Annotated in this window: 102 protein-coding genes, 1 tRNA gene and 3 pseudogenes; 62 read left to right on the forward strand and 44 right to left on the reverse strand. The window is 70.2% G+C overall.

What is annotated here, in order from left to right; genetic code table 11:
- Positions 1-265 precede the first annotated feature (265 nt).
- The 3 genes from ybaK to AB0I98_RS26255 all read right to left on the reverse strand — a co-directional run bounded on the left by ybaK (position 266) and on the right by AB0I98_RS26255 (position 3,208).
- On the reverse strand, positions 266-766 hold the full coding sequence (gene ybaK / locus AB0I98_RS26245) for a Cys-tRNA(Pro) deacylase (RefSeq protein ID WP_362945776.1): 501 nt from the start codon (positions 764-766) through the stop codon (positions 266-268).
- A 17-nt stretch (positions 767-783) separates the two neighbouring features.
- Positions 784-1,524 carry an LON peptidase substrate-binding domain-containing protein gene (locus AB0I98_RS26250; RefSeq protein ID WP_362945778.1) on the reverse strand — a complete coding sequence of 247 codons (741 nt, stop codon included), beginning with the start codon at positions 1,522-1,524 and terminating at the stop codon, positions 784-786.
- Between the two features lie 106 nt (positions 1,525-1,630).
- Entirely contained in the window at positions 1,631-3,208 is a 1,578-nt protein-coding gene (locus AB0I98_RS26255) for an oxidoreductase (protein WP_362945780.1), read from the reverse strand.
- 158 nt (positions 3,209-3,366) lie between these two features.
- Here AB0I98_RS26255 and hisD point away from each other — a divergent pair, with 158 nt between their 5' ends.
- The 10 genes from hisD (at position 3,367) to AB0I98_RS26305 (ending at position 11,034) form a co-directional block, all read left to right on the forward strand.
- Positions 3,367-4,692 carry a histidinol dehydrogenase gene (gene hisD / locus AB0I98_RS26260; protein WP_362945783.1) on the forward strand — a complete coding sequence of 442 codons (1,326 nt, stop codon included), beginning with the start codon at positions 3,367-3,369 and terminating at the stop codon, positions 4,690-4,692.
- Positions 4,689-5,792 (forward strand): histidinol-phosphate transaminase, encoded by a 1,104-nt coding sequence (locus AB0I98_RS26265; protein ID WP_362945785.1) that lies wholly within the window; start codon positions 4,689-4,691, stop codon positions 5,790-5,792. Before hisD ends, AB0I98_RS26265 begins: the two co-directional genes overlap by 4 nt.
- The gene (gene hisB / locus AB0I98_RS26270; protein ID WP_020137489.1) at positions 5,792-6,385 is read left to right on the forward strand and encodes an imidazoleglycerol-phosphate dehydratase HisB; all 594 of its coding nucleotides are present in this window, start codon (positions 5,792-5,794) and stop codon (positions 6,383-6,385) included. The genes AB0I98_RS26265 and hisB overlap by 1 nt, the downstream gene beginning before the upstream one ends.
- Positions 6,382-6,546, forward strand: a complete 165-nt coding sequence (locus AB0I98_RS26275) for a hypothetical protein (RefSeq protein ID WP_362945788.1) — start codon at positions 6,382-6,384, stop codon at positions 6,544-6,546. Before hisB ends, AB0I98_RS26275 begins: the two co-directional genes overlap by 4 nt.
- Positions 6,543-7,184, forward strand: coding sequence for an imidazole glycerol phosphate synthase subunit HisH (gene hisH, locus AB0I98_RS26280; RefSeq protein ID WP_301979193.1), 642 nt, complete (start codon positions 6,543-6,545; stop codon positions 7,182-7,184). The genes AB0I98_RS26275 and hisH overlap by 4 nt, the downstream gene beginning before the upstream one ends.
- Positions 7,181-7,906, forward strand: coding sequence for a bifunctional 1-(5-phosphoribosyl)-5-((5-phosphoribosylamino)methylideneamino)imidazole-4-carboxamide isomerase/phosphoribosylanthranilate isomerase PriA (gene priA / locus AB0I98_RS26285; RefSeq protein WP_328366355.1), 726 nt, complete (start codon positions 7,181-7,183; stop codon positions 7,904-7,906). Before hisH ends, priA begins: the two co-directional genes overlap by 4 nt.
- Positions 7,903-8,298 (forward strand): RidA family protein, encoded by a 396-nt coding sequence (locus tag AB0I98_RS26290; protein WP_210576095.1) that lies wholly within the window; start codon positions 7,903-7,905, stop codon positions 8,296-8,298. Before priA ends, AB0I98_RS26290 begins: the two co-directional genes overlap by 4 nt.
- The gene (gene hisF, locus AB0I98_RS26295) at positions 8,295-9,050 is read left to right on the forward strand and encodes an imidazole glycerol phosphate synthase subunit HisF (protein ID WP_210576093.1); all 756 of its coding nucleotides are present in this window, start codon (positions 8,295-8,297) and stop codon (positions 9,048-9,050) included. The genes AB0I98_RS26290 and hisF overlap by 4 nt, the downstream gene beginning before the upstream one ends.
- Positions 9,051-9,162: 112 nt before the next feature.
- Entirely contained in the window at positions 9,163-9,747 is a 585-nt protein-coding gene (locus tag AB0I98_RS26300; RefSeq protein WP_362945791.1) for a helix-turn-helix domain-containing protein, read from the forward strand.
- Between the two features lie 42 nt (positions 9,748-9,789).
- Positions 9,790-11,034 carry an MFS transporter gene (locus AB0I98_RS26305; RefSeq protein ID WP_362945793.1) on the forward strand — a complete coding sequence of 415 codons (1,245 nt, stop codon included), beginning with the start codon at positions 9,790-9,792 and terminating at the stop codon, positions 11,032-11,034.
- A 4-nt stretch (positions 11,035-11,038) separates the two neighbouring features.
- Here AB0I98_RS26305 and AB0I98_RS26310 read toward each other — a convergent pair whose 3' ends face one another.
- Positions 11,039-11,674 carry a TIGR03085 family metal-binding protein gene (locus tag AB0I98_RS26310; protein ID WP_210576087.1) on the reverse strand — a complete coding sequence of 212 codons (636 nt, stop codon included), beginning with the start codon at positions 11,672-11,674 and terminating at the stop codon, positions 11,039-11,041.
- Positions 11,675-11,784: 110 nt separating this feature from the next.
- Here AB0I98_RS26310 and hisI point away from each other — a divergent pair, with 110 nt between their 5' ends.
- The 10 genes from hisI (at position 11,785) to lgt (ending at position 20,614) form a co-directional block, all read left to right on the forward strand.
- On the forward strand, positions 11,785-12,231 hold the full coding sequence (gene hisI, locus AB0I98_RS26315; RefSeq protein WP_362945796.1) for a phosphoribosyl-AMP cyclohydrolase: 447 nt from the start codon (positions 11,785-11,787) through the stop codon (positions 12,229-12,231).
- An 11-nt stretch (positions 12,232-12,242) separates the two neighbouring features.
- On the forward strand, positions 12,243-13,721 hold the full coding sequence (locus tag AB0I98_RS26320; protein ID WP_362945799.1) for an anthranilate synthase component I: 1,479 nt from the start codon (positions 12,243-12,245) through the stop codon (positions 13,719-13,721).
- Positions 13,722-13,773: 52 nt separating this feature from the next.
- The gene (locus AB0I98_RS26325) at positions 13,774-14,415 is read left to right on the forward strand and encodes a TIGR02234 family membrane protein (protein WP_362945801.1); all 642 of its coding nucleotides are present in this window, start codon (positions 13,774-13,776) and stop codon (positions 14,413-14,415) included.
- 171 nt (positions 14,416-14,586) lie between these two features.
- On the forward strand, positions 14,587-14,841 hold the full coding sequence (locus tag AB0I98_RS26330; protein WP_362945804.1) for an HGxxPAAW family protein: 255 nt from the start codon (positions 14,587-14,589) through the stop codon (positions 14,839-14,841).
- Positions 14,842-14,920: 79 nt separating this feature from the next.
- Positions 14,921-15,376 carry a DUF2752 domain-containing protein gene (locus AB0I98_RS26335; protein ID WP_362945807.1) on the forward strand — a complete coding sequence of 152 codons (456 nt, stop codon included), beginning with the start codon at positions 14,921-14,923 and terminating at the stop codon, positions 15,374-15,376.
- Positions 15,377-15,511: 135 nt separating this feature from the next.
- Positions 15,512-16,321, forward strand: a complete 810-nt coding sequence (gene trpC, locus AB0I98_RS26340) for an indole-3-glycerol phosphate synthase TrpC (RefSeq protein WP_362945809.1) — start codon at positions 15,512-15,514, stop codon at positions 16,319-16,321.
- 303 nt (positions 16,322-16,624) lie between these two features.
- A complete protein-coding gene (trpB, locus tag AB0I98_RS26345; RefSeq protein WP_362945811.1) occupies positions 16,625-17,911 on the forward strand; it encodes a tryptophan synthase subunit beta in 1,287 nt (428 codons plus the stop codon).
- Positions 17,908-18,726 carry a tryptophan synthase subunit alpha gene (gene trpA, locus AB0I98_RS26350; protein WP_362945814.1) on the forward strand — a complete coding sequence of 273 codons (819 nt, stop codon included), beginning with the start codon at positions 17,908-17,910 and terminating at the stop codon, positions 18,724-18,726. Before trpB ends, trpA begins: the two co-directional genes overlap by 4 nt.
- An 85-nt stretch (positions 18,727-18,811) precedes the next feature.
- Positions 18,812-19,585, forward strand: coding sequence for a thioredoxin domain-containing protein (locus AB0I98_RS26355; protein ID WP_362945817.1), 774 nt, complete (start codon positions 18,812-18,814; stop codon positions 19,583-19,585).
- Positions 19,586-19,666: 81 nt separating this feature from the next.
- The gene (lgt, locus tag AB0I98_RS26360) at positions 19,667-20,614 is read left to right on the forward strand and encodes a prolipoprotein diacylglyceryl transferase (RefSeq protein WP_362945820.1); all 948 of its coding nucleotides are present in this window, start codon (positions 19,667-19,669) and stop codon (positions 20,612-20,614) included.
- 68 nt (positions 20,615-20,682) lie between these two features.
- On the opposite strand, the gene AB0I98_RS26365 is transcribed toward lgt, so the two are convergent.
- The 7 genes from AB0I98_RS26365 to AB0I98_RS26395 are packed head-to-tail and all read right to left on the reverse strand — an operon-like array spanning position 20,683 to position 28,503.
- A complete protein-coding gene (locus AB0I98_RS26365; protein ID WP_362945823.1) occupies positions 20,683-21,498 on the reverse strand; it encodes a CoA ester lyase in 816 nt (271 codons plus the stop codon).
- Positions 21,495-22,748 (reverse strand): CoA transferase, encoded by a 1,254-nt coding sequence (locus AB0I98_RS26370; RefSeq protein WP_362945825.1) that lies wholly within the window; start codon positions 22,746-22,748, stop codon positions 21,495-21,497. The genes AB0I98_RS26365 and AB0I98_RS26370 overlap by 4 nt, the downstream gene beginning before the upstream one ends.
- Entirely contained in the window at positions 22,745-23,638 is an 894-nt protein-coding gene (gene rbsK, locus AB0I98_RS26375; protein WP_362945828.1) for a ribokinase, read from the reverse strand. The genes AB0I98_RS26370 and rbsK overlap by 4 nt, the downstream gene beginning before the upstream one ends.
- Positions 23,635-25,104, reverse strand: coding sequence for an ADP-ribosylglycohydrolase family protein (locus AB0I98_RS26380; RefSeq protein ID WP_362945830.1), 1,470 nt, complete (start codon positions 25,102-25,104; stop codon positions 23,635-23,637). Before AB0I98_RS26380 ends, rbsK begins: the two co-directional genes overlap by 4 nt.
- On the reverse strand, positions 25,092-26,267 hold the full coding sequence (locus AB0I98_RS26385) for an ADP-ribosylglycohydrolase family protein (RefSeq protein ID WP_362945833.1): 1,176 nt from the start codon (positions 26,265-26,267) through the stop codon (positions 25,092-25,094). The genes AB0I98_RS26380 and AB0I98_RS26385 overlap by 13 nt, the downstream gene beginning before the upstream one ends.
- 8 nt (positions 26,268-26,275) lie before the next feature.
- Entirely contained in the window at positions 26,276-27,391 is a 1,116-nt protein-coding gene (locus tag AB0I98_RS26390) for an ADP-ribosylglycohydrolase family protein (protein WP_362945834.1), read from the reverse strand.
- A complete protein-coding gene (locus AB0I98_RS26395; RefSeq protein WP_362945837.1) occupies positions 27,388-28,503 on the reverse strand; it encodes an ADP-ribosylglycohydrolase family protein in 1,116 nt (371 codons plus the stop codon). Before AB0I98_RS26395 ends, AB0I98_RS26390 begins: the two co-directional genes overlap by 4 nt.
- Positions 28,504-28,773: 270 nt before the next feature.
- Between AB0I98_RS26395 and AB0I98_RS26400 the strand changes: the two genes are divergently transcribed.
- The 5 genes from AB0I98_RS26400 (at position 28,774) to AB0I98_RS26420 (ending at position 38,561) form a co-directional block, all read left to right on the forward strand.
- Complete coding sequence (locus tag AB0I98_RS26400; RefSeq protein ID WP_362945839.1) at positions 28,774-29,505, forward strand: VIT1/CCC1 transporter family protein; 732 nt, start codon at positions 28,774-28,776, stop codon at positions 29,503-29,505.
- 367 nt (positions 29,506-29,872) lie between these two features.
- On the forward strand, positions 29,873-34,477 hold the full coding sequence (gene gltB / locus AB0I98_RS26405) for a glutamate synthase large subunit (protein ID WP_362945842.1): 4,605 nt from the start codon (positions 29,873-29,875) through the stop codon (positions 34,475-34,477).
- Positions 34,470-35,930, forward strand: a complete 1,461-nt coding sequence (locus AB0I98_RS26410; RefSeq protein ID WP_362945845.1) for a glutamate synthase subunit beta — start codon at positions 34,470-34,472, stop codon at positions 35,928-35,930. Before gltB ends, AB0I98_RS26410 begins: the two co-directional genes overlap by 8 nt.
- Positions 35,931-36,098: 168 nt before the next feature.
- The gene (locus tag AB0I98_RS26415) at positions 36,099-36,824 is read left to right on the forward strand and encodes a VWA domain-containing protein (RefSeq protein WP_362945848.1); all 726 of its coding nucleotides are present in this window, start codon (positions 36,099-36,101) and stop codon (positions 36,822-36,824) included.
- A gap of 81 nt (positions 36,825-36,905) precedes the next feature.
- On the forward strand, positions 36,906-38,561 hold the full coding sequence (locus AB0I98_RS26420; protein ID WP_362945850.1) for a cytochrome bc complex cytochrome b subunit: 1,656 nt from the start codon (positions 36,906-36,908) through the stop codon (positions 38,559-38,561).
- On the opposite strand, the gene AB0I98_RS26425 is transcribed toward AB0I98_RS26420, so the two are convergent.
- Both AB0I98_RS26425 and AB0I98_RS26430 read right to left on the reverse strand, forming a co-directional pair.
- Entirely contained in the window at positions 38,536-39,486 is a 951-nt protein-coding gene (locus AB0I98_RS26425) for an acyl-CoA dehydrogenase family protein (RefSeq protein WP_362945852.1), read from the reverse strand. The two genes, AB0I98_RS26420 and AB0I98_RS26425, sit on opposite strands and share 26 nt — an antisense overlap.
- A 121-nt stretch (positions 39,487-39,607) precedes the next feature.
- A complete protein-coding gene (locus AB0I98_RS26430) occupies positions 39,608-40,747 on the reverse strand; it encodes an acyl-CoA dehydrogenase family protein (RefSeq protein ID WP_362945855.1) in 1,140 nt (379 codons plus the stop codon).
- Between the two features lie 96 nt (positions 40,748-40,843).
- Between AB0I98_RS26430 and AB0I98_RS26435 the strand changes: the two genes are divergently transcribed.
- The 3 genes from AB0I98_RS26435 to AB0I98_RS26445 are packed head-to-tail and all read left to right on the forward strand — an operon-like array spanning position 40,844 to position 43,465.
- The gene (locus tag AB0I98_RS26435) at positions 40,844-41,632 is read left to right on the forward strand and encodes an SDR family oxidoreductase (protein ID WP_362945858.1); all 789 of its coding nucleotides are present in this window, start codon (positions 40,844-40,846) and stop codon (positions 41,630-41,632) included.
- Between the two features lie 25 nt (positions 41,633-41,657).
- A complete protein-coding gene (locus AB0I98_RS26440; protein ID WP_328366438.1) occupies positions 41,658-42,272 on the forward strand; it encodes a TetR/AcrR family transcriptional regulator in 615 nt (204 codons plus the stop codon).
- 35 nt (positions 42,273-42,307) lie between these two features.
- Positions 42,308-43,465, forward strand: coding sequence for an acetyl-CoA C-acetyltransferase (locus AB0I98_RS26445; RefSeq protein ID WP_362945860.1), 1,158 nt, complete (start codon positions 42,308-42,310; stop codon positions 43,463-43,465).
- 99 nt (positions 43,466-43,564) lie between these two features.
- Here the strand turns inward: AB0I98_RS26445 and AB0I98_RS26450 are convergent, their stop codons facing one another.
- The 4 genes from AB0I98_RS26450 to AB0I98_RS26465 are packed head-to-tail and all read right to left on the reverse strand — an operon-like array spanning position 43,565 to position 46,949.
- Entirely contained in the window at positions 43,565-44,611 is a 1,047-nt protein-coding gene (locus tag AB0I98_RS26450; RefSeq protein ID WP_362945862.1) for a nitronate monooxygenase, read from the reverse strand.
- Positions 44,611-45,339, reverse strand: coding sequence for a CoA-transferase (locus AB0I98_RS26455; protein WP_362945865.1), 729 nt, complete (start codon positions 45,337-45,339; stop codon positions 44,611-44,613). Before AB0I98_RS26455 ends, AB0I98_RS26450 begins: the two co-directional genes overlap by 1 nt.
- Entirely contained in the window at positions 45,336-46,151 is an 816-nt protein-coding gene (locus tag AB0I98_RS26460; protein ID WP_362946003.1) for a CoA-transferase, read from the reverse strand. Before AB0I98_RS26460 ends, AB0I98_RS26455 begins: the two co-directional genes overlap by 4 nt.
- Before the next feature lie 24 nt (positions 46,152-46,175).
- Positions 46,176-46,949 (reverse strand): enoyl-CoA hydratase family protein, encoded by a 774-nt coding sequence (locus AB0I98_RS26465; protein ID WP_362945867.1) that lies wholly within the window; start codon positions 46,947-46,949, stop codon positions 46,176-46,178.
- A 125-nt stretch (positions 46,950-47,074) separates the two neighbouring features.
- Between AB0I98_RS26465 and AB0I98_RS26470 the strand changes: the two genes are divergently transcribed.
- Entirely contained in the window at positions 47,075-47,842 is a 768-nt protein-coding gene (locus tag AB0I98_RS26470; protein WP_362945870.1) for an SDR family oxidoreductase, read from the forward strand.
- Between the two features lie 47 nt (positions 47,843-47,889).
- Positions 47,890-48,795 (forward strand): SDR family oxidoreductase, encoded by a 906-nt coding sequence (locus AB0I98_RS26475; RefSeq protein WP_362945872.1) that lies wholly within the window; start codon positions 47,890-47,892, stop codon positions 48,793-48,795.
- Positions 48,796-48,903: 108 nt separating this feature from the next.
- Here the strand turns inward: AB0I98_RS26475 and AB0I98_RS26480 are convergent, their stop codons facing one another.
- Together AB0I98_RS26480 and AB0I98_RS26485 are read right to left on the reverse strand one after the other, a co-directional pair.
- Complete coding sequence (locus tag AB0I98_RS26480) at positions 48,904-49,785, reverse strand: hypothetical protein (protein ID WP_362945874.1); 882 nt, start codon at positions 49,783-49,785, stop codon at positions 48,904-48,906.
- 35 nt (positions 49,786-49,820) lie between these two features.
- Positions 49,821-51,587, reverse strand: coding sequence for a beta-galactosidase family protein (locus AB0I98_RS26485; RefSeq protein WP_362945877.1), 1,767 nt, complete (start codon positions 51,585-51,587; stop codon positions 49,821-49,823).
- Positions 51,588-51,739: 152 nt separating this feature from the next.
- Here AB0I98_RS26485 and AB0I98_RS26490 point away from each other — a divergent pair, with 152 nt between their 5' ends.
- The 6 genes from AB0I98_RS26490 (at position 51,740) to AB0I98_RS26515 (ending at position 59,361) form a co-directional block, all read left to right on the forward strand.
- A complete protein-coding gene (locus AB0I98_RS26490; protein WP_362945880.1) occupies positions 51,740-52,666 on the forward strand; it encodes an AraC family transcriptional regulator in 927 nt (308 codons plus the stop codon).
- Between the two features lie 65 nt (positions 52,667-52,731).
- The gene (locus AB0I98_RS26495; protein ID WP_362945883.1) at positions 52,732-53,082 is read left to right on the forward strand and encodes a chorismate mutase; all 351 of its coding nucleotides are present in this window, start codon (positions 52,732-52,734) and stop codon (positions 53,080-53,082) included.
- Between the two features lie 139 nt (positions 53,083-53,221).
- Positions 53,222-53,755: a response regulator gene (locus AB0I98_RS26500; RefSeq protein WP_362945885.1), complete on the forward strand. Its 534-nt coding sequence runs from the start codon at positions 53,222-53,224 to the stop codon at positions 53,753-53,755.
- 57 nt (positions 53,756-53,812) lie between these two features.
- Entirely contained in the window at positions 53,813-56,338 is a 2,526-nt protein-coding gene (gene pepN / locus AB0I98_RS26505; protein ID WP_362945887.1) for an aminopeptidase N, read from the forward strand.
- Positions 56,339-56,488: 150 nt separating this feature from the next.
- On the forward strand, positions 56,489-57,946 hold the full coding sequence (locus tag AB0I98_RS26510) for an aminotransferase class V-fold PLP-dependent enzyme (RefSeq protein ID WP_362945889.1): 1,458 nt from the start codon (positions 56,489-56,491) through the stop codon (positions 57,944-57,946).
- Positions 57,943-59,361, forward strand: coding sequence for a SidA/IucD/PvdA family monooxygenase (locus tag AB0I98_RS26515; protein WP_362945891.1), 1,419 nt, complete (start codon positions 57,943-57,945; stop codon positions 59,359-59,361). The genes AB0I98_RS26510 and AB0I98_RS26515 overlap by 4 nt, the downstream gene beginning before the upstream one ends.
- Before the next feature lie 64 nt (positions 59,362-59,425).
- Here the strand turns inward: AB0I98_RS26515 and AB0I98_RS26520 are convergent, their stop codons facing one another.
- Positions 59,426-61,231 carry a 5'-nucleotidase C-terminal domain-containing protein gene (locus AB0I98_RS26520; RefSeq protein ID WP_362945893.1) on the reverse strand — a complete coding sequence of 602 codons (1,806 nt, stop codon included), beginning with the start codon at positions 61,229-61,231 and terminating at the stop codon, positions 59,426-59,428.
- Between the two features lie 179 nt (positions 61,232-61,410).
- Here AB0I98_RS26520 and AB0I98_RS26525 point away from each other — a divergent pair, with 179 nt between their 5' ends.
- Positions 61,411-62,121: an SIMPL domain-containing protein gene (locus AB0I98_RS26525; protein WP_362945896.1), complete on the forward strand. Its 711-nt coding sequence runs from the start codon at positions 61,411-61,413 to the stop codon at positions 62,119-62,121.
- Positions 62,122-62,260: 139 nt separating this feature from the next.
- Positions 62,261-63,691 carry a pyruvate kinase gene (gene pyk / locus AB0I98_RS26530; protein WP_362945898.1) on the forward strand — a complete coding sequence of 477 codons (1,431 nt, stop codon included), beginning with the start codon at positions 62,261-62,263 and terminating at the stop codon, positions 63,689-63,691.
- A gap of 8 nt (positions 63,692-63,699) precedes the next feature.
- Here the strand turns inward: pyk and AB0I98_RS26535 are convergent, their stop codons facing one another.
- Complete coding sequence (locus AB0I98_RS26535) at positions 63,700-64,443, reverse strand: helix-turn-helix domain-containing protein (protein ID WP_362945901.1); 744 nt, start codon at positions 64,441-64,443, stop codon at positions 63,700-63,702.
- A 106-nt stretch (positions 64,444-64,549) separates the two neighbouring features.
- Positions 64,550-64,624 (reverse strand) — tRNA-Leu (locus AB0I98_RS26540).
- A 99-nt stretch (positions 64,625-64,723) separates the two neighbouring features.
- Between AB0I98_RS26540 and AB0I98_RS26545 the strand changes: the two genes are divergently transcribed.
- Positions 64,724-65,383, forward strand: a complete 660-nt coding sequence (locus AB0I98_RS26545; protein WP_210575983.1) for a response regulator — start codon at positions 64,724-64,726, stop codon at positions 65,381-65,383.
- A gap of 77 nt (positions 65,384-65,460) precedes the next feature.
- Here the strand turns inward: AB0I98_RS26545 and AB0I98_RS26550 are convergent, their stop codons facing one another.
- The 8 genes from AB0I98_RS26550 to AB0I98_RS26585 all read right to left on the reverse strand — a co-directional run bounded on the left by AB0I98_RS26550 (position 65,461) and on the right by AB0I98_RS26585 (position 74,867).
- Positions 65,461-66,177 carry an ABC transporter ATP-binding protein gene (locus AB0I98_RS26550; protein WP_362945904.1) on the reverse strand — a complete coding sequence of 239 codons (717 nt, stop codon included), beginning with the start codon at positions 66,175-66,177 and terminating at the stop codon, positions 65,461-65,463.
- On the reverse strand, positions 66,174-67,022 hold the full coding sequence (locus AB0I98_RS26555) for an ABC transporter ATP-binding protein (RefSeq protein WP_362945905.1): 849 nt from the start codon (positions 67,020-67,022) through the stop codon (positions 66,174-66,176). Before AB0I98_RS26555 ends, AB0I98_RS26550 begins: the two co-directional genes overlap by 4 nt.
- Before the next feature lie 5 nt (positions 67,023-67,027).
- A complete protein-coding gene (locus AB0I98_RS26560; RefSeq protein ID WP_362945908.1) occupies positions 67,028-68,812 on the reverse strand; it encodes a branched-chain amino acid ABC transporter permease in 1,785 nt (594 codons plus the stop codon).
- 5 nt (positions 68,813-68,817) lie between these two features.
- Positions 68,818-69,747, reverse strand: coding sequence for a branched-chain amino acid ABC transporter permease (locus AB0I98_RS26565; protein ID WP_362945910.1), 930 nt, complete (start codon positions 69,745-69,747; stop codon positions 68,818-68,820).
- A gap of 132 nt (positions 69,748-69,879) precedes the next feature.
- Positions 69,880-71,103, reverse strand: a complete 1,224-nt coding sequence (locus AB0I98_RS26570; RefSeq protein ID WP_362946006.1) for a branched-chain amino acid ABC transporter substrate-binding protein — start codon at positions 71,101-71,103, stop codon at positions 69,880-69,882.
- A 225-nt stretch (positions 71,104-71,328) separates the two neighbouring features.
- Positions 71,329-72,009, reverse strand: a complete 681-nt coding sequence (locus tag AB0I98_RS26575; protein WP_362945913.1) for a hypothetical protein — start codon at positions 72,007-72,009, stop codon at positions 71,329-71,331.
- 62 nt (positions 72,010-72,071) lie between these two features.
- Positions 72,072-72,539, reverse strand: a complete 468-nt coding sequence (locus AB0I98_RS26580; RefSeq protein WP_362945915.1) for a hotdog fold thioesterase — start codon at positions 72,537-72,539, stop codon at positions 72,072-72,074.
- A gap of 48 nt (positions 72,540-72,587) precedes the next feature.
- Positions 72,588-74,867 (reverse strand): FdhF/YdeP family oxidoreductase, encoded by a 2,280-nt coding sequence (locus AB0I98_RS26585; protein WP_362945918.1) that lies wholly within the window; start codon positions 74,865-74,867, stop codon positions 72,588-72,590.
- Between the two features lie 221 nt (positions 74,868-75,088).
- Here AB0I98_RS26585 and polA point away from each other — a divergent pair, with 221 nt between their 5' ends.
- Both polA and AB0I98_RS26595 read left to right on the forward strand, forming a co-directional pair.
- Positions 75,089-77,815 carry a DNA polymerase I gene (polA, locus tag AB0I98_RS26590; RefSeq protein ID WP_362945920.1) on the forward strand — a complete coding sequence of 909 codons (2,727 nt, stop codon included), beginning with the start codon at positions 75,089-75,091 and terminating at the stop codon, positions 77,813-77,815.
- A gap of 218 nt (positions 77,816-78,033) precedes the next feature.
- Complete coding sequence (locus AB0I98_RS26595) at positions 78,034-78,438, forward strand: hypothetical protein (protein ID WP_362945923.1); 405 nt, start codon at positions 78,034-78,036, stop codon at positions 78,436-78,438.
- Here the strand turns inward: AB0I98_RS26595 and AB0I98_RS26600 are convergent.
- Positions 78,374-79,213 (reverse strand): DUF4184 family protein, encoded by an 840-nt coding sequence (locus AB0I98_RS26600; protein WP_362945926.1) that lies wholly within the window; start codon positions 79,211-79,213, stop codon positions 78,374-78,376. The genes AB0I98_RS26595 and AB0I98_RS26600 overlap by 65 nt on opposite strands.
- A gap of 317 nt (positions 79,214-79,530) precedes the next feature.
- On the opposite strand from AB0I98_RS26600, the gene AB0I98_RS26605 reads away from it, so the two are divergent.
- From AB0I98_RS26605 to AB0I98_RS26615, 3 genes are all read left to right on the forward strand, one after another.
- Positions 79,531-81,267: a lytic transglycosylase domain-containing protein gene (locus tag AB0I98_RS26605; RefSeq protein ID WP_362945929.1), complete on the forward strand. Its 1,737-nt coding sequence runs from the start codon at positions 79,531-79,533 to the stop codon at positions 81,265-81,267.
- A 169-nt stretch (positions 81,268-81,436) separates the two neighbouring features.
- Positions 81,437-81,571 (forward strand): SPW_0924 family protein, encoded by a 135-nt coding sequence (locus AB0I98_RS26610; protein WP_155055294.1) that lies wholly within the window; start codon positions 81,437-81,439, stop codon positions 81,569-81,571.
- Positions 81,572-81,592: 21 nt separating this feature from the next.
- The gene (locus AB0I98_RS26615) at positions 81,593-82,585 is read left to right on the forward strand and encodes a DUF3068 domain-containing protein (RefSeq protein WP_362945931.1); all 993 of its coding nucleotides are present in this window, start codon (positions 81,593-81,595) and stop codon (positions 82,583-82,585) included.
- Here the strand turns inward: AB0I98_RS26615 and hrpB are convergent.
- Positions 82,575-85,061, reverse strand: coding sequence for an ATP-dependent helicase HrpB (hrpB, locus tag AB0I98_RS26620; RefSeq protein ID WP_362945934.1), 2,487 nt, complete (start codon positions 85,059-85,061; stop codon positions 82,575-82,577). The two genes, AB0I98_RS26615 and hrpB, sit on opposite strands and share 11 nt — an antisense overlap.
- A 4-nt stretch (positions 85,062-85,065) precedes the next feature.
- Entirely contained in the window at positions 85,066-85,878 is an 813-nt protein-coding gene (locus AB0I98_RS26625; RefSeq protein ID WP_362946008.1) for a class I SAM-dependent methyltransferase, read from the reverse strand.
- A gap of 375 nt (positions 85,879-86,253) precedes the next feature.
- Between AB0I98_RS26625 and rpsA the strand changes: the two genes are divergently transcribed.
- The 5 genes and pseudogenes from rpsA to AB0I98_RS26650 all read left to right on the forward strand — a co-directional run bounded on the left by rpsA (position 86,254) and on the right by AB0I98_RS26650 (position 90,982).
- The gene (rpsA, locus tag AB0I98_RS26630) at positions 86,254-87,759 is read left to right on the forward strand and encodes a 30S ribosomal protein S1 (RefSeq protein ID WP_362945936.1); all 1,506 of its coding nucleotides are present in this window, start codon (positions 86,254-86,256) and stop codon (positions 87,757-87,759) included.
- Between the two features lie 335 nt (positions 87,760-88,094).
- Positions 88,095-88,608: pseudogene (locus AB0I98_RS26635) on the forward strand (FAD-dependent oxidoreductase); the annotation flags it as partial.
- Positions 88,609-88,833: 225 nt separating this feature from the next.
- Positions 88,834-89,772, forward strand: a complete 939-nt coding sequence (locus tag AB0I98_RS26640) for a PAC2 family protein (protein ID WP_362945938.1) — start codon at positions 88,834-88,836, stop codon at positions 89,770-89,772.
- 39 nt (positions 89,773-89,811) lie between these two features.
- Positions 89,812-90,417 (forward strand): dephospho-CoA kinase, encoded by a 606-nt coding sequence (gene coaE / locus AB0I98_RS26645; protein ID WP_362945941.1) that lies wholly within the window; start codon positions 89,812-89,814, stop codon positions 90,415-90,417.
- Between the two features lie 184 nt (positions 90,418-90,601).
- A complete protein-coding gene (locus AB0I98_RS26650) occupies positions 90,602-90,982 on the forward strand; it encodes a tetratricopeptide repeat protein (RefSeq protein ID WP_362945943.1) in 381 nt (126 codons plus the stop codon).
- Positions 90,983-90,997: 15 nt separating this feature from the next.
- On the opposite strand, the gene AB0I98_RS26655 is transcribed toward AB0I98_RS26650, so the two are convergent.
- Complete coding sequence (locus tag AB0I98_RS26655; protein ID WP_362945946.1) at positions 90,998-91,306, reverse strand: DUF6343 family protein; 309 nt, start codon at positions 91,304-91,306, stop codon at positions 90,998-91,000.
- A gap of 90 nt (positions 91,307-91,396) precedes the next feature.
- Here AB0I98_RS26655 and AB0I98_RS26660 point away from each other — a divergent pair, with 90 nt between their 5' ends.
- From AB0I98_RS26660 to AB0I98_RS26670, 3 genes are all read left to right on the forward strand, one after another.
- Positions 91,397-92,308 carry an acyltransferase domain-containing protein gene (locus tag AB0I98_RS26660; RefSeq protein WP_362945949.1) on the forward strand — a complete coding sequence of 304 codons (912 nt, stop codon included), beginning with the start codon at positions 91,397-91,399 and terminating at the stop codon, positions 92,306-92,308.
- Positions 92,309-92,399: 91 nt separating this feature from the next.
- Positions 92,400-93,086: a methyltransferase domain-containing protein gene (locus AB0I98_RS26665; RefSeq protein ID WP_362945952.1), complete on the forward strand. Its 687-nt coding sequence runs from the start codon at positions 92,400-92,402 to the stop codon at positions 93,084-93,086.
- A gap of 104 nt (positions 93,087-93,190) precedes the next feature.
- Positions 93,191-93,667: a DoxX family protein gene (locus AB0I98_RS26670; RefSeq protein WP_362945954.1), complete on the forward strand. Its 477-nt coding sequence runs from the start codon at positions 93,191-93,193 to the stop codon at positions 93,665-93,667.
- Between the two features lie 141 nt (positions 93,668-93,808).
- On the opposite strand, the gene AB0I98_RS26675 is transcribed toward AB0I98_RS26670, so the two are convergent.
- Complete coding sequence (locus AB0I98_RS26675; protein ID WP_362945957.1) at positions 93,809-94,468, reverse strand: RNA-binding S4 domain-containing protein; 660 nt, start codon at positions 94,466-94,468, stop codon at positions 93,809-93,811.
- A 108-nt stretch (positions 94,469-94,576) separates the two neighbouring features.
- Between AB0I98_RS26675 and AB0I98_RS26680 the strand changes: the two genes are divergently transcribed.
- Complete coding sequence (locus tag AB0I98_RS26680) at positions 94,577-95,272, forward strand: uracil-DNA glycosylase (protein WP_362945960.1); 696 nt, start codon at positions 94,577-94,579, stop codon at positions 95,270-95,272.
- A 37-nt stretch (positions 95,273-95,309) separates the two neighbouring features.
- Positions 95,310-96,174, forward strand: a pseudogene (locus tag AB0I98_RS26685) (alpha/beta fold hydrolase).
- Here the strand turns inward: AB0I98_RS26685 and AB0I98_RS26690 are convergent.
- Positions 96,171-96,836, reverse strand: coding sequence for a GntR family transcriptional regulator (locus AB0I98_RS26690; RefSeq protein WP_362945962.1), 666 nt, complete (start codon positions 96,834-96,836; stop codon positions 96,171-96,173). The pseudogene AB0I98_RS26685 and the gene AB0I98_RS26690 overlap by 4 nt on opposite strands.
- A 194-nt stretch (positions 96,837-97,030) precedes the next feature.
- Between AB0I98_RS26690 and AB0I98_RS26695 the strand changes: the two genes are divergently transcribed.
- A complete protein-coding gene (locus AB0I98_RS26695) occupies positions 97,031-98,509 on the forward strand; it encodes an NCS1 family nucleobase:cation symporter-1 (RefSeq protein WP_362945964.1) in 1,479 nt (492 codons plus the stop codon).
- 5 nt (positions 98,510-98,514) lie between these two features.
- On the forward strand, positions 98,515-99,234 hold the full coding sequence (locus AB0I98_RS26700) for an aspartate/glutamate racemase family protein (protein WP_362945967.1): 720 nt from the start codon (positions 98,515-98,517) through the stop codon (positions 99,232-99,234).
- A gap of 128 nt (positions 99,235-99,362) precedes the next feature.
- Here the strand turns inward: AB0I98_RS26700 and AB0I98_RS26705 are convergent, their stop codons facing one another.
- From AB0I98_RS26705 to AB0I98_RS26720, 4 genes are all read right to left on the reverse strand, one after another.
- Positions 99,363-99,869, reverse strand: a complete 507-nt coding sequence (locus tag AB0I98_RS26705) for a GNAT family N-acetyltransferase (RefSeq protein ID WP_362945969.1) — start codon at positions 99,867-99,869, stop codon at positions 99,363-99,365.
- Positions 99,866-100,285, reverse strand: coding sequence for a RidA family protein (locus AB0I98_RS26710; RefSeq protein ID WP_362945972.1), 420 nt, complete (start codon positions 100,283-100,285; stop codon positions 99,866-99,868). The genes AB0I98_RS26705 and AB0I98_RS26710 overlap by 4 nt, the downstream gene beginning before the upstream one ends.
- Before the next feature lie 48 nt (positions 100,286-100,333).
- Positions 100,334-101,347 (reverse strand): GNAT family N-acetyltransferase, encoded by a 1,014-nt coding sequence (locus tag AB0I98_RS26715; RefSeq protein WP_362945974.1) that lies wholly within the window; start codon positions 101,345-101,347, stop codon positions 100,334-100,336.
- Between the two features lie 65 nt (positions 101,348-101,412).
- Positions 101,413-102,120 carry a hypothetical protein gene (locus AB0I98_RS26720; protein WP_362945976.1) on the reverse strand — a complete coding sequence of 236 codons (708 nt, stop codon included), beginning with the start codon at positions 102,118-102,120 and terminating at the stop codon, positions 101,413-101,415.
- 230 nt (positions 102,121-102,350) lie between these two features.
- On the opposite strand from AB0I98_RS26720, the gene AB0I98_RS26725 reads away from it, so the two are divergent.
- From AB0I98_RS26725 to AB0I98_RS26735, 3 genes are all read left to right on the forward strand, one after another.
- Positions 102,351-103,139 (forward strand): nucleotidyltransferase domain-containing protein, encoded by a 789-nt coding sequence (locus tag AB0I98_RS26725; protein WP_362945979.1) that lies wholly within the window; start codon positions 102,351-102,353, stop codon positions 103,137-103,139.
- A 22-nt stretch (positions 103,140-103,161) separates the two neighbouring features.
- Positions 103,162-105,675 (forward strand): DUF262 domain-containing protein, encoded by a 2,514-nt coding sequence (locus AB0I98_RS26730; protein ID WP_362945981.1) that lies wholly within the window; start codon positions 103,162-103,164, stop codon positions 105,673-105,675.
- Between the two features lie 198 nt (positions 105,676-105,873).
- A complete protein-coding gene (locus tag AB0I98_RS26735; RefSeq protein WP_362945984.1) occupies positions 105,874-107,736 on the forward strand; it encodes an FUSC family protein in 1,863 nt (620 codons plus the stop codon).
- Between the two features lie 12 nt (positions 107,737-107,748).
- On the opposite strand, the pseudogene AB0I98_RS26740 reads toward AB0I98_RS26735, so the two are convergent.
- The 3 genes and pseudogenes from AB0I98_RS26740 to AB0I98_RS26750 form a co-directional block, all read right to left on the reverse strand.
- Positions 107,749-107,877, reverse strand: a pseudogene (locus tag AB0I98_RS26740) (cupin); the annotation flags it as partial.
- Positions 107,878-107,935: 58 nt separating this feature from the next.
- Entirely contained in the window at positions 107,936-108,478 is a 543-nt protein-coding gene (locus AB0I98_RS26745; RefSeq protein ID WP_362945986.1) for a class I SAM-dependent methyltransferase, read from the reverse strand.
- Positions 108,479-108,485: 7 nt separating this feature from the next.
- Positions 108,486-109,439: an endonuclease/exonuclease/phosphatase family protein gene (locus AB0I98_RS26750; RefSeq protein ID WP_362945989.1), complete on the reverse strand. Its 954-nt coding sequence runs from the start codon at positions 109,437-109,439 to the stop codon at positions 108,486-108,488.
- Positions 109,440-109,577: 138 nt separating this feature from the next.
- Between AB0I98_RS26750 and AB0I98_RS26755 the strand changes: the two genes are divergently transcribed.
- The 3 genes from AB0I98_RS26755 to AB0I98_RS26765 all read left to right on the forward strand — a co-directional run bounded on the left by AB0I98_RS26755 (position 109,578) and on the right by AB0I98_RS26765 (position 112,184).
- A complete protein-coding gene (locus tag AB0I98_RS26755) occupies positions 109,578-110,936 on the forward strand; it encodes an amidohydrolase (protein WP_362945992.1) in 1,359 nt (452 codons plus the stop codon).
- A gap of 219 nt (positions 110,937-111,155) precedes the next feature.
- The gene (locus AB0I98_RS26760) at positions 111,156-111,845 is read left to right on the forward strand and encodes a DUF899 domain-containing protein (RefSeq protein ID WP_362945995.1); all 690 of its coding nucleotides are present in this window, start codon (positions 111,156-111,158) and stop codon (positions 111,843-111,845) included.
- Positions 111,846-111,998: 153 nt separating this feature from the next.
- Positions 111,999-112,184 (forward strand): hypothetical protein, encoded by a 186-nt coding sequence (locus AB0I98_RS26765; protein WP_210575910.1) that lies wholly within the window; start codon positions 111,999-112,001, stop codon positions 112,182-112,184.
- A 117-nt stretch (positions 112,185-112,301) separates the two neighbouring features.
- On the opposite strand, the gene AB0I98_RS26770 is transcribed toward AB0I98_RS26765, so the two are convergent.
- The gene (locus AB0I98_RS26770; protein WP_362945999.1) at positions 112,302-114,245 is read right to left on the reverse strand and encodes an ABC transporter ATP-binding protein; all 1,944 of its coding nucleotides are present in this window, start codon (positions 114,243-114,245) and stop codon (positions 112,302-112,304) included.
- Positions 114,246-114,251 lie beyond the last annotated feature (6 nt).

The following is a 114,251-nucleotide window of genomic DNA, read 5'->3' on the forward strand; positions in this document are numbered from 1 at the left end:
TACCCGTCCCATCCCTGGGGGCTGCGCCCCCAGACCCCCGCTTCGGCCTGAACGGCCTCGTCCTCAAACGCCGGACGGGCTGAAATGCACGGACCGGCGTCGAGAAGTGGCCGAGGCGGTCTTACCCTGGCACGTCGGACGGGCTTGGGTCAGGATGGGCGCCGACCATGATTCGCTCGGCCCTTTTTCACACGCCATTTGCGTTTCCGGGTTTTCTTCGACATGTCCCCTCTGCTTAACCGAGGAAGGGGCCGGCGTCGAGAGGTCAGGTGCGGGCGATCGGGGCGAGGGTGGCGTTCGTGAGGTCGGTCAGGTCCTTCGGGGACAGTTCGACCTCCAGGCCGCGGCGGCCCGCCGAGACGCAGATCGTGTCGAAGGCGGTCGCCGAGGCGTCCAGGACCGTGCGGAGCTTCTTGCGCTGGCCCAACGGGGAGATGCCGCCCCGGACATAGCCCGTCGTGCGCTCGGCCAGGGCCGGGTCCGCCATCGTCGCCTTCTTGGCGCCCACCGCCGTCGCCAGGGCCTTGAGGTCCAGGGAGCCGGACACCGGGACGATGCCGACCACCAGCGCGCCGTCGACGTCCGCGACCAACGTCTTGAAGACGCGCTCCGGGGAGACACCCATCGCCTCGGCGGCCTCCTCGCCGTAGGAGGGGTGCGCGGGGTCGTGGTCGTAGGCGTGGACCGTGAACTCCGCGCCTGCTGCCGTCAACGCCACCGTCGCGGGCGTCCCGCCTGACTGCTGCTTCTTCGACTTCTTCGCCATCCGGGCCTGTTCCAGGTTCAGTTGAGGTTCGTCGGGCCGCGCGTCAGTTCCGACGCCGGCAACGACGGCAGGTTACGGATGATGGCCGTCTCGGAGCGAAGGAGTTTCAGTTCGTCGCGCAGCCGGGACGCGGTGTCCGGCGCCTGGAGCAGACGCTGCTTCGTCGGGGTGTCCAGCATCATCGCGGCCGCCACGAGATACGAGACCACGGCCGGCTCGTCCGGCAGTTCCCCGTTCGTCGTCAGCGACCGCTCCCGGGCGCCCGCCAGCCGCTTCTGGTACTGCCTGAACGCCCGCAGCACCCCCTCGGCCAGCGCCCCCGCCTCGTCGCCGCGATCCTCCGTCAGCTCCTCCAGCTCGGCCGTCAGGAAGGGACCGGACGTGTCGACCGACAGCAGCCGCACGCGGGTCGTCCCCGTCGCCAGTACCTCGAACGTGCCGTCGGCCCGCTCCCGGATCGTCGCCGCGTCCGCCACACAGCCCACGCCGTGGAAGGCCTTGACGGGGTCGGTGCCGAAGCCGGCGGCGGGCCCGCGCTCGGGCAGCGCCGTCGGGTCCGGCATGCCGGGCGCGCTGGCGGCCACCTCGTGGCCGTCGCGGATCGCCACGACGGCGAAACGGCGCGGTTCGTCCTCGGGGGACTTGAGCAGTTCGCGCATCATGGCGCGATAACGCTCCTCGAAGACGTTCAACGGGAGCACGAGTCCCGGGAACAGCACCGAGTTCAGGGGGAAGAGCGGAAGCCGGACGGTGGTCACGGCGCAAAAGCCTAGTGGTCGCGGGAGAACGCGCGTGCGCACCGACCACCTGGTGGGCAGCTGCCGCACCTCCGTCAGCTCCCGGTGGGCGGCTCCCGCACTCAGGTCACCCCCGTCGCAGCAGCCGTGTCGCCCCCGCCGCCACCGTCGTCGCAAGGATCCAGCCGACCACGATCATCGCCGCGGCCAGCCACTGCCAGCCGCCGCGCAGCCGCCAGAAACCCACCTGACCGAGGTCGATGACCGGCAGGAGCAGGTCGAGCGCGAAGAGGGCCGGGTTCCACGGCGGATGCTCGCCGGACTTGATCGGCGGATGGTCGGCATGCGTGAAGGCCACCGAGCTCGCCGCCCACAGCAGCGCCATCCAGACCGCCGCCCGGCCGGGCCGGTAGCCGTAGGCCACCGTCCAGTCCTGCACATACCCCCACAGCTTGGCCGCCGCCGGGAGGGTCTCGCGCCGGCGGCGCTGCTTGGCGAGTAACACCTCGCGGGCGTCCTCGTCCTCGCCCCCGGCCCGCAGTACGGTGGCCAGTCGCTCGTACGGCTCCGGGTTGTACTCGGCGGTCGCGGCAGCCACCCACTCCAGCCGCTCGGCGAGCGGGAAGGGGCCGCGCGGCACGAGGTTCTCGTAGGCGAAGCCGCCCATGTGCAGTCGCCCGGGGCCCGGCCAGCTGTCCCGCCGGTCCATCAGGTTGACGATCTTCGCCCCCGAGAGCACGACCCGCCCACGCGCCGGCCGCTCGCCGAGGAAGCGCAACTCCGGCGTCTGCACCCGCCGCAGCGACAGCTCCTGCTCGTCGGTGAAGGTGAACCGGGCCCGCTCGAAGTCGACGGAGTCCCCGAACCGCCCGTCGTCCAGCCGCACCCCGCCCTCGCACTCGACCCGCTGGACCCGCGTCCCGCGCGCGGGTGTGCCCCCGCTCAGCAGCACGCTGCCGACACCGGCGGGCGTCAGATACAGCGTCCGCCCCACGGTCAGCTGCGGCGCGTTCAACGCGAACCGGGTGTACGGGTTGGCCAGCCGGGCACCCCGCAGACTCAGCGACACGCCGACGTTGGCGCCGCGCAGCCGCAGCTCGCCGTGCGATTCGAGCAGCTCGGCCTGGAGGTCCTGGCCGATGGTCATGCCGTCCCCGGAGATGGAGCGTCCGCTGCGGTCCCGGTAGACGATGGCCTGGTTGATCAGCAGATCCGTGCCGATGTGCGCGTCGGTCAGCCGTACCCCGTTGTGGAAGCGGCAGCGCGGCAGATGCAGATCGCCCTCCGTGTGCACCCGGGCCGCCTCCAGCCGCGGCACCGAGCAGTCCACCAGCCGTACGGTGGTGAAGCGGGCCTCCGGCAGCAGGATCTCCCGCTCGAAACGGCAGCCGCGTAACTCGACGTAGGGCGTGACCGTGCCGCCCGCGAGGTCCAGGGTGCCGCTGATCTGCACGCCGGTGAGCTTCAGCGACGACACACGGCCCGCGAGGGCGGGCGGGCCGTCCAGCAGCAGCCAGCACACGATCCGCGCCCGCACCGTCCGCTCCGGTCCCCAGGGGTGTCCGCCGTGCGGATCGTCGACGATCGGGTCGCCGCTGCTCAGGTCGTACACGCTGCCGTTGCGGAAGGCCTGCCACATGCCGGCCTCGGCGGCGGTCAGATCGTCCGGCAGCTCCCCGGCGCGGATGCCGGCCCCCTCGGTCACGGTGGTTCCTTCCTCCTGTTACTCATAGGTTTCGTACAACCGTTCATGCCCGCTGAGTGACGCCCCGAACGCTAAACGTGAAGGGGATCTTCCGTGTCGTGTATCAGCCACTGAAACGCGGAGACGACGCCCGACTCCGGTCTGCGAGAATTGAGCCCGTGATCTCCCGAATCGATCTGCGCGGCGACGCCCTCCCGGAGGGTCCCGCCCTGCGCGACCTGCTGCCCCGAGCCGACTTCGACGTTGCGGCCGCCCTCGAGAAGGTGCGTCCGATCTGCGAGGCCGTGCATCATCGGGGCGACGCGGCGCTGATCGACTTCGCCGAGAAGTTCGACGGGGTGCGTCTGGATTCCGTACGCGTCCCGGCCGAGGCGCTCGACAAGGCCCTCGAAGAGCTCGACCCGGCCGTGCGCGCCGCCCTGGAGGAGTCCATCCGGCGCACCCGTCTCGTCCACCGCGAGCAGCGCCGTACGACGCACACGACCCAGGTCGTGCCCGGCGGCTCGGTCACCGAGAAGTGGGTGCCGGTCGAGCGGGTCGGGCTGTACGCGCCCGGCGGCCGGTCGGTCTACCCGTCCTCCGTGGTCATGAACGTCGTGCCCGCGCAGGAGGCCGGCGTCGGGTCCATCGGGCTCGCCTCCCCGGCGCAGGCCGAGTTCGATGGCCTTCCGCACCCGACGATCCTCGCCGCGTGCGCACTGCTCGGCGTCGACGAGGTGTACGCCGCCGGTGGCGCCACCGCCGTCGCGATGTTCGCGTACGGCACCGAGTCCTGCCCGCCCGCCAACATGGTCACCGGCCCTGGCAACATCTGGGTCGCCGCCGCCAAGCGCTACTTCACCGGCAAGATCGGCATCGACGCCGAGGCGGGCCCGACCGAGATCGCGATCCTGGCCGACGCCACCGCCGACCCGGTGCATGTCGCCTCCGACCTGATCAGCCAGGCCGAGCACGACCCGCTGGCCGCCGCCGTCCTGGTCACCGACTCCGTGGAGCTGGCGGATGCGGTGGAGAAGGAGCTGGAGCCGCAGGTCGCGGCCACCAAGCACATCGAGGACCGGATCGTCCCGGCGCTGAAGGGCAGGCAGTCCGCCATCGTCCTGGTTGACGGCGTCGACGAGGGCCTTCGGGTCGTCGACGCCTACGGCGCCGAGCACCTGGAGATCCAAACGGCCGAGGCCGCCGCGGTCGCGGACCGGGTGAAGAACGCCGGCGCGATCTTCATCGGCCCCTGGGCGCCGGTATCGCTCGGCGACTACGCCGCCGGGTCCAACCACGTTCTGCCCACCGGTGGCTGCGCCTGCCACTCCTCGGGCCTGTCGGTCCAGTCCTTCCTGCGTGGCATCCACATCGTCGACTACACGAGGGACGCGTTGGCCGACGTGGCCCAGCACGTGGTGACGCTGGCGGAGGCGGAGGACCTGCCGGCGCACGGCGCGGCGGTCAAGGCGCGGTTCGGATGGAAGGTTCCCGAGGGCAAGTGACTGGCATCGACGATCTCCCCGTACGGGACGAGCTGCGCGGCAAGTCCCCTTATGGCGCGCCCCAGTTGGATGTCCCCGTACGGCTGAACACCAACGAGAACCCGTACCCCCTGCCCGAGCCCCTGGTCGAACGGATCGCCGAGCGCGTCCGTGAGGCGGCCCGGAACCTCAACCGCTACCCGGACCGGGACGCGGTCGAACTGCGCACCCAGCTGGCCAAGTACCTCACCGACACGTCCGGTCACGAGGTCGGCCTGGCCAACGTCTGGGCGGCCAACGGCTCCAACGAGGTCATCCAGCAGCTGCTGCAGACCTTCGGCGGCCCTGGCCGTACGGCGATCGGCTTCGAGCCGTCGTACTCGATGCACGCGCTCATCGCGCGCGGCACCGGAACGGGCTGGATCTCGGGTCCCCGCGACGACGACTTCACGATCGATGCCGCCGCCGCCGAGAAGGCGATCGCCGAGAACCGGCCGGACGTCGTCTTCATCACCACCCCCAACAACCCCACGGGCAACGCGGTTCCGCCCGAGACGGTCCTCGCGCTGTACGAGGCCGCGCAGGCGGCGAGGCCGTCCATGGTCGTGGTCGACGAGGCGTACATCGAGTTCAGCCATGGCGACTCGCTGCTGCCGCTGATCGAGGGCAGGCCGAATCTCGTCGTGTCGCGGACGATGTCGAAGGCGTTCGGCGCGGCCGGACTCCGCCTCGGCTACCTCGCCGCGCACCCGGCCGTCGTCGACGCGGTTCAGCTCGTACGGCTGCCCTACCACCTCTCGGCGATCACCCAGGCGACCGCGCTCGCGGCCCTGGAGCACACCGACACGCTGCTGAAGTACGTCGAGCAGCTGAAGGCCGAGCGGGACCGGCTGGTGAGCGAGTTGCGGGCGGCCGGCTACGAAGTCGTCGAGTCCGATGCGAACTTCGTGCAGTTCGGCCGGTTCGAGGACTCTCACACGGCCTGGCAGCGGATCCTCGACCAGGGTGTCCTGGTCCGCGACAACGGCATCGCGGGGTGGCTGCGGGTCAGCGCCGGAACCCCACAGGAGAACGACGCGTTCCTCGACGCGGTCCGTGAACTCAAGAAGGAGCAGAGCTGATGAGCCGCGTAGGACGTGTGGAGCGCGTCACCAAGGAGACGTCGGTGCTCGTCGAGATCGATCTCGACGGCAGCGGAAAGGTCGATGTGTCGACCGGCGTCGGCTTCTACGACCACATGCTCGACCAGCTCGGCCGGCACGGTCTGTTCGACCTGACCGTGAAGACCGAGGGCGACCTGCACATCGACTCGCACCACACCATCGAGGACACCGCCCTCGCGCTGGGCGCCGCCTTCAAGCAGGCACTCGGCGACAAGGTGGGCATCTACCGCTTCGGCAACTGCACGGTCCCGCTGGACGAGTCGCTGGCCCAGGTGACCGTCGACCTGTCCGGCCGCCCCTACCTCGTGCACACCGAGCCCGAGAAGATGGCGCCGATGATCGGCGAGTACGACACCACGATGACCCGGCACATCCTGGAGTCCTTCGTCGCCCAGGCCCAGATCGCGCTGCACGTGCACGTGCCGTACGGGCGCAACGCGCACCACATCGTGGAGTGCCAGTTCAAGGCGCTGGCCCGGGCGCTGCGGTACGCCAGCGAGCGGGACCCGCGCGCCGCCGGAATCCTGCCTTCCACGAAGGGCGCGCTGTGAACGGGCTGTCGACCGTCCTGGTCGTCGTCGGGCTCTTCCTGGTCGGCGGGATCATCTCCTTCGCCAAGCAGGAGATGCCGAAGAGCCTCATCGTGCTGCTCTCGATCGGCGCCGCGATGTGTCTGGTCGCGGGCGTCATGCGGCTGGAGGTGTGGAATTGAGTGCGCCCAAGCAGGTCGTGGTCTTCGACTACGGCTTCGGCAATGTGAGGTCGGCCGAGCGTGCCCTCGCGCGCGTGGGGGCCGACGTCGAGATCACCCGTGACTACGACAAGGCCATGAACGCCGACGGGCTCCTGGTGCCCGGCGTCGGGGCCTTCGCCGCCTGCATGAAGGGGCTGACCGAGGCCCGCGGCGACTGGATCGTCGACCGTCGCCTGGCCGGCGGCCGTCCCGTCATGGGCATCTGCGTCGGCATGCAGATCCTGTTCGCGCGCGGCATCGAGCACGGCGTCGAGACCGGCGGCCTGGACGAGTGGCCCGGCTCGGTCGAGCCGCTGCAGGCCGACATCGTGCCCCACATGGGCTGGAACACCGTGGACGTGGCGCCCGGCTCCGAGCTGTTCGCCGGTCTGGACGCGGACGCGCGCTTCTACTTCGTGCACTCGTACGCCGTCCACGACTGGAACCTCGAGGTCCACAACCCGACGCTGACGGCCCCCAAGGTGACCTGGTCGACGCACGGCAAGCCCTTCGTGGCCGCCGTGGAGAACGGCGCCCTGTGGGCGACGCAGTTCCACCCCGAGAAGTCCGGCGACGCCGGAGCCCAGCTCCTCACCAACTGGATCGGAACACTGTGAGCAAGCTCGAACTCCTCCCCGCCGTCGACGTCCGCGACGGCCAGGCCGTCCGCCTCGTGCATGGAGAGTCCGGGACCGAGACGTCGTACGGCTCCCCCCTGGAAGCCGCCCTCGCCTGGCAGCGGGCGGGCGCCGAGTGGCTGCACCTGGTCGACCTGGACGCCGCGTTCGGCACCGGCGACAACCGCGCGCTGATCGCCGAGGTCACCAAGGCGATGGACATCAAGGTCGAGCTGTCCGGCGGCATCCGGGACGACGCCTCCCTCGCCGCCGCCCTGGCCACCGGCTGCACCCGGGTGAACCTGGGAACGGCCGCCCTGGAGACCCCGGAGTGGGTCGCGAAGGTCATCGCCGAGCACGGTGACAAGATCGCGGTGGGCCTGGACGTACGGGGCACCACGCTCCGCGGGCGCGGCTGGACCCGCGACGGCGGCGACCTCTACGAGACGTTGGAGCGCCTCAACAAGGAGGGCTGCGCGCGGTACGTGGTGACCGACATCGCGAAGGACGGCACGCTGCAGGGCCCGAACCTGGAGCTGCTGAAGAACGTCTGCGCGGCGACCGACCGCCCGGTCGTGGCCTCCGGCGGCGTGTCCTCGCTGGACGACCTGCGGGCCATCGCCGAGCTCGTACCGCTGGGCGTGGAGGGCTCGATCGTAGGGAAGGCCCTGTACGCGAAGGCGTTCACCTTGGAAGAGGCCTTGGAGGCGGTAGCCCAGTGAGCGACCTAAGGCGTGTCACGACCGGTGCGCCCTGGGAGGAGACCTTCGGCTACTCCCGCGCGGTGGAGCTGCCGAACGGCTTGGTGCTGGTGTCCGGTTGCACGTCCATAGTGGACGGTGAGATCGCCGGCGGCGGTCCGTACGAGCAGACAGTCAACGCCTTCGAGGTCGCGTTCGCGGCGCTGGGGGAGCTGGGTCTCGGCCGGGACGACGTCGTACGCACGCGTATGTACATAACCCACGCCCGGGACGTGGACGACATCGGACGTGCTCACAAGGAGCTGTTCGACTCCGTCCGGCCCGCCGCATCCATGATCATCGTCTCCGGCTTCGTGGACCCCAGCCTGGTCGTCGAGGTCGAGGTGGAGGCGTTCCGAGGAGCATCCGCATGACCCTGGCCGTACGAGTCATCCCCTGCCTGGACGTGGACAACGGCCGGGTCGTCAAGGGCGTCAACTTCCAGAACCTGCGCGACGCGGGCGACCCCGTCGAGATGGCCAAGGTGTACGACGCCGAGGGCGCCGACGAACTGACCTTCCTGGACATCACCGCGTCCTCCGGCAACCGCGAGACGACGTACGACGTGGTGCGCCGCACCGCCGAGCAGGTGTTCATCCCGCTCACGGTCGGCGGCGGCGTCCGCACGGCCGAGGACGTGGACAAGCTGCTGCGGGCGGGCGCGGACAAGGTGGGCGTCAACACGGCGGCCATCGCCCGTCCCGACCTGATCCGCGAGATCGCGGAGCGGTTCGGCCGGCAGGTGCTGGTCCTGTCGGTGGACGCGCGCCGCACCCCTGAAGGCACCTTCGAGGTCACCACCCACGGCGGCCGCAAGGGCACCGGCATCGACGCGATCGAGTGGGCGCACCGGGCCGCCGAGCTGGGCGCGGGCGAGATCCTGCTCAACTCGATGGACGCGGACGGCACGAAGGACGGCTACGACATCGAGATGATCGAGGCCGTCCGCAAACACGTGACCGTCCCCCTCATCGCCTCCGGCGGCGCGGGCCGGCTCGCCCACTTCCCGCCGGCCATCGAAGCGGGCGCGGACGCGGTCCTCGCGGCATCGGTCTTCCACTTCGGCGACCTGCGGATCGGTGAGGTGAAGGAGACGTTGCGGGGAGCGGGGCACCCCGTCCGCTAGCGCGAGCTGAGCCCCGGTCGGTTTCGGCCGGGGCTTTGTCATGGGCGGATGGGAAAGGATTGTTGCGCAAAATTAGTTGCGCAACTTTTCTTTCTTACCTAGCGTGAGTGGCATGACGGATCGGGAGAGGCGCATCAAGGACGTGGGCACCCTCAAGGCGCTCGCGCACCCGCTACGGGCCCAGCTGTACCGGTGCCTGATCATCGCCCGTTCGGCGACCGCGTCCCAGCTCGCCGACCAGGTCGACGAGGCCGTCTCGCTGGTCAGCTATCACCTGCGCAAACTCGCCGAGCACGGGCTGATCGAGGAGTCCGAGGCGCAGAGCGCGGACGGCCGGGAGCGCTGGTGGCAGCCCGCCTCCGAAGGGGTGTCCATCCACGACGAGGACTTCAGGGACGCCCCGGAGAAGGCCGCCGCGCACACGGCGGCCAGTCGCCTCTTCTTCGAGCAGCGCGCCGATATGTACCGCCGCTACCTCGACGAGCGGGCCCACTGGAGCGACGCGTGGACGACGGCGTCCGACTCCTCCGAGTGGCTGCTCAGGCTCACCCCGGACGAACTCTCCGCGCTGTCCAAGGAGATGTACGCCCTGGTCCGCAAGTACGAGGAGCGCGGCCGGGCCGCCGTGGCCGCAGGCGACACCGAGGGCCGCGAGAACGTCGCGGTGCACACGTACGGCTTCCCCTTCCGCACCTGAGAGTCCGTACCTGCGAGTCCGTACCGGAGAGGACGGTCCGCCGTGACCAGCACGCTCGTGCCCGGGGCCGGCCTGAAGGACAGACCGGCTCACCGCGACCCCAACGTCCTGCGCTGGCTCGGCGCGTACATCTCGTCCGCGGTCGGCGACAACGTCTACTTCATCGCCCTGTCCTGGGCCGCCGTCCAGTCCGGCACCCCCGCCCAGGCCGGACTGGTCACCGCGGCCAGTGCGCTGCCGCGTGCCCTGTTGATGCTCGGCGGGGGAGTGGTGGCCGACCGCTATGGGCCGCGCCGGACCGTGCTCGCCAGCACCGCCGCGCGCGCCGCTCTCGTGCTGACCGCGGCCGTCCTGCTCCTCGCCACCAGTCCGGGGCTGTGGGTGCTGGGTGCGGTAGCCGTGCTCTTCGGCGTCGTCGACGCCGTGTTCCTGCCCGCCGCCGGTGCCCTGCCCGCGCGGATCACCGGACGCGGCCAGCTCGCCCGCGTCCAGGGCATGCGCGGCCTCGCCACCCGGCTCGCGAACGTCCTCGGCGGACCGCTGGGCGGCCTCGGCGTCGCCGTCGGCGGTACGGCGGGCGCGTTCGGGCTGGCCGCGCTGCTCGTCGGGGTGTCCCTGCCGCTGCTGCTGGCGGTCAGGGTCGGCACGCTGCCGCCGGACGACGCGTCGCCCCGGGGCGCGGTCCTGGCCGAGCTGCGGGACGGGCTGCGCCACATCCGGCGGGACCCGGTGCTGCGCCCGCTGGTGATCGCCGCGGCCCTCACCGACCTCGGCTTCGTCGGCCCGATGAACCTCGGCCTGACCCTCCTCGCACAGCAGCGCGGCTGGGGCTCGTCCGGCATGGGCTGGGTTCTCGCCGGTTTCGGGGCCGGCGCCGGCGCGGCCTCGTTCCTGCTCACCTGGCGCGGCCGAGTGCCCCGGGCCGGGGCCGTGGCCGCGGTGACGAGCCTCCTCGGGGCCGTGGCGATCGGGGCGCTGGCGCAGGTGACGTCCGTCCCGGGCGCGGTCGGGGTGGCCCTGCTCATCGGCCTGTCGGCCGGTCTGTCCGGGGCCCTGTGCGGGGCGCTGGTCCAGGCCGCGGCGGGCCCGGCCTACGTCGGCCGGGTCACCGCCGCCTCCACGCTCGTCGGCTTCGGCGTCGCGCCGCTCACCTTCCCGGTGGTCGGCTGGGCGGCCGAGCTGTGGGGCACCGGACCGGTCTTCGTGGTGGGCGCCGTCGTCAGTGCCCTGGGTGGCGTCATCGCCCTCTGCGCGGGCTCCCTGCGCCGCGCAGAACTCCCCAAGTGATCCCTCAGATCCCCAGCTGCTTCGTCTCGTGCAGCTTGGTGATCGCGTCCTCCTCGCCCTCCAGCTCCACCTTGGCGGCGTTCTGCCGGCCGTACGCGAAGAGCAGCAGTTCGGACGGTTCGCCGGTCACCGTGACGACCGGGGTGCCGCGGTGGGCGACCGCTGTCTGGCCGTCGGGGCGGCGCAGGACGAGGCCGGTCGGGACGCCGCGGCCCATCAGGCGGGCGGAGCGCTCCAGGCGGGACCAGAGGGCGTCCTGGAAGACCGGGTCGAGCTCGCGCGGAGTCCAGTCGGGCTGGGCGCGGCGTACGTCCTCGGTGTGGACGTAGTACTCGATCGTGTTGGACATCTCGTCGAGCTGCTTGAGCGCGAACGGCGAGAAGCGCGGCGGGCCGGTTCGGATCAGCTGGATCAGCTCCTCGTACGGCTTGGCGGTGAACTCCGCCATCACCCGCTCCAGACGCGGCGCCAGCTGCTTGATCAGGATGCCGCCGGCGGCATCGGGGCGACGCTCGCGCACCACCACGTGCGCGGCGAGGTCACGGGTCCGCCAGCCCTCGCAGAGGGTGGGGGCGTCGGGGCCCTCCGCCTCCAGGAGGTCGGCCAGGAGAAGTCGTTCACGCTTGGCGAAAGTCGACATGCAGTCAGCGTACGACCACGCACCGGGTCCGCCCAATGGACAGCACCCGCACGGTCCGGGTACTGGACACTCCATCAGGACTGTCAGTGCCGCGCGGCACAATGGTCGGCATGACCAGCACTCCCGCCCGCCACCCGACCACCACCCCTGATCGAGGCGCTTCGCGCCGCAGTGTTCCGCCCAGCCACCTCGACCCGGAGATCGCCACGCGGCTCAAGCGCAGCGCCGACGGACTCCTGCCCGCCATCGCCCAGCAGTACGACACCGGTGAGGTGCTGATGCTCGGCTGGATGGACGACGAGGCGCTGCATCGGACGCTCACCACCGGCCGCTGCACCTACTGGTCGCGCAGCCGCCAGGAGTACTGGGTCAAGGGCGACACCTCCGGCCACTTCCAGCACGTCAAGTCCGTCGCCCTGGACTGCGACGCCGACACCGTGCTGGTCAAGGTCGACCAGGTCGGCGCCGCCTGCCACACCGGCGCACGCACCTGCTTCGACGCCGACGTACTGCTCAAGGACGGCGCCGATTCCGGCCCGTCCACCCCGCATCAGTAAGGTCAGCCGCCATGGACCTCGAGACGTTCCGCAAGCTGGCCACCGACCGGCGAGTCATCCCCGTCACCCGCAAGCTCCTCGCGGACGGTGACACCCCGGTCGCGCTCTACCGCAAGCTCGCCGCCGAGCGCCCCGGCACCTTCCTGCTGGAGTCCGCGGAGAACGGCCGCTCCTGGTCCCGCTACTCCTTCGTCGGCGTGCGCTCCGCGGCGACGCTCACCGAGCGGGACGGCCAGGCCCACTGGCTCGGCACCGCGCCCGTCGGCGTCCCCACGGGCGGCGACCCCCTGGCCGCCCTGCGTGCCACCATCGAGGCCCTGCACACCCCGCACCAGGAGGGCATGCCGCCCTTCACCGGCGGCATGGTCGGCTACCTCGGCTACGACATCGTGCGCCGCCTGGAGAAGATCGGCCCCGGCGAGCGGGACGACCTGAAGCTGCCCGAGCTGACCATGCTCCTCACCAGCGACCTCGCCGTCATGGACCACTGGGAGGGCTCCGTCCTGCTGATCGCCAACGCGATCAACCACAACGACCTCGACACGGGCGTCGACGAGGCGTACGCCGATGCCGTGGCCCGTCTGGACGCCATGGAGGCGGACCTCTCGCGCGCGGTCGCCCAGCCGCCCGCCGAGCTCCCGCCCTCCGAGCTCCCCGAGTACACCGCGCTCTGGGGCGGCCCCGACTTCCAGGACGCCGTCGAGGACATCAAGGAGCGCATCCGGGCCGGCGAGGCCTTCCAGGTGGTCCCCTCCCAGCGCTTCGAAACGCCGTGCACGGCAAGCGCGTTGGACGTCTACCGGGTGCTGCGGGCGACCAACCCCTCCCCGTACATGTACCTGTTCCGCTTCGAGGGCTTCGACGTCGTCGGCTCGTCCCCCGAAGCGCTCGTCAAGGTCGAGGACGGGCGGGCCATGGTCCACCCCATCGCCGGCACCCGGTGGCGCGGGGCCACCCCGCAGGAGGACCAGGCCCTCGCCGACGAACTGCTCGCCGACCCCAAGGAGCGCGCCGAGCACCTGATGCTCGTCGACCTCGGGCGCAACGACCTCGGGCGGGTCTGCGAACCCGGCTCGGTCGAGGTCGTGGACTTCATGTCCATCGAGCGCTACTCGCACGTCATGCACATCGTCTCGACGGTCACCGGCCGGGTCGCCGCGGGCCGCACCGCCTTCGACGTCCTCACCGCCTGCTTCCCGGCCGGCACCCTGTCGGGCGCCCCCAAGCCCCGCGCGATGCAGATCATCGACGAACTCGAGCCGTCCCGGCGGGGGTTGTACGGCGGCTGCGTCGGCTACCTCGACTTCGCGGGCGACTCCGACACCGCCATCGCCATCCGTACGGCACTCCTGCGCGACGGCACCGCCTACGTCCAGGCCGGTGCGGGCATCGTCGCCGACTCCGACCCGGTCGCCGAGGACACGGAGTGCCGCAACAAGGCGGCGGCGGTGCTGCGCGCGGTGCACACGGCGAACCGGCTCGGAAAGTAGGACGGGTCTCACGTGAACCCCGGGTGACGGTTCGCCCGGGGTTCGCGCGATAGTGGAGTACGTGACTGCTGTTCCTCACCCCCGTTCCGAAGCCGCAGGACCCGCCCGGGCGGGCCGCCTCAGCCTCGCCGTCGCCCTGCTGGCCGGCGCGCTCGGCGCGGCCGTGGCGCTGCTGGCCACCCGCCAGCAGTGGTCGGAAGGCACCGCGACCGTGGCCGGCGGCTCCTTCCCGCTGACCGCGAAGGGCAGCGACGTCACGGGCGTGCCCGCGGCCCTCGCCATAGTGGGCCTCGCCGCGCTCGTCGCCGTCTTCGCCGTCCGCAAGTCCGGGCGGCTGCTGGTCTCCGCGCTGCTCGCCCTGTCCGGCGCCGGGATCGTCGTGGCGGCCGTGTTCGGCGCGTCCGACAGCTCGGCGCTCGACGAGAAGGCCGCGGAAGCGACGGGTGACACTGCCGCTGGGGTTGACGTGCTCACCCACACCGCGTGGCCTTACGTCGCTGCTGTGGGCGGCGTTCTGCTTCTGGTCGCCGGACTGCTTGCCCTGCGCTATGGGCGGCTGTGGCCTGCGATGTCCGGGCGGTATGAGCGCTCTGGGGCGCCTCGGCCGCGTCGCAAGGCCCCTGTCGTCGACCCGGATCGTCCTGAGGACCTGTGGAAGGCGCTGGACCGTGGCGAGGACCCCACCAGCGCGTGACGCTTCGCTATGGGTCGTCGGTTGTCTGCGGGCACGTCGTGGCTGGTCGCGCAGTTCCCCGCGCCCCTGACGGGGCGCTGCAGGTACCCCTGATCACGAGATGGGCGGGCGTGCGGGACAATGTTGGCGAGCGTTCGGCTCACACAGGTACACAGCAACGAGGAGCAAGCAATGGCGGGCAGCAGCCACGGTCACACCCCGGCCGCCTGGACCGGTGTCACTATCGCGTTCATCGGTTTCTGCATCTCGGGCGCCTTCATGGTGCTGGCCAGCCCCGTGGGTTTCTGGGCCGGCCTGGGAGTCACGGTCCTCGGTGGCGTCGTCGGCTGGATCATGAAGGGCATGGGCCTGGGCCAGTCGAAGGACCAGCACGCGGCGTACCAGACTCTCTCGGAGAAGCACCGGCCGGCCGGTGTCAAGGGCTGAAGTCCCGTACAGCGCAGCGCCGTGTGAGGGGCGGACCGGTATGACGCCGGGGCCGCCCCTCGCGCGTGCGCGGGGCACAATGCAAGACGTGAACCTCGACAGCCGGAAGGCCACACCGCCCGCCGGAACCGGACCCGGAGCCGTGCTCGGGCGGCTGGCCGTGCCCGCGGGACTGCTCGCGGCCGTCGCCGGGGCCTTCGCCTACGTAGGGACCGTGGACCCGAACGAGCCCGGCCACTACCCCGCCTGCCCGCTCCTGCAGTACACCGGCATCTACTGCCCCGGCTGCGGCGGCCTGCGCAGCGCGCACGCCGTGGTCCACGGTGACTTCGCGGCGGCACTCCAGGACAACGCCCTCGCCGTCGTCGGCTACGCGCTCTTCGCCGTCATATGGACCGTCTGGGTGGTCCGCGCGGCACGGGGCCGGCCGTTTCGTATCGAACTCGGGTCCGCGCACCTGTGGGCCGCCGGGGCATTGCTGCTGGTCTTCACGGTTGTCCGGAACCTGCCGTTCGGTGGCTGGCTCCACCCTTGATCAACTGGTGAATGTCCAGGTAGTGGGACCGGCGTCAACCGGATGCGAGGCCTACGCCCTCCTGCGGATACCATCGCAGTGACCATAGGTTTTGAACCGCTTTCATAGTCAACCGTCTGGAAGGGGGCCGCTCGCGTGAGTGTGCTCGACGAGATCATCGACGGAGTCCGTGCCGACCTCGCGGAGCGGCAGGCGCGCGTCAGCCTCGACGAGCTCAAGGAGCGCGCGGCGAAGGCCCCCGCGGCCAAGGACGGTCTGGCCGCCCTGCGCGGGGACGGCGTCAAGGTCATCTGCGAGGTCAAGCGCTCCAGCCCCTCCAAGGGCGCGCTGGCCGCCATCGCCGACCCGGCCGGACTCGCCGCGGACTACGAGGCGGGCGGCGCGGCCGTCATCTCCGTCCTCACCGAACAGCGCCGCTTCGGCGGCTCGCTGGCCGACCTGGAGGCCGTCCGCGCCCGCGTGGACATCCCGGTCCTCCGCAAGGACTTCATCGTCACGTCGTACCAGCTGTGGGAGGCCCGGGCCTACGGCGCCGACCTCGTCCTGCTGATCGTCGCCGCCCTCGACCAGCCCGCCCTGGAATCCCTCGTCGAGCGCGCCGAGTCCATCGGGCTCACCCCGATCGTCGAGGTCCACGACGAGGACGAGGTCGACCGCGCGGTCGACGCCGGCGCCAAGATCATCGGCGTCAATGCCCGCAACCTCAAGACCCTCGAGGTCGACCGCGGCACCTTCGAGCGGGTCGCCCCCGAGATCCCCGAAGGCATCGTCAAGATCGCCGAATCCGGCGTCCGCGGCCCCCACGACCTCATCGCCTACGCCAACGCCGGCGCCCACGCCGTCCTCGTCGGCGAGTCCCTCGTCACCGGCAAGGACCCGAAGACAGCAGTGGCCGACCTGGTGGCAGCGGGCACCCACCCCGCACTCCGCCACGGCCGCGGCTGATCACCCGGTAGGGTTAGTGCCGATGACCATCCCGATGACCGTGACGACCACGGACCGCTATGCCCGCCTCGCGCGCGGCTGCCGTCCCCGTGGCTGCCGCGCACCGGCACGCCGGGTCCACGGCCGCAGGGTGCGTTACGTCATCGGAGACGAACCGGGGCAAGTGAACGGCCGTCGATGGCAGCGCCCCGTCAGGGGCGCGGGGAACTGCGCGACCAGCCACAACGGTCCCGCAGCCAACTGATCATCTCCGCCCCCACGGCGATTAGTGCACTCAACACACACTCACCGTGAGGTATCCGCATGCCCAGCGACTTCTTCATCCCCGACCCCCAGGGTCAAGTCCCCAGCCCCGAAGGCTACTTCGGCGCATTCGGCGGCAAGTTCATCCCGGAGGCCCTCGTCGCCGCCGTGGACGAGGTCGCCGTCGAGTACGACAAGGCCAAGCACGACCCCGAGTTCGCCCGCGAACTGGACGACCTGCTCGTCAACTACACCGGCAGGCCCAGCGCGCTGACCGAGGTGCCCAGGTTCGCCGAGCACGCCGGAGGCGCCCGTATCTTCCTCAAGCGGGAAGACCTGAACCACACCGGCTCCCACAAGATCAACAACGTGCTCGGCCAGGCCCTGCTCACCAAGCGCATGGGCAAGACCCGAGTGATCGCCGAGACCGGCGCCGGCCAGCACGGCGTCGCGACCGCCACCGCCTGCGCGCTGTTCGGCCTCGAGTGCACCATCTACATGGGCGAGATCGACACCCGGCGCCAGGCCCTCAACGTGGCCCGCATGCGCATGCTCGGCGCCGAGGTCATCGCGGTGAAGTCGGGATCGCGCACCCTCAAGGACGCCATCAACGAGGCGTTCCGCGACTGGGTGGCGAACGTCGACCACACGCACTACCTCTTCGGCACGGTCGCCGGCCCGCACCCCTTCCCCGCCATGGTCCGCGACTTCCACCGCGTGATCGGCGTCGAGACCCGCCGCCAGCTGCTGGAGCGCGCGGGCCGGCTCCCCGACGCCGCCATCGCCTGCGTCGGCGGCGGCTCCAACGCCATCGGCCTCTTCCACGCCTTCATCCCCGACCCGGACGTACGCCTCATCGGCTGCGAGCCCGCGGGCCACGGCGTCGAGACCGGTGAGCACGCGGCGACCCTGACCGCGGGTGAGCCCGGCATCCTCCACGGTTCCCGGAGCTACGTCCTCCAGGACGAGGAGGGCCAGATCACGGAGCCGTACTCGATCTCGGCCGGTCTGGACTACCCCGGCATCGGGCCCGAGCACTCCTACCTCAAGGACACCGGTCGCGCCGAGTACCGCGCGGTCACCGACGACGCCGCCATGCAGGCCCTGCGCCTGCTGTCGCAGACCGAGGGCATCATCCCGGCGATCGAGAGCGCGCACGCGCTCGCCGGTGCGCTCGAAGTCGGCCGGGAGCTGGGCAAGGACGGGCTGATCGTGGTCAACCTGTCGGGCCGCGGCGACAAGGACATGGATACCGCCGCCCGCTACTTCGGGCTGTACGACACCGACGCCGAGGTCGCCGCCGACGCCGGCAGCGAGACCGCCGAGATCGAGGGGGACGCCAAGTGAGCGGGAACATCCAGCTGTTGACGGATACCCTCGCCGGCGCGAAGGCGGAGGGCCGGTCCGCTCTGATCGCCTACCTCCCGGCCGGCTTCCCGACCGTCGACGGCGGCATCGAGGCGATCAAGGCCGCCTTCGACGGCGGCGCCGACGTCGTCGAGGTCGGTCTGCCGCACAGCGACCCCGTCCTCGACGGCCCGGTCATCCAGACCGCCGACGACATCGCCCTGCGCGGCGGCGTCAAGATCGCCGACGTGATGCGCACGGTGCGCGAGGCGTACGAGGCGACCGGCAAGCCGGTGCTCGTGATGACGTACTGGAATCCGATCGACCGCTACGGCGTCGAGCGCTTCACCGCCGAACTGGCCGAGGCGGGCGGGGCGGGCTGCATCCTGCCCGACCTGCCCGTGCAGGAGTCGGCGCTGTGGAGGGAGCACGCCGAGAAGCACGGGCTCGCGACGGTCTTCGTGGTCGCGCCCAGCAGCAAGGACGCGCGGCTCGGGCAGATCACCGCCGCGGGCAGCGGCTTCGTCTACGCCGCCTCGCTCATGGGGGTCACCGGTACCCGTGAGTCGGTCGGCGCCCAGGCCCACGACCTGGTCCAGCGCACCCGGGCCACCGGCACCGACCTGCCGGTCTGCGTCGGGCTCGGTGTCTCCAACGCGGCCCAGGCCGCCGAGGTCGCCGGCTTCGCGGACGGCGTGATCGTCGGCTCGGCCTTCGTGAAGCGGATGCTGGACGCGGCGGACGACGCGGCCGGTGTCGAGGCCGTCCGCGGCCTCGCCGGTGAGCTGGCGAAGGGCGTGCGCGGGCAGGCGTAACAACCGGGATTTCATACAGGTCCCTCTTCCGGGTGGACCTGGGGCCGGGGAGGCGCGGTGCGCCTCCCCGGTTCGTTCTGTGGGTGTGAGCGAGAAGAACCGTGAGGGAAAGCGCACCGCCCGTGAGCGGCTGGCGGTCGAGCGTGAGAAGCAGAATGCCGCGGACAAGCGACGACGGGCCCTGATCGTGGGCGCGAGCGTCGTCTGCGTCCTGGGGCTCGCGGCGGTGATCGGCGTCGTCGCGGCCAACGCGGGCAAGGACGACAGCGAGAGCTCGGGCCCGCTCGTGGCGCCCTCGGGGGCGAACGGCGAGGACAATCTCGCCATCCCGGTCGGCAAGAGCAGCGCCAAGTCGACGCTCACGGTGTGGGAGGACTTCCGCTGCCCGGCCTGCAAGTCCTTCGAGACGGTGTACCGCTCGGCGATCCATGAACTGACCGACTCCGGACAGCTCAGAGTCGAGTACCGCCTCGCGACGATCATCGACGGCAACATGCGCGGCACCGGCTCCCGCAACGCGGCCAACGCCGCGGCCTGTGCCCAGGACGCCGGAAAGTTCCCCGCGTACCACGACGTGCTGTACGACAACCAGCCGCCGGAGACCGACGACGCCTTCGGCGAGAACAGTAAGCTCATCGAGCTGGCCGCCAAGGTCGACGGCCTCGACACTCCCGCCTTCCGGACCTGCGTGGAGAAGGGCACCTACAACAACTGGGTCGAGAAGTCCGCGGCCGCCTTCCAGGACGGCGGCTTCAGCGGCACGCCGACCGTCCTGCTCGACGGCAAGAACATCCTGCAGGACCAGTCGATGACCCCGGCGAAGCTGAAGCAGCTGGTGCAGGAGGCGAACAAGGCGTGAGGCGGGGCGTTCGCCCGTTACGCACCCGTTGCCGGGCCGCTTGCCGTGGGCGCGGCCCGGCAGGGTAGCGTCGACCTTGCCATGGAACTTGCCTACATTCCCAGCCCGTCGCGCGGGGTGATCCACCTCGGCCCCATTCCGCTGCGCGGCTATGCGTTCTGCATCATCATCGGCGTCTTCGTCGCCGTCTGGCTCGGCGGCAGGCGCTGGGTCGCCCGGGGCGGGCGGGCCGGCACGGTGGCCGACATCGCTGTCTGGGCCGTGCCCTTCGGCCTCGTCGGCGGTCGGCTCTACCACGTGATCACGGACTATCAGCTGTACTTCAGCGAAGGCCGCGACTGGGTGGACGCCCTCAAGATCTGGGAGGGCGGCCTCGGTATCTGGGGCGCGATCGCGTTCGGCGCGCTGGGCGCGTGGATCGGCTGCCGCCGCCGTGGCCTCCCGCTGCCCGCCTACGCCGACGCCGTCGCCCCCGGCATCGCCCTCGCACAGGCCATCGGGCGCTGGGGCAACTGGTTCAACCAGGAGCTGTACGGGCGGGAGACCGACCTGCCCTGGGCCCTGCACATCACGTCCTCGGCGGACGGCCGGGTGCCCGGGTACTACCACCCGACGTTCCTGTACGAGTCGCTGTGGTGCATCGGCGTCGCGGTCCTCGTCATCTGGGCCGACCGCCGCTTCAAGCTCGGGCACGGGCGGGCCTTCGCGTTGTACGTCGCCTCGTACTGCGTCGGCCGGTTCTGGATCGAGTACATGCGGGTCGACGAGGCCCACCACATCCTGGGCCTCCGCCTCAACAACTGGACCGCCCTGCTCATGTTCCTGCTCGCGGTGGCATACATCGTGGTGTCGGCGAAGAAGCGGCCGGGGCGGGAAGAGATCGTCGAGCCGGATCCGGAGGCGGTCGCGGATGCGGATGCCTCCGGCGGTTCGGACGAGGGTGCTGACGAGGCCGACGGTGACGCTGCCGAGGGCGGCGACGTGAAGGACGAGGCCGAGTCCGAGTCGGGGTCCGCGAAGAAGACCTGAGGGTCGGTTGTACGTCGATGAGGGCGCCCGCGGTTGTGCGGGCGCCCTCGTTGTGTCCGGGGACGGGATCAGCGGCGGCGGCGTGCCAGGGACAGTGTGCGTTGCGCCGCCGCCACTACCGCCGCGTCGATGAACGTTCCGTTCGGGAGGGCCTGGGCGCCCTGGTCTTCTGTGGCTGCCTTGATGATCGTCTCCGCGTGTTCCAGTTCCTTCTCCGTGGGAAGGTAGGCCCGTTCGATGACAGGGAGTTGGCGGGGGTGGATGGCGGCGCGGCCCAGGAAGCCGAGGGTGCGGCCGTGGGCGCAGGACGCGGTCAGGCCGTCCAGGTCGCGGGTGTCGGGGTGGACCGACTGGGGTGGTGGCGGGAGGCCGGCCGCGCGGGCGGCGACGATCACGCGGGAGCGGGACCAGTCCAGGCCCGCGTCGTGCCGTACACCCAGATCGGCCCGGAGGTCCGCCTCGCCCAGGGCGATGCCGTGGAGTGAGGGGTGGGCGGTCGCGATCGCGTAGGCGTGTTCGACGGCGAGGGCGGATTCCAGGAGGGCGTACAGGGGTGGGCCGGAGTGGAGTTCCGCGATGCGGACGACCTGTTCGGGGGTGGACACCTTCGGGAGGCGTAGGCCGGACAGGCCCGGCAGAGATGCCAGTGCGGTGAGGTCGGCCGTCGCGAACGGGCCGTCCAGGGCGTTGACGCGGACGTGGACCGGGACCGGCTGGGGGGCGGAGAGGAGTTCGGCCGCCGCCGCGCGGGCATACGCCTTGCGGTCCGGGGCTACTGCGTCCTCCAGGTCGATCACGACCACGTCGGCGCCCGAGGCGAGGGCCTTGTTGACGATGTGCGGGCGGTCGCCGGGGACGTAGAGCCAGGTCAGGGGGAAGGTCACCGTACGGCCCCTTCTTTGCGCAACGCCTCCAACTCGGTGGCTGTCAGGCCGAGTTCGGTGAGGACCTGCTCCGTGTCCGCGCCGTGCGGGCGGCCGGTCCAGCGGATCGCGCCGGGGGTGTCGGAGAGGCGGAAGAGGACGTTCTGCATGCGGAGGGGGCCCAGTTCCGGGTCGTCGACGGTGGTGGTCGTGCCGAGGGCCTGGTACTGCGGGTCGGTCAGCACATCCCGTACGTCCTGGATCGGGGCCACCGCCGCCTCCGCCTTCTCGAAGGCCGCCAGCACCTCGGCGCGGGGGCGTTCGGCGATCCAGGTGCCGACCGCCTCGTCGAGGACGTCGGCGTGGCGGGCCCGGTCGGCGCCCGTCGCGAACCAGGGTTCGTCGATCAGGTCCGGGCGGCCGACGAGACGCAGCACGCGTTCCGCGACCGACTGGGCCGAGGTCGAGACGGCGACCCAGGTGCCGTCCGCGGTGCGGTAGGTGTTGCGCGGGGCGTTGTTGGCGGACCGGTTGCCGGTGCGTTCCTGCACGTAGCCGAGTTGGTCGTACCAGGTCGGCTGGGGGCCGAGCACCGTCAGGATCGGTTCGATGAGGGCCATGTCGACGACTTGACCGGCGCCCGTGCGGTCGCGGGCGGCGAGTGCGGTCATGACGGCGTACGACGTCGCCAGGCCCGCGATCGAGTCGGCGAGGCCGAACGGCGGGAGCGTCGGGGGCGCGTCGGGCTCCCCGGTGATCGCGGCGAAGCCGCTCATCGCCTCGGCGAGCGTGCCGAAGCCCGGGCGGTGGGCATAGGGGCCGAACTGGCCGAAGCCGGTGACGCGGGTGAGGACGAGGCGGGGGTTGGCGGCCGACAACTCCGGCCAGCCGAGGTCCCATTTCTCCAGGGTGCCGGGGCGGAAGTTCTCGATGACGACGTCGGCGGTGGCGGCGAGGCGCAGGAGGGTGGTGCGGCCGCCGGGCTTGGAGAGGTCCAGGGTGATCGTGCGCTTGTTGCGGCCGAGGAGTTTCCACCACAGGCCGACTCCGTCCTTCGCCGGGCCGTGGCCTCGGGCGGGGTCCGGTTTCGTCGGGTGCTCGACCTTGATGACCTCGGCACCGAAGTCGCCGAGGAGGGTGGCGGCGAGGGGGCCGGCGAAGAGGGTGGCCAGGTCGAGGACGCGGAGGCCGGTCAGCGGGGGCGCGGTGCGGGGTGTGGTGTGGGGTGTGGTTCGTGGTGCGGTTCGGGGCGTGGATTCGGGTGTGCTCATGAGGCGAACTGCGCTTCGATCTCCTGGCGGGTCGGCATCGACGCCGACGCTCCCGCTCGCTGTACGGACAGTGCCGCCGCCGCGGCGGCCCACGCCAGGGCCTCCCGCATGGGGCGCGTCTCTGTGAGCGCCACCGCGAGGGCGCCGACGAAGGTGTCGCCCGCGCCGGTCGAGTCCACGGCGGTGACGTTCGGGGCCGGGACGGTGACCGGCTCCTGGCCGCGGGCCGCGTAGAGGCTGCCGGAGGCGCCGAGTGTGATGACCACTTCCGGCACCTGGTCGAGCAGGACGTACGCGGCGGCGTGGGGGTCGGGGACGCCGGTGAGCGTGGCTGCCTCGTGCTCGTTCGGGACCAACAGGTCGGTGGCGGCGAGGAGTTCGGGGGGCAGGGGCTGGGCCGGGGCGGGGGTGAGGATCGTACGGACGCCATGGGCGCGTGCCGCTCGGGCGCCCGCGAGGACCGCGGTGAGCGGGATCTCCAGTTGGAGGAGCAGCGCGTCGGCGGAGGCGATCAGGCCCTCGTCGCCGGGGGTGAGGTGGTCGACGGTGCCGTTGGCTCCGGGGACCACGACGATCGCGTTGCTGCCGTCGTCGTCCACCACGATGTGGGCGGTGCCGGACGGGCCCTCCGTGGTGCGCAGATGGTCGGTGTCCACGCCGGAGTGTTCGAGGGTGGAACGGAGGCGGCTGCCGAAGCCGTCGTTGCCGACCGCGCCGATCATCGAGACGGTGGCGCCCGCGCGGGCGGCGGCGATCGCCTGGTTGGCGCCCTTGCCGCCGGGGATCGTACGGAACGCGCGGCCGGTGACTGTTTCGCCGCGTTGTGGAGCCTTCTCGACGTAGGCCACCAGGTCCATGTTCGTGCTGCCGAGTACGGCGATGTGGGTCATGGGCGAGAAGCCTCCAGGTGGGTGAGGGCTTGGGTGAGCGCTTGGGTGAGGTGGGCGAGGGTGTCGAAGCCGGTGCCGTTGAAGTCGCCGACGGAGGTGGCCAGTCGGTTCTTGAGAGGGGTCGTCCAGCGGTCGGGGATCGCGGTGGGGGAGCCGGCGAGGAGGGCGGCGATGCTGCCGGTCGTCGCGCCGTTGGAGTCGGTGTCCCAGCCGCCGGAGACGGCACGGCAGATGGAGGTGGTGAAGTCGCCGTTCGCGTGGGTGAGGGCGGCGGTGATCAGGGCGGTGTTGGGGATGGCGTGGACCCAGTGGTGGTCGGCGTAGGTGGTGTGGAGTTCATCCACGACTGTGTCGAAGTCGGTGTGGTCTTCGGCCAGTTGGAGGGCATGGTGGATGGCCTTGGTGAGGCGGGAGTTCGGGGGGATGACCGTGAGGCCTGTGCGTAGGCAGGTGTGAATGTCCTGCGTGCCGGTGGCGGCCGTCGCGATGACCGCCGCCGTGAACATCGCCGCGTAGACGCCGTTCGCGGTGTGGGTGAGGGTGGCGTCCCGGTGGGCCTGTTCCGCTGCGGCGGCCGGGTTGCCGGGGTTGGTCCAGCCGTGGACGTCGGCGCGGATCAGGGCGCCGATCCATTCGCGGAAGGGGTTGCGGTGGCGGGCCGTGTGTGGGGGGTCGATGCCGGTGAGGAGGTTGCGGTAGGCGATGCGTTCGGCGGTGAAGGTGCGGCCTGCGGGGAGTTCGTCGAGCCAGAGGGTGGCTACGTCTTCGGTGGTGAAGGTTTTGCCGTGGCGTTGGAGCAGGAGGAGGTTGAGGAGGGGGTAGTTGAGGTCGTCGTCCTCGGGCATGCCGTCGATGTTTTCGGCGAGGGAGGTTGGTGCGGATCTGCGGTTCCAGGGGTATTTCGTGGCGAGATCCGCGGGGAGGCCCTTGGCTGTGAAGTAGGTGTTGAGGGGCCAGTTGCCGGTGGCCTTGGCGAGGTGGCGGATGCCGGTCAGGGGGAGCTTCTCCACCGGTTTGCCCAGGAGGCAGCCGGCGGCTCTGCCCAGCCAGGCGGCTTCCAGGCGGGCCTGCGTGGGGGCTGGGCGGGGGTGGGTCGCGCAGCCCGGCGCTGGCGGGGTGCCGCCTGCGCCCACCCGTGCCGCCCCAGGCGGCACGCATGCCCGCAGCTTGGGCGGGACAGCAGCCCGCAGCTTGGGGCACAGGGCCCTGATCTTCTCCAGTTCCGTCGGCTCTTGTTCTTCCAATGCGCTTGGCAGGTCCGCCAGTTCGTCCAGCAAGTCCTCTGCGAGTTGTCGCAGGTACCGGGAGGCTCGATCCGGAGATGCGCCCGCCCGTGACGGAGCCTCCTGACCGCCTGCCGCTCGCCATCGCGCCGCGATTCTCGAAGGTTCGCGGCCGTCCAGGGTTGCTTGACGCAGCTCGTGGCCGACCAAGTCCTCCGGCTGGACCCAGGTCAGTCGGAGCATGCCGGGACTCCAAGCTCGGTCAGTGCCTGCTCATGTGCTCGGCGTCGTCGTACGTCCCGTTCGAAGATCTCTCGCGTGACCTGGGTCAGAGTCGTCGCCGGTTCCCACATGTCCAGGCGGCTGGCTTCCGAGACGGTCTTGGACCAGTCCTCCGGGATCGGGGAACCCAGGGCGCCCGAGAGCGCGCCCGCCATCGTGGCGATGGAGTCGCAGTCGCGGCCGTAGTTCACCGAGCCGAGGACCGTGTGGCGGAAGTCGCCGTCGGCGACGACCAACATGCCCAGGGCTACGGGGAGTTCCTCGATCGCGTGGAGGCGGGACGGGCGGCGGGCCGCCAGGGAGGGGGCGCGGTAGTCGGGGCCCACCGTGTCGTACGGGGCGATCGCTTCCCGCAGGGGTGCAAGGGCCGACTCGAAGTCCGAGTGGGTGGAGGCCACTTCGCAGACCTTCTCGATCGCGGCGCGTGTGCCGTCCTTCGCCAGGGACAGGCAGGTCGTGACGACCGAGTCCGGTGTCGCGCCGGGCGTGCAGGCCGCGGCGACCGCCGCCGCGAAGACGCCAGCCGCCTCGCGGCCGTACGAGGACTGGTGGGCGCCGGCGATGTCGAGGGCCTCGGTGTATGCGCCCTTGGGGTTGGCCGCGTTGACCAGGCCGACCGGGGCCATGTACATCGCCGCACCGCAGTTGACGATGTTGCCGACGCCTGCCTCTCGCGGGTCGACATGGCCGTAGTGCAACCTCGCGACCAGCCACTTCTCCGCCAGGAAGACCCGGTGCAGCGGCAGGGTCTCCGTCTCCAGCTCCGGGATCCAGCGCGGGTTCGTCATCAGGTCCGGCACCAGGTGCTCGGCGATCGCGTAGGCGTCCAGGTGGTCGCGGACCTGGGCGTACACCCGTACCAGCGCGTGGGTCAGCAAGGTGTCGTCGGTGATGTGGCCGTCGCCCTTGTGGTACGGGGCGATGGGGCGGGCGGTGCGCCAGGCGTCGCCGTGCCAGGGGCCGACGATGCCGTGGACGCGGCCGCTGTGGCGTTCGAGGATCTGGGCGGGGGAGTAGCCCTCGACGGGGCCGCCGAGTGCGTCGCCGACGGCCGCTCCGACCAGGGCGCCGGTGATCCGGTCCGGCAGAGTGATCGCTGAGGTTTCTTCTCCTTTGGGCGTCATGCCCCGAATCATCCTCCCGGTGGGGCCGGTTGCGCGGCTTCCAGGAGTTCGGCGAGTTCCACCAGGTCGGTGCCGGTCAGGCGGGGGAGGACGCAGCCGGAGAGGGTGCGGCAGGTGTCCCGCCAGGTCGCCGGGATCGCCGCGCCGCCGCCCAGCGCGCCGGTCAGGGCGCCCACGAGTGCCGGGGCCGAGTCCGCGACCCGGGACAGACAGGCCGCCGCGGGGACCGCCTCGGCGATCCTGCCGTGCGCCGCGGTCGCCAGGGCCAGGGCGACCGGGACCGTTTCGGCGGCGGCGATGCCGTAGCTGTAGACGTGGTCGACGATCTGGTGCTCCAGGAGCGGGATCAGTGCGAACGCGCTGTCCGTGTCGGCCGCCAGCTTCAGCGCGTGGCGGGCGTTGCGGCCGACCTCGGTGGACTCGGGGAGTTCCGCGAGGGCGGCCCGCGCGCACGCCTCGACCTCCGCTCCGACCAGCGCCAGCGAAAGTGCCGCCGCCATCGCCCGCGCGCCGTGCACTCCGTCGCCGTCCTGGGTGTAGCGGGCGTCGAACTCGGCGAGGGAGGCGGCGAGTTCGGGGTCGCCGGGGTGGGCCACGGCCAGCACACAGGCCCGTACGCAGGCCGCGTCGTCGAAGTAGTGCGGGTTGTCGTGGCCGGTCGCGGGCGGGCGCAGTCCGGTGGCCAGGTTGCCGAGGCCCGCCCGGACCGAGATACGGGCGCGCAGCGGGAGCACCGCCGACTCGATCTCGGGGGCGCGTTCGGCTGCCGCCGCGACTTCGCTCGCGACCGCGTTCCACGTCAGATCGATGGCGGCCCGCGTACGGCGCTCCCGGCTCAGGTCGCCCAGCGCACTGTCGTCCCCGGCCCGCAGCACCGCCTCCGCCGCGAACACCGCCCACTCCGCGTCGTCGGACGGGCCGAGGCGGAGGGGTTCCGGGGGCTGGTTCAGCGCGATCGGCACGGGGAGCGTGGTCGTCGCGTTCTGCTCCGCGAACGTGTCCAGCTCGCGCGTCAGACGCCGCGTCCACTCCGGCATCCGGGCCGCCCGATGCCGGGCGGCCGGCCAACCGGCGGCATCCCCGGCGGCCAGCCCCAGCAGCAGCCCCTCCACCCGCCGGGTCACGGCCGCACCTCGTCCTCGTCGGCGGCGAGGACATAGAGGGCCACGGGGTCGGACTCCGCCCGCCCCTCATGTCGTACGAGATAGTCCTGCCGTTCCTCTGCCTCTGCCTCCGCGTCCTCTTCTTCCGTCAGCAGGTCCGCCACGTCCAGCACATGGTGGCCCCTCATCGACGGCAGGCAGCTGCCGTGGGCCGGACCGATGGCGGCGGCCCAGTCGGACGGGATGGCGGACGCGCCCTGGGTCGCGCCGGCGAGGGCGCCCGCGACCGCTGCCGTGGTGTCGGCGTCGCGGCCCATGTTCACGGCGGTCAGTACGGCCTGGACGAAGTCGCCGTCGGCTGCCGCGTAGGCGCCGAAGGCGAGGGCGACGGCTTCGGGGGCGAGGTCGGTCCAGGGGTAGCCGCCGATGACGACCGCGGAACGGACCGCGCGTTCGCCACGGTGGGCGACGGCGACGGCGCGGCGCAGGGAGCGGGCCGTCCAGGAGTCGTCCGGGACGACGGCGAGGGCGGATGCGACCACCGCGATCGTCGGGGCGCCGGCCATCGCCGCCGCGACGCCGGCCGCGACCGCCTGGCCGCCGTAGATGCCCTCGCCGTCATGGCTGACCGAGCCGTCGATCGCCACCAGACGGGCCGCTTCGGCGGGGCGGCCCGAGGCGAAGACGCCGAAAGGGGCCGCGCGCATGGCGAGGCCGTCGCTCCAGGCATGGCGGTGCTGGGCGGAGATGGGGGCGGCGAGGCCGCGGCGGAGGTTCTCCAGGGTGCCGCGTTCGCTGAAGCCGGCGCCGCGGAAGGGGCCCTCGTCGCGGTCGGCGATCCACTTGTGCCAGGCCGTCTCCACATGGGAGGGGGTGAGGGCGCTGCCGTGGCGGGCCAGCAGCAGCCCGGAGAAGATCGCGTACTCCGTGTCGTCCGTGCCGGCCGGCTTGTCGGCGACGTAACCGGTGATACGGCCCCAGCGGGCGCGGATCTCGGAGGGCTTCATGTTCTCGGCGGGGGCTCCGAGGGCGTCGCCGACGGCGAGGCCGAGCAGCGCGCCGCGTGCCCGGTCGCGGAGTTCGGCGGCGTTCCCGGGCGCCGGGGCCGAGGGAACGCAGGCGATCGATGCCATAGGGGGCCTCTCCTCCGGGGGCTCCTCCCAGGGCGCGGAGCCCTTTGCGGATGTGTCCCACCGGAGGGGGCCGGGAGAGCGTCGGGGGCCTCAGTGTCACCCGGTCGACATCTGTGCGGGCCTCATGTCGAATGAGCGCTCGATGGTAAAAGCGCAGGTTAGACGAGCCTTTCCTTGCTGGCGGGAGAGGAATCCGAGGCGTAAGTTTGGCGTTGTCAAAGACTGGAATCAGTCTAAACTCAACCTTATCTTAGCTCTGGGGGATCCGGCATGGCCATCATCGAAACCGAAGCGACGCTCCATGAGGCGCACCGCGACAACCACACCCACCGGGATGTGAACGGCGGCTGGCTGCGCCCCGCCGTCTTCGGCGCGATGGACGGCCTGGTCTCCAACCTCGCTCTGATGACCGGTGTCGCGGGCGGCGCGGCCGGTCCGCGGACCATTGTGATCGCCGGGCTCGCGGGTCTCGCCGCCGGGGCCTTCTCCATGGCCGCCGGTGAGTACACGTCCGTCGCCTCGCAGCGCGAACTCGTCGAGGCGGAACTGGACGTGGAGCGGCGGGAGCTGCGCAAGCACCCCCAGGACGAGGAGGCCGAGCTCGCGGCGCTCTATGAGGCGCGCGGGGTCGAGCCCCGGCTGGCGCGGGAAGTGGCGGGGCAGCTCTCGCGCGATCCCGAGCAGGCCCTGGAGATACACGCCCGCGAGGAACTCGGCATCGACCCTGGTGATCTGCCGTCGCCGCTGGTCGCCGCCGTCTCGTCGTTCGGTTCCTTCGCGCTGGGCGCCCTGCTTCCCGTACTGCCGTATCTGCTGGGCGCCAGCGCTCTGTGGCCGGCCGTGCTGCTTGCGCTGCTGGGGCTGTTCGCGTGTGGTGCCGTGGTGGCCAAGGTGACGGCGCGGACCTGGTGGTTCAGCGGATTCAGGCAGCTCGCGCTGGGTGGCGCGGCGGCTGGTGTGACGTACGCCCTGGGCAGCCTGCTGGGAACCGCCGTAGGATAGGGGGACTCGCACTTATGCGTTGGGCCGCATAAGTAGCCGTTACTCGCTGGTTTCGATTGCTTAACCACCGGGCATGAGCCGTAAGCGCTGTGGGCAATGAGGCCTGCCGCGCACCCTCGGGGTCGACGACGACGCCTCCCCGGCCCTCGGGCTGACGGACATCGATCTGTCCGCTTCGGTCCCCATTACTTCCGCCGCCGTGCGCGGTACCCCCGCCGCGACCGCGGCGTCCGCATGTTGGAACGCGGTATCCGGTTCCCGAGAACCGCCCCATCATGTAACCTGCACGAAATTTTGCACTCACGCAGAGGGCCAGCGTCGTCCCTCGGCACCTGCATATGCCAAGTTGACGACGACGGGAGAGCCGATGCGTACGCCGCGCCAGCCGTCCCAGCACTCCACGAATGGCCAGAACTGGTCGTTCATGGATGCTCGCCCTGCTGCGCAGGGTATGTACGACCCCCGCAATGAGCACGACGCCTGTGGCGTCGGCTTTGTGGCCACCCTCACCGGTGAGGCGAGCCATGCGCTGGTCGAACAGGCGCTCACGGTTCTGCGCAACCTGGAGCATCGCGGCGCCACCGGCTCGGAGCCCGACTCGGGTGACGGCGCCGGCATCCTCTCCCAGGTTCCCGACGCCTTCTTCCGTGAGGTGGCCGGATTTGAACTGCCGCACGCCGGTGGATACGCCGTCGGCATCGCCTTCCTGCCCGAGGCCGGCGCGGACGAGGCCGTCTCACGCATCGAGACGATCGCGGCCGACGAGGGGCTGACGGTCCTCGGCTGGCGCGAGGTGCCGGTCGCCCCCGAACTCCTCGGTGCCACCGCCCGTTCGACGATGCCCGCCTTCCGGCAGATCTTCGTCGCCGACGGCGCCGCCGTGCCTGCCACGGGTATCGACCTCGACCGCAAGGCCTTTGTGCTGCGCAAGCGCGCCGAGCGTGAGGCCGACGTCTACTTCCCGTCGCTGTCCGCGCGGACCATCGTCTACAAGGGCATGCTGACCACCGGTCAGCTGGAGCCCTTCTTCCCGGACCTGTCCGACCGCCGCTTCGCCTCCGCGATCGCGCTCGTGCACTCCCGGTTCTCCACCAACACCTTCCCGAGCTGGCCGCTCGCCCACCCGTACCGCTTCGTCGCGCACAACGGCGAGATCAACACGGTCAAGGGCAACCGCAACTGGATGGCGGCCCGCGAGTCCCAGATCGTCTCCGACCTGTTCGGCGAGCAGGACAAGATCGACCGGATCTTCCCGATCTGCACGCCCGAGGCGTCCGACTCCGCGTCCTTCGACGAGGTGCTGGAACTGCTGCACCTGGGCGGCCGTTCGCTGCCGCACTCCGTGCTGATGATGATCCCGGAGGCGTGGGAGAACCACGACTCCATGGACCCGGCCCGACGTGCCTTCTACCAGTTCCACGCCACGATGATGGAGCCCTGGGACGGCCCGGCCTGCGTCACCTTCACCGACGGCACCCAGGTCGGCGCCGTGCTCGACCGCAACGGCCTGCGCCCCGGCCGCTACTGGGTCACCGACGACGGCCTCGTCGTCCTCGGCTCCGAGGTCGGCGTCCTCGACATCGACCCCGCCAAGGTCGTCCGCAAGGGCCGGCTGCAGCCCGGCCGGATGTTCCTCGTCGACACCGCCGAGCACCGCATCATCGAGGACGACGAGATCAAGGCCCAGCTCGCCACCGAGATGCCGTACGCGGAGTGGCTCGAGGCCGGCGAGATCGAGCTGTCCGACCTGCCCGAGCGCGAGCACATCGTGCACACGCACGCGTCGGTCACCCGCCGCCAGCAGACCTTCGGCTACACCGAGGAAGAGCTGCGCGTCATCCTCGCGCCGATGGCCAAGGCCGGTGCCGAGCCGATCGGTTCGATGGGTACGGACTCGCCGATCGCCGCGCTGAGCGACCGCCCGCGCCTGCTCTTCGACTACTTCACCCAGCTGTTCGCACAGGTCACCAACCCGCCGCTGGACGCCATCCGCGAAGAGCTGGTCACGTCGCTGCGCAGCTCCCTCGGCCCGCAGGGCAACCTGCTGGAGCCGACGGCCGCCTCGTGCCGCAGCGTCACCCTGCCCTTCCCGGTGATCGACAACGACGAGCTGGCCAAGCTCATACACATCAACGCCGACGGCGACATGCCCGGCATGAAGGCCGCGACCCTGTCCGGCCTGTACCGGGTCTCCGGCGGCGGTGACTCCCTCGCCGCGCGCATCGACGAGATCTGCGCCGAGGCCGACGCCGCCATCGACAACGGCGCCCGGCTGATCGTCCTCTCGGACCGCCACTCCGACGCCGAGCACGCGCCGATCCCGTCGCTGCTGCTCACCGCGGCCGTCCACCACCACCTCATCCGCACCAAGCAGCGCACCCACGTGGGCCTGCTGGTCGAGGCCGGTGACGTCCGCGAGGTCCACCACGTCGCCCTGCTGATCGGCTTCGGCGCCGCCGCGGTCAACCCGTACCTGGCGATGGAGTCCGTCGAGGACCTGGTCCGCGCGGGCACGTTCCTTCCCGGCATCGAGGCCGAGCACGCTATCCGCAACCTGATCTACGCGCTCGGCAAGGGCGTTCTGAAGGTCATGTCCAAGATGGGCATCTCGACCGTCGCCTCCTACCGCGGCGCCCAGGTCTTCGAGGCCGTCGGTCTCGACCAGGCCTTCGTCGAGAAGTACTTCAACGGCACCGCCACCAAGATCGGCGGCGTCGGCATCGACGTCATCGCCAAGGAGGTCGCCGCCCGCCACGCGAAGGCGTACCCGGCGAGCGGCATCGCGCCCGCGCACCGCGCGCTCGACATAGGCGGCGAGTACCAGTGGCGCCGCGAGGGCGAGCCGCACCTGTTCGACCCGGAGACGATCTTCCGCCTCCAGCACTCCACCCGCACCGCGCGCTACGACATCTTCAAGAAGTACACGGACCGCGTGAACGAGCAGTCCGAGCGCCTGATGACGCTGCGCGGCCTCTTCGGCTTCAAGTCGGACCGGCAGCCGATCTCCATCGACGACGTCGAGCCGGTCTCCGAGATCGTCAAGCGCTTCTCGACGGGCGCCATGTCGTACGGCTCCATCTCCAAGGAGGCGCACGAGACCCTCGCCATCGCCATGAACCAGCTGGGCGGCAAGTCCAACACCGGTGAGGGCGGCGAGGACGCGGACCGGCTGTACGACCCGGCCCGCCGTTCGTCGATCAAGCAGGTCGCCTCCGGCCGCTTCGGCGTGACGTCGGAGTACCTGGTCAACGCCGACGACATCCAGATCAAGATGGCCCAGGGCGCCAAGCCCGGCGAGGGCGGCCAGCTGCCCGGCCACAAGGTCTACCCGTGGGTGGCGAAGACCCGGCACTCGACGCCGGGCGTGGGGCTCATCTCCCCGCCGCCGCACCACGACATCTACTCCATCGAGGACCTGGCCCAGCTGATCCACGACCTCAAGAACGCGAACCCGCAGGCGCGGATTCACGTCAAGCTGGTCTCCGAGGTCGGCGTCGGCACGGTCGCCGCGGGTGTCTCCAAGGCGCACGCGGACGTCGTACTCATCTCGGGTCACGACGGTGGCACGGGCGCTTCTCCCCTTACGTCTTTGAAGCACGCCGGTGGTCCCTGGGAGCTCGGCCTCGCCGAGACCCAGCAGACCCTGCTGCTCAACGGCCTGCGCGACCGCATCGTCGTACAGACCGACGGTCAGTTGAAGACCGGCCGTGACGTGGTCATCGCCGCGCTGCTCGGCGCCGAGGAGTTCGGTTTCGCGACCGCGCCGCTCGTCGTCTCCGGCTGCGTCATGATGCGCGTCTGCCACCTGGACACCTGCCCGGTCGGCATCGCCACCCAGAACCCGGTTCTGCGCGACCGGTTCGCGGGCAAGGCCGAACACGTCGTGAACTTCTTCAAGTTCATCGCTGAGGAGGTCCGCGAGATCCTCGCCGAGTTGGGCTTCCGCTCCCTCGAGGAGGCCGTCGGCCACGCCGAGACGCTGGACGTCACGCGAGCCGTCGACCACTGGAAGGCGCAGGGCCTGGACCTGGAGCCGCTGTTCCACGTGCCCGACCTGCCCGACGGCGCGGTGCGCCACCAGCTGATCGAGCAGGACCACGGCCTGGAGAAGGCGCTCGACAACGAGCTGATCAGGCTCGCCGCCGACGCCCTGGCCGCCGACTCGGCGACCGACGCCCAGCCGGTGCGCGCCCAGGTCGCCATCCGCAACATCAACCGCACGGTCGGCACCATGCTCGGCCATGAGGTGACCAAGAAGTTCGGTGGCGCGGGCCTGCCCGACGACACCATCGACATCACCTTCACGGGTTCGGCGGGCCAGTCCTTCGGTGCCTTCCTGCCGCGCGGCATCACGCTGCGCCTGGAGGGAGACGCCAACGACTACGTCGGCAAGGGCCTCTCCGGCGGCCGGGTGATCGTGCGTCCCGACCGGGGCGCCGACCACCTCGCCGAGTTCTCGACGATCGCGGGCAACACCATCGCGTACGGCGCGACCGGCGGCGAGCTGTTCCTGCGCGGTCGTACGGGCGAGCGGTTCTGCGTCCGCAACTCCGGCGCGACGGTCGTCGCCGAGGGCGTGGGCGACCACGGCTGCGAGTACATGACCGGCGGTCACGCGGTGGTGCTCGGCGAGACGGGCCGTAACTTCGCGGCCGGTATGTCCGGCGGTATCGCCTACGTGATCGACCTGGACCGCGACAACGTGAACGTCGGCAACGTCGGCGCCATCGAGAAGCTGGACGACACCGACAAGCAGTGGCTGCACGACGTGGTGCGCCGGCACGCGGAGGAGACCGGCTCCACGGTCGCCGGGAAGCTCCTCGCCGAGTGGTCCGAGTCGGTGGACCGCTTCAGCAAGATCATCCCCAGTACGTACAAGGCAGTGCTCGCCGCCAAGGACGCCGCCGAGCGAGCCGGTCTCTCCGAGACCGAGATCACCGAGAAGATGATGGAGGCGGCGACCAATGGCTGATCCCAAGGGCTTTCTCAACCACGGCCGCGAGGTCGCCAAGTCCCGCCCGGTCGAAGAGCGCGTCAGGGACTGGAACGAGGTCTACGTCCCCGGCTCGCTGCTGCCGATCATCAGCAAGCAGGCCTCGCGCTGCATGGACTGCGGCATCCCGTTCTGCCACAACGGCTGTCCGCTGGGGAACCTGATTCCCGAGTGGAACGACTACGCCTACCGCGAGGACTGGGCGGCCGCGTCCGAGCGCCTGCACGCGACGAACAACTTCCCGGAGTTCACGGGCCGCCTGTGCCCGGCGCCGTGCGAGTCGGCGTGTGTGCTCGGCATCAACCAGCCTGCCGTCACCATCAAGAACGTCGAAGTGTCGATCATCGACAAGGCGTGGGAGACCGGTGACGTAGCCCCGCAGATCCCGGAGCGGCTGTCCGGCAAGACGGTCGCGGTCATCGGGTCCGGCCCCGCCGGGCTCGCCGCCGCCCAGCAGCTCACCCGGGCGGGCCACACCGTCGCCGTCTACGAGCGCGCGGACCGTATCGGCGGCCTCCTGCGCTACGGCATCCCCGAGTTCAAGATGGAGAAGCGGCACATCAACCGCCGTATCGAGCAGATGCGCGCGGAGGGCACCCGCTTCCGTACCGGTATCGAGATCGGCCGCGACCTCAAGGCGACCGACCTGAAGAAGCGGTACGACGCCATCGTCATCGCCGCCGGTGCGACGACCGCCCGTGACCTCCCGGTCCCCGGCCGCGAGCTCAAGGGCATCCACCAGGCCATGGAGTACCTGCCGCTGGCCAACAAGGTGCAGGAGGGCGACTTCGTGACGCCCCCCATCACGGCCGAGGGCAAGCACGTCGTCGTGATCGGCGGCGGTGACACCGGCGCGGACTGCGTGGGCACCGCCCATCGCCAGGGCGCGGCCTCCGTCACGCAGCTGGAGATCATGCCCAGGCCGGGCGAGGACCGGGCGCCGAACCAGCCGTGGCCGACCTTCCCGATGCTCTACAAGGTCACGTCCGCGCACGAGGAGGGCGGCGAGCGGGTCTACTCCGTCTCCACCACCCACTTCGAGGGCGACGAGGACGGCAACGTCCAGTGGCTGCACCTCACCGAGGTTGAGTTCATCGACGGCAAGCTGACGCAGAAGCCGGGCACGGAGCGCAAGATCCCCGCCCAGCTGGTCACGCTGGCGATGGGCTTCACCGGCACCGACCGGGAGAACGGCCTGGTCGAGCAGTTCGGCCTGGACCTCGACGAGCGCGGCAACATCGCCCGTGACGGCGACTTCCAGACCAACGTCCCCGGTGTCTTCGTCGCCGGTGACGCGGGCCGTGGTCAGTCGTTGATCGTCTGGGCGATCGCGGAGGGCCGCTCGGCCGCCCGCGGTTGCGACCGGTTCCTGACCGGCGTGAGCGACCTGCCGTCGCCGATCCGTCCGACGGACCGCTCGCTGATGGTCTGATCGGCCCCAACAACGTCCCGCACAAAGGCGTGCGGTACACCCGACGGCGCCTGCCCTCCAGTCCCCGACCGGACGACTGGGCAGGCGCCGCGGCTTTTCTCACGCCAGTGCGCGGGGTGCGGTGCCGTAGCCTCGGCGTCAGTTCTGGTGAACGTAGGGGGAGTCGGCATGGCCGCGATCAGTCTCAGCAAGGTGGAGGAGGCCGCGCCCGCGCTGGTCAGCCTCTACAAGAGCGCCGGGGTGTCGCTCGCCAAGAACGGCCTGGACGGGCAGCGGGCGGCGGTCTATCTGGTGGTCGACTACTCCGGGTCGATGAAGCCGTACTACAAGGACGGCAGTGTGCAGGCGCTCGCCGACCGGGTGCTGGGGCTGTCCGCGCACCTTGACGACGACGGAACCGTGCCCGTGGTGTTCTTCTCCACGGACGTCGACGCGGTCACCGACATCGCCCTCGCCGACCATCGCGGCCGGATCGACCGGATCGTGGCCGGACTCGGGCACATGGGCAAGACCAGCTATCACCTCGCCATGGACGCGGTCATCGACCACTACCTCGACAGCGGCTCCAAGGACCCGGCTCTGGTGGTCTTCCAGACCGACGGCGGCCCGATCAACAAGCTCGCCGCGGAACGGTATCTGTGCAAGGCGGCCCGGCTGCCGCTGTTCTGGCAGTTCATCGGCTTCGGCGATCCGAAGAGCCGGCAGTTCGAGTATCTGCGCAAGCTCGACGAGCTGGCGGTGCCGCACAAGCGGGCCGTCGACAACGCCGGGTTCTTCCACGCCGGCCAGGATCCGCGGAAGGTGTCCGACGGGGAGCTGTACGACCGGCTGGTGGGCGAGTTCCCGAAGTGGCTGGTGGCGGCGCGGGCGGCGGGGATCGTGGGACCGGCCTGAGCCACCCGTCTGCTCGCACCATTGGCTGAGCCGTGACTGCCGTGCCACCCTGAGTGAGATCCGACGGGGAGGCGACGACGCATGGACGGCGCACGATCGGTGGACCAGGCGGCCGGGTCCGCCCGCTCGCGCAGGCAGGCTCCCGGCAGGGGCGAGAAACTCGCGGACTGGGCCGACGGGCGGCTCGGGCTCTACGCCCTGGCCAAGGCCAACATGCGCAAGGTCTTCCCGGACCACCCGTCCTTCATGCTGGGCGAGATCGCGCTCTACAGCTTCATCGTCCTGATCCTCACGGGCGTCTACCTCACCCTGTTCTTCGAGCCGAGCATGGCCGAGGTCGAGTACCACGGCTCGTACGAACCGCTCAACGGTGTCCTGATGACCCGGGCGTTCGAGTCCACGCTGGAGATCAGCTTCGATGTGCGCGGCGGGCTGCTGATCCGGCAGATCCATCACTGGGCGGCGCTGGTCTTCGTCAGCGCGATGCTCGTGCACATGATGCGGATCTTCTTCACCGGCGCGTTCCGCAAGCCGCGCGAGCTCAACTGGCTCTTCGGCTGGACCCTGCTGATGCTCGGCATCATCACCGGCCTGACCGGCTACTCGCTCCCCGACGACCTGCTCTCCGGCACCGGCATCCGCTTCGCCCAGGGCGCGATCCTGTCCGTCCCGATCGTCGGGACGTATCTGTCGTTCTTCCTCTTCGGCGGGGAGTTCCCCGGGCACGACATCATCGCGCGCCTGTTCCCGATCCATGTCCTGCTGCTGCCCGGGATCATGCTGGGGCTGGTGGCCGCCCATCTGATCCTGGTCTTCTACCACAAGCACACGCAGTATCCCGGCCCCGGCCGCGACAACAGGTCGGTGGTCGGCATGCCCTTCCTGCCGGTCTACATGGCGAAGGCGGGCGGCTTCTTCTTCCTCGTCTTCGGTGTGCTGACGATCATGGGGGGCATCGCCAGCATCAACCCCGTGTGGGCCTTCGGGCCCTACCGCCCCGATCTGGTCACGACCGGCGCCCAGCCCGACTGGTATCTCGGGTTCTCCGAGGGGCTGATCCGGGTGATGCCGGGATGGGAGATCAACCTCTGGGGCCACACCCTCGCCCTGGGCGTGTTCATCCCCTTCGCGCTGTTCCCGCTGGTCATGCTCGCGATCGGCGTGTATCCCTTCATCGAGGCATGGGTCACCGGCGACAAACGCGAGCACCACATCCTGGACCGGCCGCGCAACGCGCCCGTGCGCACCGGCCTCGGCGTGGCCTGGCTCAGCTTGTACGCGGTGCTGCTGATCGGCGGTGGCAACGACATCGTGGCCACCCATCTGCATCTGTCCATCAACGACATCACCTGGTTCGTGCGGGTCGCGGTCTTCGTGGTGCCGGTCCTCGCCTACAGCATCACCAAGCGGATCTGTCTCGGCCTCCAGCGCCGCGACCGGAACAAGGTGCTGCACGGCAGGGAGACGGGCACCATCAAGAGGCTGCCGAACGGCGAGTACATCGAGATCCATGAACCCGTCTCGCAGGAGCAGTTGTTCACCCTGACCCAGCACGAGCAGAACCCGCCGTACGAGCTCGGTCCGCTCGTCGACGCGGGCGGCGTCCGCCGTCGGGTCAAGCCGTCCCAGCGGCTGCGGGCCCGGCTGTCGCGGGCCATGTTCGGGCCCGACAAGCGGATCGAGAAGCCGACGGTGGAGGAGTACCGGGAAGTCACCAGCGGCGACCACCACCCCTGACGACCAGGGCCCTGCACTCGTCCGGAGTGCCCCAGGCGGTGCGCAGGGCGCGGGCCTTGGTCAGCCACAGCGACAGGTCGTACTCCGCGGTGTAGCCGATCGCGCCATGCAACTGCAGCGCGGTCCGCGCCGTCGCGTACGCCGCCTCGCAGGCCGTGGCCTTGGCCGCGGCGACATCGGCGGGCTCCATGGTCAGCGCGGCGCCGAAGAGCAGGGGGCGGGCGAACTCCAGGGCGATCTTCGCGTCGGCCAGTCTGTGCTTGACGGCCTGGAACGAGCCTATGGGGGTGCCGAATTGGGTGCGCTGCTTGACGTAGGTGACGGTCTTGTCGAGGAGGGCGAGTCCGACGCCCAGCGCCTGGGCGGCGGTGGTGAGGCGGGCCCAGGTGAGGGCTTGCTCGACGGGTGGGGTGGGGGTGAGGAGTTCGCCGCCCGGGCTGAGGGGGGTGAGGCGGCGGGCGGGGTCGAGGGAGGGGCGGACGGGGCCGTGGCCGGGGGACAGGCGGACGGCGTCGGGGGTGAGGGCGAGACGGATCGTGGCCGCGTCGCCGTCGAGGGCGTACGGGCTGTCGTACGCCACGGTGGCCATGGTCTCGCCGGAGGCGAGGGGCGGGAGCAGGTGTTCGGCCTTGGTGAGCAGGACTGCCGCGGTCACGGTCTCCACCAGCGGGCCGGGCACCGCGTGTCGCCCCAACTCGACGAAAGCGAGGGCGAGTTCGACGGGCCGGGGGCCCAGTCCGTCGTATTCCTCCGGTACCGCCAGTGCGAACACGCCCGCTTCGGCGATACGGCCCCACAGCGCGCGCCCGCTGCCGTGCTCGCCGCGACTCCAGTCCCGTACCACCGAGGGTGTGTCCGCGGAGGTCAGCATCGCGTCCAGCGAGGCGGCGAACGCGCGCTGCTCGGCGTCGAGGAGGAAGCGCATCAGCGGCGTCCTTTCGGCATCGAGGGCGTTCCTTCGGGCATCGAGGGCATCCCTTCGGGCATCAACGCGGCCTCTTTCCTGTGCGTCGCGCTCTCTTCGGCGACGGCGGAGCCCGGGCGCATCAGCGGCGTCCTTTCGGGAGGCCGAGCAGGTGTTCGGCGATGATGTCCCGCTGGATCTCGTTCGTGCCGGCGTAGATCGGGCCGGCGAGTGCGAAGACGTACCGCTCCGACCAGTCCGTGTCCGCGAACTCGCCCTCCTCGGCCAGGAGATCGAGGGCCGTCTCATGCAGCGCGATGTCGTATTCGGACCAGAAGACCTTGTTCAGGCTGGACTCCGGGCCGAGTTCCTGGCCGTCGAGGAAGCGGGAGGCGGCGGCGTAGGTGAAGAGCTGGTAGGCGCGGGCGCCGATCAGGGCGTCGGCGACACGGCGTTTCGTGGATTCCGTTTCTCCTTGCGCCTGCCAGAGCGTCACCAGGCGGTCGGCGCTCGCACGGAAACGGCCCGGTGAGCGGAGCTTCAGCCCGCGTTCGTTGCCCGCTGTCGACATGGCGATCCGCCAGCCCTGCCCGGGTTCGCCGATCACGTCCTCGTCCGGCACGAACACCTCGTCCAGGAACAGCTCGGCGAAGGCGGGCTTGCCGTCGAGGCGGCCGATGGGGCGGACGGTGACGCCCGGTGCGCGCAGGTCGAACATCAGGTAGGTCAGGCCCTGGTGGGGCTTCGGGGTGTCCGGATCGGTGCGGAACAGGCCGAACGCGCGGTCGGCGAAGGCGGCCCGTGACGACCAGGTCTTCTGCCCGGTCAGCAGCCAGCCGCCGTCCGTGCGGACAGCCTTTGCTTTCAGGGACGCCAGGTCCGAACCGGCCTCGGGTTCCGACCACGCCTGGGCCCAGATCACCTCGCCGGAGGCCATCGGCGGCAGCACGCGCGCGCGTTGTCGCTCCGTGCCGTGGTCGAAGAGGGTGGGGGCGAGGAGGCTGATGCCGTTCTGACTGACGCGGCCGGGCGCGCTCGCCGCGTAGTACTCCTCCTCGAAGATCAGCCATCTGATCAGGCCCGCGTCCCGGCCGCCGTACGCGCTCGGCCAGTCCACCACCGACCAGAGGTCCGCGGCCAGTTCGGCCTCCCACGCGCGGTGAGCCCGGAAGCCCTCCTCCGTCTCCAGCGAGGGCAGCGGGGTGGACGGCACGTGCGCGTGCAGCCAGGCGCGGGCCTCGGCCCGGAAGGCGTCCTCTTCGTGTGTGAAGGCGAGATCCATCTGTGGCGTCCCCCTCAGCCGTGATCTCCGCGGCGGTCTTCTCGTGGTCTTCTCGTGGTCTTCCCTAACAAGTGTTTGGTAGGTTAGCGTGTTCCTATGACAGGCGTCGAGAGTCCGGCCTACGTGCCCGGCCATGGGCTGCTGAAGGGCCGCACCGCCGTCATCACCGCGGCGGCCGGGGCGGGGATCGGCGGGGCGACCGCGAGGCGCTTCCTGGAGGAGGGCGCGCGTGTGCTGATCAGCGACGCGCATGTGCGGCGGCTCAAGGAGTACGAGGCCGAGCTGGCCGGGGAGTTCGGGGCGGCCGTCGCCGCGCTGCCGTGCGATGTCACCGACGGGACGCAGGTGAGCGCGCTGTTCGAGGCGGCCGTCGACATGCACGGTCGGCTCGATGTCGTCGTCAACAATGCCGGGCTGGGCGGGACTTCGGATCTCGTCGACATGACCGACGAGCAGTGGTCGAAGGTGCTCGATGTGACGCTGAACGGGACCTTCCGGTGCACTCGGGCGGCTCTACGGCTGTTCCGGGGCGGCGGCGACGGCGGGGTGATCGTCAACAACGCGTCCGTCGTCGGCTGGCGCGCCCAGGCCGGACAGGCGCATTACGCCGCCGCGAAGGCCGGGGTGATGGCGCTGACCCGGTGCGCGGCGCTGGAGGCCGCCGAGTTCGGGGTGCGGGTCAACGCGGTCTCGCCGAGCCTCGCCATGCATCCGCACCTGGTGAAGGTGACCAGCCCCGACCTGCTGGCCGAGCTGACCCGGCGGGAGGCCTTCGGGCGGTACGCCGAGCCCTGGGAGGTGGCCAACGTGATCGTGTTCCTGGCGTCGGACTACTCCTCGTACATGACCGGAGAGGTCGTCTCCGTCAGCAGCCGGCATCCCTGACCACGGAGCGGCCCACAATGTGCTTGTGCCTACGAAGAAGAAGCCCCAGGTGACCGCCGCCCCCGAGCGCCGGCGCGAGCTCCTCGACACCGCCGCCGAGGTCTTCGCCGAGCAGGGTTACAACGCCACCACCGTCCGCAAGATCGCGGACCACGCGGGGATGCTGGCCGGCAGCCTCTACTACCACTTCGACTCCAAGGAATCGATGCTGGAAGAGATCCTGCGGACCTTTCTCGACGAGCTCTGGAACGGGTACGACGCCGTCCTGGGCGCCGCCGAACTGGGCCCGCGCGAGACGCTCGAGGCCCTGGTCACCGAGTCGTTCCGGGAGATCGACCGGCACCGCGCCGCCGTCGCGATCTACCAGAAGGAGTCCAAGCACCTCGTGGCGCAGGAGCGGTTCGCGTTCCTCGCCGAATCGCAGCGCAAGTTCGAGAAGGCGTGGCTGTCCACGCTGGAGCGCGGGGTCGCGGCCGAGGTCTTCCGGTCCGACCTCGACGTCCGGCTCACCTACCGGTTCGTGCGGGACACGGTGTGGGTCGCCGCGTCCTGGTACCGGCCCGGCGGACACCACAGCCCCGAGGAGATCGCCCGGCAGTACCTGTCGATGGTGCTGGACGGGATCGCCGTACGTAGATAACCCACTGCTGGAGTCCGGAAGTCTGGGGAGTTGCCATGGCCGAGGCCTACATCGTCGAAGCGGTCCGTACGCCCGTGGGGCGGCGCGGGGGAGGACTGAGCGGGGTCCATCCGGCCGACCTGGGCGCGCATGTGCTGAAGGAACTGGTCGCGCGGGCCGGGGTCGATCCCGCCGCCGTCGAGGACGTCGTCTTCGGCTGCCTGGACGCGGTCGGGCCGCAGGCCGGCGACATCGCCCGCACCTGCTGGCTGGCCGCCGGGCTGCCGGAGGAGGTGCCGGGCGTGACGGTGGACCGGCAGTGCGGGTCCTCGCAGCAGGCCGTGCACTTCGCGGCGCAGGGTGTGCTGTCCGGGACACAGGACCTGGTCGTCGCGGGCGGTGTGCAGAACATGTCGCAGATCCCGATCGCCTATGCGACCCGGCAGGCCGCCGAGCCGCTGGGCTTCACCCAGGGCCCCTTCGCGGGCAGCGAGGGCTGGCGGGCGCGGTACGGGGACCGGGCGGTCAACCAGTTCGTCGGCGCCGAGATGATCGCCGGCAAGTGGGGGATCAGCAGGCAGGACCAGGAGGAGTTCGCGCTGCGCTCGCACCAGAGGGCGCTGCGGGCGATCGACGAGGGCCGCTTCCAGCGCGAGACCGTGCCGTACGGGGACGTGACCGTCGACGAAGGGCCGCGCAGGGACACCTCCCTCGAGAAGATGGCCGGGCTCAAGCCGGTCATCGACGGCGGCACGATCACAGCCGCCTGCTCCTCGCAGGTCTCCGACGGCGCGGCTGCCATGCTATTGGCCTCCGAGCGGGCGGTGCGCGAGCACGGGCTGACGCCGCGCGCCCGAGTCCACCATCTCTCCGTGCGTGGCGAGGACCCGATCCGGATGCTGACCGCTCCGATACCGGCCACCGCCCACGCCCTGAAGAAGACCGGCCTCTCCATCGACGCGATCGACCTCGTCGAGATCAACGAGGCCTTCGCACCCGTCGTCCTGGCCTGGCTGAAGGAGACGGGCGCGGATCCGGAGAAGGTCAACGTCAACGGTGGTGCGATAGCCCTGGGCCACCCGCTCGGCGCGACTGGCGCGAAGCTGATGACGACCCTGCTGCATGAGCTGGAGCGTACGGGTGGGCGGTTCGGGTTGCAGACGATGTGTGAGGGTGGGGGGCAGGCGAACGTGACGGTAATTGAGAGGCTGTGACGGGCGTGCCGCGCGGGGCCGTTGATCGTCTGCGGCTCCGTTGTGGCTGGTCGCGCAGTTCCCCGCGCCCCTTACGGGGCGCTGCCGGGCTGTGGGTTGCTAGGGGGCCGTCAGTCGTTCACGTGTCTCCTCGGCCTCCTTCATGATCCGGTCGATCAGTTCCGCGCAGGACGGCAGGTCGTCGATGACTCCGGCGACCTGTCCCGACGCCATTACCCCGAGGTCCGTGCGCCCGTCCACCATCGATGCCCTGAGCAGCATCGGGGTGTTCGCGGCGAGTAGGAGCTGGCTCCAGGACAGGTTCTTGCCGTGCTTGAGGGCGAGTCCGTCGCGGAGCATCGTCGGCCAGCCGATGCCGGACAGCTTGCGGAAGCGGGCCGCGTGGCCCATGGCTCGGAGGAGGGTTCTGGCGCGGCCGGAGTTCTCCAGCGAGTCGACCAGGTCCGTGCGGAGCATGCGGTGGGGCAGGCCGTCGACCGCTCTGGTGACCGTGACGTCCCGGACGCTCGCTGTCAGGTACCGCGCCTTGACTGCGTCCGGCACCGTCGAGTCCGAGGTGAGCAGGAAGCGGGTGCCCATGGCGACGCCCGCCGCCCCGTAGGCCAGCGCCGCGACCAGGCCCCGGCCGTCGAAGAAGCCGCCCGCCGCCACCACGGGTATCCGCACCGCGTCCACGACCTGCGGCAGCAGCACCGTCGTCGCCACCTCGCCGGTGTGTCCGCCGCCCTCCCCGCCCTGCACGATCACCGCGTCCGCGCCCCAGGCCGCGACCTTCTCGGCATGGCGCCGGGCGCCGACCGTCGGGATCACGACCACGCCCGCGTCCTTGAGCGTGCCGATCAGCTCGGGGGAGGGCGCCAGCGCGAAGGAGGCGACCCGGACACCCTCCTGGATCAGGATCCGCGCCCTGTCCCCGGCGTCGGAGGCGTCGGCGCGGAGGTTGACCCCGAAGGGCGCCGTCGTACGGGACGTGACCTCGCGTATCGCCTCACGCAGCCGGTCGGTCGTCATCGTCGCCGACGCCAGGATGCCCAGCCCGCCCGCGTTCGCCGTCGCCGAGACCAGACGCGGGCCCGCCACCCAGCCCATGCCCGTCTGCACGATCGGGTGGCGGACCCCGACCAGCCGGGTGAGCGCGGTGTCCATCAGGCCCTCGCCTCCTCGGGGACCTCACGCGCGCGCCGGTTGTCCGGGTCGATCACCTCGCGGATCAGCCGCAGTTCGGCGGGCGTCGGCTCGCGGGTGGACGGCACCTCGTCCGGGATCGTCAGCGCGAACCCCGTCGCAGCCCTGACCTCGTCGACGGTCACCCCCGGATGCAGCGAGGCCAGCCGCATCGAGCGGTCCGGGGTGTCGAAGTCGAAGACGCCGAGGTCGGAGACGACCCGGGGGATGCGGTGATGGCGGGCACCGGCCGCATGGTCGTACCCGACCCCGCACACCATGTCGACCTTCTCCACGAACACCCGCCGGGAGTGCTTCGGGATCCAGTAACTGGTCGGATTGTTGAGGGTGTTGACCGGCGCGCCCCGCACCCCCAGTAGCTGCCGCTTCGGCTTGTCCCAGTCGCCGATGCAGGAGATGTTCTGGTTGCCGAAGCGGTCGATTTGACTCGCGCCCATCATCACGTGCCGCCGGCCTCCGGTGACGAGGGTCAGATGCTGCCGGTACGGCAGCCAGCCCTCGACGGTGCCGTCCACGTCGACCAGCATCGCCTCACCGTCGGTCAGCAACAGGTCCGGCGCGAAGGCGAGCCGGGCGAGGCGCGCGCCGATGGAGGGGATCAGGCCCATGGGGCTCGCCAGGATCTCACCGGCGCCGCGCCAGGCCTCGGCGCAGGCGATCACACAGAACTCACTGCGCGTCACGGTCATGTCCCCTCCTCCTCGGGCCCGTTGAGGAACCGCTCGGCGAACTCCGCCCAGGGTGTGGTCGCGTACTCCTTCTGCATGGCCTCGTCACGCCCGTAGTCGGGGGCGCAGGACGTGAAGGCGGCGCCGCCCGGTGCCTCCACCACGCCCGTCACCACATGACGTTTGATCAGCAGGGTCTGGGGTGCGGCCTCCTTCGTCAGCTCGGCAGTGTCCACGATCCGCTCGCAGGAGACGAACGCCGCGTCCGCCGCCTCGCAGAACAGGTCGTCGAAGTACGGGTCGGGCCCCAGATACTGGCCGTTGCCCCGCCGGTCGGCGCGGTTGACATGGACCAGGGCCACGTCCAGGCGCAGGGCGGGCATCGCCACGAACGTCTCCCCGTCGTCGTACGGCGACGTCACCGTCCGCAGACCCGGGTTGACCCGCATCACATCGGAACCGATCCCGGCCCGCACCGGCAGGAAGGGCAGCCGGTTCGCCGCCGCGTGCAGCCCCCACATGAACATCGCCTCGTCGATCTCCATCAGCTCCAGCTCCCCCCGCTCGCGGGCCGCCCGGTAGTGCGGTTCGAGGGGGATCGAGTCGAGGGTGACGAAGGGGGCGACCAGTTTGCGGATCCGGCCGGCGGTGGCGAGCATGCCGACGTCCGGGCCGCCGTACGACACCACCGTGAGGTCGGTGATGCCGGACCGGAGCACCGCTCTCACCAGGGCCATCGGTTTGCGGCGCGAGCCCCAGCCGCCGATGCCGAGGGTCATGCCGCTCTCCAGCCCGGAGACGGCCTCGTCGGCGGTCATCGTCTTGTCGCCCACGGTGGTCATCGTCGTGTCGCCCACTCAGTCACCGTCCTTTCCAAAGGAGTTGCGTCCAAAGGTGTCGCGGACCCGGTCGCCCACGCCGCTCACGCTCGCCTCGTAGGTGAAGCCCTGCTCGAAGCGGTAGCTGCGGCGCACGTCCACCGGGTCGATGCCGTTGATCGCGGCCTTGGCCAACCGCAGCAGCTCCCCGTCCTTCGCGGCTATCTCGCGGGCCAACTCCAGGGCGGCCGAAGGGAGTTCCTCGCGCGGCACCACCCGCCACACCGAGCCGTGCGCGTGCAGCTCGGCCGCCGTCGCCGTCCGCGAGGTGTAGTACAGGGCGCGCATCAGGTGCTGCGGGACCAGCCGGGCCAGGTGGGTGGCGGCGCCCAGCGCTCCACGGTCCAGCTCGGGCAGCCCGAAGGCGGCGTCCTCGCTCGCCACGATCACATCCGCGTTCCCCACAAGACCGATGCCCCCTCCCAGGCAGAAGCCCTGCACCGCCGCCACCACGGGCACCTCGCACTCGTACACCGCTGAGAACGCCGCGAAGCAGCCCCGGTTGGCGCCGACCAGCGCGCTCTGCCCGCGCGCCTGTATCTCCTTGATGTCCACGCCCGCGTTGAACCCCCGCCCCTCGGCGGCCAGCACCACGCACCGCACCTCCGGGTCGCGGCCGGCCGCGCGCACCGCGTCGGCCAGCGCGAACCAGCCGTCCACCGGCAGGGCGTTCACCGGCGGGAAGTCGACTGTGACAACGGCGATTCCGTCTTTCTCGGGCCCCTTTTCCGGGGACGAGGTGGAGACACCCATGGACGCATCAGCTACCTTCGCACTCAGCTACCTTTCCACCAAACATTTGTTAGGTGTGAGGCTTCGAAGCTAGCAGCAGGCGGATCGCGGCGGGAGGCCCTGTGGAAAACCAAGCTCCAGACCCTGTGGAAAACCCCGGCCATCCCCGCGACCGGCCCCTCGACGGCCGCGTCGCCGTCGTCACCGGCGGCACCCGTGGCGTCGGCGCGGGCATCGCGAAGGCGTTCGTGGAGGCGGGCGCGGAGGTCGTCACCTGCGCGCGCCGGCCACCCGAAGGCCCCGTCAAGGGAACCGAGTTCGTGCCCCTGGACCTGCGGGACCCGGATGCCGTGCGCGCCTTCTTCGGTGGACTGCCCCGGCTCGACGTGCTCGTCAACAACGCGGGCGGCAGCCCCTTCCGACGGCTGGCCGACGCGGGCGCCGAGCGGCACGCACGGGTCGTCGAGCTGAACCTGATCGCCCCACTGACCGCATCCCTCGCCGCGTACGAGCACCTCAAGCGGTCCCGTGGCGCCGTCGTCATGATCGGCAGCGTCAGCGGCGACCGCCCCTCGCCCGGCACGGCGGCCTACGGTGCGGCCAAGGCGGGCCTGGCGAGCCTCGCCCGGTCGATGGCCGTGGAGTGGGCGCCGGAGGTCCGCGTCAACACCCTCGTCGTCGGCATGGTCCGCACGGAGCTGTCCCACCTGCACTACGGCGGCGACGACGGCGTCGAGGCGGTCGGCCGCACCGTCCCGCTCGGCCGCCTCGCCGATCCCGCCGACGTCGGCGCCGCCGCGGTCTTCCTCACCTCCGACGCTGCCGCCTACATCAGCGGGGCGAGCCTGCTGGTGCACGGGGGAGGGGAGCGGCCCGCCTTCCTGGATGCCGCAACCGCCAACAAAGAGACGTGAGATGAGCCGGGGGAGACAAGAGCCATGAGTCGACAAGGAGACGCACCATGACCGGAATCTGCGACGGACGCGTCGTGATCGTCACCGGCGCGGGCCGTGGCCTCGGCCGCGCCCACGCGCTGGCGTTCGCCGCCGAGGGCGCACGGGTCGTCGTCAACGACCTCGGCGTCGGCCTGGACGGCACACCGGGCCCCGACAGCCCGGCCGGCCAGGTCGTCGACGAGATCCGCGCGGCGGGCGGCGAGGCGGTCGCGCACGGCGGCGACATCGCCACCAGCGACGGCGCCGCCGCACTGATCCGGACCGCCCTGGAGACCTACGGCCGGCTCGACACCCTCGTCAACAACGCGGGCTTCCTGCGTGACCGGATGCTGGTCAACCTGGACGAGGACGACTGGGACGCCGTCATACGCGTCCACCTCAAGGGTCACTTCCTGCCGCTGAAGCACGCCGCCGCCCACTGGCGTGCCGAGGCCAAGGCGGGCCGTCTGCCCGACGCGCGGATCGTCAACACCAGCAGCGGTGCGGGGCTGCTCGGCTCGGTCGGGCAGGGCAACTACAGCGCGGCGAAGGCCGGGATCGTCGGTCTGACGCTGGTCGCCGCGGCTGAGCTGGGGCGCTACGGGGTTCAGGTCAGCGCGATCGCCCCCGCGGCCCGGACCCGGATGACGGAACACACCTTCGCCGAGACCATGGCGGCGCCGGACGCCGGCTTCGACACGATGGCCCCGGAGAACGTCTCGCCGCTGGTGGTCTGGCTGGGCTCGGCGGGGAGCGCGGGGGTGACCGGGCGGGTCTTCGAGGCGGAGGGCGGTCGGATCACGGTGATGGAGGGTTGGCGGCCGGGACCGACGGCCGACAATGGGGCGCGGTGGAGTGCCGGGGAGGCGGGGGAGACGGTGCTGAAGCTGCTGGCCCGGGCGGAGAAGCCGGGGGCTGCGTACGGCGTGTAGATCAGCGCCCCGAAGGGGAGCGGGGCTGTGTCGATATGCGGCTCCGCCGCGTGGGCGCGACCAGCCACAACGGAGCCGCAGACGAGGACCGCCCCGCCAGCGCAGCGCCTACGTGTCGCACTCCAGCACCGTCCGGCACAAAGAACACCGCGCCCGCATCCGCCCCCGCACCGGCACCCTGATCCGCTGGTGGCAGGTCGGGCAGGGGAACGTGACGCGGAGGTGGCCGCCGCCGTCGGGGCTGAAGGTGTAGGGGACGCCGGGCTGGGGGCCGTGGACGTGGCGGCGGTCGCGGGCGTAGCGACGGCGGCCCGCCCAGCCGGCCGCCGTCAAAGGGGGCTGCTGCTCGTCGCGGCGGGCCTGGACCATGCCCTTCGTGTACGCCGTGTAGGCCTGCGGACTGGTGAACCACACGGACGGGTCCTCGCCGAACACCAGGGCACGCTTGGCCAGGACGTACCCGAACTCCTCCGGTGTCAGATAGCCGAGCTTCTGCGACGACGCCGCGTCCTCACGGTAGGCGTCGAGGAGCAGCCAGCCGGCGCCCAGATACGTCGTCGCGGTGTCGGTGAGGATCTCGTTGTCCCGGGTGCCGGGGAACGTCAGATCGAGGCGGTGCAGATAGACGTGCATGATCTCGTGGGCGAGGGCCGCGCCGATGTCCCGCCGGTGGGTGCGGAAGCGGTCGTTCAGCTCGACGAAGTACTCGGGTCCCGCGGCGAGTTCGACGTTCGCGGCGTGCTTCATCTCACGGAAGCTGACGATCACCCGGGCGTCCGGGAGCCGGTAGTGCCGCACCAGCTCCCGGGCCACTCGCTGGGCGCCCAGATACAGGTCGTCGGTGTCGCAGAACGCCACGTCGACGGGGGCCACACTGCTCGCGAACGTCTGGACGGTGTCGTACGACAGCCGCTTGTAGAGCGCGGTGATCGACTCCCGCACCGTCTCCAGGTGTGGGTAGCCGTGCTCGACCGGTCCGTCGTTCGCCACGCCTGTACCCCCAAGACGCCTGACCCGATTCCACTCTACGAGGGTATGAGCGGATTTCGCGGGTCGGACCTCAGGCGGAGCCCGGCTCCCGCCGACGGCCCCTCGAACTCCAGCACCCACACGTCGTTGCCGCCCTCCCGCAGCACCGGCCCGGGGACGTACAGCGTGTGCTGTGGGCCCGCCGACCAGTAACGCCCGAGATTGAAGCCGTTGATCCACACGAACCCGCGCGTCCAGCCCGGCAGCTCCAGACAGGCGTCCCCGGCACCGCGGACCATGACGGTACCCCGGTACAGGCCGGGGGCACCCTCCTCGGACGGCGGCTCGAAGGGCACGCCGTCCACCCCCGCGTCGAAGGCGTCCAGGCGCAGTGCACGCGCGCGTACCCCGTGTAGAAACTGCCGCTCATGCAGGATGCCCTCGGTGATGCCCTTGGGCTCCCCGGACCGGGGTCCGTAATTGACCCTCCCCAGGGACTCCACCCACAGCTCCACGCGCGCGTGCCCGACAACCGGCTCCTTCAGCTGCTCGTCGCCCTCGGTGAGCACCCCGGCCCGCTCCCCGTCGACGTACACCACCGCCACATCCCGCAGCCCGCGCGCGATCAGCGGATACGGCTGCCGCGGCCCCGGCACGGCGACCTCGTACCGTACGAGCCCCCGGTCGACGTCCAGCTCCTCGAAGGACGGCGGGAGGGGAGAGGTGGTCTCCGGGCCGCCGAGCGTCTCCAGTACGGCACTCAGGGGCGCCCAGCCCGCAAGGTCCACGTCGGCCGGGGCGCCCAACGGCTCGGGCGTCGGCGGCGGTTCGGGCAGCGGACCGTCGGCGTACTCGGCGAGCACCTCGCGCAGGCGCCAGAACTTCTCCGTGGGGCGGCCGTACTCGTCGATCGGCGCGTCGTAGTCGTAGGAGGTGACGTCCGGCTCCAGCGGCCCGTCGTGCATGTCGCCGCCGCCCCGGTTGGCGCCCGCCCAGCCGGCGAAGTTGGTGCCGCCGTGCGCCATGTAGATGTTGACCGAGGCACCGCACTCCAGGATCTCCCGCAGGGATTCGGCCGCATCCTGGGCGTCGCGCACGGTGTGCTGCCCGCCCCAGTGGTCGAACCAGCCGCACCAGAACTCCATGCACATCAGCGGACCCTCGGGGCGGTGCCGACGCAGCGTCTCGAACGCCACGCGCGCGTGGGAGCCGAAATTCACCGTGGCGAGGACATCGGGCACGGATCCGCCGGAGAGCATGTGGTCCTCCGGGCCGTCCGAGGTGAACAACGGCACCGTGACGCCCTGGTCCCGCAGCAGCTCGGCGAGCCGGCGCAGATACTCCGCGTCCGAGCCGTAGCTGCCGTACTCGTTCTCCACCTGCACCATGATCACCGGCCCGCCGCGGTCGATCTGCCGGGGCACGACCTCCTCCAGCAGCCGGCCGAACCAGCGCTCCACGGGACGCAGAAAACGCTCGTCACGCGTGCGTGCATGCCCCGGCACCCAGTGCGGCAGCCCGCCGTTCTCCCACTCGGCGCAGATGTACGGCCCCGGCCGCACGATCGCCCACAGGCCCGCCTCCCGCGCCGCGTCCAGGAATCGGCCCAGCGCACCCACGTCCCGGAAACGGCCGGGACCGGGCTCGTGCAGATTCCATGGGACGTATGTCTCCACACAGTTCAGGCCCATCGCCCGCAGCATCGCCAGCCGGTGCCCCCACTGCTCCTCGTGCACGCGGAAGTAGTGCAGCGCGCCGGACAGCAACCGCACCGGCCGCCCGTCCAACAGGAAATCCGTGTCCCCCACCGTGAAGTCGCTCATGCCGTCACCCTCACCCCTGGCGGCGATCACGTCCATGGACAAAGATCGGCGCTGGTTGGACGGAAACGACCGGGCGGGAAACGACCGGAACGGAAACGACCTGGACGGAAACGACCGGGACGCACAACGACACGGAGCGGAGTCGGCCGCGGATGTACCACACCTGGATGCGGTTCTTCACGCCCGGCCCCGCCCACCACCGGCTCGGCCTGGTGTGCCTCGGCGTCGGCCTCCAGTACGGCGCCCTGCCCACCGTCGGACCGCGCACCCTCGACAGCCACGTCGCCGTCGTGATCAGCACCGGCGGCGGCTGGTACGCCGGCCCCGACGGCCGCCGTACCACCGTCACCGCGCCCGCCCTGCTGTGGCTCACACCCGGCGTCCCGCACCACTACGGGCCCGACCCCGACACCGGCTGGGACGAGGGCTTCGTCGGCTTCGCCGGGCCCGCCACCGCCACCTACACCGAACTCGGCTACATCGAACCCGGCCGCCCTGTGGTGCCCCTCGCGGACGCCACCGGCCCGCGCGCCGTCATCGCCCGCATCGTGCGCGCCGCCCGCCGCGACAACCCGCTCCTGGAAGTGGAGACCGGCGCCGCCGTCCACGAACTCCTCGTCGCCCTGCGCCGCGCCCGCGCCGACCTGACCCCCGCCGGGAACCAGGTCCTCAAGGCCCTCGCCCGCGACGCCTGTCTGCCGATGTCGGTCGCTGACCACGCCGCCCGGCACGGCATGACCACCGCCGAACTGCGCGCCGCCGTCCGCCGCGTGGCCGGCTGCAGCCCCAAGGACTACCTGCTCGGCATCCGCCTGGGCCGCGCCAAGGAACTCCTCGCCGCCACCGAACTGCCCGTCGCCGCCGTCGCCCGCCGTGTCGGCTACGACGACCCCGCCTACTTCTCCCGCCTGTTCACCCGCCGCGTCGGCATGGCCCCCATCCGCTTCCGCGCCCAGGAGGGCCGCACCGTCCCCGGCGGCTGGAGCGACCGCATCCCCGACCCCGACGACCCACCCGTCATCGAACGGCCGCACACGCCCTCGCACACTCCCCAGGACACACCTCCGGACAGGGCCTAGCGACAACCGGCCGTCTTTCGCGGCGCGCGATGATCGGCGGCCCCGGTGCCCCGTAGGGTTTCGCCATGACCACCAGCAACACCTCGACCGGTGACGTCGACCCCGCCGTCCGCGAGGAACTCGCCCGGCTGCGTGACAGCATCGACAACATCGACGCGGCCGTCGTCCACATGCTCGCCGAACGCTTCAAATGCACCCAGCAGGTCGGCCACCTCAAAGCCGCCCACCAGCTGCCGCCTGCCGATCCCGCCCGCGAGGCCCGGCAGATCGCCCGGCTGCGCGCGCTCGCCGAGAGCGCCAAGCTCGACCCCGCCTTTGCTGAGAAGTTCCTCAATTTCATCATCGGCGAAGTGATCAGGCACCACGAGATCATCGCCGAGGACACGGTGAACGGTTCTACACCGGCGGCCAATTGACCTCGTCCTCTGCGCCCCGGGGCGTGACATGCGCGCCCGCGCGCGGCATGCTGCGCTGTGCACTCCTTGTCAGCTGACGAGCACGCCCCGTCAGTGCCCGGACATAAGCTGGTTGTCCACGCGGGAGGGACGCCGGGCCATGCCGTCGGAATCCAAGATCCTCATCGTTGACGATCACAAGGACACGCTCTACGCACTGGAGAGCGCCCTGGCGCCGCTGGGCTATCTGCTGGCCCGCGCCACCAGCGGCGACGAGGCACTCAAGCAGGTGCTGCGCGGCCGGGTCGGCCTCCTCCTGCTCGATGTGCGCATGCCCGGCGTCAGCGGCCTCGACGTGGTCCGCTACATGCGGCGCGTGGAACAGACCCAGCACATCCCCGTCATCCTGCTCACCGGCTTCGGCGCCGACCACGAACTGACCTCCACCGCCTTCGGACTCGGCGTCGCCGACCTCGTCATGAAACCCATCGACCCCTGGGCCCTGCGCACCAAGGTCCGCTACCTGTACGACACCCACCAGCGCCATCTCGCCCTCGAACGCGAGGTCCGCGCACTGCGCGCCCTCGTCCAGGACCACCCCCCACGGCCCGCACTGCCCCACCCCGACGCCCGCGTACCGAACCAGCGGCCCCCGGGAACCCAAACCGGAAAACTCGAACAGGACCGGACATAGGCCGCGTTACCGATCCGAGCCTGTGCGTTGTCAGCGGCATCAGGCAGCATGGCCTGCATGTCCGTACTCACGCGCGACGAAGCGCAGACCCGTGCCCGGCTTCTCGACGTCCACCGCTACCAGATCGAACTCGATCTGACGCGCGGCGAGGAGCTCTTCGACTCCGTCACCGTCATCCACTTCACGGTGCGGAGCGATCTCGAGGCCTCGGACACCTTCGTCGAGCTCAAGCCCGCCGAGCTGCGCAATGCCCGCCTCGACGGACGCCACCTCGACCTGGACACCCTGGACGAGAACCGGCTGCCCCTCAAGGACCTCGCTCCGGGCGAGCACGAACTGCACATCGACGCCGTCATGCGCTACTCGCGCACCGGCGAGGGCATGCACCGCTTCACCGACCCCACCGACGGTGAGACCTACGTCTACACCCAGCTGTTCATGGACGACGTCCAGCGCGTCTTCGCCGCCTTCGACCAGCCCGACCTCAAAGCCGTCTTCGAAGTGTCGATCAAGGCACCCGAAGACTGGACCGTCCTCGCCAACGGCATCACCGAGCACCAGGGCGACGGCCTGTGGAAGGCGGCCCCCACCCCGCTGATCTCCACCTACCTCGTCGCCGTCGCCGCCGGCCCCTGGCACTCCGTGCGCACCGAACACCGCGGCCTGCCCTTCGGCCTGCACTGTCGCCGCTCCCTCGCCCCCCACCTCGACACCGACGCCGAAGAACTCTTCGACGTCACGCGCGCGTGCTACGACCGCTACCACGAGAAGTTCGAAGAGCCCTACCCCTTCGACTCCTACGACCAGGCATTCGTCCCCGAGTTCAACGCCGGCGCCATGGAGAACCCCGGACTGGTCACCTTCCGCGACGAGTTCGTCTACCGCTCCGCCGTCACCGACACCGAGCGGCAGACCCGCGCGATGGTCATCGCCCACGAGATGGCCCACATGTGGTTCGGCGACCTCGTCACCCTCCGCTGGTGGGACGACATCTGGCTCAACGAGTCCTTCGCCGAGTACATGGGCTACCAGACCCTCATCGAAGCAACGCGATTCACCGACACCTGGGTGGAGTTCGGCGTCACCCGCAAGGCCTGGGGCTACGACGCCGACCAGCGCCCCTCCACCCACCCCGTCGCCCCCGAAGCCGTCGACGACACCGCCTCCGCCCTCCTCAACTTCGACGGCATCTCCTACGCCAAGGGCGCCTCCGCCCTACGCCAACTCGTCGCCTGGCTCGGCGAGAAGGACTTCCTCGCCGGCATCAACACCCACTTCGCCCGCCACAAGTTCGCCAACGCCGCCCTCGCCGACTTCATCGACTCCCTCGCCGCCACCACCGACCGCGACGTCCACGCCTGGGCCGACACCTGGCTGCGCACCACCGGCGTCGACACCCTCACCCCCCACATCACCCCCGGCGACGACGGCACCTGCACCCTCACCGTCGACCACGCCGGCAGCCGCCCCCACCACATCGCCGTCGGCCTGTACGACCTCGACCTCACCGACGAAGGCCGCCTCACCCTGCGCGAACGCCTCGACCTCGACATCCCGCAGACCGACAGCCGGCCCATCGGCAAACGCCCCGCACTGCTCCTGCTCAACGACGGCGACCTCAGCTACGCCAAGATCCGCTTCGACACCGGCTCCTTCCAGGCCGTGCACGCCGGCCTGTCCGGGCTGCCCGACCCCCTCACCCGAGCCGTCGTCTGGAACGCCCTCAGGGACGCCGTACGCGACGGCGTCAGCGCCCATCCGGGGACCACCCCCGAACCCGCGATGCCCGCCACCGCCTACCTCGAAGCGGCCCGCGCCCACCTCCCACGCGAAACCGACCTCGCCATCGTCCAGGGCGTCCTCGCCTTCGCCGCCGACCAGATCGCCGACCGCTACCTCACCCCCGAGCAGCGGCCCGCCGCGCTGGCCACCCTCTCCGCCCTCTGCCGCGACCTGATGCGCCGCACCGAGGACGGCGACCACCCCGGCCTGCGCCTGATCGCCGTACGCCACTTCATCGACGTCGCCGCCCAGCCCGACACCATCGCCGCCTGGCTCGCCGACGGCACCGTGCCCGGCGGCCCCGAACTCGACCCCGAGCTGCGCTGGCGCGTCCTGGCCCGCCTCGCCGTCCTCGGCGCCACCGACGAGTCGGCCATCGCCGCCGAACTGGACCGCGACCCCAGCGCCACCGGCCAGGAAGGCGCCGCCCGCTGCCGGGCCGCCCTGCCCGACCCGGACGCCAAGCGCACGGCCTGGGAGGCGATGTTCGCCACCGACGACCTCTCCAACTACCTCTTCAAAGCAACCGCCCAGGGCTTCTGGCAGCCCGAACAGGCCGACCTGGTACGGGAGTACGTGCCGCGCTACTACGCGGACGCCGTCGCCGTGGCTGCCCGCCGCGGCCCCGCCATCGCCGAAGCCGCCGGCCGCTGGGCCTTCCCCGTCCACGCCGTCGACGCCGACACCCTGCGTCTGGGCGAGACCTGCCTGCGCGACGGCGACCCCATCCCCGCCCTGCGCCGCAAACTGGTCGACCAGCTCGACGACCTGGCACGGGCCTTGCGGGTCCGGGAGGCATAGGAACCCGGACCCCGCAACTCCGACACCCCCAACACGTTTTCCCCGCACGGAAGTACCCCCATTCGGGTTCCGATCGTTGGGCTTTTCGGGCGCCACCACGCAACCGCGTACAAGCTGGAACCCCCTCTGCCCGGCGCCCGGAGGACACCCATGAGCACGCTGCTGCCTCTCGCCTCAGGACCCGAGGGCCGCCACGCCCTGCGGCCGCTGCTCGACACCGTCCTCGACGCGCTCCACGCCGGTGAGCGGGCCCGAGGCGGCCCGCTGCCCGCAGGCGGCCCGGAGGCGGTCGCCGCGCGCGTGCGGGACGCGGTGGGTGACGTACTGCCCGACGAGGGCGACCCGGACGCCCTGCGCGCCCTGGTGCACGCCCTCGCCGAAGGTGCCGCCGACCCCGCGCACCCCCTGTGCGTCGCCCACCTCCACTGCCCACCCCTCGCCGTCGCCACCGCCGCCGACCTCGCCGTGTCCGCCCTGAATCCGTCGATGGACTCGTGGGACCAGGCACCGGCGGCGTCGGAGCTGGAGGAACTGGTGACACGAGCACTCGCGAACGAGGTCTACGCAGAGGCACCCAGGGGCGCGGGGCTGTATCGATATGCGGCTCCCTCACGGGGAACGATCGGCCCCCACCGGCCCGCAGCCGACACCGCACAGAACCACCCCGACGCCCTCATCACCACCGGCGGCACCGAATCCAACCAACTCGCCCTCCTCCTCGCCCGCGAAGTACACGGCCCGAGCGTGCGGCTGGTCGTCGGCGCCAACGCCCACCACACACTGCCCCGCGCCGCCTGGCTGCTCGGCCTGCCCGACCCCGTCGTCGTACCCGCCCCCGCGGGCACCCTCGACCCCGCCGCCCTCGACCAGGCCCTCACCGCACTCTCCGGCCCGCTCCTCGTGGCAGCCACCGCAGGCACCACCGACGCCGGACTCATCGACCCCCTCCCCGACATCGCCGCCCTCTGCCGAACCCACGGCGCACGACTCCACATCGACGCGGCCTACGGCGGCCCCCTCCTGTTCAGCCACCGCCACCGCGCCAAACTCACCGGACTGGCAGCCGCCGACACCGTCACCCTCGACCTGCACAAACTCGGCTGGCAACCGGTCCCCGCCGGAGTCCTCGCCGTCAAGGACGCCCACGACCTCGCAGCGCTGCACCACCACGCCGACTACCTCAACGCCGACGACGACACCGAAGCCGGCCTCCCCGACCTGCTCGGCCGCTCCCTGCACACCACCCGCCGCCCCGACGCCCTCAAAATCGCCGTCACCCTCAAAACCCTCGGCCGCACCGGACTCGGCACACTCATCGACCACATCTGCGACCGCGCCCGCGAATTCGCCGCACTCGTCCAGGAACACCCCGGCTACGAGCTCTACGACACACCCACCATCAGCACCGTCCTGTTCCGGCCCACCACAGCCACCGACGACGCCGTCGCCGCCGTACGCCGACAACTCCTCACCGACGGCCGCGCCGTCCTCGGCCGGGCCCGCCTCGACGGCCGGCTGTGGCTCAAAGCAACGCTCCTCAACCCCGCCACCCGGCCAGGCGACCTCGCCGGGCTCCTGAAACTCGTGGAAGGAACCACCCCCCGATGACCAACCCCCCACGCCACGAGCACGACACCTCCCGCGACCTCGTCGGCATCGGCATCGGCCCCTTCAACCTCTCCCTCGCCGCCCTCACCGACCCCCTCGCCGAACTCGACACCGTCTTCTACGACCAGCGCCCCACCTTCACCTGGCACCCCGGCCTGCTCATCGACGGCGCCACCATCCAAGTCCCCTTCCTCGCCGACCTGGTGACCCTCGCCGACCCCGCCAGCCCCTGGACCTTCCTCAACTACCTCAAGGCCCGCGACCGGCTCTTCCCCTTCTACTTCGCCGAGCGCTTCCACATCCAGCGCGCCGAATACGACGCCTACTGCCGCTGGGTCGCCGACAACCTCCCCGCACTCCACTTCGGCCACCAAATCGACGCCGTCCGCTTCAACCCCGAACGCGACGCCTTCGAAGTCGACTTCACCAAACTCGACACCGACGGCGAAGTCGACGCCCTCGGCCGCACCTACACACGCAACATCGTCCTCGGCATCGGCACCGAACCCCACATCCCCGAACCACTCAAACCCCTCGTCGACGCACCCGCCGTCCCCGTCATCCACGCCGCCGACTACACCGACCACCGCGACACCCTGCTCGCCGCCGAACACGTCACCGTCATCGGCTCAGGACAGTCCGGCGCCGAAATCTTCCTCGACCTGCTCCGCCACCGCCCCGCCGGCCGCGAACAACTCCACTGGCTCGGCCGCACCGAAGCCTTCGCCCCCATGGAGTACTCCAAACTCGGCCTCGAACACTTCACCCCCGACTACACCCGCTACTTCCACGCCCTCGCCGAACCCGTCCGCGACCGCCTCGTCACCTCCCAATGGCAGCTCCACAAAGGCATCGACACCGACACCATCGCCGCCATCCACGACGAGCTCTACCGCCGCACCCTGCACGGCGGCTGGCCCGACGCCGTCCTCACCCCCGGCGTCCGCGTCCGCACCGCAGGACGCGTCGCCACCACCAAAGTCGAACTCCACCTCGAACACACCCAGCAGAACACCCGCTCCCGCCTCACCACCGACGCCGTCGTCCTCGCCACCGGCTACCGCGAACGCCCCCTCGACCGCCTCCTCGCCGGCCTCGACCCCTACATGCGCCGCGACAGCCGCGAACGCCCCCGCATCGACGAACACTTCCGCCTCGCCCTCGACCCCACCGTCACCGCCTCCGGCTGCCACGTCTACATCCAGAACGCCGCACACCACACCCACGGCGTAGGCACCCCCGACCTCGGCCTCGCCGCCTGGCGCAGCGCCACCATCCTCAACTCCCTCACCGGCAAGGAGACCTACCCCCTCCCACGCCGCACCGCCTTCACCACCTTCGGCCTCGAACCCCAACCCCACATCCCACCCACCCGCCGGCCCCGCCCCCTCACCCCCCTCCTCGACGGACGCTGACACGCCAACGACAACGGCGCCGGAGCGCGAACGCCCCGACGCCGTTGACCCGCAACCCCGCGCCCTAGAACACGGGCGTACCGCCCCGCGTCAACTTCCAGGCCACCGACGCGAAGTCCTTCGGATCCAGCACGCCCTTCGCCGTAACCCACTCCGCGATCCGCGTACGGATCTCCGTCGACTCGGCCCACAACTCCTGCGCCGACGCCACATGCGGGAACGCACCCCCGCCATTGGCCCGGTAGTTGTTCACCGCGAACACGAACTTCTGGGCGTCATCCAGCGCGGCACCGTCGTACGTCAGATTCTTGATCCGCGAGCCCGCCGCCTGCGCGATGTCGATCTCGTACGACAGCCCCGACACGTAGTCGTAGTTGTAATCCGGACGGCCGCCCGCGTTCGTCAGCTTCTCCACATCGACCGCCGCATCCGGCGCCGTCTGCACGAAATACTCCGCCGAATACTCCAGGTACGCCTTGAGCTGCGCACCCGTCATCAACTTCGCGACCAGCGTGTTGTCGTACACATACAGACTCGACAGATCCCGGATCGTCACATCCCCCGCCGGAATCTCCGACGTCCGCGAGAACGGCGACGCCTGCGCGATCACCGGCAGCGAGGCGTACTCCGAACCCGCCAGCGCCGCCCTGACCACATCCTCCTGGACCTTCGTGATCAGGTCGATGATCGGGGCGTCCTTGTACCGCGCGTCCACCGTCGTCAACGTCGCCGTGGCCGTACCGACGACCTGGTTGACGTACTCGACCACGATGTCGTGATCGTCCTTCAGCAGCTTCGTGATCCTCGGGTCATCGGCGACCGTCTTCGCATCGCGCACCGTCGCCTTCACCGACTCGACCCGCCAGCGGCCCTTCTCGAAGACCAACTCGAAGTCGAACAGCGACAACCGCTCCGCAAAGCACAACGGCTCCGACAACACGACCGTCCTGCCGGTCTTCTCATTCGTGACCAGCAGCTCCGCGATCTCCGTGTGCGCATGACCCACCAGGATCGCGTCGATCCCCGGCACCTGCTGAGCCACCAGCGCCGACGAGTTCTCGATGTACGGCAGCTGATCACCGTACGACGACGTACCCGACGAACCCGAGTGCGCCGACACCACCACCACATCCGCGCCCATCGACCGCAGCCTCGGCACCCACTTCGCCGCCTGCTCCTCCAGACCCGGGAACGTCAGCTTGCCCTCGACATACGCCTTGTCCCAGATCGCGATCCCCGGATTGGTCAGCCCCAGCACGGCCACCTTCACCGGCGGAGCGCCCGGCACCCGGAACGTCTTCATGAAATACGGCGGGAAAGCGGGCCTGAGCGTCTTCGCGTCCAGCGCGTTCGCACCCAGCAGCGGGAAATCACACTGCTCCTCGAACTTCCGCAGCGTCTCGATCCCGTAATTGAACTCGTGATTGCCCAACGCCACCGCGTCATACCCGATCGCGTTCATCGCCGCCGCCATCGGATGAACCGGCCCGCCCTCGGCGGTGATCGGATCCACCTTCGCGTAGTAATACGTCAGCGGAGTGCCCTGGATCGTGTCACCCGCATCCAGCAACAGCGTGTTACGGCGGCCCTTCTCCTCCCGGACCTCATTCACCAACGTCGAAATCCGCGCCAGACCCTGCGCATTGCCCTTGGCGTCCGTGTACTCGGCGTTCTTGAAATAGTCCCAGTTGAAGATGTGCCCGTGCAGATCCGTCGTGCCCATCACCGTGAACGCGTACCGCTTCACCGGCTTCCGCCCCTTCTTCGCCTCCGCGGCCTCGGCCGCCGGAGCCGCCGCCGCACCGGCGATCGCCACCCCCGCCCCGGTCACGGCGGACTTCTGCAGGAACTTCCGACGGTTCAACGGCATCTCTGGACACTCCTCGGGCCACGGTCAATGACGCGCGTAGACCGAATACGGTCAACAACGCGCGTAGATTCTGACCCGGACATGCCCAGTAGCAACAGGCCCTACAGGTTTCGATCTGATGACCCACCCCACGAACTCGCTTACTCCGTAAGCGAGTAAGGCGTGACAGAGTGGGGCGTATGACCACACCACCCACAGACGACCCCCACCCCGCCGTCCCCTACGGCACCCCCGAAGCCCCCCGCATCGCCGTCCGCGGCGAAGCCCGCCTCGAAGTCGACCCCGAAATCGCCCGCATCGTCGTCACCGTCGCCACCCGCGGCAAAGACCGCCGAACCGCCCTCGACGACCTCACCCGCCGCAACACCACCACCCTCGACCTCATCAAAACCTACGGAGACGCAGTCGAACGCCTCGAAACCGGCGCCTTCTCCATCAGCCCCGAACTCACCAAACACGGCCGCGGCGAACGCATCCACGCCTACCACGGCCGCGTCCACATCACCGCCGAACTCACCGACTTCACCGCCCTCGGAGAACTCACCACCCGCCTCGCCGACCAAGAACTCACCCGCGTCGACGGCCCCACCTGGGCCCTCCGCCCCGACTCACCCGCCCACCGCCAAGCCCGCCAGCAAGCGGTGAAGGAAGCCGTCCAACGGGCGAGGGAGTACGCCGAAGCACTCGGCACCTCACTCGCGGCACTCGTGGAACTGGCCGACATCGGCGCCGAAAACCACGAGCCGTACGCAGTCCCCGGCAACGCCCGCATGCGCTCCGCGGCCTTCGCCGCCGAAGACGCCGCCGCACCCCTCGACCTCGAACCCCAACGCCAACGCGTCTACGCCCAGGTCAACGCCCGCTTTACGATGGCACCGCCCCGCCTGTGAATACGCGACAGCCTGCGAAATGCTCATCGGAGCACCCCGCCGCACAATTCAACACTTGTCAATAGCCCTTCACGTAAAGGTTGTTGAGTAGTCATGCGCGACCAATTCTCTACCCACCGGTAAGCCCTAGGCTCAAACCATGCGCCGAGTAAAGATCGTCTGCACCCTGGGCCCCGCCACCGACTCATACGACCAGATCAAGGCACTGGTCGAAGCCGGAATGGACGTCGCCCGCTTCAACCTCAGCCACGGCAGCTACGCCGAACACGAGGAGCGCTACCAGCACGTCCGCAAGGCCTCCGACGAGACCGGCCGCAGCGTCGGCATCCTCGCCGACCTTCAAGGCCCGAAGATCCGACTCGGCCGCTTCACCGAAGGCCCCGTACTCCTTGAACGCGGCGACACCTTCACCATCACCGTCGAACAAGACGCCCAGGGCGACCGCGCGCAGTGCGGAACCACGTACTCCGGCCTCGCCGCCGACGTCACCCCCGGCGAACGCATCCTCGTCGACGACGGCAAAGTCTGCCTCGAAGTCACCCAGGTCGACGGCCCCCGCGTCCACACCACGGTCGTCGAAGGCGGCATGGTCTCCGACAACAAGGGCCTCAACCTCCCCGGCGTCGCCGTATCGGTCCCCGCCCTCTCCGACAAGGACGAAGCCGACCTCCGCTGGGCCCTGCGCATGGGCTTCGACGTCATCGCCCTCTCCTTCGTCCGCAGCGGACGCGACATCGACGACGTGCACCGGATCATGGACGAGGAAGGCCGCCGCCTCCCGGTGATCGCCAAGGTCGAGAAACCGCAGGCCGTCGACGCGATCGAGGACATCGTCGCCGCCTTCGACGGCATCATGGTCGCCCGCGGAGACCTCGGCGTCGAAATGCCACTGGAGCAGGTCCCCATCGTCCAGAAGCGCGCGATCAAGCTGGCGAAGAGGAACGCCAAGCCGGTGATTGTGGCGACGCAGATGCTGGACTCGATGATCGACAACTCCCGGCCGACGAGGGCGGAGGCGAGCGACGTCGCCAACGCGGTCATCGACGGCACGGACGCGGTGATGCTGTCCGGCGAGACGAGTGTCGGTAAGTACCCGATCGGGGTCGTCAAGACGATGGCGAAGATCGTCGAAGCGGCCGAGGAAGACATCCTGGCGAAGGGCCTCCCGCCACTGACCGAACGCAACAAGCCCCGTACGCAGGGCGGCGCGGTGGCTCGTGCGGCGGCGGAAATGGGCGACTTCCTGGGTGCCAAGTTCCTGGTCGCCTTCACCCAGTCCGGCGACACAGCCCGCCGCCTGTCCCGCTACCGCTCCCCGATCCCGCTGCTGGCCTTCACGCCGGAGCCGGCCACGCGATCGCAGCTGAATCTGACGTGGGGCGTGGAGACGTTCCTCGGCCCGCACGTCGAGTCGACTGACGCGATGGTCGACCAGGTGGACGAACTGCTCCTGAAGTACGGCCGCTGCCAGCAGGGCGACATTGTCGTCATCACCGCGGGTTCGCCGCCCGGCGTCTCGGGGTCGACGAACCTCGTCCGGGTGCATCACATCGGGGAGGACGACAAGTAGGCGGCTCTTCAGTGCTTGGGGCCTACGTGGGTGTCCATTAGGGCTACGGAGGCTTTGCGGGCGATAGAGATGTTGCGAGCGTTGGCCTGTCGCCATTCGACGCCGACGCGGTCCAGCGTCGCGGTGAAGAGCCCAATGATGTCGCCCGACAGGTTGGTGAAGAAGTACCGGGGGTATTCGTAGCGCTTCCGCTCGCCTGCGATGAGTCGTGTCGTCCAGTTGGTGATTCGGCAACCGTCGGAGTGGACAAGACCGCGGATGAACTCCCAAGGGTGAGCGTCGACGATGGCTTGCTGCCAGGGTTCGAGGGCGATGGTGCGTTCGTGCTTCTTGCCGGGGCCGTGCTGCGGAAAGAGGTGTGGCCAGTGGCGCGAGTAGCTGGTAACCATCGTGTAGCCCTCCTTCTGAAGGGAGTAGACGCCGATGCTGGGGCGCACTTTTGTGATGGCCTCGCGGCACAGTTGCATGAGCCCGGGCCATGCGTCGGCGCACGCGATGCGGAGGTAGTAACCGGAGCGTGGGTGGGCACTGATGCAGCCATCTCCGAGGTAGAGGCCCAGCAGATAGGCGTACGCCTGCTCATCGGCGGGTGGCCCGGGGTCCGGTGGCGCCATGCGAGGTAGAGGCTCAAGGCGTTGCTGCCAGGACCGGATCGCGGCTCGTGAGATTCCTGTCTCTCGGCTGGCCGAGTTCAGGCTGCGCCCCTGTGCGACCAGAGCCAGGGCCTGCTTGCGTGTGCTGACGTCGTACATGTGAACACCCTGTGAGGGTGATCGCGACGACACGCAGCAAAAAGCGGATGTTCACGAGAACGTGGACATCCGCTTTTTGGCGGCGACCTTGGATTCGAAGGAAAAGTGCCCCAGGTGGGATTCGAACCCACACTGTCCGCTGTTTGAGAGCGGCCTCTCTGACCAGTTGGAGTACTGGGGCCTTAGAAAGGAAGGAGGAGTGCAACCCCTCGCGCACCCACCTTACCGCAGCTAGGTAGTCTCTTGTCAGCAGCACCCCTGCCCCGAACGAGGAGCCCCCGTGACCGCCCCCGAGTCGCCCCAGCCCGTAGACGCGCCCGACGACGACAAGTCGCACGTGCCTCCGCTGACGACCCGTGTCGTCATTGCCGAAGACGAGGCACTGATCCGGCTCGATCTGAAAGAGATGCTGGAGGAGGAGGGGTACAGCGTCGTCGGTGAGGCCGGTGACGGTGAGCAGGCCGTGGAGCTGGCCCGGGAGCACAAGCCGGATCTGGTGATCCTTGATGTGAAGATGCCGAAGTTGGATGGCATCTCTGCTGCCGAGAAGATCGCCGAGGAGCGCATCGCCCCCGTCCTCATGCTGACCGCCTTCTCGCAGCGCGACCTCGTCGAGAGGGCCCGGGACGCCGGTGCCATGGCTTATCTCGTGAAGCCGTTCAGTAAGAGTGACGTCGTTCCGGCGATCGAGATGGCCGTCTCCCGGTTCACGGAACTCAAGGAGCTGGAGAAGGAGGTCGCGGACCTCTCCCTGCGGCTGGAGACTCGGAAGCTGGTCGACCGGGCGAAGTCGATCCTTCAGACGGAGTACGGGCTGACCGAGCCGGCGGCGTTCCGGTGGATTCAGAAGACGTCGATGGATCGCCGGATGTCGATGCAGCAGGTTGCCGAGGCGGTCATTCAGGACGCCGAGGAGAAGAAGGGCAACAACAAGGGCTGAGGCTCCGCAAGCGAGCATGCACGAAGGCCCGCGCTCCCGGATGGGGGCGCGGGCCTCGTCGTATCGGCGAATGGGTCTCAGTCCTCGCCGAGGTATGCCTTCCGTACTGATTCGTCGTGCAGCAGGTCCTGCCCGCTGCCCGACAGCACGATGTTGCCGACTTCCATGACGTGTCCGTGGTCGGCCAGGGACAGCGCGGCCTGGGCGTTCTGCTCGACGAGGAGGATCGTTGTGCCCTGGGACTTGAGTTCGGCGATGGTTGCCATGATCTTCTGCATCATGATCGGTGAGAGGCCCATGGAGGGTTCGTCGAGCATGAGCAGCTTCGGCTGGGACATGAGGGCGCGGCCCATGGCGAGCATTTGCTGTTCGCCGCCGGACAGGGTGCCTGCTGCCTGGTTTCGGCGTTCGCCGAGGATGGGGAACAGGTCGTAGGCCCGTTGGATGTCCTTTTCGATGCCCTCCTTGTCGTTCCTGAGGAACGCGCCGAGTTGGAGGTTTTCGAAGATGGTGAGGCGGGGGAAGATGCGCCGGCCTTCGGGGGAGTGGGCGAGGCCGAGGGAGACGATCTTGTGGGCGGCGACGCCGGTGAGGGGTTTGCCGTCGAACAGGATCTTTCCGCTGCTCGGCTTCAGGAGGCCCGAGAGGGTGCGCAGGGTGGTCGTCTTGCCGGCGCCGTTGGTGCCGATGAGGGTGACGACTTCGCCGGCTTCGACGCTGAAGGAGATGCCTTTGACGGCTTCGATTTTGCCGTAGGAGACCCGGAGGTCCTCGACTTCGAGGAGTGCGGTCACTGGGCTTCTCCCTTGGTGCTGGTGCTGCTCTGTGCTTCGGCGGCCGCGACCTCGGCGGCTTCCGCGTCGCCGGGGGCTCCTTCGAAGGGTTCGCCGAGGTAGGCGGCGATGACTCGCTCGTCTGCCTGGACGACTTCGGAGGTTCCTTCGACGAGTTTTTCGCCCTGGACGAGGACGGCGACTCGGTCGCACAGGTTGAAGACGAAGCGCATGTCGTGCTCGATGAGGAGGACGGCGATGCCCATGTCGCGGATGGCGAAGACCAGTTCCTCGGTGGCTCGCGTCTCCTGGGGGTTCATGCCGGCGGTGGGCTCGTCGAGGAGCAGCAGGCCTGGTTCGGAGGCGAGTGCTCGGGCGATTTCGAGCTTGCGCTGTTCGCCGTAGGGGAGGTTGCGTGCGAGGTGGTCGCGCTTGTGGGCGAGGCCGATGAACTCGAGGAGTTCCATGGCCCGTTCCTCGCTGGCCTTTTCCGCCTTCTTGAAGCCGGGGCCGCGAAGCAACGCGGACCACAGGCCTTCTTTCGTCCGCGTGTGGCGGCCGACGAGGACGTTCTCGAGGACCGTCATGTTGGCGAAGAGGCGGATGTTCTGGAAGGTGCGGGCCATGCCGGCCTGCGTCACCAGGTGTGGCTTGGGCGGCAGGACGGTGCCCTTGTAGGAGACGGTGCCCTCGGTCGGGATGTACAGGCCGGTCAGGCAGTTGAAGAAGGTTGTCTTGCCGGCGCCGTTGGGGCCGATGAGGCCGACGATTTCGCCTGCGTTGACGGTGAAGTCGACGGAGCGGACGGCGGTGAGGCCGCCGAAGCGCATGGTGACGCCGCGGGCTTCGAGTACTGGTGTAGTCATGGTGCTCACGCCCCCGTCTTGGTGACGGCGGCTGGTTCGCCGGTCAGTGTTGTTGTTTCTGGTACGTCGAGTTGGCCGGTCTCGTGGAATTCGAGCTGCCGGCGGCGGTTGGCGATGATGCCTTCGGGGCGGAAGCGCATCAGGAGGATGAGGGCGACGCCGAAGGCGAGCAGTGACTTGTCCTGGAGGAAGACGAGCTTCTCGGGGAGCAGGTAGAGGAGGGCTGCGCCGAGGATGGGGCCTGCGACTGTGCCCATGCCGCCGAGGACGACTGCTGCGAGGAGGAATGCCGAGTTCGGGGGCGTGGAGCCGGCGAACTGGTAGGGCGTCGGTACGACGCTGTAGGTGACGTGGGCGCTGACGGTGCCGGCGAGGCCGGCGAGGGCGGCGCCGAGGGCGAAGGCGACGAGTTTGACGCGGAAGCCGTTGATGCCCATGGCGGTGGCGGCGGTTTCGTCTTCGCGGATGGCGATCCAGGAGCGGCCGATGCGGGAGTCGGCGGCGCGGGTGTAGACGAGGACGACGATGGCCATGATGAGGACCATCAGCAGGTAGTAGTTGGCGAAGCGGCCGAGGGTGAAGCCGCCGATGTCGTGGGATTCGCCGAGGTTGAACCCGAAGAGGTTGAGGTCCGGGATGGACGGGATGCCGTTGGGCCCGTTGGTGATGTCGGGGCCGGAGTCGCCGTCCATGTTGTTGACGGCGATGCGGAAGATTTCTCCGAAGCCGAGGGTGACGATGGCGAGGTAGTCGCCGCGCAGGCGCAGGGTGGGGGCGCCGATGAGGACGCCGAAGACCAGTGATGCGGCGGCGCCGGTGAGGGCGGCGGCCCAGAAGGGGAACTGGACGCCGGAGAAGGTGGAGAACTCGGAGCCGGAGACGAGGGCGGCGGTGTAGGCGCCGACGCCGAGGAAGGCGACGTATCCGAGGTCGAGGAGTCCGGCGAGGCCGACGACGATGTTCAGGCCGAGGGCGACGGTCCCGAAGATCAGGATGTTGACGCCGATGTTGGCGTAGTGGTCGTCGGTCTGGGTGAAGGGGAAGGCGATCGCGGCGACGAAGCCCATGGCGAGCGTGAAGCTGCGGTTGTGGGCGACCATGCGGGAGAAGCGGTCGATGAGGCCTGCGGTGTGCAGGGCCCAGGTGGCGAAGATGACGACTATGAGGTAGCCGATGAAAAGTTCGCCGTACTCGGTGTCGATGCCGTAGGTGAAGATGAAGAGGCCGAGGGCGGTGACGACGGTGATGACGGCTCGTTCTGCCCATCCGCCGAGCGGCTGGGGGGCGGGGATGCCGTCGGGCTTGGCGAGGTACGCCTTGAGGTTTTCCTTGGTGTCGTCGGTGCGCTGCTCGGGCAGAGCGAAGGCGCCGATGACGGGCAGGAGGGAGGCGATGGCCGCGATCCAGGCGCCGGGTTCGAGGTTGACGACGCCGCCGAGTTCGACGGTGATCGAGATGACGGTGTACCAGGTGACGCCGAAACCGCCGAGGGCGAGCAGGGCTAGGGGCGCGTTGTTGCGGCCTGGTACGAGCCAGTCGAGGCCTCGGATGCCGTAGGCGGCGAGGGCGAAGAGGGCGGTGAGGACGCCGGCGGTGAAGGTGAGCCACTGGAGGCCGCCGGGGTAGCCGGTGATGGTGAGGTCGCCGGGGAATTCGCTGGTCCAGGTCCAGGCGAGGAAGGCGGATGCGGCGGTGGCGATGCCTCCGATGAGGAGGAGCGCGCGGGCTGCCGTGAGGGGCAGGGGGATGAGTCCGCGGGTGGCGGGGGTGGTCTTGGTGATGTCGGTCATCGTGATCACGCCCTGTCCGCGACGCGTTCGCCGAGCAGGCCTTGTGGTCTGACGAGGAGGACGATGATGAGGAGGGCGAAGGCCCAGACGTTGGCCCAGCTCTGGCCGCCGAGCTTGTCCATGCCGGGGATGCCGTCGATGTAGGCGGAGGCGAGGGTTTCGGCGACGCCGAGGACGAGGCCGCCGAGCATGGCGCCGTAGATGTTGCCGATGCCGCCGAGGACGGCTGCGGTGAAGGCCTTGAGGCCCATGAGGAAGCCCATGCGGTAGTCGATGTTGCCGTACTTGAGGCCGTAGGCGACGGCGGCGACCGCGGCGAAGAAACCGCCGATGGCAAAGGCGATGACGATGATCCGGTTGGTGTCGATGCCCATGAGCTGTGCGGTGTCCGGGTCCTGGGCCGTGGCCTGCATGGCGCGCCCGGTGCGGCTCTTGCGGACGAAGAAGGCCAGGGCGGACATGCACACGATGGCGGCCAGGATCAGGAAGATGTCGGCGTCCTTGATGGTGACGGAGCCGATGTCGTGGGTGGTGTCGAGGCCGGGGAAGGCGATGGCGCGGTCGGCGCCGGGGTAGAAGTTGCGGACGACTTCCTGGAGGGCCAGGGAGAGACCGATCGCGGTGATGAGCGGTGCCAGTCGTGGTGCTCCGCGCAGTGGTCGGTAGGCGAACCGTTCCGCTCCGACGGCGATGAGGATGGCGACGATTCCGCCGCCGATCAGCATCAGGGGGACGGCGATGGCCATCGCGGTGCCGTCGGGGAGGATGTAGAAGTAGACCGTGAAGGCGCCGAAGGCCCCGGTCATGAAGATCTCGCCGTGCGCGAAGTTGATGAGCTGGACGATGCCGTACACCATCGTGTAGCCGATGGCGATCAGCCCGTACATCGAGCCTAGGAGCAGCCCGTTGGCCAGCTGCTGCGGCAGGGTGTTCACCGCATGGCCTCCATGTCGCTGGTGGTCGTGTGCACTGGTCGTGTGCAGGGGTGGGGTGTGGCAAGGGCCGCGCGGTCGGGGTCCCCTTCCGCGCGGCCCGTGGTGTGTTGCTGTTGCTGCTGGGGGCCTGGGTCAGCCGAGGTCGGCGGTGCCGGTCTTCACGGCCTTCCACTCGCCGTTCTTGACCTGGTAGACCGTGAGCTGCTTGTTGGTGGTGTCGCCGTACTCGTCGAAGGAGAGCTTGCCGGTGATGCCTTCGAAGTTGGTCTTCTGGACCTCGTCGACGACGGTGGAGCGCAGGTCGTTCATGTCCGAGGGGACCTCGCCGTCGTTGGCTTCGGCGGCTGCCTTCACGGCGTTGATGATGGCGGTGGTGGCGTCGTAGGCGTAGGCACCGTAGGCGCCGTAGTCACCCTTGTAGCCCTTGGCCTTGTAGGTCTCGATGAACGTCTTGGCGGCGGGCAGGGTGTCGGCGGGGACACCGATCGCGGTGACGAGGTCGCCCTCGGACGAGGCGCCGGCGGCCTCGATGTAGGTGGAGGCGAACATGCCGTCGCCGCCGAAGAGCGGGATCTTGACTCCGCCGTCCTTCATCTGCTTGGTGATCAGCGCGGACTCGTCGTACTGGCCGCCGTAGTAGAGGAGGTCGGCGCCGGAGTTCTTGATCTTGGTGACGAGGGAGCCGAAGTCCTTGTCGCCGGTGTTGACGTGGTCGGTGGCGACCACGGTGCCGCCGAGCTTCTTGTACTGCTCGGCGAAGATCTTCGCGAGGCCGGCGCCGTAGGTCTGCTTGTCGTCGACGACGAAGACCTTTTTCTTCTTGAGGCCGTTGTAGGCGTAGTCGGCGGCGTAGCTGCCCTGCAGTTCGTCGGTGGTGGCGGTGCGGAAGTACGTCTTGTACGGCCGCTTCTTGTCCGTCTGCCAGTTCTTGCCCTGGGTCAGCTCGGGGTTGGTGTTCGCGGGGGAGATCTGGACCATGTTGGCCGAGGCGAACACCTGCAGCATCGACTGGGCGACGCCCGAGTTCAGGGGGCCGACGGCGCCGACGGCGGTTTTGTCGCCGGTGATCGCGGTGGCGTTGGACTGGCCGGTGGCGGGCTGGGCCTTGTCGTCGTAGGCCTTCAGCTTGAAGGTGACACCGGGGACGGTCTTGTTCTTGTTGGCGTCGTCGACGGCTATCTGGGCGCCGTACTGGATGCCGAGACCGGTGGTGGAGTTCTCGCCGGACAGCGGAGCGTCCACGCCGATGGTCAGCGTCTTGCCGCCGTTGCTGCTGTCGCCGCCACTGTCGTCTCGGGAGCCGCAGGCGGTGAGCGTCAGAGCTCCGGTCGCGAGGACGGAGGTAAGTATCACCAAGGAACGTCGCACAATCAGTCCTTTCCGCAGTCACGTCCGCCCGGGTGGGGCGGCGGGTGCCGCGCTGGTACCGAACTCCCGATGGAGCGGTGACTGGCCGTGACTCTAAGCCCGGTTTGAGGGCAGCGGCATCGCCGTGCGCTGGCTTGTGACTTTCTTGTTATGACGTGCAGGTGTGCGCGGTTCCGTGGAGGGGACTGTTAACCCTTTTGGGTGACATCCCCCTCAGTCCACATTTTGAGAACTCGCACTTCCGGTTGGCCGTGCGGGCGGCGGCGGGTGTATCGGGGCGCAGGCGCCCCGGAGGAGCCGGGAAAGGTCGTGGGGGTACGCGCCTCCGAAGATGAAACTGTGGTGCTGTATTGCGCGCGTGTTACGCAGCGTTACGTCGAGAAAGGGAAGGTCCGCATCGAGGGGCACTCCCGAACAGTCGGATACGGATATCTCGACGGCGATCCGGAGGGTTGTTCCGCCGGGCACGAGGAAGGAGGGCCAGGGCACGGCGTGTGCGGTGAGCCCGTCGAAGGCGGTGCCGGAGACCTCGAGGCTGACGGGCGGCCCGTGGTCGACGTTCACGGCGAACAGGAAACGGCCGCTGGTGGCCCCGGGTTTGTGGGGGGTGGCCAGTCCGAGGTAGCGCCAGGTGGTGACGTTGGCGGGCCAGGGGACGGGGGTGTCCTGCGGTTCGGCGCGGTCTTCGGGCGTCAGGGCGGGCGGCACCAGAATTCCCGCCGCGACCAGGGCGATCGCCGCTGCGCCGAGGGCGGCTTTGCGGGTCTTGGGCGACAGCCCGGCCCAGCGCGCGCTCCAATGGTCCGCCAGTCGTGTCCGGTCCGAGCCGATGGTCGGGCAACTCTCCTCGGGCCCCGGCGAGTCGACGGGCTCGACGGGGCCGATTCCGGTCATGAGGGCCGCCTCATGGGGAAACGGTAGGGGAGCCGGGGGCGGTTGCCCAGCCGAAAACCCGGTCAGGCCGCGGGCGTTGAGACGTCCCGCAGTAGGCAGGTCAGCCGGGCGGTGCAGACCCGCCGTCCCTCTTCGTCACTGATGACGATCTCGTACGTCGCCGTGGAGCGTCCCCGGTGCACGGGGGTGGCCACGCCGGTCACGAGGCCGGAGCGGGCGCCGCGGTGGTGGGTGCAGTTGAGGTCGACGCCGACGGCGATCTTGGAGCTGCCGGCGTGGAGCATGGCGCCGACGGAGCCGAGGGTCTCGGCGAGCACGGCGGACGCGCCGCCGTGCAGCAGTCCGTACGGCTGGGTGTTGCCCTCGACGGGCATGGTGCCGACGACGCGGTCCGCGGAGGCTTCGACGATCTCCACTCCCATGCGGGTGCCCAGGTGTCCGGCGGAGAACATGGCGACGAGGTCGACGCCGAGCGCGGCGTACTCGTCGATGACCTCTTGCGGGAACTTCGCGTGCTGCTGTTCGCCCATGGGGCCAGGCTCCGTTTCGTCGTCGGTCGCATCTGACTGAGCAAACGCTCAGTCGGTCGCCGATTGTTCCAGACGTACGACGACGGATTTGCTGGCCGGGGTGTTGCTGGTGTCCGCGGTGGCGTCGAGGGGGACCAGGACGTTGGTCTCGGGGTAGTAGGCGGCCGCGCAGCCCCGCGCGGTCGGGTAGTGCACGACGCGGAAGCCGGGCGCGCGGCGCTCGACGCCGTCGCGCCATTCGCTGACGAGGTCGACGTACGAGCCGTCCGGGATGCGCAGGGCGTGGGCGTCCTCGGGGTGGACGAGGACGACGCGGCGGCCGTTCTTGATGCCCCGGTAGCGGTCGTCGAGGCCGTAGATCGTGGTGTTGTACTGGTCGTGCGAGCGCAGCGTCTGCAGCAGCAGCCGTCCTTCGGGCAGCCGGGGGTACTCGACCGGCGCGGCGGTGAAGTTGGCCTTGCCGGTGGCCGTGGGGAAGCGGCGCTCGTCGCGCGGGGCGTGCGGCAGCGCGAAGCCTCCGGGGTGCGCCACGCGCGCGTTGAAGTCCTCGAAGCCGGGCACCACGCGCGCGATGCGGTCGCGGATCGTGGCGTAGTCCTTCTCGAACTCCTCCCAGGGCGTGCGGGACGCGTCGCCGAGGACGCGGCGGGCCAGGCGGCACACGATCGCCGGCTCCGACAGCAGCTGCGTGCTCGCGGGCTCCAGCCGGCCGCGGGAGGCGTGCACCATGCCCATCGAGTCCTCGACGGTCACGAACTGCTCGCCGCTGCCCTGCAGATCCCGCTCGGTGCGGCCCAGGGTGGGCAGGATGAGTGCCCGGGCGCCCGTGACGGCGTGTGAGCGGTTGAGCTTCGTGGAGACGTGCACGGTCAGCCGGGCACGCCGCATCGCGGCCTCGGTGACTTCGGTGTCGGGGGAGGCGGACACGAAGTTGCCGCCCATGGCGAAGAAGACCTTCGCCAAGCCGTCGCGCATCGCGCGGATGGCTCGTACGACGTCGTAGCCGTGCTCGCGCGGGGGTGCGAAGCCGAACTCCTTCTCCAGGGCGTCCAGGAAGGCGGGGGCGGGGCGCTCGAAGATGCCCATGGTGCGGTCGCCCTGCACGTTCGAGTGGCCGCGCACCGGGCACACGCCCGCGCCGGGGCGGCCGATGTTGCCGCGCAGGAGCAGGAAGTTGACCACCTCGCGGATGGTCGGCACGGCGTGCTTGTGCTGGGTGAGGCCCATGGCCCAGCAGACGATGGTGCGCTCGGAGGCGAGGATCATCCGGAGGGCTTCGTCGATCTGCCGCTGCTCGAGACCGGTCGCGGTGAGTGTCTCGGCCCAGTCGGCGGCGCGGGCGGCCTCGGCGAACTCCTCGAAGCCGTGGGTGTGTTCGCGTACGAAGTCCTCGTCGACGGCGCCGTCGGTGTCGAGGATCAGCTTGTTGAGCAGGCGGAAGAGGGCCTGGTCGCCGCCGATGCGGATCTGCAGGAACAGATCGGTGAGCGCGGCGCCCTTGAGCATGCCCTGGGGGGTCTGCGGGTTCTTGAAGCGTTCCAGGCCCGCCTCGGGCAGCGGATTGACGCTGATGATCTTCGCGCCGTTGGCCTTGGCCTTCTCCAGGGCGGAGAGCATGCGCGGATGGTTGGTGCCGGGGTTCTGGCCGGCGACGATGATCAGGTCGGCCTGGTAGAGGTCTTCGAGCAGGACGCTGCCCTTGCCGACGCCGATCGTCTCGGACAGCGCCGAGCCGGACGACTCGTGGCACATGTTGGAGCAGTCCGGCAGGTTGTTGGTGCCGAACTCGCGGGCGAACAGCTGGTAGAGGAAGGCGGCCTCGTTGCTCGTCCGGCCGGAGGTGTAGAAGAGGGCCTCGTCGGGGGAGCCGAGGTTCTTCAGCTCCTCGGCGATGATGTCGAAGGCGCGGTCCCAGGTGACCGGCTCGTAGCGCTCTCCCCCTTCGGGGAGATACATGGGGTGCGTCAGCCGCCCCTGCTGGCCCAGCCAGTAGCCGGAGCGGGTGGCGAGGTCGGCGACCGTGTGCGCCGCGAAGAACTCCGGGGTGACCCGGCGCAGGGTGGCCTCCTCGGCGACCGCCTTCGCGCCGTTCTCACAGAACTCCGCCTTGTGCCGGTGGTCCGGCTCCGGCCAGGCACAGCCCGGGCAGTCGAAGCCGTCCTTCTGATTGACGCGCAGCAGGGTCAGCGCGGTCCGCTTCACACCCATCTGCTGCTGGGCGACGCGCAGGGTGTGCCCGATGGCCGGGAGCCCCGCCGCCGCGTGCTGCGGCTCGGCGACCTGCGGCGCGTCCTGAACCGGATCGCCCTGGGGCGGCTTCGTTGCCATCGCACGCTCTCCTATACGACTGCTGCCACTGCGTGTGTGAGGTACATCTCCGATCCTCGCACGCGCCGCCGACAACGCCTGCGGTCAGGCTTGCGGAGATCGCCACCACAGCTTGCGCAACCGCTCTTCACCGCACCGGCGATCGGCCACGGCGCCGGGTTCGGGCAGTGCCGAAGTCACCGCGGTCCCGACTGTCAGTGGGGCGTGGCAGGATCGGGGGCGTGGCAGAAACAGCATCGAAGAAGACCGACAGCACCCCCGGCGGCGACCGCCCGCGGCTGATGCTCATGGACGGGCACTCGCTGGCCTACCGCGCGTTCTTCGCGTTGCCCGCCGAGAACTTCACGACCGCGACGGGCCAGCCGACGAACGCGATCTACGGCTTCGCGTCGATGCTCGCCAACACGCTGCGCGACGAGGCGCCCACGCACTTCGCGGTGGCCTTCGACGTCTCCCGCAAGACGTGGCGCTCCGAGGAGTTCACGGAGTACAAGGCGAACCGCTCCAAGACCCCGGACGAGTTCAAGGGCCAGGTCGAGCTGATCGGCGAGCTGCTCGACGCGATGCACGCGCAGCGCTTCGCGGTGGACGGCTTCGAGGCGGACGACGTCATCGCCACCCTCGCGACCCAGGCCGAGGCCAACGGCTTCGACGTGCTGATCGTCACCGGCGACCGGGACTCCTTCCAGCTGGTCTCCGAGCACACCACGGTGCTGTATCCGACGAAGGGCGTCTCCGAGCTGACCCGGTTCACGCCGGAGAAGGTCTTCGAGAAGTACGGCCTGACGCCCGCGCAGTACCCCGACTTCGCGGCCCTGCGCGGCGACCCCTCCGACAACCTGCCGGGCATCCCGGGCGTCGGCGAGAAGACCGCCGCGAAGTGGATCAACCAGTTCGGTTCCTTCGCGGACCTGGTCGAGCGCGTCGAGGAGGTCAAGGGCAAGGCCGGGCAGAACCTGCGCGATCACCTGGAGGCGGTCAAGCTCAACCGCCGGCTCACCGAGCTGGAGCGGCAGGTGGAGCTGCCGAAGACGGTCACCGACCTCGAGCGGGCGCCGTACGACCGCAAGGCGGTCGCGATGGTGCTGGACACCCTGGAGATCCGCAACCCGTCGCTGCGCGAGCGCCTCTTCGCCGTCGACCCCGGCGCCGAGGAGGCCGAGACGACCCCGATCACCACGGACGGCGTCCAACTGGACGGCAAGGTGCTCTCCACCGGCGAGCTCGCCCCGTGGCTGACGGAGTACGGCACCGACACGCTCGGCGTCGCCACCGTCGACACCTGGGCACTCGGCGCCGGCTCGGTCGCCGAGGTGGCCCTGGCGGCGCCCGGCGGAGCGGCCGCCTGGTTCGACCCCTCGCAGCTGGACGAGGCCGACGAGACGGCGTTCGCCGCCTGGCTGGCCGACGCCGGTCGCCCCAAGGTCTTCCACAACGCCAAGGGCGCGATGCGTGTCTTCGCCGAGCACGGCTGGACCGTCGACGGCGTCACCATGGACACCGCGCTCGCCGCCTACCTGGTCAAGCCGGGCCGCCGCTCCTTCGACCTGGACGCGCTGTCCCTGGAGTACCTCCACCGCGAGCTGGCCCCGGCCGCCGCGGCCGACGGCCAGCTCGCCTTCGGCACGGACGACGGCGCCGAGGCCGACGCCCTGATGGTCCAGGCCCGCGCGATCCTCGACCTCGGCGAGGCCTTCGGCGAGCGGCTCCAGGAAGTGGGCGCCGCGGACCTTCTGCGGGACGTGGAACTGCCGACGTCCGCGCTGCTGGCCCGCATGGAGCGGCACGGCATCGCCGCCGACCGGGCCCACCTGGAAGCCATGGAGCAGATGTTCGCCGGCGCCGTGCAGCAGGCCGTGAAGGAGGCGCACGCGGCGGCCGGGCACGAGTTCAACCTGGGCTCGCCCAAGCAGCTCCAGGAAGTCCTCTTCGGCGAGCTGGCGCTGCCCAAGACCAAGCGCACCAAGACCGGCTACACCACCGACGCCGACGCGCTGGCATGGCTCGCCGGCCAGACGGACAACGAACTGCCGGTGATCATGCTCCGCCACCGTGAGCAGGCCAAGCTGCGAGTCACCGTGGAGGGCCTGATCAAGACGGTCGCGGCGGACGGCCGTATCCACACCACCTTCAACCAGACGGTCGCGGCGACAGGCCGCCTGTCCTCGACCGACCCGAACCTCCAGAACATCCCGGTCCGCACGGACGAGGGCCGGGCGATCCGCCGGGGCTTCGTGGTCGGCGAGGGCTTCGAGTCCCTGATGACCGCGGACTACAGCCAGATCGAGCTGCGCGTGATGGCCCACCTCTCCGAGGACGAGGGCCTGATCGAGGCGTTCACCTCCGGCGAGGACCTGCACACCACGGCTGCCTCGCAGGTGTTCGCCGTCGAGCCCACCGCGGTCGACGCGGAGATGCGCCGCAAGATCAAGGCGATGTCGTACGGCCTGGCGTATGGCCTGTCCGCCTTCGGCCTCTCCCAGCAGCTGAACATCGACGCGGGCGAGGCGCGTGCCCTGATGGACGCGTACTTCGAGCGCTTCGGCGGCGTACGGGACTATCTGCGCCGCGCGGTCGACGAGGCACGGGCGACGGGCTACACGGCGACCCTGTTCGGGCGCCGCCGCTACCTCCCCGACCTCAACAGCGACAACCGCCAGCGCCGTGAGGCGGCCGAGCGGATGGCCCTCAACGCACCCATCCAGGGCACCGCCGCCGACATCGTCAAGATCGCCATGCTCAACGTGGACCGGGCCCTGCGCGAAGCCAACCTCACCTCCCGCATGCTCCTTCAGGTCCACGACGAAATCGTCCTGGAGATCGCCCCCGGCGAGCGCTCCGCCACAGAAGACCTGGTCCGCCACGAAATGGCCAACGCCGTCCATCTCAACGTCCCCCTGGGCGTCTCAGTGGGCGCAGGCCCGGACTGGGAGTCGGCAGCGCACTAGCGATTGAGCCGAGTGGCTGGCCGTGCTGTTGAGCAGGCGGGACTGCAACGCCCCAAAAGGGGCGCGGGGAACTGCGCGACCAGCCACAAACCACCCGCAGCCCCAACACAACCGCGACCCGGCAGACGCGTGGGACCCCGGCCAACCCCCCAAGGCCCCGTCACCCGCGTGGCCCCCGCGAAAACGCCCCCACCCCCACGGCCCGTAAAGATGCCCGCATGGGTATACGCATGCTCAACCGCCGGACGGCATGGGCACTGGCGCAGGCGAACGCCGACGCGACCCCGCCCCCGCCGCCCCCACCGGTCCCGGTCTTCTCGGCCGCCGCAAGCACCGCCCGCATCCCCACCGACCTCCCGGCGGCCCTGCGCGGGGCGGCCGCAAGGCTCCGGCACCGCTTCAGCGACAGCGAGCGGCCCGCCGTACGGCCAGGGCATACACCGGACTGGCGCCTGTGGACAGACCTGGCCCGCAGCTACCTGGCCCTGGTCCTCTCCCGGCTGCCAAGGTCACGCCCCGTGCAGACCGTCACCGTGTTCACCGCGACCGCGTCCACCGTCAACGGGCGGCCGGACGGCTCCGGCTCCGCTCCGGAACCGCCGGGGACCCGCGCCACACCCTGACGCCGACGGCGTACAGCAGCAGCCCCAGGACCAGCCCGGCGCCGGCCCCGAAGCACAACGTCGGAATCAGCTCCCACGGCTCCGCCACGGACCCCCAGTAAGCCCACCAGCCCACCGCCCGCTCCACAGCGGCCACCACCGCACACCCGCCGATCACCGCACCCGCCACCCACCGGTCCCGCACCGACAGAGCAGGCACCCCGACCGGCTCGACCGACGGAGTCCGCCGCAGCGCGTACGCCACGAACACGGCGATCACGACCGCGGCGACCGCCGAGCCGCCGTACTGCAGGTACCAGTACAACGGCGAGCCCGCCACCTCCTCGCCCAGGACGGGAAACAGCCGCATCCCCCACCGGTCCAGGTGCGTGAACGCGTCCCACACGACATGGGTCAGCGCGCCGAGCACGGCGGAGACGTACCACCACAGCACCAGGGACGGCCGGACACGCGCGCGTGGCGCACCGCAGCGCACCAGGGAGGCCACTCTGCCCTGCCGTTTCCGCGGCAGCAGCGCCACCAGAGGCTCACGCATCAGCAGCCACAGCCCCACGAGAAACCAGGCGATGACCACATCGATGGTGAAGACGCCGCCGAACGAGTGGGTGACATCGCCGAATTCCATCGCCCCGGACAGGACACTCGCCGCGTAATAGGTCATGTCGGGCGCAAAGGAACCGGCCACGAGGACGGCCGTCACCAGGGGGCCGCGGCCGGTTCCGTCGGTGCGTACGGCGGGCAGCACGGCCGCCGCATGGCTCAGCGTGAACGGCAACTGCATCCCTCGCGACGGACGTTGGCGGACCTGCCGGTCCCGTTGATCATCGGCGTCCAGTATGCGGGATGACCGGCGCAGTCGTAGGGGCCCAACGAGATATGGCCAACCGGTTAAGACCCGGCTCGAACGGGTGCCCGTGGAAAGTAAGTTGTCGTAGGGTCACCTGAGTCGGCATTCCCAGGGGCGTGACCGACCCCATCAACAGAACACCGGCGGGCCCCGCGAGGGCAACCGCGGCGGCGGGCCGATCGTCCCTCAGGGCGAGCACAGCAGTCGGAGAAGGGCGCGGAGCGCCCACGGGAGGGGTTCACTTTATGGCGGCGCAATTCGGCAGGAGGCTGCGCGCAGGTGCGGCAACGACGGCCGCGGCCGCGTTGGCGGTCGCAGCGCTGTCCGCGTCCCAGGCGCCGGGCGTCACGGTCGACGACTCCGGCAGACGGACCGCCGGCGACGCCCAGTCCACCCCTGACGCGGACCCCCCTGCGGAGAGCGCGACCGGCAACTCGCCGTACTACACGGACCTGCCGCCGCTCAACACCCCCAGCCCCACGCCGACCATCGGCAGCCCCGCCGCCCGCGGCGCGGCGGAGGCGGGCATACCCGCCACCGTCCTCGACGCCTACAAGCAGGCCGCGGCGTCGCTCCGGGAGTCCAAGCCCGGCTGCAATCTGCCCTGGGAACTCCTCGCCGCCATCGGCAAGGTCGAGTCGGGCCAGGCCCAGGGCGGCCGCGTCGACGCCGTCGGCAACACCCTCACGCCGATCCTCGGCCCGCAGCTCAACGGCAACGGCTTCGCGAACATCAGCGACACCGACGGCGGCGTGTACGACGGTGACAGCTCGTACGACCGTGCCGTCGGACCCATGCAGTTCATCCCGTCCACCTGGTCGTGGGCGGGCCGCGACGGCAACGGCGACGGCGAGAAGGACCCGAACAACATCTACGACGCCGCGCTCGCCGCCGGCCACTACCTGTGCCGCTACGGCTGGGACCTGTCCACCGAGTCCGACCTGAGCAGCGCGATCCTCAGCTACAACAACTCGCAGGACTACCTCAACCTGGTCCTGTCGTGGCTGGAGTACTACCGCAAGGGCACGCACGAGGTCCCGGACGGCACGGGCACGCTGCCGAGGGACCGCAGCGACACCGGCAACGGCGGGGCGAGCACCAGCCCCTCGCCCAAGCCGCCGCGCACGCCGGGCACGCCCAATCCGAGCCCGAAGCCCCCCGCGAACGAGGGCGGCGGCTCCGGGAGCCCGAGCCCCAAGCCGCCGTCGGGCTCCCCGAGCGACCCGGGCACCCCGAGCGCCCCGAGCACGCCCACCGACACGGTGGATCACCTGGAAGACGCGGGCACCGCAGACCTCACCGCGATGGCCGGCGACACGTTCACCCAGAAGATCAGCACCCGTGCCGAGACCGAGGACGGCGAGGCGGTCGGCAAGGTCAGGATCCGCTTCACGATCACCGGCGACTCCGACGCCACCTTCACCGGCGGCGAGAGCGTGGCCACGGTCCTCACCAACGCCTCCGGTGTCGCCGTCGCACCCGCGCTGAAGGCCGGTGAGAAGACGGGCGACTTCACCGTCCGCGCCACCGTCGTCGGCCGCACCGTCAGCGCCGTCAGCTACACGGCCACCGTCACCGAACGCGTCGCCAGCGCTCTCACCCGCACCAGCGGTACCGCGCTGACCTGCCCGGCGGGCGGCGAGTTCGCCGAGCAGGTCGAGGTGAAGGCGACGTACCGGGGCGAGGCCGCGGACAAGGTCGCCGCCACCGCCACACTGATCAAGTCGGTGCTCGACCCGTCCGAGAACGACAAGGGCCCCTACTTCAAGGACGCGAACGGCAAGACCGTACGCACCCTGACCGGTCTCAAGACCGACGAGAACGGGCTGCTGAAGCTGCCCAAGCTCTACGCGGACGACACCACCGGCACGTTCCTGCTCCGCATCGACACCGCGGGCGGGGCGACGCTCACGGTCATGCTGACGGTGGAGAAGGCCGCGGCGACGTCCTCGCCGAGCCCGTCGGCGAGCCCCAGCGCGTAGCCCCTCGTACTCCCTCCCACAACTTCACACAGCTTTCTACGACAACGGCGGCGCCCCTTCACCGAGGGGGCGCCGTCGTTGTGTGTGCAACGTGTTCTCATCTCACCCGCTCGTTGCTACGGTGCCGCACCTGACGATGTATCAGTTCCGCCCGTCGGGAGGCGTCCCTATGCGCGCCCTGATCGCCGCCGCGACCGGTCTCGCCGTCGCGCTCGCCCTCGTGCTCACCATCACGGCGCTGGGCTCACCCACGGGCGAGACCTCCCCGAAGCCGCTCCTGACAACGGTGCCCGCACACCCCTGACCACCCGGGAGGGAGGCCGAGATGCGCCGCAAGGCCAGCCTGATCCTGCTCGCCCTCGCCGTGTTCTTCGCGGCGCTGTCCCCACTGCTGCGCTGGTACGCCTTCCCGCGCCTGGCCAAGATCCCGCCGAACCAGTACCAGGACATGGTCCTCGAGGCGAAGGACGCGACTCTCCTCGACTACGGCACCATGCAGGCGCGCAAGGTCCCCAAGGTCACCATCGTGCAGACCCTCAAGGGCAACGTGGAGGAGTCCGAGAAGATCGAGAAGACCGCGGGCAAGGACGTCGTCGTCTGGGACGGGCTGTCGTACGTCGTCGGCCCCGACGGCAAGATGGTCTCCAAGATCCCCGAGCGCTACATCTTCGACGCCCACACCCAGGAACCCGTCCACGCCACGGGCGAGATGGTCGACGGCGACCCGGTGCGCCGGGACGGCATCGAGTTCAAGTGGCCGTTCATGACGGAGAAACGGGACTACGAGTACTTCGACGCGCAGGCGCGCGTGACGGCGCCGATCCACTACAAGGGCACACAGGACTTCCGCGGCGTCGAGGTCTACTACTTCGAGCAGACCATTCCGTGGACGAAGGTGTCGATGCCCAAGACGATGCCGGTCCAGGGCATCACCCCGGAATCGGTCGCCAAGACCGGCACCACCCGCTGGTACACCACCGTCCGCAAGTTCTGGGTCGAACCCCTCACCGGCGCCCCCGTCTACGGCGAGGAGATCCACAAGGAGGAACTCCGCGGTGGCTCCCTGCTGGGCGACCGCGACAAGGTGACGGCGTTCGCCGGGCACGTGAAGATGCGCGAGGACTACATCGACTCCACCGTCGACCTGGTCAAGTCCAACCGCACCCTGGTCCTGCTGATGACGTCGTACCTGCCCTGGGGCTTCCTCTTCCTCGGCGCCCTGCTGCTGTCCCTCTCCCTCTACCTGGAGGCCCGCAGCCGCCGCCCCGCCGACCCCGCGGGCGTTCAGACGGCGGCACCGGAGCCGGTCAGCGCCTGAGCCGGGCGTTGGTGTGCCGGGTCGGCTCGGCGGTGGCGGGGTCCTCGGGCCACGGATGCTTCGGATACCGGCCGCGCAGCTCCGCCCGTACGCCCTTGTAGCCGTCCCGCCAGAAGGACGCGAGGTCGGCGGTGACGGCGGCGGGCCGGCCGGCGGGGGAGAGCAGATGCACGAGCACCGGCACCCCGGCGAGGCTCGGCGTCTCCTGGAGCCCGAACATCTCCTGCAACTTCACCGCCAGGACAGGCTGCTCGGGGTTGGCGTAGTCGATCCGGATTCTGGACCCACTGGGTACGGCGATCCGCTCGGGCGCGAGCTCGTCGAGCCGCGCGGCATCACCTGAGGCCCAGGGCAGCAGCCGGGTGAGCGCGGCTCCGGCGTCGATACGAGCGAGATCCGCACGGCGCCGCGCACGGCCCAGCTCCGGCTCCAACCACTCCTCCACGCGCGCGTGGAGCGCGTCGTCGCGGACATCGGGCCACGGCTCACCGAGGTGCAGCTGCAGAAAGGCGAGCCGCTGCCGCAGTACCTCGGCATCGGGGGACCAGCGCAACAGGCCGAACCCTTCCTGCCGCAGCCCTTCAAGGAGGGCATCGCGTACGAGGACGGGGTCGGGGCTCTTGAGCGGGCGCGCCGCCAGCTCGATCGCCCCGAGCCGCTCGGCGCTCCGGGCGACGACATCCCCGTCGGCCCAGTGGACCTCCTGTCCCTCGGAATACAGCGAGGCGGCGGCCGACCGAGCCCGGTCCTCGTCCACCACGGCGGCAAGCTGCACGCGCGCGTGCCCTTTGCCCACGGGCCGATTCGCCGCGGCAACGGCAATCCAGGCCGCACCCCGCAGCGCACTCCCCTCGCCGAGCTCGGCACGCGTCCCGGACGCCATGAGATAGGAGGCACCGTCGGCCTTGGCGAGGCGCTCGGGGAACGCGAGGGCCGTGACCAGCCCGACAAGACGGTCGTCGGAGTCACCGGCGGACGGCTGGGAAACCCCCTCCGAAGCGGCCCGCAGCCGCCGCACCTCCGCCCGCCAGCGGCCCGCGTAGGCGTCACCGCCACGCCGGGCGGTGCGCAGCGCGGCCACCAGATCATCCCCGTAATCCCGTGGCACCTCTTCGGAGAGCAGCGCCACGACCTCCGCGCCCCCGCCAGGGGCGTCCAGCAGGGCCCGCCCCAGCCGCGGATGCAAGCCCAGTCGCGCCAGCCGCCTGCCACGCTCCGTGGCCCGCCCGTGGGAGTCCACGGCCCCGATCGCCGACAGCACGGTCCGCGCCACCGCCATCGCCCCACCTGGCGGCGGGTCCAGCAGCGCCAGTCCGGAGGCCTCAGGATCGCCCCAGCACGCCGCCTGCAGGGCGAACGCCGTCAGGTCGGCCACCTTGATCTCCGGCGACGGGAAACGCGGCAGACGCGTGTCCTCGGCCTCCGCCCAGCACCGGTACACCGCCCCCGGCGCCTCACGCCCGGCACGCCCCGCCCGCTGCCGGCCGGCCGCCTGCGAGGCCCGTACCGTCGTCAGCGCGCTCAGCCCGCGCGCGTGATCGACCCGCGGCTCGCGCGCCAGCCCCGAGTCGACGACCACCCGCACGCCGGGAACCGTCAGAGAGGACTCGGCCACGGACGTCGTCAGCACCACCCGGCGCCGCACACCGGCGGACAGCACGGCATCCTGCACCGCCGCAGGCGCCCGCCCGTGCACCTGAAGCACCTCGACATCCCCCAGGCCGTCCAGCTGCCCGGCCACCCGCGCGATCTCCCCGACCCCCGGCAGGAAACACAGCACGTCCCCCGGCCGCTCGGCCAGCGCCCGCCGCACCACCGACGCCACATGCGCGAGCAGCGCCGGGTCGACTCGCATACCGTGCGGCGGCCGTACCGGACGCACCGGTGGCGCCCAGACCACCTCCACCGGATACGAGACCCCCTCGGCCTCGACCACCGGCGCCCCGCCCAGCAGCCGTGCCCACCCCTGCGCGTCGGTCGTCGCGGACGCGGCCACCAGCCGCAGCTCCGGCCGCAGCGTCTCCCGTACGTCCCACAGGAACGCGGCCACCGTGTCCGCGTCCAGATGCCGCTCATGGCACTCGTCGAGCACCACCACGTCCACGCCCGCCAGCTCCTGGTCGCGCTGCACTCGCTGCAGCAGCACGCCGGTCGTGACGACCTCCACGCGCGCGTGCCGCCCCACGACCCGCTCCCCGCGCACGGTGTAGCCGACGCTCTCCCCGACCTTCTCGCCCAGCAACCACGCCATCCGCCGGGCCGCCGCCCGCGCCGCGATCCGCCGCGGCTCGGCGACGATCACACGGCGTACGGGACCCTCCCCGAGGAGTCCGGACAGGGCGAGCGGCACGAGGGTCGTCTTGCCTGTGCCGGGCGGTGCCACGAGGACGGCGGTGCCGTGCGCGTCAAGGGCGCCGTCCAGTGCGGGCAGGGCGCCGCGTACGGGCAGCGCGTCCAGGGCGTCGTAACGGATCACGCACTCAGTCTCGTACGCACACGAAGATCGCCGTCCCCGGGATCAGGTTCCCGCGCAACGGCGACCAGCCGCCCCACTCCGAGGTGTTCCATTCCGGCCACTCCGGCTCGACCAGATCCACCAGCCGCAGGCCCGACGCGACGACGTCCCGGACGCGGTCGCCGAGGGTCCGGTGGTGTTCGACGTACACCGCGCGGCCGTCGTCGTCCTGCTCGACGTACGGAGTGCGGTCGAAGTAGGAGGACGAGACGCTCAGCCCCTCGGGGCCGGGCTCGTCCGGGAAGGCCCAGCGGATCGGGTGCGTGACGGAGAAGACGAAACGGCCCCCGGGACGCAGTACCCGGCGGACCTCCCGCAGGACAAGGACCGGGTCGGCGACGAACGGCATCGCCCCGTACGCCGAGCAGGCCAGGTCGAAGGAGGCGTCGGCGAAGGGCAGGGCGCCCGCGTCCGCCTGCACCAGCGGGAACGCGGTACCGATGCGCAGCGCGTGCTGGAGCTGGCGGTGGGAGAGGTCCAGGGCCACCGGGCGGGCTCCCTGGGCGGCCAGCCAGCGCGCGCACTGGGCCGCGCCGGCGCCGATCTCCAGGACGTCCTTGCCCTTCAGCTCCTCCGGCGGGCCGAGCAGCTCCGCCTCCACCTCGTCGAGGCCTTCGGGGCACCACACGAATCGGTCGTCCCCGAGAAACGTGCCGTGCTCGGTCTGATATTCGTCCGCGTTCCGGTCCCACCAGCCCCGGTTTGCCCGGGCGCTCTCCGTGGCTGAGGCGTCACGTCGGGTGGCTTCCGGCTCGAACGCTTCGGGCTCTTGGATGATCGGCTCCCTCGTATTAGTCTGCGGGCTCTTCCGTCCAACCCCGTCGCGGTGGTGTCACGCGAGGGGTGCCTTGGGCCATGCGTGGCCTCAAGGGACACGTATTGTGCCGGGATTGCGGCGATCCGCCCCGGGTGTGCGCCTTCGCGCATTGACCCTGTCCGGCTGCCCCCGTATGCTACAAGTTGCGCTGCGGGCCTGCGCTCCTCAGACGTAGCAGGCTGCGCTCGCATCTGTTGTATGTCCCCTCGGTTGTCGAGGCGCCACCAGTGTTTTTCGGTGGCGCTTCCTAGGCTGTCCGGCTTCTGCAGAGCGAAACGGGCTCCCGGCGTAAGCAGTACCTACGACTTCAATGTCCGTACCGGAGCCCTTTCCCACATGACGAGCAGCACCGAGACCACCGCCACCACCCCGCAGGTTGCGGTCAACGACATCGGTAACGAGGAAGCCTTCCTCGCCGCGATCGACGAGACGATCAAGTACTTCAACGACGGCGACATCGTCGACGGCGTCATCGTGAAGGTCGACCGGGACGAGGTCCTGCTCGACATCGGTTACAAGACCGAAGGCGTTATCCCGAGCCGCGAGCTCTCCATCAAGCATGACGTCGACCCCAATGAGGTCGTCGCCGTGGGCGATGAGATCGAGGCCCTTGTTCTCCAGAAGGAGGACAAGGAAGGCCGTCTGATCCTGTCCAAGAAGCGCGCTCAGTACGAGCGTGCCTGGGGCACGATCGAGAAGATCAAGGAAGAAGACGGCATCGTCACCGGTACCGTCATCGAGGTCGTCAAGGGTGGACTCATCCTCGACATCGGCCTCCGTGGCTTCCTGCCGGCTTCCCTCGTCGAGATGCGCCGAGTTCGCGACCTCCAGCCGTACGTGGGCAAGGAGCTCGAGGCCAAGATCATCGAGCTGGACAAGAACCGCAACAACGTGGTCCTGTCCCGCCGTGCCTGGCTGGAGCAGACCCAGTCCGAGGTCCGCCAGACGTTCCTCACGACCCTCCAGAAGGGGCAGGTCCGCTCCGGCGTGGTCTCCTCGATCGTCAACTTCGGTGCCTTCGTGGACCTGGGTGGCGTCGACGGTCTGGTCCACGTCTCCGAGCTGTCCTGGAAGCACATCGACCACCCCTCCGAGGTTGTCGAGGTCGGCCAGGAAGTCACCGTCGAGGTTCTCGACGTCGACATGGACCGCGAGCGTGTCTCCCTGTCGCTGAAGGCGACCCAGGAAGACCCGTGGCAGCAGTTCGCCCGCACCCACCAGATCGGCCAGGTCGTGCCCGGCAAGGTCACGAAGCTGGTTCCGTTCGGTGCGTTCGTCCGCGTGGACGAGGGCATCGAGGGTCTGGTCCACATCTCCGAGCTGGCCGAGCGCCACGTGGAGATCCCGGAGCAGGTCGTCCAGGTCAACGACGAGATCTTCGTCAAGGTCATCGACATCGACCTCGAGCGCCGTCGCATCAGCCTCTCGCTGAAGCAGGCCAACGAGTCCTTCGGTGCCGACCCGGCCTCCGTCGAGTTCGACCCGACGCTGTACGGCATGGCCGCGTCGTACGACGACCAGGGCAACTACATCTACCCCGAGGGCTTCGACCCCGAGACCAACGACTGGCTCGAGGGCTACGAGAAGCAGCGCGAGGAGTGGGAGCGCCAGTACGCCGAGGCGCAGCAGCGCTTCGAGCAGCACCAGCAGCAGGTCATCAAGTCCCGCGAGGCCGACGCCGCTGCCGCGGCCGAGGGCGGCGACACGGCGGGTGCGGCTCCGGCCGCGTCCGGTGGTGGCGGCGGTTCGTACTCCTCCGAGGGCCCGGACAACTCCGGTGCGCTGGCCTCGGACGAGGCGCTGGCCGCGCTGCGGGAGAAGCTGGCGGGTGGACAGAGCTGAACGCTGAACGCTGGCCCGCTGAGGCATAGCGGTTAGTTTGAGGGGCCGTACCTTTCGGGGTGCGGTCCCTCAGTGTTTTTGGCTGCGGGCCGGTGGGGGCTGGTCGCGCAGTTCCCCGCGCCCCTAAGGCATCGTCGCCACCTTTGTAGAAACGTGCGGGATACACGAGTAACTGATGGGCCGTAACCGGTCGTTGGGAGGCTTCCCCGGTCATTCATGATCGGACAAGGGGTGCCGGTACATGGCACAGATTCAGCGCGCCTCCGGAACCAGTCGTTTCGCGCTGTCCTTCGCAACGTCGGCCTCACCAGCGGTGCCGGCACAATGCTCGCCACCATGGGCAGACCGCGCGCTTCGGGGACGGCGAGCACATGAACGCCGGGCCCGCGCGTATTCCGCAGTGGATGGTCACCCTCGACTACTGCCGTGAACTCGGCGTTCCCCTTGAGGTGTTCACCAACGTCAACGCCGATGTCTACGGCTATGTCTCGGAGTTGCTCGCCAAGGCCACCAACAAGGGTGCTCTCGACAAGGAGTTGACGGCCACCGACCAGGAACGGCTGATCGAGTTCCTGGAGGACTGGGACGAACTCGGCGACAAGCTGACGTACGAGGGCGGCGAGGGTGCGTACGGGGGCGGTCGTTTCGAAGATTACCGACACGGGCGGCGGGGTGTCCGTCGCGTATGCGCAGGGCGGGCGTACGAAGGTCGTCGAGGCCGACTTCTGCATCGCCGCGCTGCCGCCCAACATCCTCGCCAAGGTGCCGCACAACCTGGGCTCAGGGGTGCAGTCCGCGCTGAAGGTGATCACGCCGTCGTCGGCGGCGAAGATCGGGCTGGAGTACAAGTGCCCGCACCGACGCCTGGCAGCACGCGCGTTCACCTCCGCCCGGAAAGCCGTAACAGCCCTCCACGCGCGCGTGCTGGCCTCGTGAACCACTGGGGCGGCGCTCGACCGCGGCCGGCAGTGCCGCATGAAAACGCGATGAGAGAGGCCTGATCAGGGACACGGGTGGGAATGCCCGTGTCCTGGGCTGTGTTGTGCAGTACGAACACGAGGAGGAGCGGTCACAGTGCTTGATCCGCAGGGTTTGTACGCATGGGAGCCGAAGGGCCTGGCCGTCGTCGACATGGCGCTGGCACAGGAGTCGGCCGGCCTTGTCATGCTCTACCACTTCGACGGGTACATCGACGCGGGCGAAACCGGCGACCAGATCGTCGACCGGCTCCTCGACTCGCTGCCCCACCAGGTCGTCGCCCGCTTCGACCACGACCGGCTCGTGGACTACCGCGCCCGCCGGCCGCTGCTGACCTTCCAGCGCGACCGGTGGACCGACTACGAGGTGCCGGGCATCGAGGTGCGGCTCGTCCAGGACGCGACGGGCGCGCCCTTCCTGCTGCTGTCCGGTCCCGAGCCGGACGTGGAGTGGGAGCGCTTCGCCGCGGCCGTGCAGCAGATCGTGAAGCGCCTCGGCGTGCGACTGGCCGTGAACTTCCACGGCATCCCCATGGGCGTCCCGCACACCCGCCCCGTCGGCCTCACCCCGCACGGCAGCCGCACCGACCTGGTCCCCGGTCACACCAGCCCGTTCGAGGAGGCACAGGTACCGGGCAGCGCCGAGGCGCTGCTGGAGTACCGCCTCATGGAAGCCGGACACGAGGTCCTGGGCGTCGCGGCGCACGTGCCGCACTACATCGCGCGTTCCCCGTACCCGGACGCCGCGCTGACCGTCCTGGAGGCCATCACGGGAGCGACCGGACTGGTTCTCCCGAGCATCGCCCACTCCCTGCGCACGGACGCCTACCGCACGCAGACAGAGATCGACCGGCAGATCCAGGAGGGCGACGAGGAACTGGTCGCTCTCGTCCAGGGCCTGGAGCACCAGTACGACGCCGCCGCGGGTGCCGAGACGCGGGGCAACATGCTCGCCGAACCCATGGACATTCCGTCGGCGGACGAGATCGGGCAGGAGTTCGAGCGCTTCCTGGCGGAGCGGGAGGGCGACACCTGACCGGGTGCCCTGTCAGTGGCAGGCCCTAAGCTGCCGGTCATGCTGAAAGTGGGCCTGACCGGTGGCATCGGCGCCGGCAAGAGCGAGGTGTCACGGCTGCTCGTGGAGCAGGGTGCCGTCCTCATCGACGCGGACCGTATCGCGCGCGAGGTCGTCGCGCCGGGAACTCCCGGGCTCGCGGCGGTCGTCGAGGCCTTCGGCACGGAGGTGCTCGCCGCGGACGGCAGCCTGGACCGGCCCAAGCTGGGCTCCATCGTCTTCGCCGACCCCGACAAGCTGGCCGTGCTGAACGGCATCGTGCACCCCCTGGTGGGCGCGCGCTCCCGTGAACTGGAAAGCGCCACCGCCGAGGACGCCGTGGTCGTCCACGACGTCCCGCTCCTCGCGGAGAACGGCCTCGCGCCGCTGTACGACGTCGTGGTCGTCGTCGACGCGAGCCCCGAGACCCAGCTCGACCGGCTGGTCCGGCTGCGCGGCATGACGGAGCAGGACGCACGCGCGCGTATGGCCGCGCAGGCCACCCGGGAGAAGCGCCTGGAGATCGCGGACATCGTCATCGACAACGACGTACCGTTGGAGGAGCTTCAGGCACGCGTGCGCGAGGTCTGGGCGGATCTCGTCGGACGGGCGCAGGCGTCGCGGTAGCCGCCCGATGGGGGGCGGGGGCCGCCGTAGAGGGCACGTGCCCGCTGCTCGACCGCGGGTGACCTGACGGGGCCTGCGCAGGACGTTTCGGCGAACGTCGCGACAGGGCGGCGCTCGATGACGACCACGGAATCGCGGCCCTGTTGCGGGCGTTGAACCCGTTGAGTGAGGGAAGGACTGTGCCGTGCCCGAGACCAGCGGATCGACCGGACGTACTCCGGAGACCCATGTCATCGACTTCCGTGCCGCCGAGCACCTGCTCGCCGCACGGGACCCGCGGGGCGCGGTGAAACTGCTCGACCCGGTGATCGCGGCGCACCCGGAGAACACCGCCGCACGGCTGCTCCGCGCGCGTGCCTTCTTCGCGGCCGCGCAACTGCGACCTGCCGAGTTGGAGTTCACCATCGTCCTGGAGCGCGAACCGGACACCGCGTTCGCGCACTTCGCCCTCGCCCGCACCTATGAGCGGCAGGCGCGGCACGACGAGGCCAAGCGCCACTTCCGGCTCGCGGCCGCCCTGGACCCGAACCCGGAGTACATCAAGGCGGCACGCTTCGACGGGTGAGCGTCCGGTGGCCGGTCATCGGGGCTGTCGGCCGGGCGGGCGCCGCTGGTGCGGCCGGGGCGGGTGCTGCTGGTCCGGCGGTCGGTACGGCGGAATGTCGCGGCCCGGCTGGTAGTGCGGGCCCTGTCGGATGTGCCGGAGGATCAGCGCCATGTCGACGGTGATCACCAGCCACAGCACCCCGCAGGCGATCGCCCACCCGGGGCGTCCGGCGAGCGCGAAAGCGACCGTGCCGAAGACCGCCCAGACCAGACCCCACACGCTCAGCCAGAAGCGCGCCCGCAGTGCACTGCGCGCGGTCGCCGGTTCACTGCCCGTACGCATCGGGATCACTACTCCTGTCTGCAACGTACTCCTCGGTACGGACGTTCACCAAAGAGCTCATCAGCTGCCCGAGGAGGGGGAGACCACACCGTGCTGCCGGACACCGACGCGTTGCCCGAGATCCTGCTCGACCTTGCGGTACCCCACGAGGACATCAACGAACTGGTCCGGCTGCGGCGGACCCTGACCGCCGACGCCGGGGCGATGCGGCTCCTGGAGGAGTGCGCCGAGGCACTGGTGCGCGACATCGGGGAGATCCTCGAGTACGGCGAGGGGCTACAGCTGGGCCAGCGGGTCGCCGAGGCGCCCGCGGTGCTGGGCCGCCACTTCGCCGCGTACGTGCTCGTCGCGGCGCTTCCGCACACGCGCGCGTACCACCGCGCACGCGGTATCCCCGCCGACGTCTCCCGGCGCACCCTCGCCGACCTCGGGCGGAACATGGCCATCCACCGCAGACGGCACGGCAGGGGAGGCGTGCAGTCCCCGCAGTGGCTCACCCTTCATTTCCGGGGCGAGCTGTACCAGTTGGGACGGCTCCAGTTCCAACGGGGGCGGCTCTGGCGGCGCGCGGCGTCGGAGCTCGCGTCCGCAGGGATGGACGCGACCGCCGGCATGCCCTGTCTGGACATCCATATCCCCGAGTTCCTCGGCCCGCTGTCCCCGGACGCCTGTGACCGCTCGGTGGCGCTGGCCCGCGAGTTCTTCGCGGAGTACTACCCGGAGGAGGAGTACCGGGCGGCGATGTGCCACTCCTGGCTGCTCGACCCGCAGTTGAAGCAATACCTGACCGCCGACTCCAACATCGTCCGGTTCCAGGAGCGGTTCCGGATCGCTCGTCAGGACACCGAGCCCGCCGACACCGAGCCGGTCCAGTTCGTGTTCGGGAACCCGGAGTTGCCGGTGGAGGGGCTGCCGCGGCGGACGTCGGTGGAGCGGGCGGTCGGGGACCATCTGCGGGCGGGAGGGCACTGGTACATCGGCCACGGATGGTTTCCGCTGTAGCCGGGGATCCGCTCTAGCTCGTACGGGTGAATCCGTTCGGTGCGGGAACGGGCGTGCGGATGTGGGCCGTTGGGCGGGCATGGAGCTGAAAATGCGTGAGGGATACGAGGGAACCGGACCCGGTGCGATCACTCCCGACGGCTGCGCGGTCGAGCTGTACTCGCGGCTGCCGGTGGGCGACGAGCCGGACATCATCGCCGCGGCCGTGCCGGCGGGCGCGCACATCCTGGAGCTGGGCTGCGGCGTCGGGCGAATGACCCACCCGCTGCTGGAACGCGGCTTCACGGTCACGGCGGTGGACGAATCCGCGGAGATGCTCGAACGCGTCCGCGGGGCACGCACGATATGCGGCGCGATCGAGGATCTCGACCTCGGCGAGAGATTCGACGTGGTGCTGCTCGCGTCGTTCCTGGTGCACTCCGGTGACGTCGAGGTGCGGCGAGGGATGCTGCGGACCTGCGTACGTCATCTCGCCGACGGTGGCTGTGTGTTGATCCAGCGGGAGGGAGAGGACTACCACACGGGCCTGCCGCGCGAGCGCGTCGATCCCAGCGGCTTCACGGTCCGGATCGCGTCCTCGGAGCCGGTCGGCGACGGGATGAACTCGGTGCGCGCGGAGTATGAGTTCCCGGACGCGGTCTGGACGCAGACGTTCCTGGCACGGCCGCTGACGAAGGAGCAGTTCGAGGAGGCGTTGGCGGAAGCGGGGCTGAGAGTGGACAAGTACCTGACGGACGAGCGGATATGGGTGCGGGCGGTTCCCGCCGCCGGGGGGTGAGCCGAGGCGACTGAGAACGGGTCGCCGGACAGCGATGAGTTCTGGAGCGGGTCCCGGTCTACCTCTGTGACAGCAACACGGACCGCTGCACACAGGAGACCCCGATGTCCGAGACCACCGCTTCCGTCAGCACCGCCGCTTCCGCCTCGTCCCGCCCTGTCGTCATCGCCGAGTCCGCGACCGCCCGTGGCCGGCGTGCCCGCATCGCCCTGCGCGGCCTGCAGGTGCTGCTCGCCCTCTTCTACGTGATCGCGAGCGCGCTGCCCAAGCTGATCGCGCACCCCACCGCCGCCGAGGGCTTCGCCGAGATGGGCTGGGGCAACACGGGGATGTACATCATCGGCGCCCTCGAACTGGCCGGAGGCATAGCGCTGTTGATTCCGGTGGTGCAGTCGGTGGCGGCGATGGCGCTGAGCGGTCTGATGGTGGGCGCGTTCGTCGTCACCCTCACGTACTTCAACGGGGAGAACGCAGCGACCCCGCTGATCCTCATCGTGCCGCTCGCGCTCATCGCCTGGGCCCGGCGAGGGCACAACGCGGAGCTTCTGCGGCTGGTGCGGCTGGAGCGACGACGGGCGTGAGGGAGAGGCGGCGGGGGAGGCCGCTGCTGTGAGGCCGGTGCCTTGTCCTTGTGGTGCAAGGGGCACCGGCCTTCGGGTGGCTTTCTGCGGGGTCTGCTCCAGCGGTGGTCCCGCAGCGGCGGGCGAGGCCGGGAGCTGCGATCAGCGGCCTTCGGATCGGCCTCCCGTGGGGCGGCCTCCTGTGGGGCGGTCGCCCGTGGCGCGGCCGCTCAGTCCGCGCAGCGCCCGCAGGCGTTCCAGCTCGCGGCGGTCTCGCTTGGTCGGGCGGCCCGTGCCGCGGTCGCGGATGCCGGCGGGGGCGACGGCCTCGCGGGGCGGGGGCGGCGGGCTGTTGTCGACGTAGCACTGGACGGCTACGGGGGCGCCGACCCGCTTCCGGATCACGCGCTTGACGATGACGATCCGCTCCCGGCCTTCGTGGCGCAGGCGGACCTCGTCGCCGACGCGGACGGAATGGGCGGGCTTGACGCGCTCGCCGTTCACCCGCACGTGGCCGCCCTTGCAGGCGGCGGCGCCCATCGAGCGGGTCTTGACCAGGCGTACGGACCAGATCCAGCTGTCGATGCGGACGGTCTCGCCATTCTGCGGGCGGGCGGCTTCGGCGGCGGCGTTCGCGGCGGCGGTCTTGGCATCGGCCGGGACGGCGGTGGCGGGTGTGGCCGGTGCGGCGGGTGTGGGGGCGTCGACGGTGGAGGGGCCCTTGTGCCCCTCATGCCCCTTGCGCCCCGGTCCCTGAGGCGTGCCCCTGTCGCCGTTCGCCCAGCCGTTCGTCTCGTCGTAGTCCATAGCCTTCGAAGCCATGTCTCGACCTTAGTCCTCCGCGTCGGATGAATCGGCTGGGATTTCCCAGGGGCGAAGCCAGCGGCCGTGGACCGGGAGGGAGCCCGGGCCTGGAGCTACCGTTGCCCTATGGACGTCCTCGACGATCTCGACCAGCGGGTCGCGGGCTGTAGGGCCTGCCCGCGGCTGGTCGCCTGGCGTGAGGAGGTGGCCCGTACCAAGCGTGCTGCCTTCGCCGACTGGACGTACTGGGGGCGGCCGGTTCCGGGGTTCGGGCCGGGGGATGCCCGGTTGCTGGTCGTGGGACTGGCGCCTGCCGCGCACGGCGGGAATCGCACGGGGCGGATGTTCACGGGTGACCGTTCCGGAGACGTGCTGTATCAGGCGCTGTACGACGTCGGGCTGGCGTCGCAGCCCAGCTCCGTGTCGGCGGACGACGGGCTCGAGCTGTACGGCGTCCGCGTCACCGCGCCCGTGCACTGCGCCCCGCCCGCGAACAAGCCCACGCCCGGCGAGCGGGACGCGTGCCGCCCCTGGCTCGTTCAGGAGCTGACGCTGCTGCGGCCGACGGTGCGGGCGGTGGTGGTGCTCGGTGCCTTCGGGTGGCAGGCCACGCTGCCCGCGCTCGCCGAGGCAGGGTGGAGCGTGCCGAGGCCGCGCCCCGTCTTCGCGCACGGGGTGAGGGTCCCGCTCGATGGAATCGACCTCTTCGGTTGCTTCCACGTCAGTCAGCGCAACACCTTCACCGGCCGGCTCACGCCCGCGATGCTGCGGGACGTACTGCGCACCGCGGCCGAGGCGGCGGGCCTGAACCGCGCGAATTGAGGCGACCTGACCGTCGTAAGGACATTAGGGTGCCCGGATGGCTCTCTACCCGGAGATCGAACCGTACGACCACGGCATGCTCGACGTCGGTGACGGCAACCGCGTGTACTGGGAGACCTGCGGCAATCCGCACGGCAAGCCCGCGCTGGTCCTGCATGGTGGTCCGGGATCGGGGTGTTCGCCGTATCCGCGGCGCCTGTTCGACCCCGCCGTGTACCGGATCGTGCTGCTCGACCAGCGGGGGTGCGGGCGTTCGACGCCGTCGGCGAGCGCGTATGAGACCGACATGAGCGTCAATACGACGGCCCATCTCATCGCCGATCTGGAGCTGCTGCGGCAGGAGTTGGGGATCGGGCGGTGGCTGGTGTGGGGCGTGTCGTGGGGGTCGGTGCTGGGACTGCGGTATGCGCAGACGCATCCCGAGGTGGTGTCGGAGCTGGTGCTGACGGGGGTGGCGACCGGGGCGAACCCCGAAGTCGCCCTGCTGACCAGGGGACTTGGGAAGATCTTTCCGGCGGCGTTCGAGCGGTTCGTCGGTGAACTGCCCGTCGACGAGAGAGACGGCAACCTCGCCGCCGCGTTCGGTGCCGCGGTACGAGGATCCGGTGTTCCGTCTGGGCTTCGCCCGCACCGTCACGCACTACTGGGGCAATGACAGCTTCCTGGGCGAGGGCAATGACCAGGGCGTCGTCCTGCGCGATGCGCACCTGCTCAAGGGCATCCCCGGGACGCTCGTCCAGGGCAGCCTGGACTTCGGCAACCTGCTCGGCATCGTGTGGCGGCTGCATCACGCCTGGCAGGGCAGCGAGTTGGTGATGATCGACGAGGTCGGTCACGATGCCGGGGCGCCGGGGGTGGCCGACGCGCTGGTGGCGGCGACGGACAAGTACGCGGCCCGCTAGGGAAGTTCGGCCTCGCCGAACAGCTGCCGTACCGTCGAGCGGTAGTTGGTGCGCACGTGGGCGAGTGCGTGAGCGCGGGCTCGCTCCGGGTCGCCGGAGGCGATCGCCTCGTACAACTCACGGTGCTCCACGAGGAGTTGGGGCCATTCCTCGTTCCGCCGGGTCATCCAGCGCAGGCGGCCGGCGACCGGTTCGAGGGCCTGCAGCAGCAGGCTGTTGTCGGCCATGGCCACGATGCGGTCGTGCAGGCGGCTGTTGATGTCGGTGATCGCCTCCGCGTCCCCGGCCTCGGTCGCGGTGGCGGCGCGCTCGAGTAGTTCCTCCACCTCGGCCAGATCCTGCGGGGTCGCGCGCGCGGCGGCCAGTCCCGCCGCGTACACCTCGAGCGCCTCGCGCAGCTCGAAGAGTTCCTTGACGTCGTTCGGGGTCAGCCGTCGGACGACCGTACGGCGTGGTGTCTCGAAGTGGACGAACCCCTCCGCGACCAGCGCGCGGATCGCCTCGCGGACCGGCACGCGGGAGACGCCGAAGCGTTCGGCGAGATCACGCTCCACGAGCCGGTCGCCCGGGCGGAGGCGGCCCGCGATGATCTCCTGTCGCAGGTTCGCCAGGACGCGCTCGCGAACCGCGCCGAGGGGTTCGATCTTCGTCACGGAGCTCATGGAGCCATCTTCGCCGACTCAGGGCGTGTTTTACGGAGCGTTAACAGCAACGACATCGGTCGGAACGGTTGACGGGAGGACTATGTCGGCAGTTTGGTATACCAAACGCGGTCCATAGTGACCGGTAATAAGCCACTGGAAACAAGCCACCGGAAAGCCTTCCTCCTCCTCCGTCCCCCGTCCATGGAGGCCCCGTGTCCCTCGCCGACCGTGCCGAAGCCACCGGCACAGCAGCGTTCGTCCCCGATCCCCGGCTCACCAACGAAGACCTCGCCCCCGCGGGCAAGCGCAACTGGAAGGTCTTCGACCTCTTCGCCATGTGGATGTCCGACGTCCACAACCTGGGCAACTACACCTTCGCCGCCGGCCTGCTCGTCCTCGGCATGAACGTCTGGCAGGTCTTCACGTCCCTGCTCGTCGGCTTCGTACTCATCTACATCGGCATGAACTGGATGGGCAGCATCGGCCAGCGTCACGGCGTGCCCTTCCCGGTCGTCAGCCGCATCAGCTTCGGCGTCTGGGGTGCGAACATCCCCGCGCTGATCAGGGCCGTGATCGCCATCATGTGGTACGGCATCCAGACCTACCTGGCCTCCGTCGCGGTCAACGTGATGCTGCTCGCCGCCTGGCCGGGCCTGGAGTCCTGGACCCACAGCTCCTTCCTCGGCCTGGACGCGCTCGGCTGGGTCTCCTTCCTGTCGCTCTGGCTGATCCAGGCGGCGATCATCAGCCAGGGCATGGAGTCGGTGCGGAAGTTCCAGGACTTCTGCGGACCGGCGATCTGGGTGGTCATGATCGCGCTGGCGGTCTGGGTCCTGGCCAAGGCCGGCTGGACCATCTCGCTCACCTCGACGCCGCACCCGGTCTCCGTCGGCGAACAGTGGCGGCAGTGGTTCGGCGCGATCGGGCTGATCCTCGCCACGTACGGCACCCTGATGCTCAACTTCTGCGACTTCTCCCGCTTCGCGCCGGACTATCGCACCGTGCGCCGCGGCAACTTCTGGGGCCTGCCGATCAACTCGACCGCCTTCGTAGTTGTGTCCGTGATCGTCACGGCCGGCTCGCTGGAGGTCTTCGGCGAGGCCATCACCGACCCGGCGGAGCTGGTCGCCAAGGTCGGCAACACCTGGGTACTGGTGCTGGCGGCCCTGACCTTCGCCATCGCCACCATGGGCGTCAACATCGTCGCCAACTTCGTCTCACCGGCGTACGACCTCGCCAACGTCTGGCCGCAGAAGATCACCTTCAAGATCGGCGGCATGATCAGCACGGTGGCGGCGCTGGTGGTGACGCCGTGGAACCTCTTCTCGAACCCGACGGTCGTCCAGTACTTCCTCGGCGGCCTGGGTGCCTTCCTGGGACCCCTCTTCGGCGTGATCATGGTCGACTACTACTGGGTCAAGCGGGGCCGGGTCGATGTCAACGAGCTGTTCGACGCCACGCCCGGCTCGCGCTACTACTACAAGAAGGGCGTCAACCCCAAGGCTCTGTGGGCGTTCCTGCCGGCGGCGGGAGTCGCGGCGGTGCTGGCGCTGGTGAAGACGTTCAGCGATGTGGCGCCGTACTCGTGGTTCATCGGCACCGCGTTGGCGGCGGGGCTCTATGTGCTGCTGTGCCGCAGCGAGCGGGCGGCCACCCCCGCATCCGTTTCCGAGAAGCGCGTGGAGGTCTGAGGAACGTGCGGATCGTCGTCACCAACTGCAACACCACGCAGGAGATGACCGCGGAGATCGTACGAGGTGCCCGGGCCGCCGCAGGCCCGGGCACCATCGTGACCGGGCTGACCCCCGCGTGGGGACCCGAGTCGGCGGAGGGCTGGCTGGACAGCTATCTCTCGGCCGCGGCCGTCATCGACCTGTTGCGGACGTATGAGGGGCCGTCGTACGACGCCGTCGTCATGGCGGGCTTCGGGGAGCACGGGCGGGAAGGCGTCCGGGAGTTGGTGGACGTACCGGTCGTCGACATCACGGAGGCGGCGGCGCATCTGGCGTGTCTGCTCGGCCGGCGGTACGGGGTGGTGACCACGCTGGAGCGGTCGTGCGGGCAGATCGAGGACAGTCTGGAGACGGCGGGCGTCGGGCGCAATTGCGCGGCCGTCGTGGGCACGGGGCTGAGCGTCCTCGACCTGGGTGACGCCGCGCGCACGGAGGCGGCGTTCCTGGCGGCGGCCGAGCGGGCGTGCGCTGCCGGGGCGGAGGTCCTGGTGCTGGGGTGTGCCGGTATGACGGGGCTGCAGCGGGCGGTGGGGGAGAAGCTGGGCATCCCCGTTGTCGACGGGGTCGGGGCGGCGGTGAAGCTGGCGGAGTCGCTGGTGGGGCTGGGGCTGATGACGAGCAGGGCGGGGAGTTATGCGAAGCCGGTGCCGAAGAGGAGGGTGTGGGGATCGCCTTCGGAGTGACGGGTGCGCGGGGGCCGTTGTCGGCGTGACCGGTGCGTGGGGCCGTCGTCGGCGTGACGGGTGCGTGGGGCCGTCGGCGGAGTGACGGGTGCGCGGGACCGTCGGCGGAGTGAAGGCCAGTGGCCGGCTCAGGGCCGCCAGGCATACCGAATATCGGGCTCCCGCTCCTCGTTGCCGCTGCCGTCGGTGCGGTGGGCCTCCGCGAAGCCGTGCCGTTCGTAGAAGCGCTGGGCGGGGTGGTTGACCTGGAAGGTCCACAGGGTGAGGCCGGTGGGGCTGAGTTCCTTGGCCAGCGTGACGAAACGGTCCCCGATGCCCTGCCCGCGCCAACCGGGCTCGAGATACAGCGCGTTCACTTCCTCACCGTCCAGGGTCATCATGCCGACGACGACACCGGCGCCCCCGCTCTCGACCATGGCCTCCGCGACCCACGTCGTGCCCCGAGGTATCACCACGTCCCGGAAGTACGCGCGTACTTCGTCGTCGGAGTGGGCCCGCCGGACGGTGGGCAGGGCGGCGCTGTAGGAGCGCAGCCAGACGTCCGCCGCCGCGGGGGCATCCGGGGCGGCGGCCCGACGGAGAACGACGGACATCATGAGCTCCCCTTCCGGTTCCGGGACGACAACGGACGTCATGAGCCCGCCTCTTCCGGCTCAGGGACGACGGCCGTCGCCGTGATCTCGACCAGCTGCCCGGTGTAGCCGAGGCAGGCGACGCCGAGGAGCGTGGACGAGTGCGGTCCCGTAGTGAGCCCCGACGCCTCGACGACGTCCCACACGGCGGACAGCACCGCGGTCTCACCGCTCACGACATACACGTCGGTCGATACGACATGGGCCAAGTCACTCCCGACCGCCCGCAGTTGCTCACGCAGGTTGGCGATCACCTGCTCGGCCTGCCGTACGGGATCTCCCTCCCCGACCAGCTTCCCCTCGGCGTCGAGCGGCACGGCCCCGGCAAGGAACGCGAGCTTCGTGCCGGCCTCGACGACGGAGGCGTGGGAGTAGGTCGGCGGAGGAAAGAGACTCGGGACGGTGACGCGCTGGATCACGGCGGCTCCTCGTGCAGTGAACGGGCAACCTGCCGATCATCCGTGCTGTCACCCGGGTAGGGCATCCGAATTTTCCCGCTCGCCGATCCGCTCCCCGAACGGCAGAACCCGGCCGTCGGCATACGGGCTCTCCACACGCCAGCCCTCCTCCCGGGCAACCTGCTCAAAGATGCCGATCTTGTAGGCAAGCCCCTCCGGCTCACCGATGTCACACGACCATGCGGCCTCGGACCACTCCTCCTCCCCTCGCACCAACGGCCAACCCCGCACCGCGAGGTGCAGCGCCAATGTCGAACGCGCATTCAGGCGTACGGCATCGCGCTCATCCCGCATACGCCGATACCGCTCGGTCTCCCGCAGACGGAGCCGCCCGCCGGCGTTCCCGGCCGCGAGGAGCGGGACCATCGCCGTGCACCCGCCATCCGTGGCCCCGCCATCCGTAGACCCTTCGCCCGGCGTTTCCGAGTCGGCGATCAGGAACGTCAACTCTCCTTCCGCCTCCGTGACTTCATACCGGGGCAGATACGAAAGCCTGGCGAACCCCAGCGCGTGCTTCCAGGACGTGACCCACAACCCCCGGCCGAGGTAGTAGTGGACGGTCCGCTGCCAGGTCCAGTGCGTGTCCAGACGGAACCCGTGCAGTCCTTCGGCGCGGCAGGCGTCGTACACCATGCCCAGGACGGCCGACGCGATTCCCCGCCGCCGGGCCACGGGATGGACGTAGAGCGAGGAGAGCCGCAACGCGCCCGCGCCGATGGGCCAGGTGTCCACGGCGACGGTTCCCACCGTGCCGCACCCGCCACCGGGTGTCCGAATCCAGTACCTCCTTCCGAAGTCCTCGTCATACGTGTACTCGCGCCCCGACGAGCGCAGTCGGACTCGTAAGCGCTTCTCGCCCGAGACCGTGAGTGAGTCCGGGTCGACGCAGGTGCCGAGTGCGCCCTCGGTGAGTGAGGCGAGATCCCAGAGACCGAACCGGCGGCCCTCGCCGAAGGTGACGGGGCGCAGCCAGGGGGAGGCCGCCAGGCGGTCGTGCACGCGGAGAGCTTGATCATCCTTCATGGGCTCGGAGGCTAGGTTCGCCGCGGCCGACGGCGCAGGCCCTGCCGGATCCTCGCCCGGAGATGTCATTCCGGCGGTGGACCCCACTCCCGTTCACGCAGCTGTCGTTCGCACTCCTGTGCAAGGTCCGGGTACGCCTCGGTGATGGCGGCGTAGACGCGTCGCCGCAGGAGATCTTCGGCTGCCGCGCGTCCGGTGCTGCCGTGCAGTCCGTTCAAGAGCTCGTCGTAGCGGGTGAGCCGATGGCGGAGGTAGTCGACCTTCCATCGGTCGAGGGCGGGAGGGTCGGCACCGTCGGCTGTGGCGGGGTCCGCACTGCGCCCCCACCTCTCGGAACTTCTCTGCCCGTCCTGGCAGTTGTGGTGATCGACCGCCATGGCCGCAAGCTTCCGCTCGGCCAGCCGCGGCACCTCGACCGGCTCCGCCGCGATCCGGGCCAGCACTTCCTGCCGACGGCGCTGGGCGGCCTCTTTCGCCGACGCGGACCGTCGCGCGGCTGCCGCCGCCACCGCCCGGAACTCCTCGCTCCGCTCAGCGGATTCCACCCGCTCGACGAGGTAGAGCCGAATCTGTGGGGCCGCCCGGAAGTGCGGATTGACCCGCAACAGATCGGGCTCACCAAGCAGTCGGCGCACCATTCCCGGCGTCCAGCCGCGGGCACGCAGCCCGGCCGCCGAGATGTGCGCACGCGTCGACCCCACGCCGCCGCCATCCTCCGCGCCGTGTTCCCGACCGCCCTCGTCCCGACCCTCGTCCCGCTCCAGCATCGTCATCGCGCACCTCCGTAGCGCTCTCGCTCGTCACGCTCTGTGACGACGAGATTCATTAGAGCGCACGCCACTGACAATCGCCCTGGACGCCGACACCGGCACGACCACGGTGCGTCGACCCCCGTCGTCGCCCCCCGCCCTACGGCAGCCGTATTCGCGTCGCGGAGGGAAGGACGATGTGCCTACCCTGCGGCTGCTGTCCGACCCCGCTCCCCACCCGATGGAGCCCCCACGTGCACGCCCTCACCGACGCCGCGTTCCTCGACACCACCGCCGACCGCCTCGCCGCCCTCCCCACCGTCCAGGCAGTCGCCCTCGGCGGCTCCCGCGCCCAGGGCACGCACCGGCCCGACAGCGACTGGGACCTGGCCGTCTACTACCGCGGCCCCTTCGACCCCGCCGACCTCCGCGCCGTCGGCTGGGAGGGCGAGGTCTCGGAGGTGGGCGGCTGGGGTGGCGGGGTGTTCAACGGGGGTGCGTGGTTGACGATCGACGGGCGGTGCGTCGATGTGCACTATCGCGATCTCGACGTCGTGGAGCACGAGTTGGCGCAGGCGCAGGAGGGGCGGTTCCGGGTGGAGCCGCTGATGTTCCATCTCGCGGGGATTCCCAGCTACTTGGTGGTGGCGGAGCTTGCCGTCAACTCCGTGCTTCGGGGTGAGTTGCCGCGGCCGGTGGCATATCCGGAGAAGCTCCGAACGGCCGCTACCGACCGCTGGCGAGGCACTGCTCAGGCCACGCTCGCCTACGCCAAGGCCAACCACGCACCCGCCGGTCGTCTCACCGAGGTCGCCGGCGCACTGGCCACCGCCGCCGTGCAGATGGGGCATTCGGTGCTGGCAGCGAAAGGGGAGTGGGTGACGAACGAGAAGCGGTTGTTGGAGCGGGCCGGTCTCCGCGAGGTCGATGCCATCGTCGCCGGCCTCGGACCCGGCTCGAACGCCCTGTCCTCGGCGGTGGCGAGCGCGGAGTCACTGTTCGCATCGGCGGCTGCAGGGCACGCCGGAACGCGGGGATCCTGACGGCCCGCCAGCCCCTACGCTGGTGACGCCAGCGACGCAGTTCCAGGTTCCGCTCTACCAGCGCACGTACAGCTGGCAACAGGACGAACTGCGGCGGCTCTGGGACGACGTACTGGAACTGGTGGAGCAGTACCTCGAAGACGGCTCCACGCCGTCGCACTTCCTCGGGTCCGTCGTCCTGGCGCCGGAGCGGGTGGTCCCGGGCGGGCTGCAGCGCTGGCTGGTGGTCGACGGCCAGCAGCGGCTCACCACGCTCATGCTCGCCTTCACCGCGCTCCGGGACAGCTACCGGGAGCGCGGCGAGCGGATGAAGGCCGATCGCATCGACGATCTCGTCCTGACGAACAAGTACAAGGACGGCCTCGATCACTACCGGTTGCTGCCGACCCAGGCGGACCGCGACGCTTTCATGGCCTGCGTCGAGGGCTCCCCGAAGGCGGGCGGCCCCGGCAACGTCGGTGCGGCCTACCGGTTCTTCCTGGGCGTGCTCACGGAAAGCGAGGTAGGCAACGAGGACGGGTGGACCGACGCGGTCGAGACGGTCCTGAACAACCTTCTGTCCATCGTCGCGATCACCGCGGAGAAGGGCGACAACGTCTACCGCATCTTCGAGTCGATCAACAACACCGGTGTCGGGCTCAGCCAGAGCGACCTGCTGCGCAACTACGTCTTCATGTGCCTGCCCAACCGGGGCGAGAACGTGTATCGGAGCCTGTGGCTGCCCATGCAGGAGCAACTCGGGCCGCAGAACCTGGAGTTGCTCGTCTGGCTCGACCTCGTGGTGTCCGGCGGCAGCAGGGCCAAGCAGACCGAGATCTACCGCGAGCAACAGCGTCGGCTGGAGCCCTTCAGCGGTGACGAGGAAGCCCTGCAGTCGGAGATCGCCGCCCTCGCGCAGCGCGCCGAGCGGCTGATGCGGATCCTCGAACCCGAGCGGGAACGCGACGCGGAACTGCGCACGACCCTGGAGAGGCTGGCCCAGTGGGGCGGCCAGACCCACTACCCTCTTGCGCTCTATCTGCTCGACAGCGTCGACAGCGGCCGGGCCACGGCAGGCGAGGCCGCCCAAGCGCTGGGGTATGCCGAGAGCTACATGGTGCGCAGGCTGCTGTGTCAGGTGTCCACGACCGGCCTCAACAGGGTCTTCATGGAGATGCCCAAGGAGTTGGAGAAGGACCGTTCCGTGGCCGAGGCCACGCTGCGCTACCTCTCCAAGCGGCGAGGCGGCGCGCGCGTCTGGCCGACCGACGACGATGTCCGTGAGGCGATCCGCACCAAGCCCTTCTACTCCGCCGGGCGCAGCCATCAGCGCTTCCAGGTGCTGCGCCGCCTGGAGGAGAGCCACGGTGCGACCGAGCCGGTCGACTTCGCGAAGGCCAAGCTCACCGTTGAGCATGTGCTGCCCCAGCGGCCGAACCAGAAGTGGTACGAGTTGCTCGCGGAAGAGGCCGACGACGGGCAGAGCGCGGAGGAGCTCCACACCCAACTGGTGCACACCCTCGGCAATCTCACTCTGTCCGCCGACAACGCCCGCCTCTCGAATCATCCGTTCCGCCGCAAGCAGGAGATCCTCGACTCGAGTGCGCTGCGCATGAACCAGTGGATCGCCGACCAGGAGCGCTGGGGCAAGGCGCAGATCCTCGCCCGCGCCGACGAACTGGCGGCGCGAGCGGTCACGGTGTGGCCGGGGCCGATCGACGGAATGCGACAGGCGGACGAGTGGCCGGGGAGGAAGGACCTGCGGGCCGCCCTGCTCGCGATGCCGGCCGGGACATGGACGACCTACGGTGACGTAGGGGCTCTCGTCGGCACGCACGCCGTGGCCGTCGGCCAGCACCTGGCCGGCAAACCCGGGATCCATGGCGCCCATCGCGTCCTCACCTCCGACGGACGTGTCTCGGAGGGGTTCCGCTGGCCGGACAACCGGGAGACAGGCGACCCGAGGGACCTGCTGATCGAGGAGGGAGTGCCGTTCGACGGCCGACGTGCTCGCAAGTCCCACCGGTTGACCGCCTCGGACCTGGCGACCCTGCTGGGGCGGGAGGCACCCGAGGAGACATCGGCGGCGCACGACGACGAACAGCAGTCCGTGGCGGCACGGTTCGAGCAACTCCTGCGGGAGAACCAGACGGAGCAGACGGCGGAGGGGGTGCTCGCCGCGCTTCGGTTCTGGGAGCGGCAGGGCGGCTATCTGACGTATGGCCGGGCCGCCGAGACGAGTTGCTTCCCCAATCTCGACACGGGAACCGCGCTCAAGTCGCGCACCTTGTGGCCGATCGCCATCTACCCGGTGACCGGCACCGTCGAGGTCTGCTTCCAGCCCTTGAAGACCAGGCCTCCCTTCGACGACGAGACGCAGCGCAGGGAACTCATGGCTCGCTTCAACGCGATCGACGGGATCGAGCTGGCGGCCAAGCTCGACCTGCGGCCGTCGTTCTCGCTGGAGGTGTTCGCCGGGCGCGGAGAGGAGATCTGCTCGGTGCTGGAGTGGTTCGTGCACGCGGTCGCCCTGGAGGCCGAACCCGTGGCGCCGTAGACGTATGGACGGGGTGACCCTTGCCGGCACGCCGTTGCGTTCATAAAGAACATGCCTCTCCCACCGGTCGTCACACTCTCGAAATACGACCGTTCCATCCCCTCCAGGAAGCCGATCTACCGTAGGAGCCACACACTCGAAAGCCCGGCCACCGTCGCCCGAAGGCAAACCCGCGCCCTCGTTCCCGACAGGAGCCCCGTGTCACGCCCCGCGTTCGCGTCGTTCGTCCTCCCGCCCTGGCTCGCCCATGTTCTGCGTGCTCAGCGCGGACCCGTGCCCTGGATGGCGGTGACGCGTGGGGCGCTGGCTGCCGGGCCGCTTCTGCTCCTGGCCGTCCTGTTCGACCGTGCCTCCCTCGGTGTCGTCGCCGCCATCGCCGCCATGCTCGCCGGGATCAATGACCGGCCGGGGAGTCGGCGGGCGTCGGTCAGGCGGCTCGGGGTGCCCGCGGTGGCGGGGGCGGGCGGGATGCTCGTCGGGACGTACGCCGGTCACAGCACGGGCGTCCTCGTGCTGACCTTGATCCTCACCGGCCTCGGGCTCGTCGCCGGAGGCATCAGTGCCGTCGGCCCCGTCGCCTCTTCCGCCGGTACGCAACTGCTGGTCGCGGCCGCCATCGGGGCCGGGATGCCGTTGCCCGAGCCGGGGTGGCTGCGGGCCCTTGCCTTCGTCGCCGGAGCCGGGTGGTTGCTCGCGCTGCGGCTGCTCCTTCCCACGCCCGGTGCGATCGTCGGGGACTATCGGTTCGACGGTGAGCGGAAGGCGGTCGCCGCTGTGTACGACGCCGTCGCCGGACTTCTCGATGCCGTCGGGTCCTCCGCGGCCATCGCCCGTCGCGTCTCCCTCACCGCCGCTCTCGACCATGCGCAGGACGCTCTCGCCGGGCCGCGGCTGCGCCGGTACGCCAGTTCCGCGGCCGAGCGGCGGCTGCGGGCGCAGTACGTTGCCGCGTTGCCGCTGGCGGAGGCGGCGACCGCGTTGGCCTGGGGTGGGGAGAGTGTGTCGGCGCGTGCCTCCGAAGGGCCGCGTCGGCTCGCTGCCGCCGTGCGCGGGAACACGCATACCGGGCCGTTGCCCGCGCCCAACCGGTCCGCGCCCGCGCTGCGTGCCCTCGATGACGCCCTCCTGCACGCTGCCGAGGTGTTCGACCAGGGCGAGGGCCGCGACCTGCACACCCGTCGGCGGTCCCCGCGGGCGCTCCTCCGCAGCGTCTTCGGGGCCGGCGGGCGGGAGTACGGGTTGCGCGTCGCCCTGTGCTTCGGGGCCAGCGCCGCGATCGCCCAGGCACTGCATCACGCCCAGTGGTACGGGCAGCACGAGCACTGGTACTGGCTGCCCGCGACCGCCGTCTTCCTCGTCAAGCCCGACCTCGGGCCGCTCGTCTCACGCGTTCTGTGCCGGGCCGCGGGGACGGTTCTCGGGGCCGTCGTCTTCGCCGGGTTCGCCGCGGTGCTGCCTCAGCCTGGAGGGCTCATCGCGCTCGTGGCTCTCAGCGGTGCCTTGATTCCCGTCGCCACGCGGCACTTCGCCGCCCAGACCGCCGTCGTCACCGTTCTCGTCCTCGCCCTGGTGATGGTCGGCGGTGAGCCCCCGGCCTCCTGGAGCCGTATCGGCGAGACACTGCTGGCCTGCGCCATCGTGCTGGTCGTAGGGCACCTGCCGATGCCGGGGCAGCGGGGTGGCGGAGTGCGGTCCCGGCTGGTGGCGGCGGAGGATGCGGCGCACGCCTATCTCACACACGTCCTGAACGGCTCGGACTCCCGCCCCCTCCGCTGGACCCTCCGCCGCGAGGCCTATCGCACCCTCGCCGAAGCGCGTACCGCCATCGCCCTCGCCGGCGCCGAACTCCCCACCCTGGCCCGGCACTCGGAGGGTGCGGACGAGATCGTCGTCGTTCTCGAACGGATCGTCGACACGACCACCGCGTGCGCCGTGCACCTCGACGACGCCGGCCGGCTCACCTCTCGGCACACCGACCGCCTCGCCGCCCTCCTCGACGAACTCGCCGCACACCGGGAGCGGGCGGGACTACCCGCGCCTGAACTCCCCCTCGCCGTATAGCTCTTGGACGTATCAGACGTCCGTGCGCTTCAGCAGCCGGCTTCCCCGCGGCAGGGTGACGGACATGATGTCGCTGGGTGCGTCCAGTTCGATGCGGTGCCAGCGGCCGCGCGGCACGATGACCGCGGTGCCGGCGGCCAGCGAGCTCACCGAACCCACAGGGCTGCTCCGGGCCAGGCTCGCCCTGACCACTTGGCGGCTACTCGACGACTGAGGGCAGCTTCGTCGCACGCACAGCACGCACACACACCAACCTGGCCCCCTTTGCCGTGGTCGCCGTGAGTACCTCCGCCTCGAAGCCGTGGGCGGTGACGGCGGCCATCACCGTCTCCGCGATCTCCGCCGCCCGTCGCGCATCCGGCGGCTCCCACGACAGGCACAGGATCCCGCCCGGCGTCAGCCACCGCCGCACTGCCGTCAGCTCCTTCTCCGGCGACCGGACCCAGAAGAGGTTCACGTTCACCGCGAAGACCTTGTCGAACGACCCGTCCGGGAAATCGGCCTCCTCCACCGCCGCCACCCGGAGCACCGCTCGGCCCGCGGCGACGGACTCGCCGTTGCGCCGCCGCGCCGCCTCCACCGCCGTCCGAGACCGGTCGACGGCGGTGACGGTGCCCGTCGTGAGCCGTTCGCAGAGCAGCGCGACCGCGACACCCCGGCCGCACCCGATCTCCAGCACCCGGTCGCCGGGATCGGGGCCCAGGATGTCGACGGTCCACGTCAGCCGCTCCGGAACGGACACAGGAGCCTCAGTCTCCGACCCGCGCCCACACCGGCGCGTGGTCCGACCCCGGCTCCCCGCGTCGAGCCGCGGGGTCGGGCCCCACTGACGGCAACCGGGGCGTGTCCGCACCCGGCAGCCCCGTCCCCGCCTCCGACACCCGCCGGACCAGACGGTGGCTGACCAGCACGTGGTCGATCAGCTCACGCCGCCCGGAGTTGATACGCGAGAAGCGCCGCTCGGCCGGTATGAGCGGGGCGACGTCCCACAGGCGGGCCGCGTCTCCGTTGTCGTCCACCTTGAAGCCGGGCGTGCCGATCTCGGAGCCGGGCGGGCCGAGCAGGATCTGCGTGGTGGCCGCCTGCACCTCGTCGTTCAGGTCGCCCAGCACGACCACGTCCCGCTCGCGGCCGTCGCCCGCCAGCAACTCGTCCGCGAGCGCCCGCAGCGCCGTCGCCTCGGCCGCCCGCCGGTACAGCGCATACGCCCCGAACCGCGCCCGCTCGCCCTCGTCGCGCGTGTGGAAGCGGCCTCCGGGGAAGGTCAGCAGCTTCGACTTCAGATGGCAGACCGCCACCCGCAACGGCCCCGCTTCCGTCGTCGTCTCCACCGCCAGGAAGCCCCGGCCCGCCGCCGACACCGCCGTGCCGTCGTCGGCCACCTGCACCGGGCGCAGCTTCGGCGGGAACGCCGTCGTGTCGGCCAGCACCTCGAGCGGCGTCCGGCTGAGGAAGCCGACCCGTATGCCCCGGCTGTCGCCGTGCTGGGAGAGCGCGGTGTGCCAGGTGCCGCCCACCATCGCGATCAGGTCCCGCAATGCCGTGTCCTCCCCGACCTCCTGCACACCGAGCAGCGCCGGGTCGAGTTCCTTGATCACATCCGCGAGGGCGGCCAGCTTCGTCTCGTACGCGGCCTTGTCCTTCGGACCGGACGGGCCGCCGGGCAGAAACAGGTTCTCCAGGTTCCAGGTGCCGATCAGCATGCCGGGCTCCTTTCCAGAAGCCATCGGTGCGGGCTGTGGTGAGGCCAGGGTGACCGCACGGGCCGCCCCACGACAGGGCCGCGACGGGATGCGCGGTTCGGCTCACGTCGCGGCACTACACCGTCGTACGTTGGCCCAATGACGCCTTCTCCCGTGGAAGCTGATCTCATCATCACCGGATGCACCGTCCTCGTGCACGACGATCACGAGCGGATCGGGTTCGAGGAAGACGCCGCCATCGTCGTACGGGACGGTCTCGTCGAGGCGGTCACCAGCGCCGCCGACGCCGGAGGGCTGGCGGCGCGGGAACGGATCGACGCCCGCGGGCAGGTCGCCATGCCCGGGCTCGTCAACTGCCACACCCACGCCCCGATGGTCGCGCTGCGCGGTGTCGCCGAGGACCTGCCGACCGAGGAGTGGTTCAACGACGTCGTCTGGCCCATCGAGTCCAACCTCACCGAAAAGGACGTGGAGTTGGGGGCGCGGCTCGCCTGTGCCGAGATGATCCGCGGCGGTGTCACCTGCTTCGCCGATCACTACTTCGCCATGGACGCGGTCGCCGCCGTGGTCGACGCATGCGGGATGCGGGCGCACCTCGGCGAGGCCTTCTTCTCCTCACAGGGTCCTCAAGGGCGGGAGAAGTCACTGGAGTTCGCGCTGCGGCACCGGGGAGGCGCGGGCGGCCGTATCACCACCACCCTCGCCCCGCACGCCCCCTACACCGTCGACGACGCAGACCTCGCCGCCACTGCCGCACTCGCCGGCGAGCACGGCCTCCCCGTCCACATCCACGCCTCCGAGAACCGCGACCAGGCCGACACCAGCCTGGCCCGCCACGGCCGTACGCCCATCGACGTCCTCGCCGCCACCGGGCTCCTCGACACCGACCTCCTCATCGCCCACGGCACCGGCATCCTCGACCGCGACCTGCCCGTCCTGGAACGCGCCGGCGGACGCATCGCCGTCGCCTCCGCACCGCGCGGCTATCTCAAGTTCGGCTGGCCCGACACCACACCCGTGCGCGCGCTGTACGACATCGGCATCCCCGTCGGACTCGCCACGGACGGCGCCGCCTCCAACAACTCCCTCGACGTCTGGGAGTCGATGGCGCTCACCGCCCTCATCCAGAAGTCGACCCAGGGCGACCCGCGCTGGCTGACGTCCCGTCAAGCCCTCCACCACGCGACCCTGCAGAGCGCCCGGGCCGTCGGGCTGGGGGATGAGTTGGGCAGCATCGCACCGGGCCGCCGCGCCGACATCATCCTCGTCGACCTCACCGGCCCACACACCCAGCCCGTGCACGACCTCGCCGCGACCCTGGTGCACAGCGCCCGGTCCGCCGACGTCCGTACGACGATCGTCGACGGCCGCGTCCTGATGCGTGACCGTGAGCTGTTGACGCTGGATGTGGCCGCGGTGGTGGGGGAGTTGGGGGAACGCCTGCCCTCACTCCTGGACCGGAGCCACGGCAAGAGGATCCAGGAGTACGACACGTAGCGCTCCGCTGGGGGTGCCGTGATGGGTCGTCGGTTGTCTGCGGCTCCGTTGTGGCTGGTCGCGCAGTTCCCCGCGCCCCTTCGGGGCGCTCCTCGGCGGCCCCGTCGAGCAAGGAGCGGGGCGCCGGTGACGTACTCCCAAGAAAAATCCTGAAGCAGCGATGAGTTCCGCCGTCTCCTCCGGTCACCACCCAGAACGGACCGTTGCACTGGAGGGAACATGTCGCTTCCGGAGATCGTGACGCGTGACGCATGGCGTGCGGCGCGTGCTGAACTGCTGCTCAAGGAGAAGGCGGCCACGCGCGCGAGGGATGCGCTGAACGCCGAGCGGCGCGGGCTGCCGATGGTCGAGGTCGACACGGAGTACGTGTTCGAGGGCGGCGACGGCAAGGCCACGCTGCTGGACCTCTTCGAGGGGCGGCAGCAACTCGTCGTCTACCACTTCATGTTCGCGCCCGAATGGGACGCGGGCTGCCGCAGCTGCTCCGCGTTCCTGGACCAGATAGGGCATCTCGCGCATCTGCACGCGCGCGGGACGACGTTCACGGCGGTGTCCCGGGCGCCGTACACGAAGATCCTGCCGTTCAAGGCGCGGATGGGCTGGACACTGCCCTGGTACTCGTCGTACGGCAGCGACTTCAACCACGACTTCGAGGTGACGCTGGAGCACGAGGGGGAGCTGTCCGAGCGGCCCGGCGTCAGCTGCTTCCTGCGGGACCGCGATCGCGTCTTCCACACCTACTCGACGTACGAGCGCGGCCTCGACGGACTCGGATCGACCACCACCCTGCTGGATCTGACCGCACTGGGGCGGCAGGAGGAGTGGGAGGAGCCCAAGGGGCGCGCGTCGGCTCTCGGTGCGCCTGCGGGCAGTGAGCGCATTCGGTATCACGATGAGTACGAAGACTGACGCAGAGAGTGATTATTTGCCCGAAATGCTGAGAGAGTCCTCACACCCTGTGGTGGACGAGTGTCAACTACGTCTCAGTACCGTCACTTCGCGAGGCGTTCACCCCGACTTTGGCGTTTAACTCTATGAGTCAGCGCTACATGGAGGTGCAGGGTGAACGGGCGAACGGTGCTCGAGAGCTTTCCCGCAGGCGGGCCGCGAGGTTCCTGGCCGGCGGAGGAGTTCGCGCAGGCGCAGCGTCTGAAGGGCCTGCCCGCGGAAGTCGTGATGGACCTCGCCACGGACTCGTTCCTGGTGATCCTGCGGGGCGGTGACGCCGTCACGGACATCGCGGCGTGACGGCTACGCGGAACCGGCGAACTCCGGTGCGGTGCAGCGCCCCCGAAGGGGCGCGGGGAACTGCGCGACCAGCCCCCACCGGCCCGCAGCGGGCGAACCGCACGTTCCGCGGAGCGCCTAGCTCGCCTTCGGCACCGGTGTCGTGAACTGGTCCGCCTGGAGCGAGTACAGCTCCGCGTAGACGCCGCCGGTGGCGAGGAGTTCGTCCGGGGTGCCGGACTCCACCAGACGGCCCTGGTCGAGGACGTGCACCAGGTCCGCGTGGCGGACGGATGCCAGTCGGTGGGTGATGAGGATGACCGTCTGGCCGGTGGAGGCCAGGGCGCGGATCTTCTCGAAGACCTCCAGCTCGGCCCGCGCGTCCAGGGCCGCTGTCGGCTCGTCGACGATCAGGATGCTGCCGCGCCGGTAGGCCGCCCGCGCGATGCCGAGCCGCTGCCACTGGCCGCCGGACAGCTCATGTCCGCCGCTGAAGTGCCGGGCCAGCAGGGTGTCCAGACCGCGCGGCAGATCGGCGACCACGTCCTCGGCGCCCGCCTCGGCCACCGATGCGGCCAGGCGTTCCTCGGTGAGGGGCGCGGAGGAGCGGCCGACGGCCACATTCACGCGGGCCGTGAACGGCCAGCGCTTGAAGTCCTGCGCCACCATCGCGATCCGCTCGGCGAGTTGATGCCTGTCCGCGCCCGCCGCGTCGACTCCGTCCCACAGGATCCGGCCCCGGTCCGGCGTGTACAGGCCTGAGAGCAGCTTCACCAGCGTCGTCTTGCCGGAGCCGTTCTCGCCGACGAGCGCCACGATGCGGCCGAGCGGGATGGTCAGCGTGACGTCGTCCAGGGCCGGGCGGGTGGACTCACCCGGGTAGCTGAACGACACGTTCTCGAAGTGGATCTCGCGGGGCGCCTCCGGGAGCGCGTCGCCGCCGACCGGGATCGCCCGTTCGGCCGCCTCGACGTACAGGCGTTGCAGATCGCCCACGAACAGCGCCTCCTCGTGGAGCGCGTTGACCTCCAGGACGAGGGTGTCGAGGCTGGAGGAGCCGGTACGGATCGCGATCACGGCCGTGCCCGCGACGGACAGGGCCATCGCCCCGGCGAGCAGCAGCCCGCCGAGCGTGGCATACGTCGCCACCATCGCGATGCCCGTCCACGCCGCCGCGAACAGCCCCGTACGGGCCGCCAGCCGCGCCAGCCGGGCCTGTTCCGCCTCCGCCGTCTCCGACATCGCCCGGAAGTGACGCAGCAGGAACGGGCCCACACCGTGCAGCCGGATCTCCGGCGCCGCCGCCGGTTCGGTGAGCAGACTGCTGATCAGGTGCCCTGCGCGGGCGTGCTGCACCCAGGTGTGGAAGGACTCGTACCGCCGCCGCGCGTTCGTCAGGGCGCTCCACGCGCTCGGCAGCGTCATCGTCGCCAGGAGCGGGAGCAGCGCCGGATGCAGGACGGTCAGCACACCGGCCGCCGCGATCAGCGAGATCATCGCGTTCACCACGCGGGTGCTGTACGAGATCATGCGCCGGGCCGACTGAGCGCCGTACTGCGCGGTGTCCAGCAGCTTGTGGAACGTATGGTCCTCGATCGCGGCCAGCTCCACGGCCGCCGCCCGCTCCAGATACCGCTCGGTGGCCACACGCTCCACCTTCGGCTCCAACCGTCCGGTGGCGTACGTCGACGCCGCCCGCAGCAGCGCTGATACGAACATCACGGCGGCCACCGTGATCAGCGCGGGGGCCGCTCCGCGCAGCCGGTCCTCGATGGCGCCGCCCGCCAGCAGCCGGCCCAGCACGCTGTTGACCGCGAGCAGACTCACCGCCTGCGCCATACCCCGGGCGACCTCGGCGGCCAGCACGGTCCGCGCGGCCCGCCGGTCGGCCTGCCAGGCCAGCCGGAAACTGGAGGCCAGCATGCCGGGCAGCCGCGCCACCATGGCCCGGAAGTTCAGCTCCAGGAACGCGTCACGGTGCTGGTTCCAGCCCATGTCGTAGCGCAACGGGCCGCCGAAGAGCAGCTGCTCGGATTCGGAGACCTCGGGTTTCTCCGCGTCGCGTTTCCTGCCGACCACCATGGACCT

It is taken from the genome of Streptomyces sp. NPDC050211 (assembly GCF_040656035.1).
Taxonomy (GTDB): Bacteria; Actinomycetota; Actinomycetes; order Streptomycetales; family Streptomycetaceae; genus Streptomyces.

Bases quoted from the DNA above. Each gene is read 5' to 3' on its own strand.
- ybaK (WP_362945776.1), bottom strand. From the start codon at position 766: ATGGCGAAGAAGTCGAAGAAGCAGCAGTCAGGCGGGACGCCCGCGACG.
- hisB (WP_020137489.1), top strand. From the start codon at position 5,792: ATGAGCCGCGTAGGACGTGTGGAGCGCGTCACCAAGGAGACGTCGGTG.
- hisF (WP_210576093.1), top strand. From the start codon at position 8,295: ATGACCCTGGCCGTACGAGTCATCCCCTGCCTGGACGTGGACAACGGC.
- AB0I98_RS26300 (WP_362945791.1), top strand. From the start codon at position 9,163: ATGACGGATCGGGAGAGGCGCATCAAGGACGTGGGCACCCTCAAGGCG.
- AB0I98_RS26310 (WP_210576087.1), bottom strand. From the start codon at position 11,674: ATGTCGACTTTCGCCAAGCGTGAACGACTTCTCCTGGCCGACCTCCTG.
- hisI (WP_362945796.1), top strand. From the start codon at position 11,785: ATGACCAGCACTCCCGCCCGCCACCCGACCACCACCCCTGATCGAGGC.
- AB0I98_RS26320 (WP_362945799.1), top strand. From the start codon at position 12,243: ATGGACCTCGAGACGTTCCGCAAGCTGGCCACCGACCGGCGAGTCATC.
- AB0I98_RS26330 (WP_362945804.1), top strand. From the start codon at position 14,587: ATGGCGGGCAGCAGCCACGGTCACACCCCGGCCGCCTGGACCGGTGTC.
- AB0I98_RS26335 (WP_362945807.1), top strand. From the start codon at position 14,921: ATGCAAGACGTGAACCTCGACAGCCGGAAGGCCACACCGCCCGCCGGA.
- trpB (WP_362945811.1), top strand. From the start codon at position 16,625: ATGCCCAGCGACTTCTTCATCCCCGACCCCCAGGGTCAAGTCCCCAGC.
- lgt (WP_362945820.1), top strand. From the start codon at position 19,667: ATGGAACTTGCCTACATTCCCAGCCCGTCGCGCGGGGTGATCCACCTC.
- AB0I98_RS26370 (WP_362945825.1), bottom strand. From the start codon at position 22,748: ATGAGCACACCCGAATCCACGCCCCGAACCGCACCACGAACCACACCC.
- rbsK (WP_362945828.1), bottom strand. From the start codon at position 23,638: ATGACCCACATCGCCGTACTCGGCAGCACGAACATGGACCTGGTGGCC.
- AB0I98_RS26380 (WP_362945830.1), bottom strand. From the start codon at position 25,104: ATGCTCCGACTGACCTGGGTCCAGCCGGAGGACTTGGTCGGCCACGAG.
- AB0I98_RS26385 (WP_362945833.1), bottom strand. From the start codon at position 26,267: ATGACGCCCAAAGGAGAAGAAACCTCAGCGATCACTCTGCCGGACCGG.
- AB0I98_RS26395 (WP_362945837.1), bottom strand. From the start codon at position 28,503: ATGGCATCGATCGCCTGCGTTCCCTCGGCCCCGGCGCCCGGGAACGCC.
- AB0I98_RS26400 (WP_362945839.1), top strand. From the start codon at position 28,774: ATGGCCATCATCGAAACCGAAGCGACGCTCCATGAGGCGCACCGCGAC.
- gltB (WP_362945842.1), top strand. From the start codon at position 29,873: ATGCGTACGCCGCGCCAGCCGTCCCAGCACTCCACGAATGGCCAGAAC.
- AB0I98_RS26410 (WP_362945845.1), top strand. From the start codon at position 34,470: ATGGCTGATCCCAAGGGCTTTCTCAACCACGGCCGCGAGGTCGCCAAG.
- AB0I98_RS26415 (WP_362945848.1), top strand. From the start codon at position 36,099: ATGGCCGCGATCAGTCTCAGCAAGGTGGAGGAGGCCGCGCCCGCGCTG.
- AB0I98_RS26420 (WP_362945850.1), top strand. From the start codon at position 36,906: ATGGACGGCGCACGATCGGTGGACCAGGCGGCCGGGTCCGCCCGCTCG.
- AB0I98_RS26425 (WP_362945852.1), bottom strand. From the start codon at position 39,486: ATGCGCTTCCTCCTCGACGCCGAGCAGCGCGCGTTCGCCGCCTCGCTG.
- AB0I98_RS26430 (WP_362945855.1), bottom strand. From the start codon at position 40,747: ATGGATCTCGCCTTCACACACGAAGAGGACGCCTTCCGGGCCGAGGCC.
- AB0I98_RS26435 (WP_362945858.1), top strand. From the start codon at position 40,844: ATGACAGGCGTCGAGAGTCCGGCCTACGTGCCCGGCCATGGGCTGCTG.
- AB0I98_RS26445 (WP_362945860.1), top strand. From the start codon at position 42,308: ATGGCCGAGGCCTACATCGTCGAAGCGGTCCGTACGCCCGTGGGGCGG.
- AB0I98_RS26450 (WP_362945862.1), bottom strand. From the start codon at position 44,611: ATGGACACCGCGCTCACCCGGCTGGTCGGGGTCCGCCACCCGATCGTG.
- AB0I98_RS26455 (WP_362945865.1), bottom strand. From the start codon at position 45,339: ATGACCGTGACGCGCAGTGAGTTCTGTGTGATCGCCTGCGCCGAGGCC.
- AB0I98_RS26465 (WP_362945867.1), bottom strand. From the start codon at position 46,949: ATGGGTGTCTCCACCTCGTCCCCGGAAAAGGGGCCCGAGAAAGACGGA.
- AB0I98_RS26475 (WP_362945872.1), top strand. From the start codon at position 47,890: ATGACCGGAATCTGCGACGGACGCGTCGTGATCGTCACCGGCGCGGGC.
- AB0I98_RS26485 (WP_362945877.1), bottom strand. From the start codon at position 51,587: ATGAGCGACTTCACGGTGGGGGACACGGATTTCCTGTTGGACGGGCGG.
- AB0I98_RS26490 (WP_362945880.1), top strand. From the start codon at position 51,740: ATGTACCACACCTGGATGCGGTTCTTCACGCCCGGCCCCGCCCACCAC.
- AB0I98_RS26495 (WP_362945883.1), top strand. From the start codon at position 52,732: ATGACCACCAGCAACACCTCGACCGGTGACGTCGACCCCGCCGTCCGC.
- AB0I98_RS26500 (WP_362945885.1), top strand. From the start codon at position 53,222: ATGCCGTCGGAATCCAAGATCCTCATCGTTGACGATCACAAGGACACG.
- pepN (WP_362945887.1), top strand. From the start codon at position 53,813: ATGTCCGTACTCACGCGCGACGAAGCGCAGACCCGTGCCCGGCTTCTC.
- AB0I98_RS26510 (WP_362945889.1), top strand. From the start codon at position 56,489: ATGAGCACGCTGCTGCCTCTCGCCTCAGGACCCGAGGGCCGCCACGCC.
- AB0I98_RS26515 (WP_362945891.1), top strand. From the start codon at position 57,943: ATGACCAACCCCCCACGCCACGAGCACGACACCTCCCGCGACCTCGTC.
- AB0I98_RS26520 (WP_362945893.1), bottom strand. From the start codon at position 61,231: ATGCCGTTGAACCGTCGGAAGTTCCTGCAGAAGTCCGCCGTGACCGGG.
- AB0I98_RS26525 (WP_362945896.1), top strand. From the start codon at position 61,411: ATGACCACACCACCCACAGACGACCCCCACCCCGCCGTCCCCTACGGC.
- pyk (WP_362945898.1), top strand. From the start codon at position 62,261: ATGCGCCGAGTAAAGATCGTCTGCACCCTGGGCCCCGCCACCGACTCA.
- AB0I98_RS26535 (WP_362945901.1), bottom strand. From the start codon at position 64,443: ATGTACGACGTCAGCACACGCAAGCAGGCCCTGGCTCTGGTCGCACAG.
- AB0I98_RS26555 (WP_362945905.1), bottom strand. From the start codon at position 67,022: ATGACTACACCAGTACTCGAAGCCCGCGGCGTCACCATGCGCTTCGGC.
- AB0I98_RS26560 (WP_362945908.1), bottom strand. From the start codon at position 68,812: ATGACCGACATCACCAAGACCACCCCCGCCACCCGCGGACTCATCCCC.
- AB0I98_RS26575 (WP_362945913.1), bottom strand. From the start codon at position 72,009: ATGACCGGAATCGGCCCCGTCGAGCCCGTCGACTCGCCGGGGCCCGAG.
- AB0I98_RS26580 (WP_362945915.1), bottom strand. From the start codon at position 72,539: ATGGGCGAACAGCAGCACGCGAAGTTCCCGCAAGAGGTCATCGACGAG.
- AB0I98_RS26585 (WP_362945918.1), bottom strand. From the start codon at position 74,867: ATGGCAACGAAGCCGCCCCAGGGCGATCCGGTTCAGGACGCGCCGCAG.
- AB0I98_RS26595 (WP_362945923.1), top strand. From the start codon at position 78,034: ATGGGTATACGCATGCTCAACCGCCGGACGGCATGGGCACTGGCGCAG.
- AB0I98_RS26605 (WP_362945929.1), top strand. From the start codon at position 79,531: ATGGCGGCGCAATTCGGCAGGAGGCTGCGCGCAGGTGCGGCAACGACG.
- AB0I98_RS26610 (WP_155055294.1), top strand. From the start codon at position 81,437: ATGCGCGCCCTGATCGCCGCCGCGACCGGTCTCGCCGTCGCGCTCGCC.
- AB0I98_RS26615 (WP_362945931.1), top strand. From the start codon at position 81,593: ATGCGCCGCAAGGCCAGCCTGATCCTGCTCGCCCTCGCCGTGTTCTTC.
- rpsA (WP_362945936.1), top strand. From the start codon at position 86,254: ATGACGAGCAGCACCGAGACCACCGCCACCACCCCGCAGGTTGCGGTC.
- coaE (WP_362945941.1), top strand. From the start codon at position 89,812: ATGCTGAAAGTGGGCCTGACCGGTGGCATCGGCGCCGGCAAGAGCGAG.
- AB0I98_RS26655 (WP_362945946.1), bottom strand. From the start codon at position 91,306: ATGCGTACGGGCAGTGAACCGGCGACCGCGCGCAGTGCACTGCGGGCG.
- AB0I98_RS26665 (WP_362945952.1), top strand. From the start codon at position 92,400: ATGCGTGAGGGATACGAGGGAACCGGACCCGGTGCGATCACTCCCGAC.
- AB0I98_RS26670 (WP_362945954.1), top strand. From the start codon at position 93,191: ATGTCCGAGACCACCGCTTCCGTCAGCACCGCCGCTTCCGCCTCGTCC.
- AB0I98_RS26675 (WP_362945957.1), bottom strand. From the start codon at position 94,468: ATGGCTTCGAAGGCTATGGACTACGACGAGACGAACGGCTGGGCGAAC.
- AB0I98_RS26680 (WP_362945960.1), top strand. From the start codon at position 94,577: ATGGACGTCCTCGACGATCTCGACCAGCGGGTCGCGGGCTGTAGGGCC.
- AB0I98_RS26690 (WP_362945962.1), bottom strand. From the start codon at position 96,836: ATGAGCTCCGTGACGAAGATCGAACCCCTCGGCGCGGTTCGCGAGCGC.
- AB0I98_RS26705 (WP_362945969.1), bottom strand. From the start codon at position 99,869: ATGACGTCCGTTGTCGTCCCGGAACCGGAAGGGGAGCTCATGATGTCC.
- AB0I98_RS26715 (WP_362945974.1), bottom strand. From the start codon at position 101,347: ATGAAGGATGATCAAGCTCTCCGCGTGCACGACCGCCTGGCGGCCTCC.
- AB0I98_RS26720 (WP_362945976.1), bottom strand. From the start codon at position 102,120: ATGACGATGCTGGAGCGGGACGAGGGTCGGGACGAGGGCGGTCGGGAA.
- AB0I98_RS26750 (WP_362945989.1), bottom strand. From the start codon at position 109,439: ATGCTGATCGGCACCTGGAACCTGGAGAACCTGTTTCTGCCCGGCGGC.
- AB0I98_RS26755 (WP_362945992.1), top strand. From the start codon at position 109,578: ATGACGCCTTCTCCCGTGGAAGCTGATCTCATCATCACCGGATGCACC.
- AB0I98_RS26760 (WP_362945995.1), top strand. From the start codon at position 111,156: ATGTCGCTTCCGGAGATCGTGACGCGTGACGCATGGCGTGCGGCGCGT.
- AB0I98_RS26770 (WP_362945999.1), bottom strand. From the start codon at position 114,245: ATGGTGGTCGGCAGGAAACGCGACGCGGAGAAACCCGAGGTCTCCGAA.